The 114,527-nt window shown below is 61.4% G+C and carries 103 protein-coding genes and 3 tRNA genes (1 of these 106 running past the window's edge); 54 read left to right on the top strand and 52 right to left on the bottom strand.

Features of this window, described 5'->3' with window-relative positions; translation table 11 throughout:
- From K6118_RS15740 to K6118_RS15720, 5 genes are all read right to left on the bottom strand, one after another.
- Positions 1-55: the 5' portion of a sensor histidine kinase gene (locus tag K6118_RS15740; protein WP_247121442.1), read on the bottom strand. Its footprint begins 1,070 nt before the window's first position; 55 of the gene's 1,125 nt are visible here — the first part of the coding sequence; it begins with the start codon at positions 53-55; its stop codon lies beyond the left edge, outside the window.
- Positions 56-193: 138 nt separating this feature from the next.
- On the bottom strand, positions 194-1,423 hold the full coding sequence (locus K6118_RS15735) for a type III PLP-dependent enzyme (protein ID WP_247121441.1): 1,230 nt from the start codon (positions 1,421-1,423) through the stop codon (positions 194-196).
- A gap of 105 nt (positions 1,424-1,528) precedes the next feature.
- Positions 1,529-1,666 (bottom strand): hypothetical protein, encoded by a 138-nt coding sequence (locus K6118_RS15730; RefSeq protein ID WP_247121440.1) that lies wholly within the window; start codon positions 1,664-1,666, stop codon positions 1,529-1,531.
- Positions 1,667-1,997: 331 nt separating this feature from the next.
- Positions 1,998-2,513, bottom strand: coding sequence for a GNAT family N-acetyltransferase (locus K6118_RS15725; protein WP_247121508.1), 516 nt, complete (start codon positions 2,511-2,513; stop codon positions 1,998-2,000).
- On the bottom strand, positions 2,513-3,061 hold the full coding sequence (locus K6118_RS15720) for a GNAT family N-acetyltransferase (RefSeq protein WP_247121439.1): 549 nt from the start codon (positions 3,059-3,061) through the stop codon (positions 2,513-2,515). The genes K6118_RS15725 and K6118_RS15720 overlap by 1 nt, the downstream gene beginning before the upstream one ends.
- A 188-nt stretch (positions 3,062-3,249) precedes the next feature.
- On the opposite strand from K6118_RS15720, the gene K6118_RS15715 reads away from it, so the two are divergent.
- Complete coding sequence (locus tag K6118_RS15715) at positions 3,250-3,465, top strand: SlyX family protein (RefSeq protein ID WP_247121438.1); 216 nt, start codon at positions 3,250-3,252, stop codon at positions 3,463-3,465.
- Between the two features lie 14 nt (positions 3,466-3,479).
- On the opposite strand, the gene K6118_RS15710 is transcribed toward K6118_RS15715, so the two are convergent.
- The 5 genes from K6118_RS15710 to K6118_RS15685 form a co-directional block, all read right to left on the bottom strand.
- Positions 3,480-4,238, bottom strand: a complete 759-nt coding sequence (locus K6118_RS15710) for a hypothetical protein (protein ID WP_247121437.1) — start codon at positions 4,236-4,238, stop codon at positions 3,480-3,482.
- Between the two features lie 129 nt (positions 4,239-4,367).
- A complete protein-coding gene (gene mnmH, locus K6118_RS15705) occupies positions 4,368-5,468 on the bottom strand; it encodes a tRNA 2-selenouridine(34) synthase MnmH (RefSeq protein WP_247121436.1) in 1,101 nt (366 codons plus the stop codon).
- A gap of 4 nt (positions 5,469-5,472) precedes the next feature.
- On the bottom strand, positions 5,473-6,513 hold the full coding sequence (selD, locus tag K6118_RS15700; protein ID WP_247121435.1) for a selenide, water dikinase SelD: 1,041 nt from the start codon (positions 6,511-6,513) through the stop codon (positions 5,473-5,475).
- A 121-nt stretch (positions 6,514-6,634) separates the two neighbouring features.
- Positions 6,635-7,771: a flagellin N-terminal helical domain-containing protein gene (locus tag K6118_RS17410; protein ID WP_281500850.1), complete on the bottom strand. Its 1,137-nt coding sequence runs from the start codon at positions 7,769-7,771 to the stop codon at positions 6,635-6,637.
- A 380-nt stretch (positions 7,772-8,151) separates the two neighbouring features.
- A tRNA-Ala gene (locus K6118_RS15685) sits at positions 8,152-8,227 on the bottom strand.
- Positions 8,228-8,443: 216 nt separating this feature from the next.
- On the opposite strand from K6118_RS15685, the gene K6118_RS15680 reads away from it, so the two are divergent.
- On the top strand, positions 8,444-9,838 hold the full coding sequence (locus tag K6118_RS15680) for an alpha-amylase family glycosyl hydrolase (RefSeq protein WP_247121434.1): 1,395 nt from the start codon (positions 8,444-8,446) through the stop codon (positions 9,836-9,838).
- Between the two features lie 281 nt (positions 9,839-10,119).
- Positions 10,120-12,207, top strand: a complete 2,088-nt coding sequence (locus tag K6118_RS15675; protein ID WP_247121433.1) for a methyl-accepting chemotaxis protein — start codon at positions 10,120-10,122, stop codon at positions 12,205-12,207.
- A 69-nt stretch (positions 12,208-12,276) separates the two neighbouring features.
- Here K6118_RS15675 and K6118_RS15670 read toward each other — a convergent pair whose 3' ends face one another.
- Positions 12,277-13,470 carry a PucR family transcriptional regulator gene (locus K6118_RS15670; protein ID WP_247121432.1) on the bottom strand — a complete coding sequence of 398 codons (1,194 nt, stop codon included), beginning with the start codon at positions 13,468-13,470 and terminating at the stop codon, positions 12,277-12,279.
- 90 nt (positions 13,471-13,560) lie between these two features.
- Here K6118_RS15670 and K6118_RS15665 point away from each other — a divergent pair, with 90 nt between their 5' ends.
- From K6118_RS15665 to K6118_RS15655, 3 genes are read left to right on the top strand one after another with little or no spacing between them, the layout of a single operon-like run.
- Complete coding sequence (locus tag K6118_RS15665; RefSeq protein ID WP_247121431.1) at positions 13,561-15,075, top strand: flavin-containing monooxygenase; 1,515 nt, start codon at positions 13,561-13,563, stop codon at positions 15,073-15,075.
- Complete coding sequence (locus K6118_RS15660) at positions 15,072-15,950, top strand: alpha/beta fold hydrolase (protein ID WP_247121430.1); 879 nt, start codon at positions 15,072-15,074, stop codon at positions 15,948-15,950. The genes K6118_RS15665 and K6118_RS15660 overlap by 4 nt, the downstream gene beginning before the upstream one ends.
- Entirely contained in the window at positions 15,947-16,798 is an 852-nt protein-coding gene (locus K6118_RS15655) for an SDR family NAD(P)-dependent oxidoreductase (protein WP_247121429.1), read from the top strand. The genes K6118_RS15660 and K6118_RS15655 overlap by 4 nt, the downstream gene beginning before the upstream one ends.
- Before the next feature lie 6 nt (positions 16,799-16,804).
- On the opposite strand, the gene K6118_RS15650 is transcribed toward K6118_RS15655, so the two are convergent.
- The 17 genes from K6118_RS15650 to K6118_RS15570 all read right to left on the bottom strand — a co-directional run bounded on the left by K6118_RS15650 (position 16,805) and on the right by K6118_RS15570 (position 29,993).
- Entirely contained in the window at positions 16,805-17,656 is an 852-nt protein-coding gene (locus K6118_RS15650) for a universal stress protein (RefSeq protein ID WP_247121428.1), read from the bottom strand.
- 15 nt (positions 17,657-17,671) lie between these two features.
- Positions 17,672-19,156 (bottom strand): SulP family inorganic anion transporter, encoded by a 1,485-nt coding sequence (locus K6118_RS15645; protein ID WP_247121427.1) that lies wholly within the window; start codon positions 19,154-19,156, stop codon positions 17,672-17,674.
- Positions 19,157-19,346: 190 nt separating this feature from the next.
- The gene (locus tag K6118_RS15640) at positions 19,347-20,159 is read right to left on the bottom strand and encodes an arylamine N-acetyltransferase family protein (protein WP_247121426.1); all 813 of its coding nucleotides are present in this window, start codon (positions 20,157-20,159) and stop codon (positions 19,347-19,349) included.
- Between the two features lie 240 nt (positions 20,160-20,399).
- Positions 20,400-20,475: transfer RNA gene (locus tag K6118_RS15635), tRNA-Phe, on the bottom strand.
- A 159-nt stretch (positions 20,476-20,634) separates the two neighbouring features.
- Positions 20,635-21,177: a PAS domain-containing protein gene (locus K6118_RS15630; protein ID WP_247121425.1), complete on the bottom strand. Its 543-nt coding sequence runs from the start codon at positions 21,175-21,177 to the stop codon at positions 20,635-20,637.
- A 133-nt stretch (positions 21,178-21,310) separates the two neighbouring features.
- Entirely contained in the window at positions 21,311-21,535 is a 225-nt protein-coding gene (locus K6118_RS15625; protein ID WP_247121424.1) for a DNA gyrase inhibitor YacG, read from the bottom strand.
- Positions 21,536-21,559: 24 nt separating this feature from the next.
- On the bottom strand, positions 21,560-22,948 hold the full coding sequence (locus K6118_RS15620; protein ID WP_247121423.1) for a ribonuclease E/G: 1,389 nt from the start codon (positions 22,946-22,948) through the stop codon (positions 21,560-21,562).
- The gene (locus tag K6118_RS15615) at positions 22,945-23,580 is read right to left on the bottom strand and encodes a Maf family protein (RefSeq protein ID WP_281500849.1); all 636 of its coding nucleotides are present in this window, start codon (positions 23,578-23,580) and stop codon (positions 22,945-22,947) included. Before K6118_RS15615 ends, K6118_RS15620 begins: the two co-directional genes overlap by 4 nt.
- Positions 23,581-23,596: 16 nt before the next feature.
- The gene (infA, locus tag K6118_RS15610; protein ID WP_247121421.1) at positions 23,597-23,815 is read right to left on the bottom strand and encodes a translation initiation factor IF-1; all 219 of its coding nucleotides are present in this window, start codon (positions 23,813-23,815) and stop codon (positions 23,597-23,599) included.
- A gap of 187 nt (positions 23,816-24,002) precedes the next feature.
- Positions 24,003-24,443 (bottom strand): arsenate-mycothiol transferase ArsC, encoded by a 441-nt coding sequence (locus K6118_RS15605; RefSeq protein ID WP_247121420.1) that lies wholly within the window; start codon positions 24,441-24,443, stop codon positions 24,003-24,005.
- The gene (locus K6118_RS15600) at positions 24,440-24,937 is read right to left on the bottom strand and encodes a UPF0262 family protein (RefSeq protein WP_247121419.1); all 498 of its coding nucleotides are present in this window, start codon (positions 24,935-24,937) and stop codon (positions 24,440-24,442) included. The genes K6118_RS15605 and K6118_RS15600 overlap by 4 nt, the downstream gene beginning before the upstream one ends.
- A 10-nt stretch (positions 24,938-24,947) precedes the next feature.
- A complete protein-coding gene (hisD, locus tag K6118_RS15595; protein ID WP_247121418.1) occupies positions 24,948-26,243 on the bottom strand; it encodes a histidinol dehydrogenase in 1,296 nt (431 codons plus the stop codon).
- Complete coding sequence (gene hisG, locus K6118_RS15590) at positions 26,236-26,892, bottom strand: ATP phosphoribosyltransferase (RefSeq protein ID WP_247121417.1); 657 nt, start codon at positions 26,890-26,892, stop codon at positions 26,236-26,238. The genes hisD and hisG overlap by 8 nt, the downstream gene beginning before the upstream one ends.
- A gap of 26 nt (positions 26,893-26,918) precedes the next feature.
- Positions 26,919-27,350, bottom strand: coding sequence for a DUF2948 family protein (locus K6118_RS15585; RefSeq protein WP_247121416.1), 432 nt, complete (start codon positions 27,348-27,350; stop codon positions 26,919-26,921).
- Between the two features lie 306 nt (positions 27,351-27,656).
- A complete protein-coding gene (murA, locus tag K6118_RS15580; protein WP_247121415.1) occupies positions 27,657-28,940 on the bottom strand; it encodes a UDP-N-acetylglucosamine 1-carboxyvinyltransferase in 1,284 nt (427 codons plus the stop codon).
- Positions 28,941-29,109: 169 nt separating this feature from the next.
- Positions 29,110-29,664 (bottom strand): dCTP deaminase, encoded by a 555-nt coding sequence (gene dcd, locus K6118_RS15575; RefSeq protein ID WP_247121414.1) that lies wholly within the window; start codon positions 29,662-29,664, stop codon positions 29,110-29,112.
- A 173-nt stretch (positions 29,665-29,837) separates the two neighbouring features.
- The gene (locus tag K6118_RS15570; RefSeq protein ID WP_247121413.1) at positions 29,838-29,993 is read right to left on the bottom strand and encodes a hypothetical protein; all 156 of its coding nucleotides are present in this window, start codon (positions 29,991-29,993) and stop codon (positions 29,838-29,840) included.
- A gap of 170 nt (positions 29,994-30,163) precedes the next feature.
- On the opposite strand from K6118_RS15570, the gene K6118_RS15565 reads away from it, so the two are divergent.
- A tRNA-Thr gene (locus K6118_RS15565) sits at positions 30,164-30,238 on the top strand.
- Positions 30,239-30,263: 25 nt separating this feature from the next.
- Here K6118_RS15565 and K6118_RS15560 read toward each other — a convergent pair.
- Positions 30,264-30,674, bottom strand: coding sequence for a hypothetical protein (locus tag K6118_RS15560; protein WP_247121412.1), 411 nt, complete (start codon positions 30,672-30,674; stop codon positions 30,264-30,266).
- Between the two features lie 24 nt (positions 30,675-30,698).
- Positions 30,699-31,916 (bottom strand): hypothetical protein, encoded by a 1,218-nt coding sequence (locus tag K6118_RS15555; protein ID WP_247121411.1) that lies wholly within the window; start codon positions 31,914-31,916, stop codon positions 30,699-30,701.
- Positions 31,917-32,123: 207 nt separating this feature from the next.
- Here K6118_RS15555 and K6118_RS15550 point away from each other — a divergent pair, with 207 nt between their 5' ends.
- The 3 genes from K6118_RS15550 (at position 32,124) to K6118_RS15540 (ending at position 35,205) form a co-directional block, all read left to right on the top strand.
- Positions 32,124-33,071 (top strand): diacylglycerol/lipid kinase family protein, encoded by a 948-nt coding sequence (locus tag K6118_RS15550; RefSeq protein ID WP_247121410.1) that lies wholly within the window; start codon positions 32,124-32,126, stop codon positions 33,069-33,071.
- Between the two features lie 70 nt (positions 33,072-33,141).
- A complete protein-coding gene (locus tag K6118_RS15545) occupies positions 33,142-33,429 on the top strand; it encodes a helix-turn-helix domain-containing protein (RefSeq protein WP_247121409.1) in 288 nt (95 codons plus the stop codon).
- A gap of 54 nt (positions 33,430-33,483) precedes the next feature.
- On the top strand, positions 33,484-35,205 hold the full coding sequence (locus tag K6118_RS15540; RefSeq protein ID WP_247121408.1) for a SulP family inorganic anion transporter: 1,722 nt from the start codon (positions 33,484-33,486) through the stop codon (positions 35,203-35,205).
- A gap of 23 nt (positions 35,206-35,228) precedes the next feature.
- On the opposite strand, the gene K6118_RS15535 is transcribed toward K6118_RS15540, so the two are convergent.
- On the bottom strand, positions 35,229-35,696 hold the full coding sequence (locus K6118_RS15535) for a glyoxalase superfamily protein (protein WP_247121407.1): 468 nt from the start codon (positions 35,694-35,696) through the stop codon (positions 35,229-35,231).
- A gap of 264 nt (positions 35,697-35,960) precedes the next feature.
- On the opposite strand from K6118_RS15535, the gene K6118_RS15530 reads away from it, so the two are divergent.
- Positions 35,961-37,229, top strand: a complete 1,269-nt coding sequence (locus K6118_RS15530) for an NRAMP family divalent metal transporter (RefSeq protein ID WP_247121406.1) — start codon at positions 35,961-35,963, stop codon at positions 37,227-37,229.
- Between the two features lie 7 nt (positions 37,230-37,236).
- On the opposite strand, the gene K6118_RS15525 is transcribed toward K6118_RS15530, so the two are convergent.
- Entirely contained in the window at positions 37,237-37,608 is a 372-nt protein-coding gene (locus tag K6118_RS15525) for a DUF2794 domain-containing protein (RefSeq protein WP_247121405.1), read from the bottom strand.
- Between the two features lie 182 nt (positions 37,609-37,790).
- Here K6118_RS15525 and K6118_RS15520 point away from each other — a divergent pair, with 182 nt between their 5' ends.
- The 8 genes from K6118_RS15520 to htpG all read left to right on the top strand — a co-directional run bounded on the left by K6118_RS15520 (position 37,791) and on the right by htpG (position 47,042).
- Positions 37,791-38,480, top strand: a complete 690-nt coding sequence (locus K6118_RS15520) for a head GIN domain-containing protein (RefSeq protein ID WP_247121404.1) — start codon at positions 37,791-37,793, stop codon at positions 38,478-38,480.
- Positions 38,481-38,545: 65 nt separating this feature from the next.
- A complete protein-coding gene (locus K6118_RS15515) occupies positions 38,546-39,244 on the top strand; it encodes a head GIN domain-containing protein (RefSeq protein WP_247121403.1) in 699 nt (232 codons plus the stop codon).
- Positions 39,245-39,604: 360 nt separating this feature from the next.
- Positions 39,605-40,303 carry a glutathione S-transferase family protein gene (locus tag K6118_RS15510; protein WP_247121402.1) on the top strand — a complete coding sequence of 233 codons (699 nt, stop codon included), beginning with the start codon at positions 39,605-39,607 and terminating at the stop codon, positions 40,301-40,303.
- An 89-nt stretch (positions 40,304-40,392) separates the two neighbouring features.
- Positions 40,393-41,340, top strand: coding sequence for an ABC transporter ATP-binding protein (locus K6118_RS15505; protein ID WP_247121401.1), 948 nt, complete (start codon positions 40,393-40,395; stop codon positions 41,338-41,340).
- Positions 41,337-42,074: an ABC transporter permease subunit gene (locus K6118_RS15500; protein ID WP_247121400.1), complete on the top strand. Its 738-nt coding sequence runs from the start codon at positions 41,337-41,339 to the stop codon at positions 42,072-42,074. Before K6118_RS15505 ends, K6118_RS15500 begins: the two co-directional genes overlap by 4 nt.
- Positions 42,074-43,939 carry a GldG family protein gene (locus K6118_RS15495; protein WP_247121399.1) on the top strand — a complete coding sequence of 622 codons (1,866 nt, stop codon included), beginning with the start codon at positions 42,074-42,076 and terminating at the stop codon, positions 43,937-43,939. The genes K6118_RS15500 and K6118_RS15495 overlap by 1 nt, the downstream gene beginning before the upstream one ends.
- A 54-nt stretch (positions 43,940-43,993) precedes the next feature.
- On the top strand, positions 43,994-45,040 hold the full coding sequence (locus K6118_RS15490) for a DUF4340 domain-containing protein (protein WP_247121398.1): 1,047 nt from the start codon (positions 43,994-43,996) through the stop codon (positions 45,038-45,040).
- Positions 45,041-45,143: 103 nt separating this feature from the next.
- Positions 45,144-47,042, top strand: a complete 1,899-nt coding sequence (htpG, locus tag K6118_RS15485) for a molecular chaperone HtpG (protein ID WP_247121397.1) — start codon at positions 45,144-45,146, stop codon at positions 47,040-47,042.
- Positions 47,043-47,124: 82 nt separating this feature from the next.
- Here htpG and K6118_RS15480 read toward each other — a convergent pair whose 3' ends face one another.
- The 4 genes from K6118_RS15480 to K6118_RS15465 form a co-directional block, all read right to left on the bottom strand.
- Entirely contained in the window at positions 47,125-47,832 is a 708-nt protein-coding gene (locus K6118_RS15480; protein WP_247121396.1) for a hypothetical protein, read from the bottom strand.
- Between the two features lie 131 nt (positions 47,833-47,963).
- The gene (locus K6118_RS15475) at positions 47,964-49,274 is read right to left on the bottom strand and encodes an HlyC/CorC family transporter (RefSeq protein ID WP_247121395.1); all 1,311 of its coding nucleotides are present in this window, start codon (positions 49,272-49,274) and stop codon (positions 47,964-47,966) included.
- A gap of 28 nt (positions 49,275-49,302) precedes the next feature.
- On the bottom strand, positions 49,303-50,421 hold the full coding sequence (aroB, locus tag K6118_RS15470) for a 3-dehydroquinate synthase (RefSeq protein WP_247121394.1): 1,119 nt from the start codon (positions 50,419-50,421) through the stop codon (positions 49,303-49,305).
- The gene (locus tag K6118_RS15465; protein ID WP_247121393.1) at positions 50,414-51,007 is read right to left on the bottom strand and encodes a shikimate kinase; all 594 of its coding nucleotides are present in this window, start codon (positions 51,005-51,007) and stop codon (positions 50,414-50,416) included. The genes aroB and K6118_RS15465 overlap by 8 nt, the downstream gene beginning before the upstream one ends.
- Positions 51,008-51,264: 257 nt before the next feature.
- Here K6118_RS15465 and K6118_RS15460 point away from each other — a divergent pair, with 257 nt between their 5' ends.
- From K6118_RS15460 to K6118_RS15445, 4 genes are all read left to right on the top strand, one after another.
- Positions 51,265-51,405, top strand: coding sequence for a hypothetical protein (locus K6118_RS15460; RefSeq protein ID WP_247121392.1), 141 nt, complete (start codon positions 51,265-51,267; stop codon positions 51,403-51,405).
- Positions 51,386-53,521 (top strand): hypothetical protein, encoded by a 2,136-nt coding sequence (locus K6118_RS15455; RefSeq protein WP_247121391.1) that lies wholly within the window; start codon positions 51,386-51,388, stop codon positions 53,519-53,521. The genes K6118_RS15460 and K6118_RS15455 overlap by 20 nt, the downstream gene beginning before the upstream one ends.
- A 27-nt stretch (positions 53,522-53,548) precedes the next feature.
- The gene (locus K6118_RS15450) at positions 53,549-54,448 is read left to right on the top strand and encodes a site-specific tyrosine recombinase XerD (protein WP_281500848.1); all 900 of its coding nucleotides are present in this window, start codon (positions 53,549-53,551) and stop codon (positions 54,446-54,448) included.
- 134 nt (positions 54,449-54,582) lie between these two features.
- Positions 54,583-55,542 (top strand): acetyl-CoA carboxylase carboxyltransferase subunit alpha, encoded by a 960-nt coding sequence (locus tag K6118_RS15445; RefSeq protein WP_247121390.1) that lies wholly within the window; start codon positions 54,583-54,585, stop codon positions 55,540-55,542.
- Between the two features lie 135 nt (positions 55,543-55,677).
- On the opposite strand, the gene K6118_RS15440 is transcribed toward K6118_RS15445, so the two are convergent.
- Positions 55,678-55,965 (bottom strand): GIY-YIG nuclease family protein, encoded by a 288-nt coding sequence (locus tag K6118_RS15440; protein WP_247121389.1) that lies wholly within the window; start codon positions 55,963-55,965, stop codon positions 55,678-55,680.
- 514 nt (positions 55,966-56,479) lie between these two features.
- Between K6118_RS15440 and K6118_RS15435 the strand changes: the two genes are divergently transcribed.
- The 4 genes from K6118_RS15435 to phnE all read left to right on the top strand — a co-directional run bounded on the left by K6118_RS15435 (position 56,480) and on the right by phnE (position 61,542).
- A complete protein-coding gene (locus K6118_RS15435; protein ID WP_343269991.1) occupies positions 56,480-58,321 on the top strand; it encodes a ribonucleoside-diphosphate reductase subunit alpha in 1,842 nt (613 codons plus the stop codon).
- Positions 58,322-58,466: 145 nt separating this feature from the next.
- Complete coding sequence (gene phnD, locus K6118_RS15430; protein WP_247121387.1) at positions 58,467-59,330, top strand: phosphate/phosphite/phosphonate ABC transporter substrate-binding protein; 864 nt, start codon at positions 58,467-58,469, stop codon at positions 59,328-59,330.
- Positions 59,327-60,106 (top strand): phosphonate ABC transporter ATP-binding protein, encoded by a 780-nt coding sequence (locus K6118_RS15425; protein ID WP_247121386.1) that lies wholly within the window; start codon positions 59,327-59,329, stop codon positions 60,104-60,106. The genes phnD and K6118_RS15425 overlap by 4 nt, the downstream gene beginning before the upstream one ends.
- A gap of 11 nt (positions 60,107-60,117) precedes the next feature.
- Positions 60,118-61,542: a phosphonate ABC transporter, permease protein PhnE gene (gene phnE, locus K6118_RS15420; RefSeq protein WP_247121385.1), complete on the top strand. Its 1,425-nt coding sequence runs from the start codon at positions 60,118-60,120 to the stop codon at positions 61,540-61,542.
- Between the two features lie 22 nt (positions 61,543-61,564).
- On the opposite strand, the gene K6118_RS15415 is transcribed toward phnE, so the two are convergent.
- From K6118_RS15415 to K6118_RS15405, 3 genes are read right to left on the bottom strand one after another with little or no spacing between them, the layout of a single operon-like run.
- Complete coding sequence (locus tag K6118_RS15415; protein WP_247121384.1) at positions 61,565-61,951, bottom strand: hypothetical protein; 387 nt, start codon at positions 61,949-61,951, stop codon at positions 61,565-61,567.
- Positions 61,948-62,274, bottom strand: coding sequence for a hypothetical protein (locus K6118_RS15410; RefSeq protein WP_247121383.1), 327 nt, complete (start codon positions 62,272-62,274; stop codon positions 61,948-61,950). The genes K6118_RS15415 and K6118_RS15410 overlap by 4 nt, the downstream gene beginning before the upstream one ends.
- An 11-nt stretch (positions 62,275-62,285) precedes the next feature.
- A complete protein-coding gene (locus K6118_RS15405; RefSeq protein ID WP_247121382.1) occupies positions 62,286-62,840 on the bottom strand; it encodes a DinB family protein in 555 nt (184 codons plus the stop codon).
- Between the two features lie 113 nt (positions 62,841-62,953).
- Between K6118_RS15405 and K6118_RS15400 the strand changes: the two genes are divergently transcribed.
- Both K6118_RS15400 and K6118_RS15395 read left to right on the top strand, forming a co-directional pair.
- Complete coding sequence (locus tag K6118_RS15400) at positions 62,954-63,853, top strand: LysR family transcriptional regulator (RefSeq protein ID WP_247121381.1); 900 nt, start codon at positions 62,954-62,956, stop codon at positions 63,851-63,853.
- Positions 63,854-64,047: 194 nt separating this feature from the next.
- Positions 64,048-65,034, top strand: coding sequence for a ribonucleotide-diphosphate reductase subunit beta (locus K6118_RS15395; RefSeq protein ID WP_247121380.1), 987 nt, complete (start codon positions 64,048-64,050; stop codon positions 65,032-65,034).
- A gap of 67 nt (positions 65,035-65,101) precedes the next feature.
- On the opposite strand, the gene K6118_RS15390 is transcribed toward K6118_RS15395, so the two are convergent.
- Complete coding sequence (locus K6118_RS15390; RefSeq protein WP_247121379.1) at positions 65,102-66,265, bottom strand: ROK family transcriptional regulator; 1,164 nt, start codon at positions 66,263-66,265, stop codon at positions 65,102-65,104.
- A gap of 550 nt (positions 66,266-66,815) precedes the next feature.
- On the opposite strand from K6118_RS15390, the gene K6118_RS15385 reads away from it, so the two are divergent.
- The 6 genes from K6118_RS15385 (at position 66,816) to K6118_RS15360 (ending at position 74,908) form a co-directional block, all read left to right on the top strand.
- Positions 66,816-69,293, top strand: a complete 2,478-nt coding sequence (locus K6118_RS15385) for a TonB-dependent receptor (protein WP_247121378.1) — start codon at positions 66,816-66,818, stop codon at positions 69,291-69,293.
- Positions 69,294-69,400: 107 nt separating this feature from the next.
- Positions 69,401-70,690, top strand: a complete 1,290-nt coding sequence (locus K6118_RS15380) for an MGH1-like glycoside hydrolase domain-containing protein (RefSeq protein WP_247121377.1) — start codon at positions 69,401-69,403, stop codon at positions 70,688-70,690.
- 60 nt (positions 70,691-70,750) lie between these two features.
- Entirely contained in the window at positions 70,751-72,340 is a 1,590-nt protein-coding gene (locus K6118_RS15375; protein ID WP_247121376.1) for a sodium:solute symporter family transporter, read from the top strand.
- Positions 72,341-72,346: 6 nt separating this feature from the next.
- Complete coding sequence (locus K6118_RS15370) at positions 72,347-73,621, top strand: glycerate kinase type-2 family protein (RefSeq protein WP_247121375.1); 1,275 nt, start codon at positions 72,347-72,349, stop codon at positions 73,619-73,621.
- Positions 73,622-73,647: 26 nt separating this feature from the next.
- Positions 73,648-74,016 (top strand): phosphomannose isomerase type II C-terminal cupin domain, encoded by a 369-nt coding sequence (locus tag K6118_RS15365; protein ID WP_247121374.1) that lies wholly within the window; start codon positions 73,648-73,650, stop codon positions 74,014-74,016.
- Complete coding sequence (locus K6118_RS15360) at positions 74,009-74,908, top strand: ROK family protein (protein ID WP_247121373.1); 900 nt, start codon at positions 74,009-74,011, stop codon at positions 74,906-74,908. The genes K6118_RS15365 and K6118_RS15360 overlap by 8 nt, the downstream gene beginning before the upstream one ends.
- Positions 74,909-75,036: 128 nt before the next feature.
- On the opposite strand, the gene K6118_RS15355 is transcribed toward K6118_RS15360, so the two are convergent.
- The 3 genes from K6118_RS15355 to secA all read right to left on the bottom strand — a co-directional run bounded on the left by K6118_RS15355 (position 75,037) and on the right by secA (position 79,351).
- A complete protein-coding gene (locus tag K6118_RS15355) occupies positions 75,037-75,927 on the bottom strand; it encodes a hypothetical protein (RefSeq protein WP_247121372.1) in 891 nt (296 codons plus the stop codon).
- Between the two features lie 142 nt (positions 75,928-76,069).
- Positions 76,070-76,537 (bottom strand): YbaK/EbsC family protein, encoded by a 468-nt coding sequence (locus K6118_RS15350; RefSeq protein ID WP_247121371.1) that lies wholly within the window; start codon positions 76,535-76,537, stop codon positions 76,070-76,072.
- A gap of 15 nt (positions 76,538-76,552) precedes the next feature.
- Positions 76,553-79,351, bottom strand: coding sequence for a preprotein translocase subunit SecA (gene secA, locus K6118_RS15345; RefSeq protein WP_247121370.1), 2,799 nt, complete (start codon positions 79,349-79,351; stop codon positions 76,553-76,555).
- 303 nt (positions 79,352-79,654) lie between these two features.
- On the opposite strand from secA, the gene argJ reads away from it, so the two are divergent.
- Positions 79,655-80,899, top strand: coding sequence for a bifunctional glutamate N-acetyltransferase/amino-acid acetyltransferase ArgJ (gene argJ / locus K6118_RS15340; RefSeq protein WP_247121369.1), 1,245 nt, complete (start codon positions 79,655-79,657; stop codon positions 80,897-80,899).
- 162 nt (positions 80,900-81,061) lie between these two features.
- Positions 81,062-81,301: a hypothetical protein gene (locus K6118_RS15335; protein ID WP_247121368.1), complete on the top strand. Its 240-nt coding sequence runs from the start codon at positions 81,062-81,064 to the stop codon at positions 81,299-81,301.
- Between the two features lie 57 nt (positions 81,302-81,358).
- Here the strand turns inward: K6118_RS15335 and K6118_RS15330 are convergent, their stop codons facing one another.
- Positions 81,359-81,586 (bottom strand): Flp family type IVb pilin, encoded by a 228-nt coding sequence (locus K6118_RS15330; protein ID WP_247121367.1) that lies wholly within the window; start codon positions 81,584-81,586, stop codon positions 81,359-81,361.
- A 173-nt stretch (positions 81,587-81,759) separates the two neighbouring features.
- Between K6118_RS15330 and mutT the strand changes: the two genes are divergently transcribed.
- Both mutT and K6118_RS15320 read left to right on the top strand, forming a co-directional pair.
- The gene (gene mutT, locus K6118_RS15325) at positions 81,760-82,197 is read left to right on the top strand and encodes an 8-oxo-dGTP diphosphatase MutT (protein ID WP_281500861.1); all 438 of its coding nucleotides are present in this window, start codon (positions 81,760-81,762) and stop codon (positions 82,195-82,197) included.
- Positions 82,194-82,748, top strand: a complete 555-nt coding sequence (locus K6118_RS15320; RefSeq protein ID WP_247121365.1) for a nucleotidyltransferase family protein — start codon at positions 82,194-82,196, stop codon at positions 82,746-82,748. Before mutT ends, K6118_RS15320 begins: the two co-directional genes overlap by 4 nt.
- Here K6118_RS15320 and K6118_RS15315 read toward each other — a convergent pair.
- A complete protein-coding gene (locus tag K6118_RS15315; protein ID WP_247121364.1) occupies positions 82,745-83,575 on the bottom strand; it encodes a methyltransferase domain-containing protein in 831 nt (276 codons plus the stop codon). The genes K6118_RS15320 and K6118_RS15315 overlap by 4 nt on opposite strands.
- Positions 83,576-83,699: 124 nt before the next feature.
- Between K6118_RS15315 and K6118_RS15310 the strand changes: the two genes are divergently transcribed.
- From K6118_RS15310 to K6118_RS15295, 4 genes are all read left to right on the top strand, one after another.
- Positions 83,700-84,410: a double zinc ribbon domain-containing protein gene (locus K6118_RS15310; RefSeq protein WP_247121363.1), complete on the top strand. Its 711-nt coding sequence runs from the start codon at positions 83,700-83,702 to the stop codon at positions 84,408-84,410.
- A gap of 63 nt (positions 84,411-84,473) precedes the next feature.
- Complete coding sequence (grxC, locus tag K6118_RS15305) at positions 84,474-84,728, top strand: glutaredoxin 3 (protein WP_247121362.1); 255 nt, start codon at positions 84,474-84,476, stop codon at positions 84,726-84,728.
- 3 nt (positions 84,729-84,731) lie between these two features.
- Complete coding sequence (locus K6118_RS15300; protein ID WP_247121361.1) at positions 84,732-85,565, top strand: carbon-nitrogen hydrolase family protein; 834 nt, start codon at positions 84,732-84,734, stop codon at positions 85,563-85,565.
- Between the two features lie 5 nt (positions 85,566-85,570).
- Positions 85,571-86,038, top strand: coding sequence for a DUF1178 family protein (locus K6118_RS15295; protein WP_247121360.1), 468 nt, complete (start codon positions 85,571-85,573; stop codon positions 86,036-86,038).
- A 41-nt stretch (positions 86,039-86,079) separates the two neighbouring features.
- On the opposite strand, the gene ubiG is transcribed toward K6118_RS15295, so the two are convergent.
- Positions 86,080-86,841 carry a bifunctional 2-polyprenyl-6-hydroxyphenol methylase/3-demethylubiquinol 3-O-methyltransferase UbiG gene (gene ubiG, locus K6118_RS15290; protein WP_247121359.1) on the bottom strand — a complete coding sequence of 254 codons (762 nt, stop codon included), beginning with the start codon at positions 86,839-86,841 and terminating at the stop codon, positions 86,080-86,082.
- Between the two features lie 187 nt (positions 86,842-87,028).
- On the opposite strand from ubiG, the gene K6118_RS15285 reads away from it, so the two are divergent.
- The 10 genes from K6118_RS15285 to clpB all read left to right on the top strand — a co-directional run bounded on the left by K6118_RS15285 (position 87,029) and on the right by clpB (position 101,184).
- Positions 87,029-88,258: an aspartate kinase gene (locus tag K6118_RS15285; protein WP_247121358.1), complete on the top strand. Its 1,230-nt coding sequence runs from the start codon at positions 87,029-87,031 to the stop codon at positions 88,256-88,258.
- A 40-nt stretch (positions 88,259-88,298) separates the two neighbouring features.
- The gene (locus tag K6118_RS15280; RefSeq protein WP_247121357.1) at positions 88,299-89,330 is read left to right on the top strand and encodes an NAD(P)H-dependent flavin oxidoreductase; all 1,032 of its coding nucleotides are present in this window, start codon (positions 88,299-88,301) and stop codon (positions 89,328-89,330) included.
- A 101-nt stretch (positions 89,331-89,431) separates the two neighbouring features.
- Positions 89,432-91,639 (top strand): phosphoenolpyruvate--protein phosphotransferase, encoded by a 2,208-nt coding sequence (ptsP, locus tag K6118_RS15275; RefSeq protein WP_281500860.1) that lies wholly within the window; start codon positions 89,432-89,434, stop codon positions 91,637-91,639.
- Positions 91,640-91,936: 297 nt separating this feature from the next.
- Positions 91,937-93,007, top strand: coding sequence for a helix-turn-helix domain-containing protein (locus K6118_RS15270; protein ID WP_247121355.1), 1,071 nt, complete (start codon positions 91,937-91,939; stop codon positions 93,005-93,007).
- Positions 93,008-93,157: 150 nt separating this feature from the next.
- Positions 93,158-94,312: a flavodoxin-dependent (E)-4-hydroxy-3-methylbut-2-enyl-diphosphate synthase gene (ispG, locus tag K6118_RS15265; protein WP_281500846.1), complete on the top strand. Its 1,155-nt coding sequence runs from the start codon at positions 93,158-93,160 to the stop codon at positions 94,310-94,312.
- Positions 94,313-94,333: 21 nt separating this feature from the next.
- Positions 94,334-95,572, top strand: a complete 1,239-nt coding sequence (gene hisS / locus K6118_RS15260; protein WP_247121353.1) for a histidine--tRNA ligase — start codon at positions 94,334-94,336, stop codon at positions 95,570-95,572.
- A gap of 12 nt (positions 95,573-95,584) precedes the next feature.
- Positions 95,585-96,670 carry a peptide chain release factor 1 gene (prfA, locus tag K6118_RS15255; protein ID WP_247121352.1) on the top strand — a complete coding sequence of 362 codons (1,086 nt, stop codon included), beginning with the start codon at positions 95,585-95,587 and terminating at the stop codon, positions 96,668-96,670.
- Complete coding sequence (gene prmC, locus K6118_RS15250; protein ID WP_247121351.1) at positions 96,667-97,524, top strand: peptide chain release factor N(5)-glutamine methyltransferase; 858 nt, start codon at positions 96,667-96,669, stop codon at positions 97,522-97,524. The genes prfA and prmC overlap by 4 nt, the downstream gene beginning before the upstream one ends.
- Before the next feature lie 197 nt (positions 97,525-97,721).
- Positions 97,722-98,354: a DUF4167 domain-containing protein gene (locus K6118_RS15245; RefSeq protein ID WP_247121350.1), complete on the top strand. Its 633-nt coding sequence runs from the start codon at positions 97,722-97,724 to the stop codon at positions 98,352-98,354.
- Positions 98,355-98,586: 232 nt separating this feature from the next.
- Positions 98,587-101,184 carry an ATP-dependent chaperone ClpB gene (gene clpB / locus K6118_RS15240; RefSeq protein WP_247121349.1) on the top strand — a complete coding sequence of 866 codons (2,598 nt, stop codon included), beginning with the start codon at positions 98,587-98,589 and terminating at the stop codon, positions 101,182-101,184.
- Between the two features lie 74 nt (positions 101,185-101,258).
- On the opposite strand, the gene K6118_RS15235 is transcribed toward clpB, so the two are convergent.
- Complete coding sequence (locus tag K6118_RS15235; protein ID WP_247121348.1) at positions 101,259-104,288, bottom strand: TonB-dependent receptor; 3,030 nt, start codon at positions 104,286-104,288, stop codon at positions 101,259-101,261.
- 331 nt (positions 104,289-104,619) lie between these two features.
- On the opposite strand from K6118_RS15235, the gene K6118_RS15230 reads away from it, so the two are divergent.
- Positions 104,620-106,431 (top strand): 2OG-Fe(II) oxygenase family protein, encoded by a 1,812-nt coding sequence (locus K6118_RS15230; RefSeq protein WP_247121347.1) that lies wholly within the window; start codon positions 104,620-104,622, stop codon positions 106,429-106,431.
- Between the two features lie 8 nt (positions 106,432-106,439).
- Here K6118_RS15230 and K6118_RS15225 read toward each other — a convergent pair whose 3' ends face one another.
- The 4 genes from K6118_RS15225 to K6118_RS15210 form a co-directional block, all read right to left on the bottom strand.
- The gene (locus tag K6118_RS15225; protein WP_247121346.1) at positions 106,440-108,104 is read right to left on the bottom strand and encodes a tetratricopeptide repeat-containing sulfotransferase family protein; all 1,665 of its coding nucleotides are present in this window, start codon (positions 108,102-108,104) and stop codon (positions 106,440-106,442) included.
- 182 nt (positions 108,105-108,286) lie between these two features.
- On the bottom strand, positions 108,287-111,148 hold the full coding sequence (locus K6118_RS15220) for a TonB-dependent receptor domain-containing protein (protein WP_247121345.1): 2,862 nt from the start codon (positions 111,146-111,148) through the stop codon (positions 108,287-108,289).
- A 387-nt stretch (positions 111,149-111,535) separates the two neighbouring features.
- Complete coding sequence (locus tag K6118_RS15215; protein WP_247121344.1) at positions 111,536-112,258, bottom strand: hypothetical protein; 723 nt, start codon at positions 112,256-112,258, stop codon at positions 111,536-111,538.
- 61 nt (positions 112,259-112,319) lie between these two features.
- Positions 112,320-113,879, bottom strand: coding sequence for a peptidoglycan DD-metalloendopeptidase family protein (locus K6118_RS15210; RefSeq protein ID WP_247121343.1), 1,560 nt, complete (start codon positions 113,877-113,879; stop codon positions 112,320-112,322).
- Positions 113,880-114,527 lie beyond the last annotated feature (648 nt).

Here is a 114,527-nt window from a genome sequence, read left to right as displayed (position 1 = left end):
ACGTCGCCAGAAACAGCAGCACGGTCGGATGCCAAAGGTCTGTGATGGTCTGCACGACAGCCCCTGTTTTTCCCCGCCAATCGCTTCAAGACTACTGAATTCTGGGCGTTTGGCAATTGGTTCGGCAAAATGGGCGGTAGAGATCGTCTCCACCGCCCGTGTCCGATTTTGCCTCTCTGTCCCTAAGGAAGCGTTAAACTGCTATCGGGACCGGAAACATAACTGTTCCATTGCTGGCCGCGATGTCCTCAACCGCCACCAAGTCTTCGGAATAGAAGCCGTTGAACCGGGTCTGCATGGTGAAGCCATACGCGCCCAGATGCTGGATGACGATCCAGTCGCCTTCCTCGATATCGTCGGGCAGGAAGAAGGGGCCTTCCATCTTGTCGCAGCTGTCGCAGGTCGGGCCGAAGAAGCGGAACCCGGTCTGGCCGAGCGCCAGCTTGCGCCCGTCGGCGGTATGGACCGCCATCGGGAACTGCCAGCCGGGCACCCCGGCGTCGAAGAGCGCGCCATACGTGCCGTCATTGAGATAGAGGTCATCGCCCCGGCGCATTTCCACGCGCACGGCAACGGCCCCGGCTTTGGCGACAAGCGCGCGGCCAGGTTCGCACAGGGTTTCGGTGTCCGCGAAACCGCAGTCATCAAGTGCCGTATGAATGGCATCAAAATAGACCTGCATCGCGGGTGGTTCCATGCCCGGGTAGGGTACGGGGAAGCCACCGCCGACATCGATGACATCGAGACTGATGCCAGCACCCTGCAGCATGGCGGATACTTTCACGAGCGCTTCGCGGTAGGCCCCAGGCTGCATGCACTGCGAGCCGACATGGAAGCAGACGCCGATTTTCTGCGCCATGCGACGGGCGCGCGAGAGCAGAAGCGGCGCTTCCATCAGCGTCGCGCCGAATTTTCCGCCGAGCGCATAAGCCGCCCCGCCGCCTTCGACCTGAAGGCGCAGGAACAGGCTGATGTCGGACGCGCCACCGGTTTCGGCCTCGATCTTGTTGAGCTCATCCATGCTGTCGAAGGAGAAAGCGCGCACACCGCGGCCGTAAGCGAAGCGGATCGCCTGGCGGCTTTTGACCGGATGCATGAAATAAAGCTCGGCGCCCGGCAGCAGGTCGGACACCAATTCCACCTCGCGCAGTGATGCCACATCAAACCGGCGCACGCCCGCGCGCCACAAAAGCTTGAGCACGGCCGGATGCGGGTTGGCCTTGACGGCATAGAGGCTCGCGCCCCGGAAGCCGGTCAGGAACTCATGTGCCGCCGCCTCGAGCTTCTCGGGGAACAGCATATGGACGGCATCGTTGCTGTCTTCGCCGTCGATCGCACGGGCGGCGCTGCCATAAAACTTCAGACCTTCCAGCGCATCGGCGCGGGATACATCAGTGCCTTGAAAAGCCTCCAAAATCTTCATCGTCGTGGTCCTTGCAAATGGAGGATAAGGACAATGCCCTGCGCTTTCACGGTTTGCAGGGCCCAGATTGGTGCCGGGGGTTCCCCGGCCTCAGCGCATCCTGTTTCAGGAATGCGCGGGGCTATGGCTCAGCTCCAGCACGGCCGAGAAATAGTCAAATATCTCGGGCGGCAGAAAATGCTTTTCTGCCATGTCAATCTGGGTGGATGAAATGTGATGCAGCGCACGCTGCACTTTACTCATGCGGACCATCCGGCAAACCCCTCAATCAATCCTGCCGACCCCTTCCCGAAGTCAGCCAATCAACAAAGGACGATTTGCGTCGTTACCCGTACGGTCCGAACCCTATGACGGTTTGTCGTGGCACGTGCGCTCTTACGTCTGAAGGCGCAAATGCGCGCATTTTACCCCGATTGCAACCTTTTTTTTGTGATCAAATTTTTGCGGCGGATTTCGGCCATTTTTGGCCCGTAACCCCAGGGCTTCTGCGGGTTTCAGGGAGGGTCATGAATCGGTTTTTTGTCAAAAATCAGGGTGATGATCGCGCTTGACTCGCACGCGGGGGTTGACCCCTTCAGTCTTCCCGTTCCGCGCCGGGGGCATCGACGAAGCGCTGCATGAAAACAAGGTCGAGCCAGTGACCGAACTTGTGACCAACTTCCCGGAGGTGTCCCACGGTTTCAAACCCCAGTTTTTCATGAAACCGGACCGATCCCACGTTGGATGCATCGATCCCGGCGATCATGACATGTTTGCCCAGGGCTTCAGCGGGGGCGAACAGGGCTTCGACAAGCCTCCGTCCCACGCCCTGGCCCTGGAAGCCGTCCGCGACATAGACACTGTGTTCTACCGTGTGGCGGAAGCCCCACCAAGGCCGGAAGTCGCCAAAGCTTGAAAAGCCTGCAATCCTGCCCTCGCTCTCGGCGACCAGAACCGGGTAGCCGAGGGCTACACGCGCCTCGAACCAGCGTGTCCGTTCGGCAAGGTCGCTTGGGTCCCGGCTATAGACAGCGGTCGAAGACGTGACGACGTCATTATAGACCTCAAGAATACCCGGCAGGTCATCATGGGTAGCGGGCCGGATCAGCATCACGGGGCCTTATGCTTCTGCATCCGCACCAGCGGCACCTTGACGCCGTTCGAGGTTTCGACCGCAACCTCTTCGACCGGGGCGTAGCCGCACACGCGGTAAAGCGGCACCCCGGCGAGCGTGGCCATCAGCTCATAAGACTGGAAGCCTTCGCTTGCTGCGGCGCCTTCGCACAGGTCCATGATTTTCCGGCCGACGCCGCGGCGGGTATAGGCCGGGTTCGTGTACATGGCGCGCACGCGGGCGGGGTCGGTCTCAGGGTTCAAAAGCCGGGCGTCGCGGCCCTTGGTGTGGTTGCCGCCATAAAGCGTGGCGCGCCGGCTCCAACCACCGCAGCCCGCCAGGTCGCCATTTTCGGCAAGGATCAGGAAATAGGTGCCGTCCTCGATAAGCTGGGTATCCAGGCCCATCAGTTCGGCCGAGGCTTCCACCTGCTCGGGGCTGAGGAAATCGGCCTGCAACTGTTTGATCGCATTGTCCATCACGGCCTTGATGAGGTCAAGGTCATCCAGGGTGGCAACGCGGGAGGTGAAGCTGGTGTCGGTCATGGGTATCGGGTCCGGGTCATGGTCGTATCCCTCAACAGGTAGGGCTGTGTCCCTTGCCTGTCCAGCCGAAATGACGGACAGCCCGCGCGGAAGGGCTTTCATCCTGCCGCCTTTTCCCCTACATGGAAGCCATGGGGGCGGAGGTGTCGGCAATCCCGCCGTTCCCCGGGATCAGAAAGGGCATGATAGTGACGGACAAGCAAGACCTGGCGGCACGGTTGGATGACCTTGAAGTGCGCTTTGCATTCCAGGAGGAAGCGATCGAAAGCCTCAGCGATATCGCCAGCCGCCAGTGGAAGGAAATCGACCGGCTTCAGAAAGCGCTCGGCCTTCTGGGGGACCGGGTGGCGGAGCTTGAAGAAGGCGAGGACGGCGTACCGGTGGACCGGCCGCCGCACTACTGAGAAACGGCGCGCCCTTAAGGCGCCGGGTTATGGCCCGGCGGCGGGCGCATGAAGACAGACCTCTTGAAGGGCGCATTGAAGCGGCATTCCTTGACGTCTGCTGTCTGCACCGCGGTGCCGGTTTTCAGGTCGAATTTGATGCTTCTGGCCGCCACCATGATGCCCTGGACACGGGCATAGCCCTCTTGCACCTTCTCATAATATTTAATGGCCGGGTTGGCATCCGGGTGCAGCGCACTGGCTTCGCGGCTGCGTTCGGTGAGGAAGGTTTCCGTGTTGATATACAAGCGTTCGGCAAATCCGTCCGGGGCGATACTGTCGACCAGATAATAGCGGGTGCCACCGATGCTGGTCATGCCAGCCAGGCTTAAGCGGTAGCCGAGTTTGGGCCGGTCCCTGAGAAGCACCATGTTGCCGATCACGCCGCGGCGCACAGCGGCTTCACCCGCCGGGCTCATGTCGGTGACTTCGGTATCCTCACCGCGTTGCTGCCAGCCGTGATGCCCGTCAAAAGCTTCCGTGAAGACCCGCTTGACGCCGGAATAAATGTCGATGCGCATCCGGCCGTCCCGGGTGGCCCGGTAATGGGCTGTGCCGACAAAGGTCGGTTCCTTGATGACCAGCTTCATTTCCACCGTCTGGCGGTTGGCGAGGGCGTTCTTGTCACCGCTGGCGTGGGCATTGGCATCGAGGATCTGTTCCAGAGTCGGCGCGCTCGCCATCGCCGCGGGGGCCATGAAAAGGATGAGAAGCCAGGTCGCCAGCTGTTTCATGATGCGTTTCCTTGTATCCCGTGTCGCAGGCCCCTTCAGGCGGGGCTTCGTTACATCTTCGGTGCAGAGTGCCATAGACGCGTGTCCTGTCTCAAACGGAAATAATCGTCCGTGGCAGGCAGGCGGTTGTCAGCCATAGGTGGCTTTTTGCCAGGCGATCAGCTCGGCGCCGGTGCCTTTGAACAGAATCCTCTGGGTCTTTTGCGACAGCTGGTAATCATACATCGGGTCGTAATATTGGGTCAGCAGGGCCTCGATCCAGGCACGGTGGGCATCGGTGTTGCCACTCTCCCGATGGATGTCGAGCGCGGTGCGCAGAAGCGTGTTGATGTCCGCGTAGCGCGCGCCGCCGAGCCTTTTGCGTACGCGGTAAAGCGCGCTTGTCAGGAACTCGTCGAAGCTTTCGAAGCCCTTGTCGCCGTAGGCGGTTTCATGCTCGGCCAGAAGGCCGGTGACATAGTCGCGGTGGATATTGTCGATGCGGGCTTCCATCGGTTCTTCGATGAGGGCGAGCGGCCATTCGCTCATGCGCTCCGCGATGGGGAGCGGCAGGCCGAGCCCACCGATACGGTTGCTTTCATCTTCGAGGAAGATCGGTCCCTTCAGACGTTCGCTGACCTTCAGAAGCTGGATCGCGAGCGCATTCTCGAAATTGATCGGCGTCGGCTGGTCGCCGATCCGGCGCCCGAAGCTGGAGCCCCGGTGGTTGGCGAGGCCTTCGAGGTCGACTGATTTTTCGATGGCATTGATGACCACGGTTTTGCCGGTGCCGGTGCGGCCGCCGACGATGATGAACTCCTCATTGGCCGCGATGCGCTCGGTCGTCTCGATCAGGAAGCGGCGCATGGCCTTGTAGCCACCCTTGACGAGCGGGTAAGGCACCCCAGCTTCTTTGAGCCAGCCTTGGGAAATCTGCGACCTGAGCCCGCCGCGGAAACAGTAGAGATAGCCCTCGGGGTGCGCCTCGGCGAAGGCCTTCCAGGCGGCAACGCGGGCTTCCTTGATGTCGCCGTGGACCAGGCTGTGCCCCATCTCGATCGCGGCGTCCTGGCCTTTTTCCTTGTAGGTGATGCCGACGGTTTCGCGTTCCTTGTCGGTCATCAGCGGCAGGCTGGTGGCCGTGGGGAAGGCGCCGTGGCTGAATTCCACCGGCGCGCGCATGTCCATCATCGGCACGTCTTCGAGGAACAGGCGCTTATAGTCGTCGGTATTGGGGCGGTTCTCAGCCATGGGCTCAGCGCACCGTCACCAGGGGGCCGTCACCTGCCGGGATCAGCTCACCGATCGGCTCCAGCGTCATCCCGGCGGCCTCGAACGCGGCCAGCATGTCCCCCAGGCCGTCGCTGTGGGCGGCGATCAGCAGGCCGCCACTGGTTTGCGGGTCACACAGGATCAGCCGCTGTTCGTCGCTCATCGGTCCGGCCTTGTCGCCATAGCTTTCGAAATTGCGGCCGGTGCCGCCGGGCACGCAGCCTGCGGCCAGATAGTCCTTCACCGGGCCAAGGGTCGGGACGGCGTCATAGTCGATCACCGCGCGCACGCCGCTGCCTTCGCACATCTCGATCAGGTGGCCCATCAGGCCGAAACCGGTGACGTCGGTCATCGCGGTCACGCAACTGAGCGGCGCGAGGGTGGCGCCGATGCTGTTGAGTTTGCACATGGTGTCACGCGCCAGCGTTTCATGCTCAGGTCTAAGCTTCTTCTGCTTCTGCGCGGTGGTGAGGATGCCGACGCCGAGCGGTTTGGTCAGGTAAAGCGCCGTGCCTGCTTCCGCCGTGTTGTTCTGTTTCAGGTGCTTGGTTTCCACCTGGCCCGTGACGGCGAGGCCGAAGATCGGCTCCGGCGCGTCGATGCTGTGGCCCCCGGCGAGCGGGATACCGGCATCGCGGCAGACGCTGCGGCCGCCATCGATCACCCGCGCTGCCACATCGGCGGGCAGGGTATTGACCGGCCAGCCGAGGATGGCGATCGCCATCAGGGGCCTGCCGCCCATGGCGTAAATGTCGCTGATGGCGTTGGTGGCGGCGATACGGCCGAAGTCGAACGGGTCATCGGCGATCGGCATGAAAAAGTCGGTGGTACTGAGGATCGCCTGACCACCCCCGATGTCATAGGCGGCGGCGTCATCCCGGCTCGCATTGCCGACCAAGAGGTGCGGGTCCGGCGCGATCGAGAGCGCGCTGGTCAGGATGGTGTCCAGCACCTTGGGCGAGATTTTGCAGCCGCACCCGGCGCCGTGGCTATATTCGGTGAGCTTGATCGGGCTTTCGGTCATAGCGTGCATTTTCCTCAGATACGGCCTGCGTTCGCGGCTATCCATAGCACCGGGCGGGATGGATGCAAATGACAAAGGCCGCAGCGGGTGGCTACGGCCTGTCCTTCGGGGGCGCATGGCCCTAACGGAACAGCGACAGGATACTCTGCGGGGCTTGGTTGGCGATACTGAGGGCTTGAAGACCGAGTTGTTGCTTGGTCTGGTAGGATTGCAGGTTGGCGCTTTCCTTGGCCATGTCCGCATCCACCAGGTTGCCGACGCCGGTGGTCAGCGCGTCAGAAAGCTTGCCGGCGAATCCCTTTTGGGTGTCGAGCCGGTTGGAGGTCGAGCCCAGCTTCGAGAGCACGGAGTTCACGGTGCTGATGGCGGCGTCGATAGCAGAGACGGCAGCATCAGCGCCGGAGCTGCCGCCAGAGGCAAAGGTTCCGCCGACGACGGCATATCCACCGACACCGGAAACGGTGCCGACTGAAATATAGGGGCTCTTAAAGGTCCATGTGGCATCGTCAACAAACCACTGGGTGAGCGCCGGGTTGACGTCACTTGGTTTGGTGGTGCCATCCACGAGACCAGAAGCTGTTTGCCCGCCCGAAATCCAGCCTTCGCGCTGGAACGCCTGAGTGAATGCAGCATCTGCGCCGGTATTGCCTGCAAGCCAGGTGTCGAAGGGGTACGCCGATGTGTTCGGCGTATATGCGGGTGTAACGGTATATGACGTGCCGCCGACTGTTGAAACACTAGCGGTATCGAGCGCGAGCGAGCTGAGCGTCAGCGAAGTGACGGTGGTGCTGATGGTGTTGGCGCTGCTGCCGTCCGCTGTGGTGATGGCGCTAAGGCTATCGCCGGTCAGCAGGTTCTTGCCGTTGAAGCTGGCGTTCTGGACGATCGAAGTAATCTGTGCCTTGAGCTGCTGGAAGTCATCATTGAGCGCGGTGCGGCTGTTGACATCGAGGCCAGCATCCTTCGCCGCAACAGCCTTTTCTTTCATGGCGATGAGAAGGTCGGAAACAGCTTGGGCGCCAGCGAGCGCGACATCTGTCTCGGATGTGGCGCGGTCAAGTGATGACTTCGCGGCATTAAGGCCTGCGATGTCGCCGCGCATCTTCTGGGCGATGGAATAAGCGGCCGCATTGTCGCGCGCAGAGGACACTTTCAGACCGGTGTTGATCCGGGTCTGCGTGGTGTTGAGCACTTTATTGGTGCCCGACAGGTTCTGCAGCGCGCTCAGGGCGCCAGCGTTGGTGTTAACCGAGAACATTCTTCTAATGCCTCAAAGGGGTTAAGTATCGGGGCGAAAGGGCAGGACATTCTGTACTGACGCTTTTCGTCCACCAGAGGGATATGCAGGCAGTGTGCCAAAAGCCGCGGAATAGCTGGTATTTTGAAGAATCGGCTCAGCGACTCGTTGGGACTCTTCATATTTTATTAAATTTTTAGGTAACAGGGCTGAACCGCCTGATGCGGGCCAGAAGCGGCATATATTGCCGCATAGGCAAAATTTGCCGAAACTGCCGATAGGTGAAATAGGTAAATATTGCCTATATCGAAGCAATGGACACTGCTGGGTGTCCATGGTCGAAAGCCATGGGCACGGACGATGAGCCGAATAGCGAAGGTGTAATAAAGGAAAGAGGGCGGTGGTGGAGCTGAGGGGGATCGAACCCCTGACCTCGTCATTGCGAACGACGCGCTCTCCCATCTGAGCTACAGCCCCGTTCCGCCGGTGCCTGAGGACAGCCATATGCTGTCAGGCAAAAATGGCTTTAAACCCAAAAAATCGGCTTTGCAAGTCCGTCTTTCAGGGCGAAAGCGCGACTTTTTGACCTCCCCTCACGCGCTGCCTGTCGCGTGTATGAAAATTTGCAATATTTTTGCACTGATTTTGCTGTATATTTGCATTGGCTATCAAACAAGGTCTGGGGAAGATGCTATGAAGTTTGGATGTTCTGCTCTGGTGCGCGCGGCCGCTATCCTATTGGTCGCCTTCGCGGCGGCCCCCTCCGTAACGGCGGAGCCCTCGGTTCCGGCACGCTACCAGCCCCAGCCCTATATCAAGATCCAGCACCCGGACTGGTCCAAGAACGCGGTGATCTATGAGCTGAACACGCGCCAGTTCACGCCCGAGGGCACCTTCCGGGCCGCGGAGAAACAGCTTAAGCGCCTGAAGGACCTCGGCATCGATATCATCTGGCTGATGCCGGTCAACCCGATCGGGGTCCAGAACCGCAAAGGCACGCTTGGCAGTCCCTATTCGGTGAAGGACTATTTCGCCGTGAACCCGGAGTTTGGCACGCTCGCCGACCTCAAGCATTTTGTCGCCACCGCCCACAAGCTCGGGATGCATGTGATCCTCGACTGGGTCGCCAACCATACGGCGTGGGATAACCCCATGCGCACCAAGCACCCGGACTGGTATGAGCGTGACTATAAGGGCGATTTCCACCCCACGCCCTGGTGGGACTGGAGCGATATCATCGACCTCAATTATTCCAAACCCGCGCTCCGGGAATATATGACCCGCGCGATGAAATATTGGGTGCAGGAAGCCGATATCGACGGCTACCGCTGTGATGTCGCCGGGTTCGTGCCGGTCGATTTCTGGAACAATGTCCGCGCGGAGCTGGACGCCATCAAGCCGGTCTTCATGCTGGCGGAATGGGAATCCCGTGACCTGCACGCCCGCGCGTTCGACATGACCTACGCCTGGAGCTGGTGGAAGGCTGTCCATGAAATCGCCCAGGGCAAGGCCGACCTCGGCGCGCTGTTTGTCTATTACAGCTGGAACGAAAGCGCCTACCCCAAGGACGCCTACCGCATGGTCTATACCAGCAACCATGACGTCAACGCCTGGGAAGGCACCACGCGGGAGAATTTCGGGCCTGCGCTGGGTGCCGCCACGGTGCTGTCGGTCGTCGGCCAGGGTTTCCCCATGATCTATAACGGCCAGGAAGCGGGGCTCGACCACCGGCTCGCCTTCTTCGAAAAAGACCCGATCAAATGGAAGAAAAGCCCGCAGGAAGCGCTTTATAAAACCCTGTTCGCGCTCAAGAAGCGCAACACCGCGCTCTGGAACGGCCATTGGGGCGCCACCATGATCAAGGTGCCGAACGACGCGCCCAAAAAGGTGCTGAGCTTCGTGCGCCAGAACGCCAGGGACAAGGTGTTCGCCGTGATCAACTTCTCGAAGGCACCCCAGACGGTCAGTTTCAAGGAAACGCTGTATGAAGGGCAGTATAGGGAGCTCTTCAGCGGCAAGGCGGTGACGCTCAAGGCGGGGGATAAGCTGACGCTGCCCGCGTGGGGTTATAGGGTCTTCGTCCGCTAAGCGGCCCACGTCCTTCAGAACGCCAATCCCTGCGTGACAGGCTGTACACTGTCCCGTACCCGTGAGGGTTGGGTGCGGGCGCCTAAACGTATGGCCTAAAGACTTGTGGCAAGTCTTGTCATGAATTTTAAAAGATAGTTAAGTATTTATAATTATTATAAAATTTATGTGCAATGGAAGCGGGGGGCTTAGAATTGCACGCACACTCTTATGCCGTGTTTTTTCTGTTGAGTACCGTGTAGGCCGTGCATCTATCCCTGCGCTAACGGAAGAGGTGACTTATGTCCTTTCTCGACAGGCTGAAGATATCAACCAAGATATTCGGCGGGTTTGGCGTTGTGCTGGCGCTTCTGGTGCTGGTGGCCCTTGTTGCGGGCTATAATCTCACATCGGGCAAAAACAGTTTCGTCGAATACCGCAAGATCGCGCGGCAAGCCAACCAGGCGGCCCGTATTCAGGCGAACCTGCTCTCCACCCGTATCGCGACGAAAGACTTCCTGCTCACCTCCTCGGATGAAGCGCTCAACCATGCCCAGGACCGGTCCAACGTGACGGTTGAAATGAGCAAGGAATTGCGCGCTATGATTGATGATCCGAAGAAAAAGGCGGTTGTCGACAAAACCGATTCGGGGCTGGCGGATTATCTGGCCAGTTTCGACAAGGTTGTTAGCTATCAACGTCAGAAAGACGACCTGGTCGCCAATAAACTGGATGTTCTTGGCCCCAAGCTCGAAAGCCAGTTGGTGGGGTTGGAGCAGCAGGCAGCGTCAGCCAATGATGTCGGCACCCTGATGCCGGCGAGCGCCGCGCTTCACCACACCACGATGATGCGGTTTCACGCCAACAAATATCTGATGTCAGGCGCGGAGGCCAATTACCGCCATGCGCGTGATTATGCCGCCTCGGCCAAGACGCATCTGGAAAAGCTCATGGCGGCGCGTAAAAGCGAAAGCCACAAAGCCCTGGTAAAAGGGCTGGAGGATATGCGCGCCGACTATGACGCCTCGTTCCAGAAGGCAAAGTCGGTGCTCGATAGCCGCAATGCGCTCGTCCAGGGCAAGATGGATGTGATCGGACCGCAGGTCTCCGACGCGCTCGAACAGATGAAGCTCTCGATCAAGCGGGAGCAGGACACGCTCGGGCCGAGAATGCAGGCGGCCATGGGGACGGCAGTGCTCCTGACCATCCTTATCTCCATCGCAAGCATTCTCTTCGGTAGTGGTGCGGCCTATGCCATCGGCCGCGGTATCTCCCGGCCTGTTTTGGCGCTCACCGGTGATATCGAAAGCCTTGCAAGCGATAAGTTGGATATTGAGATCAACGGCCGCAACCGGGCCGATGAGATCGGCACCATGGCTGAAGGGCTGGAAGTCTTCAAACAGAAGCTGATTGAAAACCGCCGGCTGGAGGAGCAGGAGAAGCAGCGTCAGGAGGAAGACCGCCTGCGCCAGATCGCCGAGGAGGAGGAACGCCTCGCCAAGGAGAAGGAGAAGGAAGCCCAGCGTGAAGCCGAACGCAAGCGTCAGGTCTATATCGAAGGCCTGATCGGGGAGTTCGACAGCGCCGTCTCCGGCATGTTGGCCACGCTGGCGTCAGCGAGCACCGAACTGCGGGAGACGGCAAGCTCCATGTCGTCGACTGCAGAGGAAACAGGCCAGCAATCCGCAACTGTTGCCGCTGCAGCACAACAGACGGCCGCGCACGTTCAGTCGGTCGCGACCAGTGCGGAGGAACTGTCCGCCTCGATCCAGGAGATCAGCCGTCAGGTCAGCAGCAGCACCAGCATGGCGCAGTCCGCGGTCGATGAGGGCCAGCGGGCCGACCACGGCATGAAGGGCCTGGCAGAATCCGCAGTCAAGATCGGCAATGTGGTCGCGCTCATCAATGAGATCGCGGACCAGACCAACCTGCTGGCGCTCAATGCCACGATCGAGGCTGCGCGCGCGGGCGAAGCCGGCAAGGGCTTCGCGGTTGTCGCGACCGAGGTGAAGGCGCTCGCGCAGCAGACCGCGAAGGCGACCGAGGACATCAGCCGTCAGGTCTCGGACATTCAGGCCGAGGCGGAACGCGCGGTCCAGTCGATCCAGGGCATCAACAAGACCATCTCGTCGATGAGCGAGGTGTCGAGCATGATTGCCGCGGCGGTTGAGGAGCAGGGGGCCGCAACCAATGAGATCGCCTCCACCGTTCAGCAGACGGCGGCTGGCACCGATGATGTGACCTCCAATATCCAGGGGGTCAGCGAAGCGGCGCAGACGACCGGGGCGGCTGCGGCGCAGGTGCTGGCGTCGGCCGGGGACCTGTCCGAACAGTCCGAAGTGATGAGCCAGAAGGTCAGCGAGTTTCTCGCGAAAATCCGTGCCGCCTGACCATCGGAGCCAATGGTTTGAGAAAAGGAAAGCCCGCCGACTTTGGCGGGTTTTTCATTTGAGGTCCGGTTATACCTGCCAGCGGAGCGCTTCGAGCGCGACGGCGACCGTGAGGCGGGAGCTGTCATCTAAGGGGCGCGGCAGCAGGTCTTCCGCGCGGGCGATGTGCCTGAGGAGCGTGTTGCGGTGAATGCCGAGCTTCTCGGCGGTGTGGGAGCTGTTGCAGCCGAGCGACAGGAAGGTTAGCAGCGATTCCCGAAGTGCCACCGGGGCTTCGGCCAGCTTGCCCAGCGTATCAGCGGTAAAGGCCTGCAGGCTGTTCTTGTCCTGGGTCAGCACCGACACCAGCTTGACCATGGCATAGCTTGCCACCCGCCGCTCATGCGCCGCGCCGGAGAGGATGCGCTGGGCCAGCCGTGCGCCCTGATGGCTGCGCCCGAAACCGCCAACGCCTTCCGCGCGCGGGCCGAGGGCGATGCGCAACGACGGCGGGCACAGGGGCTCCACGTCTTCAGCCGCCAAGGCACGCGGCAGCCACAGCCACAGCGCCGCCCGGTTTTCCACAATCGTCAGGGTTGGCAGGTCGCCCATGCGGGCTTTCAGGGTTTCGGCCATGCCGTCGAGCGCAGCGGCGTCGGGTTCCGGGTCCTCGCTCCAGATGATGACGGCCTGGTGCGCCTGGTCGAGCCGGTAGCCGAGCTTGCGGCTGGTGGCCTGCAGATCCATCGGTTGCCGGTTCAGGATGGCGCTCACCAGCTCCCGCCGTTCGGTGGGCGACCCGCGGGACAGTTCGGCGCGCTCGCGCTCCATCTGCTTGAGGAGGGCGTCGACGGTCACCTCGATAAACTGCGCGATTGAGCGAGCTGAAACGTCGAGAAGCTCCTTCAATTCCGCAGGATCATCGGTGAGCTCGAAGGCGATCTCCATCCACTGGGTCCAGCCGACATTCTGCCCGGCCCGAAACGCTTTCTGAAGTGCCTCGGGTGACCCCTGGCGCACCTGATCGCGCGCGGTCTGCAATATCTCAGACGTCAGGTTCGGGGCCATAGGTTCCCCCGGCGCGCGGATAGTGGCGGTGGCCCAATGGATGACGTTCAGGCGGTTGGCGCGGCGCATTCGCGCCATGGCGACCGGGTCGCCCATGCCGCCGATGGCTTCCATGGTCGCGATGTCGATGGCGCTCAGCCACTCCTGCGAGGACTGGAGCGACCGTTCAGCCCCGGCGCGGAGCAATTCGCGGATGCGTGGTGAGATTTGGGTCATATTGATGCAAATATAGCAATGAAATATGCATATTGCACCTTCTATCCTTGACCCTTCTGCGTCATGCTCACAGATGGGAAGGAATGTGACATGAATGCTATTCACTCATTTTCGGGGGAAGAGCCGCTCGACGTTCTGATCGTCGGCGCAGGCATCTCCGGGATCGGCTGCGGTTGCTACCTGACGACCGACCTGCCGGAAAAAACCTGGGCGATCGTTGAAGGCCGTGGTGAGATCGGCGGGACGTGGGACCTGTTCCGTTATCCCGGCATCCGCTCGGATTCGGACCTGTTCACCTTCGGCTATGATTTCAAACCCTGGCGAAGCGACAAGGCGATCGCCGGGGCGGATGAGATCATGTCCTACCTGCGCGAAACCGTGGAAGAGTATGATCTCGAGAAAAAGATCCGTTTCCACCACAAGGTCACGGGCGCGAACTGGGACAGCGAGGAAGCGCTCTGGACCGTTACCCTCCACCGCAGTGATATCGATGCTGATGTCACCATCAAATGCCGGTGGCTGTTTGGCGCGACCGGCTATTATGATTATGACGAAGGTTTCCGGCCCGAGTTCAAAGGCGAGGAAGACTTTAAGGGCCAGATCATCCACCCGCAGCACTGGCCGGAGGATCTCGATTATACCGGCAAGCGCATCGCCGTGATCGGCAGTGGCGCCACCGCCGTGACGCTGGTGCCCGCGATGACACCGACGGCCGCGCATGTTACGCAAATCCAGCGCACGCCCACCTATGTGCTGCCGATGCCATCCGAGGACAAGATCGGCAACTGGCTCAAGCGCTGGCTGCCCGCGAAAACCGCCTACGCCCTCACGCGCTGGAAAAACGTCCGGCGTCAGCGCTGGGTCTGGCTTTTCTGCCAGAAATTCCCCAACGCCGCGCGCAACTGGATCCGCAAGATGAACGTCAAGGAACTGCCGGAAGGCTACCCTGTCGATGTCCATTTCAAGCCGCCTTACGGCCCGTGGGACCAACGCCTATGCGCCGTGCCGGACGGTGACTTTTTCAAGGAGCTGTCGGCAGGCCGCGCCTCCATCGTCACAGGCCAGATCGACCGCTTCACCGAGACCGGCGTGCTGATGGAATCAGGTGAGGAAATCCCCGCGGATATCATCGTCACCGCAACCGGGCTTAACATGAAGCTGTTCGGCGGTATTGAGCTGAGGGTTGACCACAAGCGTGTGCTGCCGCCCCAGAAACTGGTGTTCAAGGGCATGATGCTCGACGGCGTGCCCAACTTCTGTTTCGCGGTCGGCTATACCAACTCCTCCTGGACGCTCAAGATCGGCCTCCTGTGCCAGTATTTCTGCCGTCTCCTCAAGGAAATGGACGACCGCGGCATGGCCGTGTGCGTGCCCGAACGCCCGGAAGGCGAGATCGAAACCCGTCCGCTCATGGACTTCGGCGCCGGTTACGTCAAGCGCGCGATCCGCTGGATGCCGCGCCAGGGCGACCGCGAACCCTGGGAAATGACCTTCAGCTATATCGCCGACGCGCATATGGTGAAGCATGGGCCGGTGATCGACCCCGCGCTTCATCTCTCGCCCGCCCCGACGCATGAGCCCAAGAAAGAGAAGGCGACCGCATGAGCGACGAACACTTCTGCACCCTCAAGAACGGCATCAAGCTTTGCTACAAGGTCGAAGGCGAGGGCGAGCCGGTGCTTCTGATCGCCGGGCTCACGCTGCAGCTGCATTCCTGGCCGCGGCCGATGGTCGAGGACCTCATGGCCCGCGGCTTCCAGGTCATCACCTACGATAACCGCGATGTCGGCCGCTCGTCGCGCCACCATGCGGCACCGCCCACCAAGATGCAGATGCTGACCCGCAAGATGAACCCGGCGAACTACGACCTCGGCGACATGGCCGGGGACGCCGCCGGGCTTCTCGACCATCTGGGCCTCAAGTCCGTGCATGTGGCCGGCATGTCGATGGGCGGCATGATCGGCCAGACGCTGGCGGCGCGCGCGCCTGGACGCGTGAAGACGCTGACCTCGATCTTCTCGACCACGGGGGCGAGGAGCGTCGGCCAGCCGTCGTTCCGTATGCTGCTGCGCATGATGGCGGGCCCGCCCGCGACGCGCGAGGAAGCGATCCGGCGCTATATCGAGACCATGCGCATCATCGGCGGCCGCGGCCACGCGATCAATGAGGAACGCTGCGCCGCCTATATGGGCGAAGCCTGGGACCGGGGCGGTGCCAACCCGCATATCGGCATCGGCCGCCAGCTGGCCGCCATCCTCAAGTCGGGCGACCGCACGGCCGAGGTGCAGCGCATCAGCGTGCCGACGCTCGTCATCCATGGCGACCGCGACCCGATGGTGAACGCAAGCGGCGGCAAAGCCACCGCGGCCGCCATCAAGGGCAGCCGCCATATCAGCATCAAGGGCATGGGCCATGACCTCGCGGACAGTGTGAACCCTGAGCTCGTATCCCTGTTCGCCGACCATGTGGGGGCCGTATGAAAGCGACATTCCAAGGTAAAGTTGCCGCCATCACCGGTGCGGGCAGCGGCATCGGCCGCGCACTCGCCCTCGGCCTCGCGGATCGGGGTGCGCGCCTTGCGCTTTCCGACGTCAATGACACTACGCTCGCCGAAACCGCGGACATGGTGCGCGCGAAGGGCGCCGAGGTGGACACCAAACATCTGGATGTTGGTGACCTGGAAGCCTGGCGCGCCTATGCCGCCCATGTGAAAGACCATTTCGGCATCGTCCACCAGATCTATAACAATGCCGGCATCGCCCGGGGCGGTGGCGTGCTGCTCGATCTGGAAGATGGCCAGATGGAAGATGTGTTCCGCATCAACCTCTGGGGCGTCATCCATGGCACGCGCGTGTTCCTGCCGCACCTGATTGAAAGCGGCGATGGCCAGGTGGTCAATATCTCCAGCCTCAATGGCCTGATGGCGCAGGGCGGCATGACGGCTTACTGCACGTCAAAGTTCGCCGTGCGCGGTTTCACCGAAACGGTGCGGATCGAGATGCTCTTGGGCGAGCTGCCGGTGAAGGTCTGTGTCGTCCATCCGGGTGGCATCAAGACCAATATCGCCACGGCGGCGATGGACGATAACAAATCCATGACGCCGGAGGAACGCGCCCAGGCCGAAGCGCGGATGAAGGTTTATAACGAGAAGCTGTTCAAAACCACGGCGGACGAAGCCGCGGCGGTGATACTGAACGGTGTCGCGCGCGGGAAAAGCCGCATCGTCATCACCGGCCAGGCCAAGTTCCTCGACCGCCTCATCCGCCTGATGCCCGAACGCTACCCGCTGAAGGTCGCCAAATGGCAGAAGCAAATCTTCGGCGATTGAAGTCGCTCAGGCGCCGAACAGCAGCACCGGGCCATCGGCATGCAGGATGAGGGCCTCGGTGGTGCTGCCCCAGATCAGGTGATGGATTTTCGAATGGCTCGACGCCCCGATCACGAGCAGGTCGGTGGCGCGGGCGTCGGCATAGGCCTGCACCGCACCCGGCACGGAAGACCCGGTCAGCACCTCGGTGCGCACACTCAGCCCCGCTGATGCCAGCGTCTCTGCGGCGGTTTTCATCGCCGCTTCCGCCTTGGTGCCCACGGTGACGAGGTGGCAATCAAGGCCCTTCAAAAGCGGGCTCTTTGCGGCATAGTCCACGGCGCGCATGCAGGCCTTGCCGCCATCGAAGGCGATCAGGATGCGCCCCATCGGCGTGCTTTCGCGCGCGGCCAGCAGGATCGGCTGGTGCGGGGTGCGCATCAGCTCAGCCAGTTCGGCGCCCAGATGGTCCGCCGCACCCACGCTGTCCTCGCCCTGTTTGCCGAGGATGATGAGGTCGGCGCTGGATTCCAGTTCGGCGACATTTTCGAAAAAGTCACCGCGGCGGTGGATGCGCGTCACCGATGCGTCGCTTTTCGCATGGAAGCGTTCCTCGGCGCGGTCGAGGATTTCCTGCCCCTTTTTCTGCTCCTGACGGCCATGCTCGGCTTCGGCTTCGGTCAGCTCCGCCAGAAGCTCGCTTTTGGCGCCGAGGCCGATCTGGCCGCTGAGGTCACCCTTGATGGCGGTGTCCGTGTGCGGTGCCGCCACATGCAGAAGCGAGACGGTCCCGTCCGTGCGCGAAGCCGCCCATGCAGCCAGGTCGCAGACGCTGTCGGCATAAGCCGAGCCGTCCACACATGCGATGATATTGCCCATGATCTTCCCTTACCCCTAGTGCCCCGGCGCCATGTCGACGGCGTCGGGTTTATTGTGTTCCCCCAGGCGGTCGACGATGGTGGCGCTGGCTTCATTGAGGCCGAGAAGCTCGACCTCCGTGCCTTCGCGCCGGAACTTCATCACCACCTTATCGAGCGCACCGACCGCTGACAAATCCCAGAAATGGGCATGGGTCAGGTCGATGGTGACGCGCCCGATCACCTCCTTGAAATCGAAGGCGGCCACGAACTGCGGCGCCGACGCGAAGAAGACCTGGCCGTGCACATGATAGGTGCGGCTGTTGCCGTCCGCGCCCGCCTCGGACGTCACGGCCTGCAGGTGCGCGACCTTGCGGGCGAAGAACAGCGCGCTCATCAGCACACCGACAAACACGCCCTTCGCCAGGTCGTGGGTCAGCACCACGACAATGACGGTGACAATCATCACCAGGCTGGAGCTTTTCGGGTGCGTCCGCAGGTTCTTGACCGAGGCCCAGCTGAAGGTGCCGATCGAGACCATGATCATGACGGAGACCAGCGCCGCCATCGGGATCTGCCGCACCCAGTCATCGAGCACGAGGATAAGGAACAGGAGGAACAGCCCGGCGAAGAAGGTGGACAGGCGTCCGCGCCCGCCGGATTTCACGTTGATGACCGACTGGCCGATCATGGCGCAGCCCGCCATGCCGCCGAACATGCCGGCGACGATATTGGCCACACCCTGGCCCGCGCATTCGCGGTTCTTCTGGCTGTTCGTATCTGTGAGGTCATCGACGATCACCGAGGTCATTAGCGTCTCAAGGAGGCCGACGGCCGCCAGCGTGAAGGCATAGGGCGCGATGATGGTCAGCGTCTCCCACGTGAGCGGTACATCCGGGAACAGGAAGTTCGGCAGGTCGTGCGGCAGCTCGCCCATATCGCCGACCGTGCGCAAATCCAGCCCGAAGCTGATGCTGACGATGGTCAGGATGATGATGGCGATGAGCGGCGACGGCACCGCGCGGGTCAGCCGCGGCAACAGGTAAATGATGCCAAGCCCGGCCGCGACCATCGCATACATCATCGGCCCCGCGCCGACGAACTGCGGCAGCTGCGCCATGAAGATGAGGATCGCCAGCGCGTTCACGAACCCGGTCACCACCGAGCGGGAGACGAAGCGGAGGAGGGACCCGAGCCTCAGCGCGCCTGCGCCGATCTGGATAAAGCCGGTCAATATCGTGGTGGCGAACAGGTAATTCAGGCCGTGGTCTTTCACCAGCGTGACCATGACGAGCGCCATGGCACCCGTGGCCGCCGAAATCATACCCGGCCGTCCGCCGACGATGGCGATGGTCATGGCGATACAGAAGGAGGCATAAAGCCCGACCTTGGGGTCGACCCCCGCGATGATCGAGAAGGCGATCGCCTCCGGGATCAGCGCCAGCGCCACCACCATACCGGCGAGAAGGTCGCTGCGGATATTGCCGAACCATTCGGCGCGAAGTCGGGATACAGAAGACATGCCTTACCTTGTATTTAGAAGGATGGGCCTTAAGCAGGCCTTTCCCGCCACCATCCTCTATGGGCCACTCATCGAAAGGGCGTCTCATATAGAAAAACGCCGCGGTTTCCAACGTTTTTCGGGGGTGATGAGAGCTCGCTTCGAGGCGGCGTAACCCCGTCATGCGGGATTGTACCGCTATAGCAAGGTGTTACTGGTCTTCAGGGAAAAGCTCGGCGTCGCGCTTGAGGATTTTCTGCCAGATGGGCTCCAGGGCGTCGACCTCAATGCCGAACAGGGTCATGAGCGTTTGGCGGTAGTCGTCGATATCGGCGATGCGGCGGCTCGCGACATCGCCAGCCCGGACGGTTTTGAGGACCCGGCCGCGCATGACCTCCAGCCGGTCGGGAAAATGCCGCTGGCATACGGCATTCTCAACGAAGGGGGACAGGGGCGAGGTCTGCTGGAACTGGCATTTCTCCGCCATAAGCGCGGGGCTCGCGGTCTCCTCGGTGAAGTCAAACGATGGCGCAGCCCCTTCCGGGTGATTGTGGAACCGCCACCATGCGCCGTCCAGCTTCTCCAGCCGGAAGGTCCATTGGCCTTGCGTGAAAGGGCCTTCCTTGAGGGGCGCGGGCTCCATGAGGCCGTCACCGAAGCCGACGTCGGCCAGGTAACGCTGGCCGTCCAGGTCGATGAGAAGCGCCAGGTGCCCGCCGACCGAGCTGTCCCCGCGGCTGGCGCGGTCCACACCCGCGGCGACCGGGGTGACAGCAAAGCCGATGCTGCTGAGCGCCCAGCCCAGAAGGCCGTTCATCTCATAGCACCAGCCGCCGCGCTTGTGCCCGACGATCTTGTCATAGGCCGCGCCCACATCCGTGCCGAGCGGCACACGGGCCAGCACGTCGAGGTTCTCGTAGGGGATGGTCTCCGCGTGCAGCCGGTGAATTTGGCGCAGGGTCGCAAGGTCTGTCCCGGGTTTGCCCGTGAAGCCGATATGGGTGAGGTAACTGTCGAGCTGCATTCATCTTCCCCGGAAAGACAGGTCCATAGGCAGCCATTTCTGGCGGAGCCGGGCGCTGCTGTCATCAAATAATTTCACATGGGGGTCATACGAGGGTTTGCGGTCGGGGGTGGGCGGATTGACGTTCCGGGCTTAAGCCCTTCACGTCTGCTACGCTCTGCTCCGCATACGAACAGCGGTTCTCGCCGATCCCCGCAGGAGCCATTAAAAAAGCCACCCCCGAAGGAGTGGCTTTTTTAATGGTGCCCGGGGGCGGATTCGAACCACCGACACGCGGATTTTCAATCCGCTGCTCTACCAACTGAGCTACCCGGGCATAATCGGAATATCGGCGGCAATAGGCGCTGCCACCGTCAGTCAGCGAAGGGGCTTTTAGCCAATATTCCCGTGGGTGTCCAGCGCTGATTTCAATTTTTTGACTGCGGGCGGGCGATGATCCGCGGCCAAGTGCGGCAGGCCGTGTTTCGGGCGACAGTCAGGCGGTAGTCTTGAGGAAATCCGCCTCGGCGACGCCGAAGCCGAGGTCGAGAAAGCGGGCGCTTTTAATCTCGCCGCCTACGAAGGAAAGCTTGCCGGAATAGGGGCGTTCGGGGGCGAGCTGGGTGACCTGGCTCATGCCGAACACCACGCAGGCATCGCCGTCGGTGTCCAGCATCGGCAAGGACAGATTGGAAAACTCATAAAGGCCGCCTTTGCCCTTCTTCAGGTGCCGGGTGACGATGAGCGCACAGGGCTTTGCAAAAAGCGGGGCGACCATGCGGTTGAGCGTGTCGCAGTAAGGCTGGGGCAAGGCGGTAAACAGGTTTTTGCCGCTGAGGTCGCGGCCCCAGGTCTCGATCAGCTTTTCGCCCATCAGCTTTATGGTGAAGTCGGTCCCATTGCGCCAGCGCATCTGCCAGCAGTGGCTGAGGATGGGCGCGATGGCGGCAATCGACAAGCTGCTGCGGCGGGGCAAGGATTCCCCATTCTGCCGCGGCAGGGTGTGCCAAAGGTCGATAAGCCGGTCAGCGTCTTGCAAAACGGCCCCTTCAGATGTTGCTGTCGCCCCAATCGACGGCGCTATCTTCCCTCAGGCAGGGGTGGTTCCGCAAGCGAAAATTGAGAATGCTTCGCAACGCATCCGGGTGACCGGCGGCCGCAGGCAGGGAGCGTCAGCGCCCGCCGGGCAGGGAATCGTCCCCGTCCGCGTCGGGGATTTCGCTATCGCCCGGCAACACATAGCTTTCATTGAACCAGCGGCCGAGGTCCACGTCGGCGCAGCGTTTGGAACAGAAGGGCCGGTAGGCCGTGACGGCAGGCTTGCCGCATTCGGGGCATTTGCCGACGGGCACTGTGCTGGTGGCTGTGGGCTGCTCGGTCTTTTTACGATCGGTCATGGGGCGGCTCTCCGTATTCGATGCTCAGCCGAGATGGATGTCGGCTGGCGTGCCTTCGGCCAGGGTGACGGCACGGCTCGTCTGGGCCTTGAGGGCATCCAGCAGGTCCGTATGGCGTTCAAGCCAGGTCAGCACGGGCTTGGGGGCGGTCACGGTCAGGTTGCCGGGGCTGGCGGTGCGGCCGAGGCGGACGCCATCGCGGATCAGCTTCAGCGCTACAGCCGCGGGACGGTCGGTCGCCTTGTGCTGGCGCAGCATCCGCTGCCTGAGCGACAAGCCGCTGCGTTTGCGGTTAAGCTCCATCAGCCCGAACATGGAAAGGCCGGTATGCTGGACCGGCACATGATCTTCCTTGAGCGCGCCGGAAAGCACGTCCATAAGGTCCTTCGCGGCCCCTTTGGCGGCCATGTCGATAAAGTCGACGACGACCAGCCCGCCGATATCCTGGAAGCGCAGGTGATAAGCGATCGCAAGCGCGGCCTCCAGGTTGACGACCAGCTTGGCCTCGCCCGCGCTTCGGCCCTTGAGCGCCCCGCCCATATTGACGTCGATGGCGGTCACGGCCGGGGTTTCATGGACCGAAAGCCAGCCGCCGGACGGCAGCTCGATCCGGTCGCCCAGGGCTTCCTCGATCGCTTCTTCAACCCCGAAGGCTTCGAACATCGGTGTGGTGTCTTTGTAAAGCTCGGCAAGGCCGCTGAGGTCCGGCCAGCGGGTCTCTGCCATGGCTTTTGTCTGCGCCAGCGCATCCGCGCCTTCGATCAGAAGGCTTTCCGTGCCCTGGCCGACGGCGAGGAGGGCCTGCTCAAGCGGGCTGAAGGCATGCACCAGCCCGGGCTTGTCCGCGCATTTTGCGCCCAGGATACCGGTGAGCCAGTCGGCCTCAACCGCGACGGCCTCGGCGGGCACTTCCCCGGCGCGGCTGCGGACGATCAGCGCCGCGCGGCTGGCGGCCCCGGTCAGCATCGGGGTCAGTGTCTTGACCGTTTTGGGGCCCAGGTCCTTGCTGAAACTCAGGCGCGCGCCCCCGGCTTCGGCGACCACATACCGCCCGGTCAGGCGGGGACGCGGCGTGACCGGCAGCGCCTTGTCATCCAGCGCGGACGGTTCGGCGACCACCTGCACGCGCAGCATCTGGCCTTCGGTCACGCAGTCGCTGATCGTCTCGGCACGCCCGCCCGCGATAAGCTTGGCGCGCCTGAGGCTCAGCATGCCGTCGCGGTCATCCCCCAGGTCGAGGAAGGCGATGTCGAGATGGGCATCGACGCGGGTAACGCGGGCATCGAAAAGGGCGCCTGCAGCGCTGAGCGCGATGTCTTCATGGAAAGTAAGCGTCACCGGCAGTTCATCGTCGCCCAGGACGGCGCTGCGCCACTGGCCGATGCCGGGTTCGATAAGCATGGTGCCGGTCATTGAGGGGCGTTTCCGTCTTTGAGGTGGGTTTCAAGCCAGCCGCCGACCTCAAAAAGCGGCAGGCCGACGACATTGCTGTAGGAGCCGGAGATAAAGCGCACGAACGTGGCAGCCAATCCCTGGATCGCATAGCCCCCGGCTTTGCCGTGCCAGTCGCCGCTTGCGATATAGCGGTCGATGTCGGCGGCGGACAAGGCCTTGAAGGCGACTGTGGTGGTGACCGACTTGGTCAGCTGGCGACCATTCGGCAAGACCAGCGAAATCCCGGTGATCACCCGGTGGCGGCGGCCTGACAGGAGCTTCAGGCACGCGCGGGCGGTTGCCTCATCCTCGGCCTTCGGGAGAATCCGGTGGCCACAGGCGACGACCGTATCGGCGGCAAGGGTCAGCGCGTCTTCGTGCTCACGGGCGACCGCAGCGGCTTTTTCGCGCGCGAGCCGTTCGGCGTGGGGCTTCGGTTTTTCGCGGGGGTCAGGTGTTTCGTCCAGGTCCGCCGGTGCTATCAGGTCCGGGGTAATACCGATCTGGGCTAGCAGGTCCCGGCGCCGCGGCGAAGCGGAGGCGAGCACAAAACGGGGGATGGACGGGGAACCGAGGGACACGGCGGGTGTATCTGTAGGGCGCAAAGCCATCAACCCACCCGGCGTCTTATTTGAAACGGTAGGTAATGCGGCCTTTGGTCAGGTCGTACGGGGTCAGTTCAACCAGTACGTCGTCACCCGCCAGAACCCGAATGCGGTTTTTGCGCATTTTGCCGGCGGTATGGCCGAGGATCTCGTGGCCGTTTTCAAGTTTCACTCGGAACATGGCGTTCGGCAACAGTTCGGTGACTGTGCCGCGCATTTCCAAAACTTCTTCTTTAGCCATTTTGTCTCCTTGGTATGGCTTTCTTTCATGTGGGCGCTTGGCCGCGCTCATACATGACGGCGTTGCGGCAGAAATGCAACAATTTTGGCGCATCCTGCGCCAGATTTGTGACTCTGGGACGCCTATCCGGGGCCAATTGTGGTGCTCATGCAACTAAATCGTCGTGCGCGGCGGCGAAGAAAAGGCGTTAGGGGAAGGTAAAACGGTCGGCGATCCTGACTTCCAGGTGGTCGCGGACCAGCCGGTAGCTGTCCATGATCTGGCTTCGGTTGCCTTCAGCGTCGGACGGGTCCGGGGTCGGCCAATATTCCACCGGCGGGCGGCTATCGCCAATCAGACGGACGATATGGGCATGGGACTCCGGCGTCAGCGTGATGATCAGGTCGAAGGCATGCAGGTCAACATCCTGCAGGGTCTTGGCCTCATGGTTGGAGATATCGATCTTCTCCTCGGCCATGGCGGCGACCGAGAAGGGATCGAGCGCGCCTGCGATCAGCCCGACCGATTCCACGAAAATGCGGCCTTTGGTGTGGCGTTTCGCCAGGGCTTCGGCCATCGGGCTTCTGACCGCATTCTGGTTGCAGACAAACAGGATGCTGCGCGGCATAGGGGATTGGGTCGGGGTCATCGGGGGCCTCGGCCTTCTTTAAGGTGCAGGACACAGACAAGCGTGAACAGCCGTCTGGCGGTTTGGGTATCGATTTTGATTTTGCCGTCCAGCCGTTCCATCAACAGCATGCTGCCTTCGTTATGAAGGCCGCGGCGGCCCATATCGATGGCCTCGATCTGTGACGGGCTCGCGGTCTTGATCGCCTCATAATAGCTGTCGCAGATGGCGAAATAGTCGCGGATGATGCGGCGGAAGGGTGTCATCGCCAGGCGGAAGCTCATCAGCGGATGGTTGCCAACGTTGGTGACGTCGAACACCAGCCGGCCTTCCTGGACGCCCAGGTGCAGCTTGTAGGGGCCGCTGTAGCTTTCGTCGGATGACTTCAGAAGCTCGAAGCTGTTTTCTTCCAGCAGATCATAAATCGCAATGCGGCGCTCATGCTCCACATCGGCGCTCCAGCGCACGATGGTGGATTGATCAAGCTGCACATCGACGAGTTTCTGATCAGACATGCAACCCCTTTTACCTGTCCGCGAGCCGGATGGCGACAGAAAGCGCGTGGGCGCCGAGGCCTTCCTCTTCCGCGAGTCGGATCGCAGCGGGGCCGATGTCGGCAAGGCTGTCCGCCGTGCAGCCCACAAACGTGGTGCGCTTCATGAAGTCATAGACGCTGAGCCCGCCGGAGAAGCGCGCGGCCCGTGCGGTTGGCAGCACGTGGTTGGGACCTGCGACATAATCACCGATGGCTTCCGGGGTGTGACGGCCGAGGAAGATGGCGCCGGCGTTCTTCACGCCCGCCATAAGCTCTTCCGGGTTTTCGGTCGCGAGCTCAAGGTGTTCAGGCGCCAGCCGGTTGATCAGCGGCAGCGCGTGCTTGAGCGTATCGACGACGATGATGGCGCCGAAGTCAGCCCAGCTGGTGCCTGCGATATCCTTGCGCGGCAGCGTTTTCAGGTGTTCCTCGACCGCGGCCTCGACCTTGTCGGCGAAGCTGGCGTTGTCGGTGATCAGGATGCTTTGGGCCGCAGTGTCATGCTCGGCCTGCGACAGGAGGTCAGCGGCAATCCAGCGCGGGTCGTTCTGGTCGTCGGCGACCACGAGGATTTCGCTCGGTCCGGCGATGGTGTCGATGCCGACCTGGCCGAACACCTGACGCTTGGCTTCCGCGACATAGGCGTTGCCGGGGCCGACGATCTTGTCGACCGGCGCAATCGTTTCGGTGCCGTATGCCAGCGCGCCCACAGCCTGCGCGCCGCCGATGCGGTAAATCTCGGTCACGCCGCCAAGGCGGGCTGCGGCCAGCACCAGCGGGTTGAGAACGTCATCGGGCGTCGGCACCACCATGACCACGCGGTCCACCCCGGCAACCGCCGCGGGGATCGCGTTCATCAGCACGCTCGACGGGTAGCTTGCGGTGCCGCCCGGGACATAAAGCCCGGCGGCTTCCACTGGCTTCCAAACCTGGCCGAGCCGGGTGCCGGTGTCGTCCTTATAGTCGATATCCGCGGGCAACTGGCGTGCGTGGAAAGCGCGGATCCGGTCCGCCGCGATGCTGAGCGCGTGCATGGTGTCGGCATCCACCGAGGCCACAGCCGCGTCGACTTCAGCGTCGCCGATTTTCAGGCCGCGGGTGCGGGCATCGAAACGGTCGAAACGTTCGGTCAGGCGGTAGAGGGCGTCGTCGCCGTCTGCTTGGACGTCAGCGAGGATATGGCGGACGGCTTCGCGTACGTCCGGCGTGGTTTCGCGCTTGGCGCTCAGAAGGGCGGTAAAGGCGGCTTCGAAATCAGCCGCGCGGCTATTCAGGCGCTCAGCCATTTGTTGCCTCCCGGAAACGGTCGATCCAGTAGCTGATCTCACGCGGGCGCGTCTTGAACGCCGGACGGTTGACCACAAGGCGGGAGCTGATGTGTGTCAGCACTTCCACTTCCTTGAGGCCGTTGGCCTTCAGCGTGCCACCAGTGGAGACAAGGTCGACGATGCGGCGGCTGAGCCCCAGCTTGGGCGCCAGTTCCATCGCGCCGTTCAGCTTGATGCATTCGGCCTGGATGCCACGCTCGGCATAATAGCGCCGGGTCATGTTCGGGTACTTTGTCGCCACGCGGATGTGGGACCATTCCTTCGGGTCCTCGGTTGCCTCATCCACCGGCATCGCCAGCGACAGGCGGCAGTGGCCGATGTCGAGATCGAGCGGGGAGTAAAGGTCGGCATAGCCGAATTCCTGCAGCACGTCGTTGCCCACCACACCCAGATGCGCGGCGCCGAAGGCGACGAAAGTGGCGGCATCGAACGCGCGCACGCGGATGATGCTGAGGCCGGGAATGTTGGTGTCGAACTCCAGCGCGCGGGACTTGGGGTCGTCGAACGCAGCTTCGGGTTCGATCCCGGCGGCGCGGACAAGCGGCATCACTTCTTCAAGGATCCGGCCCTTGGGCAGCGCCAGGACAAGTTTTTCACTCAGCTCCATGGTGAGGGGCTCCAAACAAACGGTGGTCAGTCATGCTCAGGACGTGAGAGCGCTTCCCACGCTTCCCCCAGGTCGCTGAGCGATGCTTCGATACATTCGGCTGTCAGGCGGATGGTGGCCCCGCCTGCGAACGCGAACAGGATGACAAAATCGTCGCCGGCTGCTTCTGCTGTGACGGACAGAAGATCCAGCACGTCCCCCTTATTCTGGAGGTTCAGCCCATTGGTCTCCGCGCTCAGAACCCCCGTGAGCGTAAGACCGGTACGGACGCGTTCGCCTTTCGGGCGGAAGAAGCGCCGCTTTTTCTCCCAGCGGAACCGGTTGCCGACCAGCGCAAAGCGCCGCTCGAGCGGCAGCCAGGCGATATCCCCCACGCGCACAGCCGCATCCTGCAGAAGCGAGGATAGGACGGTAAGGTCGTCGGCCGTTTGGGCCATGAGTTTCAGTGTTTCAGTCATAAAGCCATCATTCCACTACGATTCGCATCGCAATGTAGGCGTAGGGTCAGGCCCTGTAAACATGGTTTCATTCAGTCAGTCTAGGAAAGCGCAGGGCAAGAAGACAGGCGACATCAAGGGTGGGCCCCCTTTATGAGACTGTCGCCGCTGGCCTGCGCTTTCATAGACTGACCCGGAGGGCAGGGACCTTTTGACGCCGGGAGGCGTCAGGCCCCCTTGAAATAGCCCCGATATTCCTGCGGGCTCCTTCCTGTCCCGTCCCCAAAATCTCTCCTGCTGAATAAATCATATTTGCAGGGCCTGACCCTAGGCGGGCACGCGATCAACCACCGCGCCAACTTGGCGCAATTTTTCTTCCAGCCGCTCATAGCCACGGTCCAGATGATAGAGCCGGTTGACCGAGGTTTCCCCCGTCGCGACAAGCCCTGCGAGCGCGAGCCCCATGCTGGCCCTAAGGTCGGTCGCCATCACCGGCGCACCCTTGAGCGCGCTGACCCCGCGGATGGTGGCACTGGAGCCGGTGACGGTAATATCCGCGCCCAGGCGGCACAGTTCCGGCACATGCATGAAGCGGTTCTCGAAGATGGCTTCGGTGATCACGCTGGCGCCTTCGGCCACGCAGGCGAGCGCCATGAACTGGGCCTGCATGTCGGTGGCGAAGCCGGGGAACGGCTGGGTCACCAGGTTGAAGCCCTTGATATGACCGTTGGATTTGACCCGCACGCCGTCTTCTTCGATCTCGACGATACCGCCGGCTTCGGTGAGCGCATCCAGGGTGGCCTGCATGTCTTCGGCGCGGGCGCCTTCAAGGAGCAGGTTGCCGCGGGTCATCAAGGCCGCGACGCCGTAGGACCCGGCTTCGACCCGGTCCGGCATCACCGTGTGGGTGGCACCGTGAAGCTGGTCGACGCCTTCAACCGTGATGGTTTCGTGGCCCGCGCCCTCGATCTTGGCGCCCATGGCGGTCAGGCAGGCGGCGAGGTCGGCGATTTCCGGCTCACGCGCGGCGTTCTCGATGACGGTGGTGCCCTTGGCGAGGGTGGCTGCCATCAGCGCGTTTTCGGTCGCGCCGACGGAAACGAACGGGAAGCGGATCTTGCCGCCGGTTAAGCCCTGCGGCGCACTCGCGCGGACATAGCCCTGCTCGATATCGATATCGGCACCAAGGGCGGCGAGCGCCTTCAGGTGCAAATCGATCGGCCGGTTGCCGATGGCGCAGCCGCCGGGCAAGCTCACGATCGCTTCGCCCGCGCGCGCCACCAAGGGGCCGAGCACGAGGATCGAGGCGCGCATCTTGCGCACGATGTCATAGGGCGCGACGGTGTCGGAAATAGTGCCGGCATCGAAGGTCAGGCTGCGGCCGGTCACCTTGGTGCCGCCCTTGCTGCCCGCAATGGTGACGGTGACCCCCATGTGGTTGAGGAGGTCGATCAGCGTGGTGATATCGGCAAGCCGTGGCAGGTTATTCAGCGTCAGCGGTTCCGGGCTCAGAAGCGACGCGCACATCAGCTTGAGCGCGGAGTTCTTCGCGCCCGAAATCGGCACCGTGCCATGAAGGGCCTTGCCGCCCTGGATCAGCAGTTTTTCCATTCGGTCTGTTTTCTTCTCTGGCCGTTTTCTATTTTGACCGCCTTTAAAGGGGCGGTTGGATGTTGATGCCTGTTTCACACCGAATCAAGGCAGCTTGGCGGCAAAGGCTGGCCCCAATTGTGATGGTACCAATGGAGCGGTTGTCAGACCGATCAGCGCTTCGGCCCAATCAGAGCTTCGGAAGCGTGACGCCGGTCTGGCCCTGGTATTTGCCGCTGCGGTCGGAATAGGCGGTTTCGCACGGTTCGTTGCCTTGCAGGAACAGGAACTGGCACGCGCCTTCGTTGGCGTAAATCTTCGCGGGCAGCGGCGTGGTGTTGGAAAATTCCAGCGTCACGTGGCCTTCCCAGCCCGGCTCCAGCGGGGTCACGTTCACGATGATGCCGCAGCGGGCGTAGGTGGATTTGCCGAGGCAGATGACCAGCACGTCCTTGGGCACGCGGAAATATTCCACGGTGCGCGCGAGCGCGAAGCTGTTGGGCGGAATGATGCAGACGTCGGTGTTGCGGTCGACGAAGCTTTTCGGCGAAAAATCCTTAGGGTCGACAACGGCCGAATCCACATTGGTGAAAATCTTGAACTCAGGCGCCACGCGCGCGTCATAGCCATAGGAGGACAGGCCGTAGGAGATATTGCCTTCACGTACCTGGCCGTCGACGAAGGGTTCGATCATGCCATGTTCCTGTGACATTGTGCGAATCCATTTATCGGACATGATGGCCATGGTTGTGGGCTCCCCTCTTTTGCGTTTCGCGTGTGTTTCTGCCGGTGGTTGCGAACCGGCGCGCGCTTCCCTGAATAGGGCGATTTGTAAGGCAATCCGCCCGGGTCCACAAGCCGCTTTCTACCAGATATAGTGGCTATGCAGTATGGGGCCGCGCAGCCGGGGGCGCAGCTTTATTTGCTGCCGGTATCGCGCCGGTCGCGGGCTTGGGCCTTGCGGCGGCGCAGGTTGGCGCGCAGCGCTTCGGCCAGACGCGCCTGTTTGTCGTCCGACTTGAGTTTCTCGTCAGCGTTTTTTTGTGGCGCCGTATTTTTTTTGGTTTCGGTCATGGCTGATAGATGCCGCAAAAACGGCGGCTTTTTCAAGGGGGAAATGGACTTGCGCCGGATATGGTGGATCCGGCGGTCATAATTTCTGACTCTTTTGACTTGCATCCGTCCCGGCGCTGTGGCAATAGCCCCGGCGTGCGGCGCAAACGTGTGTCCACAATCCGGTGCAGGCTGCTGTAGCTCAGGGGTAGAGCACTCCCTTGGTAAGGGAGAGGCCGGGAGTTCAAATCTCCCCAGCAGCACCATCCTTCCCCCTCTAAAATCGCTGATTTATCGTTTGGAAGCCACCTCAAGGCCTTCAACGAAACGAGCTATGGCCGGGTCTGTATGTTCTTTGACGGGATCGTCAGATTGGTCATCTGTTCGGTAGAACTCGCCAGCGTCGAATGCTTCATACATTTCCATCAACACTGGGGGTATGTCCTCAAGGTGGCCCTTCGTCATCTCTGAAAGACACTCGAGCCAAAGGTAATTCATGATCGAATCCCCTTGCTCATACCCAATCTTTTGGTCGTGGTAGGCAATGGCCACGCGCTTAGCCAGCGTCTCGAAGATTGTTTGATCAGGGGTGTCGCTATCTTCCAGATATGAGCGGAGCAAGTCGTAGAACTCAGAGTATTTGCGCGCATCATCAGCCCAGTTGCGGCCCACTATCTCTAACAGTTCTTTTTCACTGCTCACGCCTGCGGTCCCCTCATCGCATATTTATGCCGTTTCGGCGGGCAGGCCGAACAGGAGGATGGCGGCGCCGAGGAGGCAGGCGGCGGCGTGGAAGCCGGCGCGGGTGCGTTCGCCCGCGCGCCAGGTCAACATGGTGGCAAGCCCGGCCTGTAACATATAATAGGCGGCGAAAGCGCGGGAGGCGTAGGCGATGATCTCATAGATATCCGCCTGCCATGTGATGAAGAGCGCACAGGCACACAGAAGCGTATAGCCCCAGTTGGCCTTGAGGCTGCCACCCGAAAGCTCGCTCATCAACCCGCCCCCGCCACCGGTGTCGGCCACGGCCGCGGAGAATTGTGATGCCAGCGCCGCGAGGCTCAGAAGCGGCATCACCGCGGTGGAAAGCGGCATCAGTTGGTCGATGATCGCGGTTTCGCTGCCCACGGTCAGCTCACCATTCCCCGGCGAGAGATAATAAAGCGCAAGGCCAATGAAGCTGACGTAAATCACCGTCGACAAAAGCTGGGCATAGCGCATGGAACGGATGCGCGTGTCCCGGTCATAGCGGACGCCGAGGTAACGGGAGGTCTCGAACCCCTGCACCAGGAGAATAAGGCCGAGCCCGACCCGGAAGGTTTCCATGCCGTCCCAGTGCGCCTTGGGCCACGCGTCGGTGATGGACCCTGCGGCCCCGACATTGATGACGGTCAGCCCGGCCACCAGCCCGCCGATCACCGCCAGTTTGAGGCTGACGGACACCACTTCCATGCGTTCCAGCCCGCCCAGGCCGCGGAACAGGCCGACAGTGCCGATCAGCATCAGCACGGCGCTTGCCGCCAGACGGCTGTAGAAGGGGTCCACCACATCGGCGGACTTGAGGAGAAAAGCGCCAAACAGGTTCAGGTAATAGGTGACCGAGATCACATAGGCGACCGCGAGTGCATAATTGCTGCCGCGCTCGAACCATTTGAGCGTGCTGGAAAGCTGGCCGCCGGTCATCAGCGGCTCAAACAGCCGGATATTGCTGCGGATCGCCGACCCGAATAGATATCCCGCGCCGCAAAGGGCAGCCATGGCGATGAGGGCGTAGGAGCCCATCAGGTGCGCGAGCAGCGGCCCGACCACAAGAAAGCCTGAGCCGATGATCGAGGCAAGCGGCGTTGCCATCGCGCGCCAGAAAGGGTGGCCGGCAGCCTTGGGCCGCAGCATGAGGACGCACAGGAAGGCGGTGACCAGCAGGATAACGGGTGTCGTATGCATGGGCGGCATGTTTGCCCGCTCGCGGGTGTTTGTGCAACGCCCAGTTTGCTCCGCCCGATAAAAAAGTAGGTGGCATGACAGCAGGGCGCGACGACTTAGCCGTTGGTTACAGGGCAAAGCCCGGCTATAAAGGCCGGACCGAATGACTGGGGACAGAAGCCGGAGGCTACCTCCGGCGGGGCAAGAAAATAACCGTGACCGCCTGACATGACCGACCGTATCGCCATCATCCGCAACCCGAACGCCGGGCGGCAGAACGGCCCTTTTATCGCCAAGGTGGCGAAAAGGCTGAGCCGTGCCGGTTATCCGGTCGAAATCCTCGACACCCAGGCGCCGGGCCACGCGACCGAGATCGCCCGTGACCTGGCCGAAGGCGACAAGGCGGACCTGATCATCGCCGCGGGCGGGGACGGCACCATCCGCGAAGTGGCGACGGGGCTGAAGGACCACAAGCTGCCGGTTGGAATCATCCCCGGCGGAACGGCTAATGTGCTCGCGCGGGAGTTGGGCTATCTGCCACATGGGCGCCGCTCCAGCCGCCATGTCGTCCATGCGCTGATGGCCAAGAATGTGATCGACCTTTACCCGTTTTCGGTGACGCTGGGTGGTGAGAGCCACCTCGGCTTCTGCTGGCTGGGCGCGGGCTTTGATGCCGCAGTGCTGAGCCGGGTGTCGCCCAAGCTGAAGGCGGTGATTGGCCGCCTTGCCTTCGTGCCCGCCACGTTCAGGACACTGTTCGCAACCCACAAAGGGCCGGATATCGCCTGGCGCACGGCCAGGGGGAAGAAGGACGCAGGCGGTGAAGGCACCTGCCGCTGGCTCATCGCCGCCAATATCCAGCGCTATGCCGGGCCGTTCATTCTGACCCGACGTACCGCGGTCGGCGAGCCGGGCCTCGCCTGCCTGATGATGACGGGCCGTGGGCTTTTCGCCCGTATCCTCGACCAGCTTATGCTGGCGCTTGGCCGCCTTGACCGGCGCGCGGAGCCCCTGGCGCTTGAGCTTGGCACTACTCTTTGGCTTGGGGCGGCGGATGTGCCGCTCCAACTGGATGGCGATTATCTCGGCGAAGGCGAGGCCGAGGTGACGCCGCTTGCAACACCGATCCGTTTCCGGACAGGTCACCTTGACCGGAGAAATCGGATTAAACCGTAATAGTGATGTTTGAAATATCATTATAAATGTATTATCATCGATAATCGATGGATCTGACAGGTCTATAAACATGATCACAGCTGCACAACTACGGGCCGCACGTGCCCTTCTGGGCATGGACCAGAAAACCTTGGCGGAGAAAGCCGGCGTTTCGGTGCCGACCATCCAACGCATGGAAGCAAGCCAGGGCCATGTACGCGGCGTGGTCGATACGCTGATGAAGGTGGTGACCGCGCTGGACGCCGCCGGTGTCGATCTGATCGGCGATCATGGCCAAAGCCTGTCAGGAGGCCGCGGCGTGCGGCTGAAGGAGCCGGGCGTACCATCCGACGCCCAAAAAGGCCAACAATCGGAGTAAAGGCGGCAGTCGCTGACAGGTACCTGTGGCGCCGCCGTGTAAGGCTGTCGCACCATGGATAATCAGACTGTTTCCCGGTCACGGGCCGGGGCGTATTTCGACCTATTCCTGCCCAAACTCATCACCGTCTTCCGGGAAGGCTACGGGCTTTCCCATCTGCGTGCCGATATCATCTCGGGCCTCACGGTGGCGATTGTCGCGCTGCCGCTGTCGATGGCGATCGCGATCGCCTCCGGCGTGGCACCTGAACGCGGGCTTTATGCCGCCATCTTCGGCGGGGTGCTGGTGTCCGCGCTTGGCGGCAGCCGGTTCCAGATCGGTGGACCCGCGGGCGCTTTCATTATCCTGGTGGCGGCCACCGGCGCGCGCCACGGGATCGACGGGCTCTTGCTCACCACGCTGATGGCGGGGGTTTTCCTGCTGGCGATCGGCTTCTTACAGCTCGGCACCTATATCAAATTCATCCCGTACCCGGTGACGGTGGGCTTCACCGCCGGGATCGCGGTTATCATTTTCGCGAGTCAGGTTTCCTCGCTCCTCGGCCTCCAGATTACGGGGGCGGAGCCTGGACCTATCCTGAAGAAACTGCCGGTCCTGTGGCACGCCCTGCCGACCTTTGACGGGGCCGCCACAGCGGTTGCGGCGCTGTCTGTCCTGATCATCCTTGGGCTCAAGCGCTGGCAGCCGCGCCTGCCGGGGATGCTGATCGCGGTCGGTGTCGCCGCGGCGCTGACGGCGGGTTTTTCGCTCGATATCCAGACCATCGGCAGCAAGTTCGGCGGTATCCCCTCGAGCCTGCCGATGCCGCACCTGCCGACTTTCACGCTGGCCAAGGCGCAAGCCGTGCTGCCTGATGCCATTGCCTTCGCGCTTCTGGGGGCGATCGAATCACTGCTCTCCGCCGTGGTGGCGGACGGCATGAGCGGCAGGCGTCACCGCTCCAACTGCGAACTGGTGGCGCAGGGGGCGGCCAATATCGCTTCGGCGCTGTTCGGCGGGCTGTGTGTCACCGGCACCATTGCCCGGACGGCGACCAACGTGCGCGCGGGCGCCCACGGGCCGATCTCCGGCATTGTGCATTCGATCACGCTTGCGGTCTTCATCCTCGTGGCGGCGCCGCTTGCGGCCTATATCCCGCTGGCGGCGCTTGCCGCCGTGCTGGCGGTTGTCGCCTGGAACATGATCGAACGCCATGCGATTGCAATCCTGATGCGGGCCTCGAAGGGGGAGGCGCTGGCCTTTTTCGCGACCTTCGGTCTTACGGTATTCCGGGACCTTACCGAAGCGATCCTTGTGGGCTTCAGCATCGCAGCCCTCGTCTTCATCCACCGCATGTCACGGTCGACCGAGATTGAGATGCACATGCCGGTGGTGGAAGAGGACGCGGCGGATGCACCCGCGGAAGACCGCCAGCCCTATAACGCTGCCTATTCGTCCGAAAATGACGTGGTGATCTACCGGATCAGCGGGGCCTTCTTCTTCGGTGCGGCGTCGATGGTGGGCGCGGTCCTTGACCGCATCAACGACCCCGGTAAGGCGCTGGTGCTGGACCTGTCGGCGGTGCCGTTCCTCGATGCCACCGCGGCCAACACCATCGCGGCGATGGCGGCGCGCATCAAGGGGCAGGGTATCCAGCTCGCCATCAGTGGCGCGCGGTCGGCTGTCCGGCATGATCTGCTGGTGCATGGTGTCCGGCCGCCCAGCGTGATCTTCAAGCCCTCGATCAAGCAGGCGGTGGCGGCGATCCGTGCGCGGCGGAAGGACAGCGGCGCTTAAGCCACTGTCCTTGACGTACCCTGTCAGGCTGGAGCGATCTGGGCATGGCCATCGGCCTTGCCCGCCAGATTGACCGACCTACCCAGGCGGTCGACCGTCAGGCGCACGCGCTGTCTGGCCATGTCGAGATGGTCGCCCATCGTGACCTTCAGGCGCTTGTTGAACTGCAGCGTGATCCGCCACACGCCGTCGCGCGCGGTCATTTCAATACCGCGGACCTGCCCGGTGAAGGGGGTGTTGTAATAAAACCCGGCGGCCCGGCTGCCGAGCGTGAAGGGGCAGCCGTTTTCTGAGATATCGCTTTTGGCGGGCTTTTCCTCGGGGGAAGCTGCTTGCCGCAGGTGCGCCGACAGCGTGTTCCAGTCCCGAAAGCCGTCTTCATGGGCGATGGCTTCCAGGCTTTGGCTGTGGCTGACGGGTAAGCCCGCGCCGGTAAGATACGCACGCAACCGCTTGGCCCGTGCTTTTGCCATATCTGAGGGATTAGTCATGGGGTCGTCTTTCCACGAAAGGTGATCGTTTGGTTCGGGGTCCCGCGTTGCCGTCCTTCACCGTTTCGGTTGATAAGACGAACGAAAAATCATCAAGGGACCTTCACCATGCCATCAGGCTGCGGGGGGCGGGCGGTCCATGGCCCGCGCGCCTTGTGTCATGCAATCACTGCGCGGTCAAGCCTGCACGAAAGTCTGCTCGACCGCCGCGCATGGGGGTGCTAGCGTGCCGGGCAAAGGGACAGGGAATAGGGAAGAAACCGTATGAAAGAGAATGACGGGAAGGGCTTCTGGCGCTTTTTCGGGCCGGGGCTTTTGTTCGCGGGCGCTGCGGTTGGGACATCGCACTTCGTACAGTCGACCCGCGCGGGCGCCGTGTTCGGTATCGGCCTTCTGTCGGTGGTTATCCTCGCCAACTTTTTCAAATATCCGGCGTTCCGCTTTGGCTCGCACTATGCCGCCGCGACCGGCAAAAGCCTGGTGGACGGCTATAAGAACCAAGGGCGGACGGCGCTTCTGTTCCTGTTTCTCGTGCTGCTGTTCGCGGACGGTTTCGCCATCGCCGCGGTGTCACTGGTAACGGCAGGTATCGTCAAGACTGTGTTCGGTATCGGCCTTGGTATCCTGACGCTGACAGCCGGTGTGATGCTGGTGGCGGCGCTGATCCTCATCCTTGGCCACTATGTCTGGCTGGACCGCTTGAACAAGATTTTCGTCGGGCTGATCACTTTCTGCACGCTTTTGGCGACCGCGATGGCGCTGCCGCATGTGGATTGGTCCTTTTATCCGGCAACCGCGCCCAAGGTGGATGCCAAAACCATGATGTTTGTGGTCGCGCTCGCGGGCTGGATGCCGTCAGCGCTTGAAGCCTCGGTGATGACGTCGCTCTGGACCGTGGCCAAAATGGCGGAAGGCCATGCCGCACCCGGCAAGCGCCATATCGGCCAGGTGCTGACCGATTTTGACATCGGCTATATGGGCACGGCGATCCTGGCAATCTGTTTCGTGCTTCTGGGCGCGGGCGTGCTGCATGCAGGCGGGATAGCGCCTGCCGACACCGCACCCGGCTTCGCCGCCCAAATCATCAAGCTTTATGACAGCACGCTCGGTGCCTGGGCGGCCCCGGTGCTCGGCGGTGCGGCGATTTCGGTGATGTTCACCACCGTCCTCGCTGTGGTCGACGGTGTGACGCGGGTGTTGGTGTCTGCGGGGCTGGCGCTTCAGGACAAGCCGTATGAGCCCGCGGGGCTTGACCGCACGCGGGGCTACCGCCTCGTCATGGTCGGGATGCTGATCGCGGCGATGCTTCTGCTCACCCAGTTCCTGTCCAGCTTCCGGGCCTTCATCGACCTCGTGACCTCAATCGCCTTCCTGACCGCCCCCCTTCTGGCCTGCTTTAACCACCGCGCGGTGTTCGGCGGGGATATCCCCAAGGACATGCAGCCAAGCAAGCTGATGAAGGTCTGGAGCTTCACCGGTATTGCCGTTTTAGTGCTGTTTGCCGGGGTTTATCTGTGTGTGGTGTGGGGCTGAGGTTGGCTCAGTCCACCGCCTTCAGAAGCTGGCGGTCGAAATAGCGCAGAAGCTGGTCCAGCTGTTTGCCGCGCTTCAGCACCTGCCCGTCCATCCCCATGATCCGCCAGGCGCCTTGGGCGCCAGCGTGTGACGGTTCCTTGACGATGCGGTAAAGCGGCATCTCGCTCGCGCGCCGGAAGATAGAGAAAACAGCCATTTTGGGCAGGTGGTCGATGGCATAGTCACACCACTTTCCGGCGGCGACCATGCGGCCATAGACATTGAGGATTTGGGCAAGCTCGGGCCGGATGAAATAAACGCGCTGATCTGCCGACCGGCCCGCCCATTTGGAGGACGGCGTCGCCTGCAACTGATGGATAGATGATATTTCGTCCATGCACTCCTCTTCATGACTATTGTGCTAAAAAAGCGCTCATTTGGCAAGGTTCACGGGGCTTCCGCGCATTTCGGATGCTGAGTCCAGTTGACGAGCAGCATGGTCGGTGCCATATATATCAGGCCGAAATATGTGCAAAAAGACACTGGACGGCACACGACAGACAAAGCGAGGATTATTCCATGAAGACTATTGCAACCCGCAAGATGGGTGTGTTTGCTATTGGCCTGACTGTTGTCGGCCTGGCAGCTTTTCATTCCGTTCCGACCCTGGCCTTCGGCCATGACCATGGTGACAAGGTACACCAGACCCGGGACGTAGCCCCTTTCCACAATATCCGCGTCAAGGGCGGTATTGAGCTCAAGCTCAGCGTCGGTAAGTCGCAATCGGTCGATGTCGCGACCGAGGACGATTATCAGGACAAGGTCAAAACTTATGTCGAGGGCGACACGCTCGTGATCGATATGACCGATGAGGACAAGCACAATATCCACCTGCAGGACGACGAGGTGACCGTAACCATCAACATGGAAAGCCTGAAGGGCTTTGAAGTGCTGGGCGCGGTTGATGGCACCATGGACGGCTTCAAGGGTGGCGATCTTAGTGTTGATATCCGTGGTGCAGCCAACCTGACGATTGAGGGCAGCTGCGACAAGTTCGACCTGGACATCAAGGGTGCCGGCAAAGTGGATGCCGAAGACATGACCTGCAAAGATGTTGACGTCGCGGTGAAGGGTGTTGGTTCGGCCAGCGTTCATGCTAGCGACAGCGTCGATGCCGATGTAAGCGGAATTGGCAAAATTACCGTTTACGGCCACCCAAAAGATGTCCGCAAGGATACCGGTGGCCTGGGGTCGATCCGCATCCGCTAAGGCGGCGTGCGGCCCCCGTATGACTTTCCGACATCCCGGAACAATAAACAGCAGAGGATAGATCCATGAAAAAACTGATTTCCAGCGCCGTGATTGCCACGGCTCTCCTTGGCACCAGCCTGGCGGCTTCCGCCAAAGACACGGCCGAGCAGACCCGCGATGTCCCGGCGTTCGATGCCGTCAAGCTCAAGGGCTCGATGGATGTGAATATCGTTGTGGGCAAGGCCCAGTCGGTGAAGGTGGAAGCCGACAGCGACATCATCGACAAGCTCTATACCAAGGTTTCGGGCGGCAAGCTTGAAATCGGCATGGAGCGCGGCAGCTGGCACCATATCAAGGTGATGAAGGTGACGATCACCGTACCGTCCCTTAAGGCCGCGGGGCTTTATGGCTCGGGCGACCTGATGGTGGACGGCGCCAAGGGTGACGCGTTCGACCTGGACCTCAAGGGCTCGGGCGACGTGGCCTTCCACAACGGCCAGATCGGCAAGTTCGAGCTGGACCTGGCGGGCTCGGGTGATGTCGACCTCGACGGTACCTGTGACCGTATTGATGTTGACCTGGCCGGTTCTGGTGACATCAAGGCCACCAAATTCCAGTGCAAGGAAGCCGATGTTTCCGTGCGTGGGTCGGGTGATGTCAGCGTGTACGCGAGCGAAAAGGCAGACGTCAGTATTGCCGGCTCCGGTGACGTGACCGTTCACGGCAAACCTGGCCACATGAATTCGCGTGTTCGTGGTTCCGGCGATGTGATGATCCGTTGATCACAGCAAGTTGATAGCCTGATTTTCCAAGCATTTTCAAGGGGACCCGGCCTTTTTGGCCGGGTTTTCCGTTGTAAGGGGTGCGCGTAAAAGTTGCCACTTTCTTGCCGCATTTGAGCCCCTAGTCCGCCTTAATGCGGGCAGAGGGTAAGACCGTTGGCCTCGACTGGCCCGGCTGCTCTGCGAAGCGCTGAACCCCTAGCCCCCTCATCTTCGCACTGTCCCTCAGCCGGGCCAGTTTCTATCTGGGGCCGATATCCCGGACCGTTTTCTGGTCCCGCTTTCACCAATTGAGGCTCGACAGCCAGGCACCCACAGGGCAGGCTTTGTCTGAGCAATATGACGGCAAGGGAGATATTTATGCGGCAGCTTTTCGAATTGTGCGGCGCGGACCGCGACGTGCGTTACAGCCCTTACACATGGCGCGTTCGCCTGTGTCTTCTCCATAAGGGGCTCGATTTCGAAGGTGTTCCGCTCAGGTTTTTGGAAAAGGAGCCGCTTGAACCGGCAAATTCCAAGACTGTGCCGGTCCTGAGGGACGGCGATACCTGGGTTAAAGACAGTTTCGACATCGCGCTTTATCTCGACCACACCTACCCTGAAAAACCGCTGTTTGGTGGTGCCATTGCCGAGGGGCAGGCGCGGGTGCTCAACGCCTATCTGGACCGGACGGTCCTCAACCCCATCTTTCCGATGATTATCGCCGATATTGTCGGCCTTCAGGATGCCGGGAATGCGGCCTATTTCCGCGAAAGCCGGGAACAGCGCCTGGGCGCGACGCTGGAGGACCTGCAGGCCGGACGGGAGCAGGCAGTGACGGCTTTCCGCAAGACGCTATCGCCGATCCGGGCGGCCCTGAAGGCGCAGCCGTTCCTGTCGGGCAATGCCCCGGCCTGGGCCGACTATGCCCTGATGGGGAATTTCATGTGGGCGCGGATTGCGTCCCCGTTCGAGCTTCTGGAGCCGGACGACCTTATCGCCGGGTGGCGTTCCAGGATGCTCGATCTATATGACGGGCATTGCCTGAAGGCCAAGCTCGGTCACTCAGGCGCGGCATAAGGATCGGTCCTTGCCTTCATGCGGCGCAGGTTCTATCAAACGGGATCAGTATAAAACAATGACAGGCACGACCTCGGGGGAAAATTCGTATGGATGTGCTTCTGGAAGCTGAGGCGCTTAGCAAGCATTTCGGTGAGTTCCGCGCAGTGGACGGTATTTCGCTTTCTGTGAAGAAAGGCGAAGTGCTCGGGTTTCTGGGCCCGAACGGTGCCGGTAAAACCACGACGATGAAAATGCTGACCGGGTTCCTGGCACCCACCGCCGGGGTTGCCCGCGTGTGCGGTGACGTGGTGACCACGGGCAATGTCGCCGCGCGCAGGCGTATCGGCTATCTGCCCGAAGGTGCGCCGCTTTATGGCGAAATGGACGTCCGGGATTTCCTGATGTTCGTTGCCGCCAGCCACGGTATCGCCAAGGCCGAGCAGCTGGATGTGGTTGAAAGCGCGGCTGCTGCCGTTCATCTCGGCAGCGTGATGGACCAGCGGATCGAAACCCTGTCCAAAGGCTACCGCCGCAGGGTCGGGCTCGCGGGTGCCATATTGCACGCGCCGGATGTGCTGATCCTCGATGAACCGACGGACGGGCTGGACCCGAACCAGAAGCATGAAGTCAGACGCCTGATCGAAGCCATGTCGGTTGGCCGCGCTATCATCATTTCCACCCATATTCTGGAAGAAGTCGACGCGCTCTGCCACCGCGCGGTCATCATCAACCGTGGCCGTATCGTCGCGGACGGCACACCGTCGGACTTGAAGGCACGGTCGAAATACCGCAACGCCGTTACCATGCTGGTGCCGCAGGAAACCGCCGAGAAGGCCGCGTCCGCCATCAAGCGCATCAAGATGGTCGCCGGTGTCGAGGCGGCAAGCGAAGGGGACCATATGCGTCTGACCGTCATCCCGCGCGACAATATGGACATCGCCGATTCCATCGGGGATATCGCTGCCGTCAGCAATTGGCAGGTCAGCCAGTTCTCGGTCGACCCTGGCAGGCTGGACGACGTGTTCCGGCAAGTGACGGAAGGAGGGTCAAGATGAGCGTGGTCCGTACCGTATTCGCCCGCGAATTCGCGAGCTATTTCTCCACCCCCGTCGCCTATGTCTTCCTGGTGATTTACCTGATCATGCAGGGGATGTTCACCTTCTATGTCGGCCATTTTTACCAGCGCGAGCAGGCGGACCTCGTCTCCTTCTTCGCCTACCAGCCATGGCTTTACCTGTTCCTGATGCCCGCCATCGCCATGCGGCTGTGGGCCGAGGAACGCCGGAGCGGCACGTTTGAGCTGTTGCTCACGCTGCCGATCCCCCTGGGTGCCACCGTGATCGGCAAATATCTGGCCGCCGTGGCGTTCGCGGGCGTGGCGCTCCTACTCACCGCCCCAATCTGGATCACGGTCAACTGGCTCGGCTCGCCCGACAATGGCGTGATCATCACCGGCTATGTCGGTTCGCTCCTTCTGGCGTCGGCTTATCTCGCCATCGGTGCCGCCCTGTCGGCGACGACCAAGAACCAGGTGGTGGCCTTCATCCTGTCGGTTGCCGTGTGCTTCCTGTTCCTGGTCTCGGGCCTGCCGATGGTGCTGGATGCCTTCTCAGGCTGGGCCGGGCATCAGATTGTGCTGACCATCGCCAACTTGTCCTTCCTTACCCACTTCAACAATCTCCAGAAAGGTGTCGTCTCCCTGGCGGACGTGGTCTATTTCGCCGCGGTCATCGCCTTGTGGCTCTGGATCAATGCCCTGGTGATTGAAAGCAAGAGGGAGGCAGGCTGATGTCTAACCCCACGACCAAATTCATGGCCCGACCGGGCGTGCAGATCGTCCTCGCGGTCATGTTGTTCCTGTCGCTGACGGTGTTGATCGACCGTTATATGCGCGGCACCCAGCTCGACCTCACGGAAGAAGGGCTTTATACCCTGTCGCCGGGGACGGAAAAGATGCTCGGCAATCTGGACGAGCCGGTCACGCTCAAATTCTATTTCTCGCGTTCGCTCGCGGCCGCTTACCCGCAGCTCCTCAGCTACGGCAAGCGGGTGGAGGATCTGCTCCGCTCGTTCGTCTCGGCGAACCCGGACAAGGTGCGGCTGTCGGTCATCGACCCCGAACCTTTCTCGGAAGCCGAGGATGATGCCGTGGCGGCGGGGCTGAAGGGCGTGCCGCTCGGGGATGGCTCCACGCTTTACCTCGGCCTCAAGGCGACCAACACCACCGACGGCGAGGGCGATATCGCCTTCTTCGCGCAGGACCGGGAAAAATTCCTCGAATATGACATCGTCAAGCTGATTGCCGGGCTCGACCACACGGGCCGCAAGAAGCTGGCGCTGCTGACCACCTTGCCGATGCAGTATGGCGAAGGCGGCCCGCAGGCGGCGATGCAGGGGCAGTCCCAGCCCTATGTCATCTATCAGCAGCTGAAGGAATCCTATGATGTCCAGATGCTGCAGCCGGACTTCAAGGCGCTGCCGAAGGACACCGATGTCCTGATGGTCGTGCAGCCGCCGCAGTTAAGCGACGACCAGCTTTATCAGATCGACCAATATGTGCTGAAGGGCGGTCGGGCGCTGGTGTTCCTTGACCCGCATTCCGAAGCGGCGAACCCGCGCGCGACCACGCCGAACGCGTCTTCGCTCGGCCCGCTCCTGAAGGCCTGGGGCGTCGATATGCCCGAAGGCAAAGTGGTGGGCGATGCCTCCCTGGCCCAGCGGGTCCAGATGGGCGGCTACAGCTCCGACCAGGTGAAGGACTATGTCTTCTGGCTGTCGGTCATCAAGGATTTCCTCGCGCAGGATGACGTGGTCACCGGCGCGGTGAGCAACCTGAACATGGCCACAAGCGGGGTGCTTGAGCCCATCAAGGGCGCGACCACCAAGTTCCAGCCGCTGGTCCGCACCAGTACGGCGTCGATGCTGTATGATGCCAAGCGCGCGGTCGGCATGCCGGACCCGGATATGCTGCTGCGCGGCATGAAGCCGAGCGGGAAATCCTACGTGCTGTCGGCACGGGTTTCCGGCCCCGCCAAGACCGCTTTCCCGGCGCGGGTCGCCAAGGAAGGGATGCCACAGAAGGACCCGGCGGTCGCCAGTGGCAACATTAATCTTGTCGTCACGGCCGATACCGACCTGTTCGATGACCGCTTCTGGGTGCAGCTCCAGAACCTTCTGGGTCAGCGCATTGTCGTGCCGATTGCCGGTAACGGCAGCTTCATCCTCGGCCTTGTCGATAATATGACCGGCTCGGACGCGCTCATTGGCCTGCGTGGCCGCGGCATTTCCAAGCGGCCGTTTGAGGTGGTTGAGCGTATCCGTCAGGACGCGGAGACCAAATATCTCGCCCAGGAACAGACGCTGCAGAAACGCCTGAATGAGACCGAGGACAGGCTCAAGAACCTGGAATCGCAAAAGCCGGGGGACACCAGCGTGCTGTCGCCTGACCAGGAACAGGAAATGGCGTCGTTCCGGACCCAGCTTCTGGAAACGCGGAAGCAGCTTCGGGCGGTCAAGCACAGCCTGAGGCGCGAGATCGAGCATCTCGGCTCGGTGCTGGCGGTAATCAATATCGCGCTGGTGCCATTCCTTATTGTTATTTTCGCCCTCGTTAGGGTACAGCTCAGGCGCCGTCGCAGGCGGCATCAGGCGTAAGCCTGTGTGCCGCCCGGCAGCGGGGCAAAGTCAGGACCAAGGTAAGAGCAAGGCATGTCTGAAAGACTGACCAACATTCTCGGATATCTCACCCTTTTCGCTGTTCTGGCCGCGATCTGGGTTCTCTTCGGCGAAGACCCGACGCTGGACCAGGGCGCGCGCGGTGAACATACGTTCGCGGCCCTCGACAAGCATATCAATGACGCGACCGAGCTTGACCTGAAGGCAGGCGATAAAGCGGCGGTGATCAAGCAGGGGAAGGACGGCTGGGTAGTCACCGAGCGGGACAATTACCCCGCTGACATGACGAAGCTTGTCGGTGTCCTGCGTGGGATGGCGCTGTCTAAACGGCGCGACCCGAAAACCGACAATAAGGACCATTTCGACCGCATCGGCCTGGGCAAGAAAGCGCTTGCCATCACGCTCAAGGGCAAGGACGGTAAGACGCTGGCCCAGTTCGACATGGGCACGCGCAAGGATGGTGCTGACGGCCGCTCGCTCACCTATATCTACCAGGAGAAGGACACCCGCGCCTGGCTGGTCACGGGGCTGGCGGACGCCAAGGCCGACCCGGTCTGGTGGCTTGACACCCGCGTGCTTGACCTCGACGAAAGCCGTTTCGCCCAGCTGAAAATTGGTGATGCCACGCTGACGCGGCCGCTGGGCTCGGAAGACTTCACGCTTGAAGGCCTCAAGAAGGGCGAGAAAACCGCCCCGGTGTGGGAGCTTCGGGAACCGTCCCGCGCGCTCGCCTACCTGTCCGTCACCGATGTCCGCAAGATTGCGAACCCGCTGATGGACCCCAAGGGCAAGGTGGTTGCCACCACCCATGACGGGCTCACGCTCACGCTGACGCTTTACAGCATGGACGGCGGCACCTGGGCGCAGGTTGCGGCTAGTTTTGACGCCAAGGCGCGGGAAGAAGGCAAGGCCGGGGAGCTCAAGGGCGCGCCTGTGGACGGCGCCAAGGAAGCCGCTGACATCAATGCGCGGACCACCGGCTGGCTTTACCGTCTGTCGGACCGCACGGGTGAGCTTTTGACCCGCTCGCGCAAGGATTTTCTGGAAGCCAAGACGGACGCGGCGAAAAGCGGCTCTTGAACCGGCGGTTTAACTTCCTAAATTCAGGACAGCAATTTTTGGGCGGGCACAGCCGTGCGCGCCCAAACAGCACAGGTGCAGGTATCAAGTACAAGAGGGACCAATGGCTGACGTAAAAACGGAGAAAATGGGGTTTGAGGCTGAAGTATCGCGCCTCCTTCACATGATGGTGCATTCGGTTTATTCCGAACGCGAGATTTTCCTGCGGGAGCTGATTTCGAACGCCTCGGATGCGTGCGATAAGCTCCGCTATGAAGCGCAATCCAACACCGCGCTGATGGAAGACGGCACCGACTTCGGCATCACCATAACCGCCGACAAAAAGGCCAAGACCATCACGGTGGCCGATAACGGCATCGGCATGAACCGGGATGACCTGATCAGCCACCTGGGCACCATCGCCCGCTCCGGCACCGCCAAATTCATGGACCAGCTGACCGGCGACAGCAAAAAAGACATGCAGCTCATCGGCCAGTTCGGCATCGGTTTCTACTCGGTCTTCATGGTCGCGGACAAAGTGGTGGTCACCACGAAACGGGCCGGGGAAAGTGAAGCCTGGGCCTGGGAAAGCGGCGGCGAAGGCACCTATGAAATCAGCCCGGCCCAGAAAGATGGCCGCGGCACTGAAATCTGCCTGCATCTCAAGGACGATGCCGACGAATATCTCGACCAGTTCCGCCTCAGGAAAGTCGTTACCACCTACAGCGACCATATCGCTGTGCCGATCACGCTGGCCGCCGTCGGAGGCGATGACAAGGACAAGGGCGCTGAGGAGCCCCAGGTCGTCAACGAAGGCTCAGCCATCTGGACCCGTCCCAAGTCCGAGATCACCGATGATCAGTATAAGGAATTCTACCATCACGTCGGCCACGCCTTCGATGAGCCGGCGCTCACGCTGCACTATAAGGCCGAGGGCATGCAGGAATATACCGTACTCCTGTTCGTGCCGACCCAGCAGCCGATGGACCTGTTCGACCCCGCCCGCAAAGGCAAGGTGAAGCTGTATGTCAAACGCGTCTTCATCACCGAAGACAGCGAAGACCTGCTGCCCGGCTGGCTCCGCTTCGTGCGCGGCGTGGTCGACAGCCAGGACCTGCCGCTCAACATCAGCCGCGAAATGCTGCAGAACAACCCGACGCTCCAGCGCATGTCGAAGGCGATCACCAAGAAAGTGCTGGCCGAGTTCGAAAAGCTCGCGGACAAGGACGAGGAAAAATTCCTCGCGCTTTGGGGCCAGTTTGGCGCCGTCCTCAAGGAAGGCCTCTATGAGGATTTCGAGCGCCGCGAACAGCTGCTGAAGCTGGCGCGCTTCCGCTCCACCGGTACCGACGGCTGGACCAGCCTGGCTGACTATGTCGCGCGCATGAAGGACAAGCAGTCCGCCATCTATTATGTCACCGGGCCGGATGAAAAGTCGGTCGCGCGCAGCCCGCAGCTTGAAGGCTTCAAGGCCAAGGGTATCGAAGTGCTGCTGCTCTCTGACGCGGTCGATGATTTCTGGCTCCAGATGGTGACGGACTTTGACGGCAAGCCGTTCAAGTCGATCACCCGCGGCGCCAGCGACCTCAAGGATATCGCCGGCGAAGACAAGGATGCCGACAAGAAGGACAAGGCCACCGAAGGCGCGATGACCACGCTCATCACCATGATGAAGCAGGTGCTGGGGGACAAGATCAAGGACGTGCGCCCGTCCGACCGCCTGACCGAAACCGCCGCCTGTCTCGTCGCGGATGACAGCGGTATGGACATGCATCTTGAGCGCATCCTCAAGGCCCATAACCAGATCGACGCCGTCACCGCCAAGGTGCTGGAGATCAACCCGTCCCACGCGCTTATCCGCAAGCTGGCCGACAAGGCAGGCGACAAGGGCGCGGTTGATGCGCTCTCGGACGATGTGTGGCTGATCCTCGACCAGGCCAAAATCCTTGAAGGCGACCCGCTCGAAGATCCTGCCGCCTTTGCCCGCCGCTTGTCCGCGGCGATGGAAAAAGGCCTCGTGTAAGCGAGGGATCAGCCTTCAACTGAATGAGAAAAGGCGGGCCACGATGCCCGCCTTTGTCGTTTATGAGCCTGTGCCGTCCAGATTACTTGGAAGCGGGCGGCGCGAACTTGTCCGCCGGGACATCGGCGAATTTGTAGGATGCCAGATGAAGCCGCGTCTCATGCCCGCCGACTGACTGAGTGATGTCCACACCAACCCAGACTTTGTCCATGAGCTTGTAGCGTTTGACCTCGCCAACGAAAGCCTGGCCCTGGTCGGTGCCTGTCATCCGCTGCAGCTTATGGTCTTTGGCATCGAGCCAGAAGTCGACAGGGTCGCAGCCTTCCGGCGTGATGGTGACGACGTCATAAGTTTCGCCGTTCGCGTCCTTCTTGCCCTGATAGGCGAAGTCGGCCGGGAAGCGGCCCGGATAGAAATAGCCGCCAACGGTGAGATAAGCGGTCAGCTTGGCGCTGGCGATGCCTGCGGGCGAGGTGTCGGTGCGCACCTTGCCGTCGGGGCCCATCATCCAGGCTTGCTTGCCGTCGAAGCCGTGGGTGAAGGTGGCACCGCCGCGTGTCATTTGGCTAACGCTCCTGAGCGCATGAAGGTCACCCCAGGTTTCATACGTGGCGGCATGGTCGCCCTGGCCGAGAGCCCCGGTTTCATGGAACCCCTTTGGCGCATCGAGCGCGGCACCGCCCATGGCTTCCTTCATCTGGGCCATCAGGCGGGTGCCTGCCTCATCGGCATGGGCGGACGTGAATGAGACTAAAACAAGAGACAAGGCAAAAAGGCCAGATCGCAGCATAGTAAATCTCCCCCTACTAAGCGAAATGGAAGGGTGCCGACGATAATCGCCGCCAACACCCAAGCTGGTATCTGGACAGCCAATAGGGGCAAATTTGAGGCGCAGGTTTTTCGCCGCGAAGGCCGGATAGGTCAGGCCTTGCCGGGTTTCGGCAGTTTTTTGACCCTCAGGCCCGTGATCTGGTTGCGCCTGCGTGCGGTCACCTCGAAGCGGAAGCCGTGGAAGGTGTAGCTCTTGCCGACAATCGGGATGGTCTCGGCTTCATGGATCACCAGCCCCGCGATGGTGGTGGCCTCATCGTCCGGCAGGTGCCAGTCGAACATACGGTTGAGGTCCCGGATCGTGACCGTGCCTTCCACCTGCACGCTGCCGTCCGGCTGCGGCTGGACACCGGGGACCTCGAAGTCATGCTCGTCGGCAATATCGCCAACGATTTCCTCCAGAATATCCTCCAGCGTCACCAGCCCCTGGATGGCACCATATTCATCCACCACCAATGCGAAGTGGATCTTGCGGTCCAGAAAGGCGTTCAGCTGTTCCTTGAGGCTGGTTGTCTCCGGCACGAACCAGGGCTTGATCATGATCCGGCGCACATTGAAGCGCTGCACCTGGCCGCCCGCCCGGCGGAACGCGCGCAGCACGTCCTTGGCATGCAGCACGCCGACGATGTTTTCCGGGTCGCCGTCATAAACCGGCAGCCGGGTGAAGGGGCTTCTGACCACGGTGGTGATGATGTCATCGGCCGGGGCGTTCACATCGACCGCCTGCATGTTCTTGCGGTGGATCATCACGTCTTCGATGGTGACGTCGTCGAGGTCGAGGATGCTGCCCAGCATCCTTGTGTCTTCCTTGACGAGGCCGCCTTCGGCGCGGTGCAGCTCGATGGTGCCCCGAAGCTCATCATGTGCGCTCAGGACCGATTGCACGTTCGAGATATCGATACCGAAAATCCGCAAAGTCAGCCGGACGATCGACTGCACCAGGGCCACCACAGGCGCGAACAGGAACACGATGATGCGGATGAACCCAGCGACCGAAAGCGCGGTCCGGTCCGGGTTGGCGATCGCGTAGGACTTGGGCAGCACTTCCGAGAAAATCAGCACCAGCCCCGTCATCACGGCGGTGGCGATATAAACGCCGCTGTCCCCCAGGATATGGAGGAACAGGCTGGTCGCCATGGCTGATGCCAGGATGTTGACGAGGTTGTTGCCAAGAAGGATGGCGCCGATCAGCCGTTCGGGTTCATCGGTCAGGCGGGAAACCCGCTCGGCCCGCTTGTCGCCCGCCTTCGCCATATGGTGGATGCGTGCCCGTGACGAAGCCGTCAGCGCGGTTTCCGAGCCGGAGAACAAGCCGGACAGGCAAAGGAGGATGAAGATGATCCCTGAGGTCACCCAGAATTCGGTGTCGAACAGGCTTTCGCCCGCATGTACCGCGTCCATGACAATAAGCTCCTATCTCGCCGCGCTTTTAACCGGCGAGGGAATCATGCAGAACCGCGCGCACAAGATCAAGGTCCACGCCTTTCACCGTCCGTGCGCCGCCAATGGGGCCGAGGACGAAAACGATCTCGCCGGCGTCGACCTTCTTGTCCTGCGCCATATGGGCAAGGAGCGTGTCGGCATCAAGGGGCTTGTCGATCTGGCTCGCGCGGCCGCGCATGTTTACCGTGGCCAAATGGGCGAGATAGCGCTCAAGGTCGCTTGCGGGCGCAAGGCCGAGCCGGGCGGAAAGGTCGAGCGCCATCGCCATGCCGATTGCCACGCCTTCGCCGTGCAACAGCGTGCCGTCATACCCGCATTCGGCTTCGAGCGCGTGGCCGAACGTGTGGCCGAGGTTGAGGAGTGCGCGTTTGCCGCTCTCAAATTCATCTTCAGCGACGATGCGGGCCTTGGCTTCGCAGCTTTTCTGGATGGCATAAGCCTGGGCCGCGCGGTCGCCGGTCCTGAGGCGCGCACCGTTCTCTTCCAGCCAAGCGAAGAAGGCCGGGTCGTCGATCAGGCCGTATTTCACCACTTCGGCATAGCCGGCCTGCAGCTCGCGCGCGGGCAGGGTGTCCAGGAAGGCGAGGTCGATGATCACCCGCTTCGGCTGGTGGAAGGCGCCGACGAGGTTCTTGCCATACGCCGTGTTGATGCCGGTCTTGCCGCCCACGGAACTGTCCACCTGCGCCAGCAGGCTGGTCGGCACCTGGATGAAATCCATCCCGCGCCTGAGAACGGCAGCCGCGAAGCCGGTAATGTCGCCGATGACACCGCCGCCGAGGGCGATGAGCGCATCCTTGCGCTCGATATTGAGGGCGAGCAGGCTATTCGTTAACTCACCGAAACGGTCCCAGCTTTTGGTGGCTTCGCCGGCGGGCAGGATGACGCTGTCGGCCGTGATGCCTGCAGCCTCAAGCGACGCTATGGCCGCGTCCAGATACAGCGGGGCGACATTCTCATCGGTGACGACGGCGACACGCGGGTGCTGGATCACCGGGCGGACGAGGTCGCCCAGGCTCGCCAGCAGGCCTTCGCCGATCAGGATATCGTAGGACCGGTCGCCGAGCGGCACATGCACGGTGGCGGGCTTTTGCGGGTCAGCCATGGACGGTCCCTTGCTGCTGCTCGGCCCTGAGCGTGTCGATGATCGCGGTCACGACATTCTCATGCGGCCCGGCGCCGGAGGCAACCTTGAGGTCGGCCTGGGCATAGAAGGGTTCGCGCTCGGCCTTCAGCCGGGTCAGGATCGCACGCGGGTCGCCCTGCTTCAGAAGCGGGCGGGTATCACGCCTGCTGGTGCGTTCGACCAGCACGTCGATATTGGCCTCCAGCCAGATGGACAGGCCCTCATCCTTGATCAGCGTGCGGGTTTCATCATTGACGAAAGCGCCGCCGCCGGTAGCCACCACCTTGGGCTTGCCGTCCAGAAGCCGGGCGATCACCCGGCGCTCGCCCGAGCGGAATTCCGCTTCGCCGAAATTCTCGAAAATCTCGGCCACAGACATGCCGGCGGCCTTTTCGATCTCATGGTCGCTGTCGACGAAGGGGAGGCCGAGCCTGCGGGCAAGCCGCCGTCCGACCGTGGTTTTACCCGCGCCCATCAGGCCGACAAGCACGATGGTACGGCCAGTCCAGGCAAGTGCCGGGGCCATGCTATCGTCTTCATCGGGCTGTTTTGCGTTTCGCGACATAGATGCCTGTTTATACGGGCGCTTTGGCGCTGCCAACGCTTTTATCTGAAACAGTTGCTTCCGTTCCATAATTCCGCCCCAAAAGCGGGTAACGCTGCGGACCTTATCGTGCCTGCGGGGTGTGGGGCCGGTGAACCCTTCTGTGATGGTTCGCGACGGGTTCTTGGGCTGGACTTGGGAATGTGTGCATCCTATAACACGGGCAGGCAGGGGCCCGCAGAGGGTATCGCGGGCGTCTTGGAAAATAAGGATTGTTCATGTCGAAACTGACAAAATTTCTGCTGGCACTCGGCGCGCTTGTGATCGTGGGTGGCGGTATCTTCCTGATGACCTGGGACATTCCGGCGCCGTCCGCGGAAGTCACCAAGACCCTGAGCAATGACCGTTTCCCGTCCTGATAGCGGGCATCTTCTGTCCCGGCGTCTGAGGACGCGCGCCCGGCTGTTTGCGTCGGTTGCCGCGCTGTCGCTGATGGTGCCGATGGCTGTGTCCGCGCAGGACCAGACACCCAAACCCGCGGAGCCGCAAAAGCCGGTCGTGCAAACGCCCGCGGTGCAGGATCCGGACAAGCCGAAAGAAACCTATTTCCTCGGCGGCACCCCGAAACCCAAACGCCAGGAAGGCCCGGCGATCGGGGCGCCCAAGAGCATCCTGCCGAAACCTTTTGTGGCCCCCGGCAGCGTCAAGGTTCCGCCCGCGCCGGCTTCCGCGGCCACGCCGGATATGGCGGCTGCGGGACAAGCCCAAACCGCGGATCAGCAGGCAGGTCAGCAAACCGGCCAGCCCCCTGTGCAGGATCAGGCCGTAGCCCCCGCCCAGGCGGAGACGGAAACCGGTACCCCGATCAGCGACGAACCGCTCGTTGAAGGCTCGCTCTCCACGCTCGACCCGTCCGGCGTTTCGGTGCTGTCCGGGACTGTCGCAGACGGTACCCAGCCTGTTGCAGCTGCAACAGTTGTCGGGTATCCGGCGACTTTCTGGCAGGGCTATAGCCGTTCCCAGGTTGAAACCGCGCTCAAGGCGGTCGTGAAGGCCGCCGCGTCACCTGAATCGCGTCAGATCGCAGACCGGCTCGTGCGCTCGCCGATGGCGTTGCCCGCGCCGCAAAATGATGCGGACATCACCAGCTTCATCGCCACCCGGCTCGACCTTCTCGAACAGCTTGGCGATGTCGATGGCTATGTCGCGCTGATCGATGCATTGCCGAAGGGCCGGGACTGGACTGCGCTTGCCCGGCACATCACCAATGCCGACCTCCTCGAAGGCCGGTTGCCGGATGCCTGCTCCCGCGCTGAAGCCGTCCGCGCGACCGACAGCAACCCTTACTGGGTGCGCATGGCCGCCTTCTGTCATGCCGCGAACGGCGACCGCACCGGCGTCGATTTCCAGCTCGGTATCCTGGAGGAAGTCACCAAGGTCCCGAAATCCTTTTACCAGCTTATGGACCGTATCCTGGTTGAGGCCGAACAGCCGAAGGGCACGGTGCTGCCGCCCGCGTCCGCGCTGGGTGAGCCCCTGCGCGTCGACCTTCTGGAAATGGCGATGGCCCGGCTTGCCAAGGTCAAGGTCGCGGCGCTGTCGCTTGAGGATGTCAACCCGCTGGCGGTGCATGGCACGCTGGCGCTGCCGGGCGTCGACCAGGGCGCCAAGGCCGACCTGATGTCGCTGGCGCTTCAGAAGGGCTGGGTCGGTGGCCAGGCCTTTGCCGATTTCGCGCGCGCCTTCCAACCCACCGATGCCGACCGGGCCGAGCTTACGGGTGAGACCGAAGGCGACCAGTTCATCACCGATGTTGTGTTGGCCCACACGGCGGCGACCGCGGCGAATGCCCCGGACCGTGTTGCGGCGCTCAAGAAAGCATGGGACCGGGCCGTCCGGGTTGAACGGGTGCTCGCCGAAGCGCCGGGCCTCTACCGGCTGACGGCCGATATGATCGCGTCCCCCGATGACGGCGCGGCGGCGCCCGCGCTTGCGCGTGCGGCGATGCTCGATCGTGCCAACCCGGAAAAGGGCGGCTGGTTCCGCCTGATGCGCGCCACGCCCCAGGATGCCGAAGGCCAACTGGGTGATGCGCTTATCAATACCTGGCCGCTGATGCTGGTGGCGACGGGGGATAGCTCCCTGCCGCCCATCACGCTCGACCGCCTGCACAGCTGGTGGCTGGCACAAGGGAATGAGCCGACCCGCTTTGGCCGCGCGAGCCTGATGTTCACCATCCTCGATGCGCTCGGCTACACGGTGCCGGATACCGCCTGGAGCTGGCTTGAGGCCGGGGACGTCCATACCGAACATACGGCACCGTCCGCCGCCATCTGGCGCCGGCTTCTGGTCGCCGGGGCCGAAGGCAACAAGCCGCAGGTGCTGGAGACCGCGCTCAAGCTCATCTCCGACGGGGGTCCGTCGGCGGTGTCGCCCGCGCTTGCAGGCTCGCTGATCGCGACGCTGCGGTCGGCCGGGTTCGAGAAGGAAGCCCGGGCGCTGGCCACTGAAATGCTGGTGGCCTGGGGCCTTTAGGGCGGCTTTAGAGGGGCTTTAAGCGCCATGGCGGATGCCGCGCTCATCGATGGGTTCCTGGAGATGCTGGCGGCTGAGAAGGGCCGCGCCAAAAACAGCCTCATGGCCTACAGGCGTGATCTGGATGATTTTCGTGAAACCAGTAATGCCAAGCTTGAAAGCGCCACGGCTGAGGATATCCGCGCCTATCTTGCGGACCTGCACGCCCGTGGCATGAAGCCGGGCACAGTGGCGCGCCGCCTGTCCGCGCTCCGGCAGTTTTACCTGTTCCTCTATTCGGAGGGCATCCGCACCGACAACCCGGCCAAGAATATCGAAAGCCCGCGCATCGGCCAGCCGCTGCCCAAGGTGCTCAGTGAGGCGGATGTCGACCGGCTTCTCGATACCGCAGCCGAGCAGGCCGAAAGCGGCAAGGTCGCCGACCTGCGCCTCCATGCCTTGATGGAAACGCTCTATGCCACGGGCCTGCGCGTGAGCGAGCTTGTCACGCTGCCGCGCCGCGCGGTCGGGCCCGATACCGCGCTGATCATGGTCACCGGCAAGGGCGGGCGTGAACGGATGGTGCCCCTCGGCACCAAGGCGCGGCAAGCGCTGATGGCTTATATCCAGTCGTTAGATGCATCCGATGGGAGCCCGAGCAAATATCTGTTCCCGTCAAGCGGCAAGGAAGGCTTCCTGACCCGCAGGCGCGTCGGGCAGTTGATGAAAGACCTGGCGGTGGCGGCAGGTGTCATGCCGTCAGCGCTCAGCCCGCACAAGCTCCGCCACGCGTTTGCGACCCACCTTCTGGCCCACGGGGCGGACTTGCGCGCGGTCCAGCAGATGCTGGGCCATGCTGACATTTCGACGACGCAGATTTACACCCATGTGCTGGAGGAACGGTTGAAGAGCCTGGTGCTGACCAAGCACCCCCTCAGCGAAACCTAAGGAAACCGTAGCGGCAGGGGCGATAACACAAAGCCTTGACAGCGGGGGCGACTTCAAGGATTTTGCGCCCGTTGCAGAAACGTGTTTAACTCACCGTTATGCAAGACAAGCCGAACAAGACGGAAGCGCCGAATATGATGACATTTCTTGAGTTTGAGAAACCGATCGCCGAACTTGAAGGCAAGATCCGGGAGCTCAGAAGTTTCCACCGCGGCGGGTCTGGCGATGTCGATATATCGGCAGAAGTCGGCCAGCTCGAAGGCAAGCTCGGCAAACTCCTCAAGGAAACCTACGCGGGGCTGACGCCCGCGCAGAAGATGCAGGTCGCCCGCCATCCGGAACGCCCGCACTTCAAGGATATCGTCGGCCACTTGTTTGAAGATTTCACGCCGCTGGCGGGTGACCGCTGCTTCGGCGAAGATGAAGCGCTGATGGGCGGCCTTGCCCGTTTCCGCGGTGAAGCCTGCGTGGTCATGGGCCACGAAAAGGGCTCGGACACCGAAAGCCGTATCCGCCACAATTTCGGCATGGCGCGGCCCGAAGGCTACCGCAAAGCCATCCGCCTCGTCGAGATGGCGGACCGTTTCGGCCTGCCGGTGCTGACGCTTGTGGACACGTCTGGTGCTTACCCCGGTATTGGCGCTGAGGAACGCGGCCAGGCCGAAGCCATCGCGCGGTCGACCGATGCCTGCCTTGCGGCGGAAGTGCCGGTTGTCACCTGTATCGTTGGTGAAGGCGGGTCGGGCGGCGCTGTCGCCATCGCGGCCGCCAACCGGGTGCTGATGATGGAACATGCCATTTATTCGGTGATCTCGCCGGAAGGCTGTGCCTCGATCCTGTGGCGCACCGGCGACAAGGCGACCGAAGCAGCCACCGCGCTCAAGATCACGGCGCAGGACCTTTTGAAACTTGGCGTGATCGACAGCATCGTGTCCGAGCCGCTCGGCGGTGCCCACCGGGACCCGGAGCGCGCGATGAACATGCTGGGTGATGGCCTCGAAGGCGCACTCAGGGACATGGCCGGCATGGACGGCGCGCGGCTGAAGATGCTCCGCCGCGACAAATTCCTCGCCATGGGCGACAAGACGCTCTGATCCTGCTTTTTCTCTAATCGTCATTCGCCGGCTTGACCGGCGAATCTAGATTAGAGCGGGGTATTTCCGGTTCAGAAGAACGATCCTAGACCTGCCGGTCAAGTCGGCGGGTGACGATATGAGAACGACTGGCCTTCAGCCGCATATCCGATCATAGAGGTCGGCCCAGTCCGGGTTTTCCTCCTCGATTAACGCGATTTTCCAATCTCGGTTCCATTTTTTCAGACGCTTTTCACGGCTTATGGCCATTTCTGCTGTTGCGTGTACCTCAAACCATACGAGGCGGGTCACGTCATATCGCTCCGTAAAGCCTTTAAAGACATGGCTCTTATGTTCCCACACCCGGCGAACCAAATCATTTGTCATGCCGATATAGAGGGTACCCTTGCGGGCACTTGCCATGATGTAGGTGTAATATTGCATGTGGATAGGGTGATGTTCCTGGATCCGCCGGTCAAGCCGGCGGATGACGAAAGAAGGTAGATATCACATCAAAGCCCTGTCACCGAGCGGTCATAAAAAAGCGGTTAAATATGTCCCAGCACGGACCGCTCAGGACGCCACAAGGCCTTGTGGCGATGCGGTCGTGCGAATCATTGAATTATGGGCCTTTAGCCCCCGCTATCTCCCTCAACGGGCAGAATTCGGGCGGGTGCACGCGGCGTCGCGTCACTAGATATTGTAGGCGAACCAACAAGTTTACACTTTATCTTGACGACCCCGGCCGCTCGGGCCTATCTTTTAGACCTTGCCGATTGAAGGACGACTCGTACGGGGGATGTCGGGCGGTCGTTCTGGCAAGTACCTGAAAACAAACGAAAAAGTTGAAGCGTTCGACTTTTGTTCTTTTCTCGGGCACACTCCGATATTCCTCGGTTGGTGTTTCCCGAAACGAAGAAGGAGTCAGCGCCACAAGGATAAGGCTGGTTAGGGAGATATGGGCACCATGTTTGAAGTCACTCATTTCGAACACGGCGGCGCGGTTGAAATTGACCGCAGCCGGGACGCGCTCTTGACGGAATTCGGCAAGGCGACACTCGAAGACCGCTATTTGATGCCGGGCGAGTCCTATCAGGACCTGTTCGCACGGGTAGCGTCCTATTATGGTGACGACAAAGCTCATTCGCAGCGCCTGTATAACTATATCTCAAACCTGTGGTTCATGCCCGCGACCCCCGTCCTGTCGAACGGTGGCACCAACCGCGGCCTGCCCATCAGCTGCTTCCTCAACGAAGCCCAGGACAAGCTTGAAAGCATTGTCGGCCTGTGGACCGAAAACGTCTGGCTCGCCTCCAAGGGCGGCGGTATCGGTTCCTACTGGGGCAACCTGCGTTCGATCGGCGAAACCGTCGGCGGTGTTGGCAAGACCAGCGGCATCATTCCGTTCGTCCGGGTGATGGACAGCCTGACGCTCGCCATTTCCCAAGGCTCGCTCCGCCGTGGTTCGGCCGCCATCTACCTGCCGATCAACCACCCGGAAATCGAAGAATTCATCGAGCTCCGCCGCCCGACCGGCGGTGACCCGAACCGCAAGACGCCGAACCTGCACCATGGTATTCTCGTCTCCGACGCCTTCATGCGTGCGGTTGAAAATGATGAGGAATGGGCGCTTCTGAGCCCGAAGGACCAGCATGTGGTGCGTACGGTTTCGGCGCGCGGGCTTTGGATCCGTCTCCTCACCGCCCGGGTTGAAACCGGTGAGCCCTATATCATTTATTCCGACACCGTGAACCGCCAGATGCCGGAGCATCACAAGCTTGCGGGCCTGACGGTCAAGACCTCGAACCTGTGCGCGGAAATCACGCTGCCGACCGGCCTTGACCACCTGGGCAACGAGCGTACCGCCGTGTGCTGCCTCTCCAGTCTCAACCTTGAGAAATACATGGAGTGGAAGGACAATAAGGAATTCATCCCCGACGTGATGCGCTTCCTCGACAACGTGCTGCAGGACTTTATCGACCGCGCACCGGACGAGATGAAGAAGGCCCGTTATTCGGCCATGCGCGAGCGTTCGGTCGGTCTCGGCGTCATGGGCTTCCACAGCTTCCTGCAGGACAATATGATCCCGTTCGAAAGCGCCATGGCCAAAGCCTGGAACAAGAAGATTTTCAGCCACATCAAGGCGGAAGCGGACCGTGCCTCCGAAGCGCTGGCGTATGAGCGCGGGCCGTGTCCGGACGCCGCCGACTATGGCATCATGGAGCGTTTCTCCAACAAATCGGCGATTGCGCCGACCGCGTCCATCTCCACCATCTGTGGCGGTGCGAGCCCGGGGATCGAGCCGATTGCCGCCAACAGCTATAACCAGAAGACGCTGTCGGGCAACTTCATCGTCCACAGCCGCGCGCTGACCCGGCTTCTGGAGGAAAAAGGCCAGAACACCGATGAGGTCTGGACCTCGATCACGGTGAACGAGGGCTCGGTCCAGCATCTGGACTTCCTGACCGAAGACGAAAAAGCCGTGTTCAAGACCGCGTTCGAGCTGGACCAGCGCTGGGTGGTCGAACTGGCCGCCGACCGCGCGTGCTATATCAGCCAGGCGCAGTCGGTGAACATCTTCCTGCCGGCGAACGTGCACAAGCGTGACCTGCACCAGATCCACTATCAGGCCTGGAAGAAGGGCCTCAAGAGCCTCTATTACTGCCGCTCGAAATCGATCAAGCGGGCCGAGGTGGTGGCGACCGGGTCGACCCAGCGGACTGCGCCTGTCGAGGTGCAGCTTGAACTCGCGGCGGCGCCAGCAAGTACCGATTATGAGGAATGCCTCGCCTGCCAGTAAGGCGGGGATGCCCACCCAAGTATTTCGCCCGGCGGCCCGATGATAGGACCGCCGGGCGTTTCATTTTCAGCGCTTTGAAGCTGGCCCTTCCAAGTGGCCGGAACATCGGGTATGGAGAACGCGCACAACCTAAAAGGAGCTGACTTTGTCCCAGATTATCCGGCTTGCCGGCGCGCTTGGCGCCCTCATGATGGCATATGTAACCCCCATGGCCGCGCAGGCCGCCCGTGCCGAAGAGCCTCTCCGTGTTGGGATGATCCCCGACGCGGGCGCGACGCAGGTCTCGATCGAGGAGAAGGCGCCGCTGCAGAAATATCTCAGCGAAAAGCTGGGCCGCCCGGTCAAGCTCATCATTCCGACCAACTATAACGCCACCGTTGAGGCGCTCGGGAACGGCTCGCTCGATATCGCCTACCTCGGCGGCCTCACCTACGTGAAGGCGCACGCGCGCTATGGTGCCGTGCCCCTGGTGCAGCGGGATATTGACCGCCAGTTCCATTCGCTGTTCATCACCGGTGTGGGGAGCGGCATCACCAAGCTCGCTGACCTCAAGGGCAAGACCTTCTGCTTCGGGGATATCAACTCGACCAGTGGCCACCTGATACCGGAACTGATCCTGCATGACGCGGGCCTCAATCCCAAAACCGACTTCAAGGGCTTCCGCTACACCGGCAGCCACCCGGCGACTGCGCAGGCCGTGGCGGCGGGCATCTGTGCCGCGGGCGCGATCGATGAGTCTGTGTTCCATGCGCTCGTGAACGGCGGCAAGATCGGGAAAGACCGCGTGAAGGTCTTCCTCAAAAGCCAGCCGTTCGCTGACTATGTCTGGGCCGCGCGTAAAGACCTGAAGCCGGACGTCCGGGAAGCTTTCGCGGCGGCGTTCCTCAGCCTGAAACCGGGCCTGGACGATGCCGTCCTCAAGATCCTGCGCGGCACCAAGTTCGAGCGCGCGAGCGATGCCTCCTACCAGGGTGTCGCCAAAACAGCCAAGGCGCTGGGGCTCGAATGACACACACGCCTGACATGAGCGAGCGGGACGGTGCCGCCGGTGCGGACGCGCCGCTCCTCTGTCTTGAAGACGTTTCGGTCGCGCCTTCGGACGCGGCCGACCCTGTCCTGAGTAGGGTCTCGCTTGAGGTCCGTGCGGGCGAATGCATCGCGCTTGTCGGGGCGTCGGGGGCGGGGAAAACCACGCTCCTCCGCACCATCGGCACCTTGCTGCCGGTGCGGGCGGGCCGCCTGACGGTTGCGGGGCAGGAACCTTCGGCGCTTTCGGAAGCCGACCTTCGGGCATTGCGGACGCGCATCGGGCTCATCACCCAAAGCCACGATCTGGTGGACAGCCTGCGTGTTGACAAGAATGTCATGGCCGGGGCGCTCGGCCGCTGGACGAATGTTCATGCGCTGCGGTTTCTCCTGTGGTCGAAAGACGAGGAACTGGCCGAAGCCAGGGCCGCGCTTGAGGCCGTCGGCATCGCCGACAAGCTGATGAACCGTACCAGCGCGCTTTCGGGCGGGGAGCGGCAACGGGTCTCGATCGCCCGCGCGCTTATCCAGGCGCCCGCGCTTCTGCTGGCTGATGAGCCGGTCGCCTCGCTCGACCCCGAAACGGCGGAAGATGTGCTGGCGCTTCTGACCAGCCTCGCCCGGGCGCGGGGGATGGCGCTGATCACCTCGCTGCACCAGCCGGAGCTGGCGGAACGCTTCTGCGACCGCATCGTCGAGGTCGCGGGCGGCACGGTGACCGAAAGGCCCCGGCTCGTGACCGCGGGTCAAAGCGCGTAAAGGCGGCCCCGATGTCGGAAACGCTGACCCTGCTGGCCTCCTTTTTCCCGCCGGACCTCAAGCCGTCCTACCTGGCCGCTCTTGTGCCCGCGTTTCTGGAGACGCTCGGCCTTGTTTTTGGCGCCATGACGCTGGCGACGCTGTTCAGCCTGCCGCTGGCGCTTGCCGTCAGTATGCGCATACGCGGCGCCGGGCTTCTGATCCACGGCCTGTCGGTCTTCCGCGCGGTGCCGGATCTCACGCTCGCCATCCTGTGCGTGATCGCTTTCGGGCTCGGCCCCGGTGCCGGGCTGGTGGCGCTCGTTCTCTATTACACTGCGGCGATGTCGAAGGTCTTCGCCGACCTGTTGGAGACCGCGCCGCGTGGCCCGGTTGAGGCACTGGCGGCGACCGGCGCATCCCGGCTTCAGGTCGCGCTTTATGGCCTTCTGCCGCTTACGCGCGCCGACCTGTTCAATTATGGCGCCTTCGCCTTCGAATGCGCGCTCCGCTCCTCCGTCATCGTCGGCGCGGTCGGCGGCGGCGGTATCGGCACCGAACTTGTCGGCTCATTGGCCGGGTTCGATTTCCAGCGCGCGACCACGCAAATCCTGATGCTGGTGCTGCTGATCGCGGCGCTCGACCGCCTCGCCGATTGGGCCCGCAACCACCCACGGGCACTGGTCGGCCTTATCCCCTTCGGGCTGATGGCCGCCTGGTGGTGCCGCCCCGAATTTTTCGCGCTCGGCCATGCCTTCCATGTGCTGGGGGACATGCTGCCGCCAAGCCTGCCCACGGATGCGCTCCAGGACCTGCCGCGCCTGGTGCTTGAGACGCTCTGGATGGCGGTTGCAGGCACCCTCGGTGCTGCCATCATCGGCCTGATCGCCGGGCTTGGCGCGTCGCGCCGGGTGTCGCCCGCGTGGCTGGTTTTTCTTACGCGCCGGATTTTGGAGCTGTTGCGCACCATCCCCGAGGTGGTGTGGGGCCTGGTGATCGTGGCGGTCGCCGGTATCGGGCCTGTGGCCGGGGCTTGGGCGCTTGGCCTCCATACGTTCGGGACCTTCGGCCGCCTGTTCGCCGATACGCTCGATCATGTGCCGGAAGCGCCGGGCCGTGCGATTGCCTCCACCGGGGCGTCGCGGCTGATGGTCGGCCTTTATGCTGTCCTGCCGCAGTCCCTGAAGCCGGTGGCGACCCACTTCCTGTTCCGGCTGGAATGGAACCTGCGCATGGCCACGGTTCTCGGCCTTATCGGTGCGGGCGGGATCGGCCAGGCGCTTTATGAGGCCCAGCAGCTGTTCTTCTACCGCCAGGTGATGGCCTATATTCTGGTGACCGCCGTGCTCATCCTGGCGTTCGACCGCCTGAGCCGGTCCCTTCGCGCCCGCCTCAACCGCACCGGCGGTGCCGCCGTCAGCACCGGTTGCCTGCCGAGCCCTGCCGCCGCTTTATAATACTTGGCGATACCCGGACGCGTTACAGGACCGGTGCTAGCGCCATGTCCGGCTTGGTCATGGCTGTGACAAGCGCGAGGGCGACGGCGGCGAAAAACGACGCCAGTATGCGCGGCCGCCCCGTACGGCCTGTTACAAACAGGACCGCTGCGGCTCCTGCGTTCGAGACAAGGCCCATCAGTGCCACGCCCCAGGGGAAGACCCCGCTTTCCGCCACTGGAATGCCTGCGCCGTAGCCGACGAGAAGCGCGGTGATGGCGATACCGTACAGTCTGAAAATTGCAGTGACCTGACCGCTGATACCCATGGTCGCCGCCAGCTTTTCCGCGGGCAGGAACAGGAAGGGCACGGCGACCATGAGCGCGGTGACGGTGATCTTGATGCTGAGAAGGAGGGTGAGGAAGGTCATGGGTTCATCCTTTCGGGTTCGGCCGGGGCCAGCGCTTCATTATTCACGACAAGGAGGGACTGGAAAAAGCGGATCGTCGGGGCGACACCGTATTTCCGGCGCACATGGGCATGCCAGGTATCGCTGTAGAAGTTGGTCGCATCTTCGAGCGAGCGCCAGAAATAGACGGCGCCGACCGTGCGGCCGTCGAGCGACCGGATATAGGATTTGCGCAGGAGGTCCTGCCGCCCTTCATAGAGGCGGGAGTTGGCGTGAAACAGCGTCTCCGCGGCTTCCGGGCTCAGCGGTTCGGCAAGCTCGAACTGAACGGTTGCGATAATCATGAAGCGTTTCCTCAGGCCATCTGTTTCGGGGTAAAGGCGAAATAGTCGGGCGCTTTGCCCGCCAGCATGCGCACGAGCATATCCAGGTTGCCGAGGTGATAGCTCCTGTGTCCCCAGGTGGCCCACAGGAAGCCCATCACGCTCCATTCGGTGTTGTCGCCCGCGAAGGTGATGCGCCTCTGAAGCTGCGCCGGGCTGAAGGCCGCGAGGAGCGCCATGCATTCATCATGGAGCGCGGCGCAGTTGGCGATGAAATCACCGCTGAGCGCCGCCTGAAAGGCATTCATGTCGGTCGGCAGCTGCAGGGTGGCGCCGTCCGTACAGTCCTTGAGGGTGCCAATCCAGAACCGGTCTGCGATGGCCATATGGACATAGAGCGTCTTGATGCTGGCGTGCCTGAGGCGCGAGCCGAAATGGATGCCGCCGTCGGTGGGCGGGGTCCATTCCAGCCGTGCGGGCGGGGCGGCCTCGATCCACAACCGGGCTTCGGTGACGAGCCGGTCAAAGAGGGTGGTGAAACGGTCGAATTCAGCTGTGACGCCGAGGTCGCTTTTGAGGGTTGTCATCCTGCTGTCCTTTCTGGTGAAAGTGGGGGTCTTTGCCCTATGTTAGTAAGGAGAGGGCACGGCGAATGTCTGTGCCTTTTTTGGCAATGCCCGTGATGCGGAAAGTGGAACGGATGAGAAAAGGTATTGATTTCAGGGATATAGCGCTGCTGGTGCGGCTGGCGGAAACCGGCAACCTGACGGCTGCTGCCCGTGCGCTCGACCTGCCGCCTGCGGTGGCGAGCCGGCGGTTGGCGGCGCTCGAACATGCGCTTTCACTTAAGCTTGCCGAGCGCACGAGCCGCAGCACGCGCGTGACCCCGGAAGGCGAAGCGCTCGCGAACACCGCCCGGCAGATGCTGAAGGATTGGGACGCCACCCTCGGTCAGTTCCACCGGGACGAAGGTGCGTTAACTGGCACGGTGCGGGTAAGCGCGCCGCATATGTTCGGGCGGTCGGTGCTCGCGCCCGCGCTCAGCGCTTTTACTAGCCGCTACCCGCTCATCCGCCTTGTGTTCCAATTCTCCGACCAGCCGCTGGACCTGTATGCCGAAGGGCTTGATCTCGTGGTTCGGATCGCCCAGCCATCGGGCAAGGAGGGTGTGGTGCGCAAGCTGGCCGGCAACCACAAGGTCGTGGTGGCATCACCCGATTATCTGGACGCGCGCAGTATCCCGTCTGTTCCTGCCGAGCTGCGTGATCATGATTGCCTGGTGCCCGCGGGTCGGGCCGACTGGTGTTTCGAGGCTGGCGGCGCGCGCGAAACTATAACCGTGTCAGGCCCCATTGAGGTCAATGACGGTGCTTTCATCCGCGATGCTGCCGTTCATGGGGCTGGTCTCGCGCTCAAGTCCTGGTTCGATGTGGCCGATCTTGTGCGGGAGGGCGCGCTTGTGACCGTTTTGGACGGTTATAGTGCAGCCCCCGATCAGGCCATCTGGGCGATCCTGCGGGCGGACCGGGCCGAGGCGCCAGAGGTGCAGGCCTTCCTGGCGTTTTTGGAGGAAGCGGCCGGGTATGGCAGTGCTGTCTGAGGGCGGTTTTGCCCCGTTCAGGCCTAGGCCAGAGAATCCGGGCGCTTGCTCCCTGTCAAGGCAAAAACCTCTACATATTGTGTATAAGGGCGTAGCTCTCCACAAATTGAGGGGGTATAGTGAGCGCCCTTCCGGACGCACACCGGGAGGGAGGGCAACAGATCACATCGTCAAGAGTGGGAGACAGGGTCAGAATGACTGACGTGGAAGAAAACGGTCCGTCCGGACTTCTGGAAGAACGCCATGTTTACAAGCCGTTCCGCTATCCGTGGGCATACGAGGCTTGGCTTATCCAACAGCAGGTTCACTGGCTGCCGGAAGAAGTGCCGCTGGCCGAGGACGTGCGCGACTGGGCCAAGAAGCTGACCGAATCGGAAAAGAACCTGCTGACCCAGATTTTCCGCTTCTTCACCCAGAGCGATATCGAGGTGAACAACTGCTATATGAAGCATTATACCAAGGTGTTCAAACCCACCGAGGTACAGATGATGCTGGCGGCTTTCTCCAACATGGAGACCATCCATATCGCCGCCTATAGCCACCTTCTCGACACGCTTGGGATGCCTGAGGCCGAATATTCCGCCTTCCTCCGCTATAAGGAGATGAAGGACAAATACGACTATATGCAGCAGTTCGGCTCGGACGACCTGAAGTCGGTCGCGCTGACGCTGGCGGTGTTTGGTGCCTTCACCGAGGGGCTGCAGCTGTTCGCCAGCTTCGCCATGCTGCTCAACTTCCCGCGCTTCAACAAGATGAAGGGCATGGGGCAGATCATCAGCTGGTCGGTCCGGGACGAGTCGCTCCACTGCGAATCGATCATCAAGCTCTTCAAGACGCTGATGAGCGAGAACCCGGAACTGTGGGATGACGAGCTTAAATCCCAGATCACCAACGCCTGCTTGACGATTGTCGAGCATGAAGACGCCTTCATCGACCTCGCCTTCGGCATGGGGCCGATCGAGGGGCTGACCGCTGCGGAAGTGAAGCAATATATCCGTTATATCGCCAACCGGCGCCTGCTTCAGCTCGGCCTTGAAGAAGCCTATGACGCGGACAAGAACCCGCTGCCGTGGCTCGACAGCATGCTCAACGCGGTCGAACACACCAACTTCTTCGAAAACCGCGCCACCGAATATTCGAAGGCGGCGACGCGCGGCTCGTGGGATGACGCCTTCAACTAAGGCCACCCAAAATATCTGATCAGGACCGCCGGGTATTTTCCCGGCGGTTTCTTTTTGGACGGGGTGTTTAGATGCCCGAGAAGAAGAAGCGCTTGAACGGCAGCATGGACGCGCCGATCGCGCAGGCATCACCCGGGCTTTCCCCCAGCACGATCCGCGGGAGCGGCCGGGGTTCCGCGCGGCGGTAATGGTCGTACACCTCGACGTGCGGGATGACCTTGCGCGCCAGCTCCTTCGGGATGCGGCCGCCGAGGACGATGGCCTCCGGGTCCAGGATCGCCGCCAGCGCCGAGACGATCAGCGACATGCTGTCCCGGGTGCGGGAAATCCAGTCGTCAACACCGGGCCAGGTGACATCGAAGCGTTCCAGCATGTCGGTCACGCTGTCGACCTCGATGCCGTGGCGGGTGACGATCTGGCGCAGGATTTCAAGGTTCGGGTGCGGGTAGATCTGGCTGGGCAGGATGAGGCCGATCTCACCCGCGTTGCCGTTGCAGCCCCGCAGGAGCTGGTGGTTGGTAATGATGCCGCCACCGATGCCGGTCGCGATGAAGAGATAGGCGAAATTCTGGTAGGTGCGGCCGACGCCGAGCAGGCTTTCGCCGATCGCGGCGGCGTTGCCGTCGTTCTCCACCCAGACCGGCAGGCCCAGATGGCTGTTGAGCACGTCGTCGATTTCGATAAGCGCCCATTCGTCCAGCTGGCGCGGCGTGTTGAAGCGCGCGCCCTTGCCGAAATTATAGCCTGAGATGCCGACCCCGACGCCCAGCACCTTCTTGCGGTCGACCCGGCAGGCGGCGAGGGCTTTCTCGAACAGCACATCCAGTTCTTCCAACACGACGCGCTGCGCCATGCTCGGCATCGCTGTCAGTTCTTCAAACAGGACATTGCCGGCGAAATCCATCAGCACCACGGAAAGCGCGTCCGTCATCATGGCGACGCCGAACGAATAAGCGAAGCCGGGCTCGGCGGCGACGAACATGCTGGGCTGGCCGCGGCGACCTTTGGAGACGCGCTGTTCCTCCCGCAGCATCCCGCGCTCGATCAGCCCTTTGACGAGTCGTGAAACTGTCTGCTGCGGCAGGCCGGATGCCCGGATGATCTCCGGCTGGGTCAGGCCGCCATGGAGCAGGGTGAGGCCCAGGATGGACATCTCCCGTTCCGACGGGATCTGGACGTCATTGTCGGCGAAGAAAGGCGGTGGTGTTCGCAAATTTCGGGTCGTCGGCATGGGCTCTTTCACGGGCTTCTTTGGGGTAAGGGTGGGCGAAACATCAGCCCCGGAACGATGGAACAATCGCAAACCATGACAAAAATCCCATACATATCAGTGCACTAAAAGGCAATTTGCCGCATGGGACAAGGTTTGCGGCACTGTATCATTCCTTGAATCAAATATCATTACCCATTTTATAACCCATAATGGGTTGTAAATTAAGTTTTAATGGATTATACCATCGTCATTCCCCCGCAGGCCATCGGTCGCGGGCGGAATAAAGGGAAGGGATTACAGCGCGTCTTCAAGCCTGCTCATCAGGGGACGTCCTATCGGGGACCATCCGCGACAGCCACCTATTGGGGCTGCCGGAGCCAAGCCGGAGACCTGCTGCACTTAAGCGGCACCACATTCAAGCGGTACCGCGTTGGCCTAAGGCCTGGGAGGGGAATTAGGCGCGACCGTTCGGTCCGCCTGTCATTCATTTTCGTCCCCCGCGCCGGAGGCTGCTCCGAGAGGTCCATGACGCCTGCTTGTGGCCTCTTACTTAGGGAAGGAACATGACATGACGAACTATAAAAAGGTCTTATTGCAGTCCTGTGCGGTGCTTGCGCTTTCCAGCGTGGCCATGAGCGCGGGCGCCTGGGCCGAAGATGCTGCCCCCACTCAGAAAAAACAGGCTGTCGCCGACAAGACGATCGACGAGATCGTCGTCACCGGTACCAGCCGGGCGCGCGCCAACCTTGCGACACCGATGTCGGTTTCGCAGATGGGTGAAGCCAAAATCGCGCGGCTGTCGGCCAGCAGCCAGGCGGATATTCTCCGCACCATTCCGGCCATCAAGGCCGAAGGCGGCGGCGGTGAAGTGGCCGCGAACGTCTTCATCAAGGGCCTGCCGTCGGGTGGCCAGTATAGCTTCACCCCGCTTGAGTATGACGGCATTCCGGTCTTCAGCACCTTCGGCCTCAACAGCTCGGCCTTCGACGTTTATTACAAGAACGACCTGGGGATCGAGCGCCTCGAATTCGTGCGCGGCGGTGTGTCCAACCTGTTCGGTGCAGGCTCGGTCGCCGGGATCATCAACTATATCTCCAAGACCGGGACCGACACCCCCGAAGGCACGATGCAGCTGGAATGGGCCGAAGGCGGCCGCTTCCGTGGTGACTTTGCGGCGTCCGGCCCGCTCGGCGGCCAGAACTCCAACACCTATTACGCCATTTCCGGCTATTACCGCTACGATGAAGGCCCCTTGAAGACCGGGCTGCCGACCGAAGGTTTCCAGCTCCGCGGCAACATCAAGCATGACTTCGCGGACGGCTCCGGCTCGGTCACGCTTTATGGCCAGTGGGTTGACGATAGCGTGCAGTTCTTCCTGCCGTTCCCGCTTGACGGCACCACCCGTGCGCGGCCGACCGGCAATGACGGCAACACCATCATGACGCTGCAGACGGACGCGGCTTCCGGCCTGTCGTACCAGACCCCGAACGGTGTCTACCGCACCCCGATCTCGAACGGCGTGCTGACGCGCGGCGGCTCCTTCTCGGCTGTGCTGGATAAGCATATGGACAATGGCTGGGGCTTGAACGCGAAGATGAAATATGCGCGCTACAGCCACGAGTTCAACCTGTTCCTCGATGGCGACGGTGTCGTGAACCTGCCGGAAACCCAGGCTGGCTTCCTGGCCGCTCGTGGCTATGACGGCTATGCCAGCGCATCCTTCACCGATGCGACATCAGGTCAGGCACTTGGAAGCAATGACCTCCTGTTCGCCAACCGCCTTCTGGACCGGAACCGCCCGGCGACTGACTTCACGGCGGAAGTGAACCTCACCAAGGATGTCTCCACCGACAATTTCAACCATAGCTTCACGCTGGGCGGCTTCTTCGCCCGGGCCAAGGCCGACGACCAGGATGTGCTGACCACCTATCTGGGCCAGTTCCAAAGCCGACCTGACATGGTGAATGTGGTCGTGACCGACAATCAGGGCAATGACCTGACCGTGTCCCAGAACGGTCTGCTGAACGCTGGCGCGGGCTACGGCAACAGCTCCAACAAGGCGACCCGTTACGCGGGATACCTGGCCGACCAGTTCGAGAATGACCGCTGGGTCTTCGACGTTGGTGTACGTGTTGAAAAGATGATCGGTGACATCGCCAAGGAAGGGTCCTCGACCTACCTCGCGAACAGCGACCCGAGCCTCGCCCATGACCTTCAGTATGTGGCCTACGGCAACGGTGCCTATACCCGTGGCCGGGTGGAAACCACCGAGTGGGCTGTCTCCGTCGGTGCCCTGTACCGCATGAGCGATAACCTGAGCCTTTATGCCAACGGCGCGCGGGGATACTTCTTCCCGCAGATCCGCAGTGTCAGCTTCAACGAGTTCGGCCAACCGGCATCCTATAAGGGCGAGATCATCTCCCAGGCTGAAGTCGGCCTGAAATATCGGGATGACCGGTTCGCCGCCACGGTTGACGGCTTCTGGGCTAAGCTCAGCAACCGCCGGAACGTGGACTTCGTGAACGACGGCCAGGGCGGTGTGACCGAGCAGGTCTTCGTCCAGTCGACCCGCACCTTCGGGCTTGAGGGTACGGCGTCCTACAATATCACCAGTGCGTTGCAGGTCAGCGGTAACGTTACGCTGCAGAACCACAAGTTCACCAAGTTCGAAGGCAACGACGCTTACATCGGCAACGAAATGCGCCGTCAGCCGAAGGTCATGGCGAACGCAGGTCTCTATTATGACGACGGCACGCTCGACGGCTCCTTCTATGCCACCTATGTCGGTGACAACTATGCCAACGATTCGAACACGGTGAAGCTGAACGCCTACACCATCGCGCGGCTTGATGCTGGCTACACCTTCCATGTGACAGGCACGCAGACCGCCCGTATCGGCCTCAGCATCTTCAATCTGTTCAACAGCGAAGGCATTACCGAAGGGTCACCCCGTCAGGGCTCCGGCCAGGCGAACGCAGGCGATTATTTCGTCGGCCGTCCGATCCTGCCGCGCCGGGTCTTTGTCCGCATGACCTATAAATTCTAATCCCTCCCCTGGGGCGGGGACAAAGCCGGTGGCTGCGTCCCCGTCCCCCCGTATCATCGATGCCTGCGGGCATCGCGTAATGTTGTAATTTTCAGTTTTGGTGCCCTATGACCGACCGATCCATCCTTGACCGCGCAGCCCAAGACATTCTCCAGGCCAACGACCGGGGCGGCTATACCGTACCGAACGGCCAGGTCTATCCGTTCCAGTGGAACTGGGACTCGGCCTTCACGGCGCTCGGTTTCGCGACCTTTGACCGCGACCGCGCCTGGACAGAAATCGAAACGCTTTTCTCCGCCCAGTGGGATGACGGCTTCATGGCCCATATCGTCTTCTGGCGCGATGATGAAGGCTATTTCCCCGGCCCTGGGGTGTGGGGCACGAACAAGAAGATCGCTACCTCGGGCATCACCCAGCCGCCTGTGGCCGCAAGCGTGGTCCGCTGGCTTTATGAAAGCGCCGTCACGGAAGATGAGAAAGCCCGTGCCGCAGCGCTTTACCCGAAGCTGGCCGCCTGGCACGACTGGTTTGAAGACGTCCGCGACCCGGACAATAAAGGCCTCGTGGTCTCCGTCCACCCGTGGGAAAGCGGGCGCGATAATTCCCCCGAATGGGACGAGCCTGCCGCGGCCGTCGATATCTCCGGCGTTGAGCCTTACGTACGGCGGGACACCAGCCACCTGGACGCCAGCATGCGGCCGACCAAGCTGGATTATGACCGTTATCTCGCCATGGTCCAATATGGTCGGGATTGCGGCTGGGACCATAAGAAGATCGCCACCGAAGGCCCGTTCCGCGTGGTCGATGTCAGCATGACCATGATCCTCATCCGCGCGAACCGTGACCTGCTCGCGCTCGCCGAAGCGCTCGGCCATGATGCCGACGCCGAAAAGCTCCGCGCCCGGATCGCCAACGCCGAAAAAGGCGTTGCCTGGCTGTGGAATGATGAGGTCGGGGCCTATTGCTCGCGCGATATGATCACCGGCAAATCGAGCGGTATGATCACCAGTGCGTCCTTCCTAGGCTTCTATGCTGGTGTCGTTTCGACTTCGCAACGATCCTTGCTGATCGGTCATCTGGAGCGTATCGGGCGCAAGATCAGCTATATGGTGCCGAGCCTCGACCCTGACCATAAGGAGTTCGACCCCATCCGGTACTGGCGCGGGCCGTGCTGGGCCGTGGTGAATTTCCTGGTCGCCACCGGGCTCGCGAACGAAGGCCTGAATGACTGGGCCGAGCGCGTCCGGCTGGACACGGGCGCCCTGATCGAAAAGACTGGCTTCTATGAGGCCTTCTGTCCGGTGACCGGGCGCGGCACCGGCGGCGGGGACTTCACCTGGACCGCGGCCATGTGGCTCCACTGGGCTGGCCGCACGGGTGCTGATCAGGCCCAATAAGGCAAGAGTACTCTGCCCCTCATCCGGGGAGCGGAAAACAGGGTAGGGGGAAGCTGACCCATGAATATGTTCGACTATATGCTGGTCGCGGGCTATCTGATCGCCCTTCTCGGTCTTGGCTACCTGTACCGCGAGCAGGCGAGCCGCGCCGACTATTTCCTCGGCGGTCGCAGCATGGGCTGGTTCCCGCTGGCGCTGTCGACCATGGCGACCCAGCTTTCGGCCATCAGCTTCATCTCCGCCCCGGCGTTCGTCGGTGTGCGCGAAGGCGGCGGCATGATCTGGCTGTCTTACGAGCTAGCGGTGCCGCTGGCGATGATCGCGCTCATGACCATCGTGATGCCGCGGCTTTATAGCGCCGGGTTCGTCAGCATCTATGAATTTCTTGAGGAACGATTCGACAAATATACCCGCTTCCTGATCAGCGTGGTGTTCCAGGTCAGCCGGGCGTTCGGGACCGGCATCACCATCTATGCCGTCGCCCTCATCCTCGAAAGCATGATGGGCATGCCCTTCTGGGTCGCGGTCAGCATCGTCGGTGTGGTCACGGCGGTCTATTCGCTGCAGGGTGGCATGAAGGCGGTGGTTTATGCCGATGCAGCCCAGATGATCATCATCTTCCTCGGCATTTTCCTGTGTGCGGCATACGGCCTCCATGCCCTCGGCGGCGTCGATAATTTCCTCACCCACCTGGATACCTCACGCCTTACCGCCGTGCGCTTCGATTCTTTCGGCTTCAAGGGCGATGAGTTCGGTTTCCTGCCCATGCTGTTCGGCGGGTTCGTGCTTTATGCCTCCTACTATGGCTGCGACCAGACCCAGGCCCAGCGTATCCTGTCGGCCAAGAACAAGACGACCGTCAGCCAGATCCTGCTGGCCAACGGCCTGCTGCGTTTCCCGATGGTGCTGCTTTACTGCGTGATGGGGTTGATCATCGGCACGCTGGCGACCCAGGCACCGGACCTGCCACTCGCCGACTTCATCAAGCAGCCGGACCGCATGATCCCCACCTTCATCGTCACCTACCTGCCGCACGGGGTGATCGGCCTTCTGGTGGTGGCGATCCTGGCGTCCGCCATGTCGTCGCTCAGTTCGGTCATCAACTCGCTGTCCGCCGTGACGATCGAGGATATCGCCAAGCTGGCGGGCGGTGAGCTCAGCGAAAAACAATATGTGTTCTGGTCGCGCTTCTCGGCGCTGGCCTGGTCCGCGCTCATCCTCGTCTTCTCCTTCTTCGGCGGCAGCATCGCTGACACGGTGATTGAGGCGATCAACAAGGTCGGCTCCATGTTCTATGGCCCGATCCTCGGGGTATTCCTCCTCGGCATCCTGTTCAAGAATGTCAGCGCGCGCGGCGCCAATGTTGGGCTTCTCGCCGGGGTCGGCTTCAACTTCTATCTGTGGCTTGAGGCGCCGGAGGTCTTCTGGTTCTGGTGGAACGCCATCGGGCTTGCGGTCACGCTCGTGGTCGCCATCCTCGTGAGTGTCGCGCTTGACCGCCGCAAGGTTACGGTGCCGTTCGGGGATATCCATCCGGGGGCGGTGCAGTGGCGCAGCACAGCCGTGCTTGCGGGCGCCTTCCTCGCGATCCTCGCCACCATCGTCTGGATCGGTGACTGGTTCACCGCTCTTGCGAAAACCGTAGGGTAATCCGTCATGGCGCCCTTAGACGACCATAACGCCCGCATCCTGCTCATGGAACTGTTCGACACCGCCGTGTGCCGGGTTCAGGCGGCGACCTGCCTGCCGTCGCACCTGCGGACGCTGGCGCCTGCAGGCAAAACGCTTGTCCTTGGGGCAGGCAAAGCCGCAGCCGCGATGGCTGCCACGGTTGCCGATACGGTGACCGGCGACATTTCTGGCCTTGTGGTCACGCGCTACGGTCACGGTGTACCCGGCCTGATCCACGGCATTGAGGTGCTGGAGGCCGCGCACCCGGTCCCCGATGACATGAGCCAGCAGGCCGCGCGCCGGATGCTCGCGCTCGCGGGCACGCTAAAGGCCGAAGACAGGCTGATTTTCCTGGCCTCAGGCGGTGGTTCCTCCGTGCTGTCGCTGCCTGCGCCGGGTTTCAGCTTTGCGGAAAAGCAGGCGCTGATGAAGCATCTGCTGCATTCGGGTGCCACGATCAGTGAGATCAACTGCGTACGCAAGCATGTCTCGGCCATCAAGGGCGGGCGCTTGGCTCAGGCCGCGGGCGACGCCGAAGTGGTGACCTATGTCATCTCCGACGTGCCCGGTGATAGTCTCGCCGATGTTGGCTCCGGCCCGACGATTGCCGACGGCACAACGCTTAAGGATGCCAGCGCTATCATCGCCAAATACGGCGCGCCCGAAGGCTCGCCGGTTCTCGAAATCCTTGCTGATCCTGCCAATGAAACGGTCAAGCATGCGCGGGCGGGTTGGCACACCGACCTGGTCGCGTCCGCGGGTGATGCGCTCGCCGCCGCCCGCAACCGGGCCGAGCGTCAAGGCCTCCGGGTCATCGACCTGGGGCCGGACCTTGAAGGCATGGCGGCAGACCTCGGCCGTGCCCACGCCCGCATGGCGCTGGAGGCGCAGGCCAGTGGCCTGCCGACGCTGATCCTGTCGGGCGGGGAAACCACCGTGGAAGTCCGCAACCCGGACGGCTGCGGCGGCCGCAACATGGAATATGCCCTCGGTCTCGCCTGTGCCTTGAAGGGCGCTGAGGGTATCCACGCGCTCGCGTGCGACACCGATGGTATCGACGGCAGTGAGGATGCGGCGGGCGCTTACGTCAGCCCCAGCACACTCGCCCGAGCCGATGAGATGGGGCTGAGCGCCGAGGATCATCTGAAGGAAAATCGCAGCTACGCCTTCTTTAAGGCGCTGGGTGACCTGGTCGTCACCGGCCCCACGCGCACCAACGTCAATGATTTCAGGGCCATCCTCGTCCGGCCGGTACAGTAAGCATTAGGAACACGGGAACAGACGCCATGACACAGGTAAATGAGTATCATGCAGGTGACAGCGACAAGCGCCCCTGGGGCAGCTGGGCGGTTACGGCGGCGGGGGACGGCTATGCGGTCAAGCAGATCGAAGTCGCGCCCGGGCATACCCTGTCCCTCCAGAAGCATGAACACCGGGCCGAGCATTGGGTGATCGTGCAGGGCACCGCGGAGGTAACCGTGGACGGCCAAGTCTCCCGCCTAGGTGCCAAGGATGCCGTCTATATCCCGCAGGAAGCCGTGCACCGGATCGCCAATGTCGGTGACGACATGCTCGTCTTCATCGAGGTGCAGGTGGGGGATGAGCTCCGCGAATCGGACATCGAACGCCTTGAAGACCAGTATGGCCGTGAGTGAGCCTAAGCTGTTCGGTGCGGTCGAAGGCGGCGGCACCAAGTTTGTTTGCGCCTTATGCACCGAGGATGGTTCTGTCCTTGAGGAAGCGACGTTCCCGACCGAAGCGCCAGACAGGACGCTGGGGGCGGTTGCCGGGTTCTTCCGGGACCACGCGGCCACACGGCCGCTCACGGCGCTTGGGGTTGGGTGTTTCGGCCCTGTGGACCTCAATAAAGAGTCTCCGACCTGGGGGCATATCACCGCGACGCCAAAACCGGGCTGGAGCGGCACGTCTGTGGCACGCCCCCTCATCGATGCGCTCGACTGTCCTGTCCTGTTCGACACGGACGTGAATTGCGCGCTATTGGGCGAGGCGGCGCTTGGCGCCGGCAAGGGCCTTAGGGATATCGCCTATGTCACCATCGGCACCGGCATCGGCGGCAGCGTGATGGCAGGGGGGCACATTGTCCACGGGGCCATGCACCCGGAACTTGGCCATATGCTCGTCCCCCGGCACACGGAGGATATGGCTTTCGACGGGAGCTGCCGCTTCCACGGTGGGGCCTGCCTGGAAGGCCTTGCAGCGGGTCCCGCCCTTGCGGCCCGGTGGGGGACGCCTGGCCAATTGCTGCCGCCTGAGCATCCCGCGTGGGGAATAGAAGCCGACTATCTCGCCACCCTGTGCGCGACCCTGTCACTTATCCTGTCGCCCGAGCGGATCATCCTCGGCGGTGGGGTGATGCAGCAGGACCATCTGTTTCCGCGGGTCCGCACGGCGCTTAAGGAAAAGCTTGCGGGCTATCTGCCGCACCTGCAAACGGCCGCAGATTTCGAGACCTATGTCGTGCCGCCCGCCCTTGGCCAGCGGGCAGGCATCCTCGGTGCCTGGAAGCTGGCGGTGCACGCGCTCTAGGCGTATCTCCGACAAAAAGACGCCCGGTGGGCCATGCCGCGCCGGGCGCTTGAGGGCCAGCTTATCCTTGGGGAGGCTGGTGGGGCCGGTGTCCCGCCCGCGAGGATGGGCAGGCACCGGTTAGCGAATTAGCGGTGACGGCGATGATGCCGGTCTTCCCAGCGGTCGTACCAGTCATCGCGGTCGGCATGTTGCCAGCGGACAACCCAGCCTGGACGGTTCTGGTAGCGCCAGTACCGGCCCGGACGCAGCTCGACCTGGTAGCGGACAGCACCGGCGAGCCCGTCATAATATTGGTCGCTCAGCTGGCGGACCTTCCCGGCCAGCATATTACCGAGATCACGGGCGGCAGCCTCCCGGATTTGATGGGCAACAGCGACACGGTACCGTTGGCCGCCTTTCGACAGGAGGTCCCGCACCCTTTCGTTTGGGGCGTGGCTGGTTTCGATAAAGCCGCAATTGGTTGTGGCCTTGAGGTGCGTGGCATAGCTGTAGCCATGGTTGGTGCCAAGCCGGACCTGGTCGATATCGCGGCCGAAATGGCGCATCCGGATTTCCAGATTGTAATGGGCCATGGCACGGCCTTCTTCATGGGTCCGGGTGTAATAAGCCTGGTCGAAGCGGTGGCAGCGGCCGCGGACATAGTGGGCGCGCCTGTTGTAAGGCTCAACCAACCGGTCCCGGTCCGTGACACGGAAGTCCAGGTCATAGTCTGTCTGGTCGGCGACAATCATCAGGTCGGATTTATAGGGCCTGTCAACCAGCCGCACATAGGGCGGCAACTGGCGGGTCAGGGTATCGAGCGCGATCCGGTCGAAGTGGATATCTTCACCGCGGCGCGTATCGGTGTCGACCGCGACATAGACCCGGATCGGATGCTGGGCGCGGAAAGCAGGGCCGTCATAGGGGATAGGCCGGGCCGCGACGACCACGTCTGCGGTTGCTGCCTGGCTGCCAAGGCCGCCAAGGGCGAGGGCAAGCCCGGTGATGGTGCTTCTTATCGCTGTGTTGGTGCTCATAACTGTCCTCCTCCGTCGCTTTGCTGTCGTTGGTGATTACACCTTATGGAGGGGCACGTTACACAAGCCTGATAGGCCCGTTAATATCCTATTCAGCGGGCGGACGCATTTTCGCCATGCTTTATTTTGGTGGGGCCGCCGGTCAGCTTTTCAGGTTGGCGCGGACGGCGCCTGCTGCGGCCATCAAGGCCGTGGGGTCGGTTTTGAAGACACAGTGCGGATGCCCGGCGGCGGCCCAGATTTCCGCGAACCGGAACAGGTCCTCATCGAAGAAAACGCGGAGCTTTTCACTGTGGCCGAGGGGCGGTATACCGCCGATGGCGTAGCCCGTGCGGGCGCGGACGAAATCGGCATCGGCCTTGCCCACGGGCTCCCCGATCAGGGCTTCCAGTTTTTTGGTATCGAGCCGGTTATCGCCCGAGACGATGGCGAGGATGGGCGCGTCTGTGGCCTTCGCGCGGAAGATCAGGGATTTGGCGATCTGGCCGAGGGTGCAGCCGACGGCTGAAGCGGCTTCAGCCGCCGTGCGGGTACTATCCGGCATCTTTTCGACCCGGGCCTTTAGCCCGGCGTCATCAAGTGCTTTCTGTACCCGTTCCGGCCCGGTCATCTGCGGGGGAGGGCCTCAAAGGGCCCCGTGGCAATGTTTGAATTTCTTGCCGGAGCCGCACGGGCACGGGTCATTGCGGCCGACGCCCGAGAAGGGGTTGGTGGCCTGTGCCGCCAACAGGGCGCCATGCTGGGATGAGGCCATGTCGCCGTGGCAATGCTTGTATTTCTTGCCAGACCCACACGGGCAGGGCGCATTCCTCGGAACATTGCCCCAGCTTGAGGTGTCGTTCGGGTCGATCCCGGCTTCGTTCTCGCCGGTCGTCGGGTCGATATGCTGCTCAATGATCGCATCCGGCGCTTTCGGTGCCAGGTCATCCGGATCGATCTCGGTCTGGAGCTCAACGCGGCTCAGGAGCTGCACAATGCTTTCGCGCGTGTGGTACAGCATCGCTTCGAAGAGCGAAAAAGCCTCGGTTTTATATTCATTGAGCGGGTCGCGCTGGCCGTAAGCCCTGAGACCCACGCTCTGGCGCAGATGGTCCAGATACTGGAGGTGATCCTTCCATTCCTGGTCCACCACCTGCAGAAGGAAGTTCTTCTCGATGTGATCCCAGAAGTCGGGGCCATAGCGCAGGCGTTTTTCCTCCGCGAGGGCATTGACGCTTTCTTCCAGCCGCTCAAGAAAGCCGGTATCGTCCACGCCTTCTTCGTCAGCCCATTCCTGGACCGGCAGGTCGATGCCGAAGACGCGACGGATATCCTCGCCGAGGCCTTCGATATCCCACTGTTCAGGGTAGGATTTCGGCGGAATGCGGGTCTCGATGATATGGGCAGCCACGTCGGCACGCATGTCGGCGATGGTTTCATGGACATTGTCCGAATCCATGATTTCGCGGCGCTGTTCGTAGATAACCCGGCGCTGGTCGTTCATGACATCGTCGAACTTGACCAGGTTTTTCCGGATATCATAGTTGCGCGCTTCCACCTTCTGCTGGGCCTTTTCGATGGCCTTGTTGATCCAGGGGTGGATGATGGCTTCGCCTTCTTCGATGCCGAGGCGGACAAGCATGCTGTCCATGCGCTCAGGCCCGAAGATGCGCATCAGGTCATCCTGAAGCGACAGGAAGAATTTCGACCGGCCCGGGTCACCCTGACGGCCGGAACGGCCCCGGAGCTGGTTGTCAATACGGCGGCTTTCGTGGCGTTCGGTCGCCATGATATACAGGCCGCCCGCGTCGATAACCTTCTGCTTTTCGACCTTGACCTCGGCCTTGATGCGCTCGATCATTTCAGCGCGCTTGGCTTCGTCCTCGATGCCCGCGCATTCTGCCTCGATCCGCATCTCGACGTTACCGCCGAGCTGGATGTCGGTCCCACGGCCCGCCATGTTGGTGGCGATGGTGACAGCGCCAAGACGGCCGGCCTGCGCCACGATATAGGCTTCCTGCTCGTGGTGGCGGGCGTTCAGCACCTGGTGCTTGATCTTCTTCTTCTTGAGAAACTCGGACAGCACTTCGGATTTTTCGATCGAGACGGTACCGACGAGGACCGGCTGGCCCTTCTTGGCGGCTTCTTCGATCTCGACGAGGATGGCGTCGAATTTTTCCTTGGCCGTCCGATAGAATTCGTCATGTTCGTCGATACGGGCGATCGGCAGGTTGGTCGGGATTTCGACCACGCCGAGGCTGTAGATATCGCCGAATTCCTCGGCTTCGGTGAGCGCCGTACCGGTCATGCCCGCAAGTTTCGGATACATGCGGAAATAATTCTGGAAGGTGATGGACGCCAGCGTCTGGTTTTCCGGCTGGATTTCCACGCCTTCCTTGGCTTCAAGCGCCTGGTGCAGCCCGCCGGAATAGCGGCGGCCTTCCATCATCCGGCCGGTAAATTCATCGATGATGATGACCCGGTTGTCCTTGACGATATAGTCGATATCGCGCGTGAACATGGTGTGGGCCTTCAGGGCCTGGTCCACATGGTGCACGATCGCGGTATTCTCATAGTCGTACAGGTTGCCGGATTTCATAAGGCCGGCTTCCTGGAGAAGCTGTTCGACATGCTCGGTGCCGTCCTCGGTCAGCGAGACGGTCTTCTGCTTCTCGTCCTTTTCGTAATCTTCTTCCGCGAGCTGGGCGATGATGGCGTCGAGGGAGATATAAAGTTCGGATTTGTCTTCGGTCGGGCCGGAAATGATGAGCGGGGTCCGGGCTTCATCCACGAGAATCGAATCGACCTCATCGATGATGGCATAGTTGAACGGCCGCTGGACCATTTCGTCCGAGCTGTATTTGCTGCTGTTGTCGCGCAGGTAATCGAAGCCGAGTTCGTTGTTAGTGGCGTAGGTAATATCGCAGGCATAGGCCTCGCGGCGTTCCTCGTCCGTCTTGCCGGGGACGATGATGCCGGTGGTCAGGCCGAGGAAGCTGTAAACCTGGCTCATCCATTCGGCGTCGCGGCTGGCGAGATAGTCGTTCACGGTGACGACATGGACGCCTTTGCCCGGCAGCGCGTTCAGATAAACGGCGAGGGTTGCGACAAGCGTTTTACCTTCACCTGTCTTCATCTCGGCGATCGAGCTGTCATTGAGGACCATGCCGCCGATAAGCTGGACGTCATAGTGACGCATCCCCAGCGTCCGCTTGGACGCTTCGCGGACGGTCGCGAAGGCTTCAACAAGCAGGTCGTCAAGCTTGGCGCCTTCGGCAAGCCTGTCCCGGAATTCCTGGGTCTTGGCCTTGAGGGCGTCGTCGCTCAGCTTTTCGAATTCGGGTTCGAGCGCATTGATAGCCGCCACTTTTGGCTTCAGCTTCGTCAGATAGCGTTCGTTGGCGGATCCGAAGATCTTCTTGGCGAGTGTATTAAATCCCAGCATATTTATCTGGCCCTGCCCTTTTCCATCAGTCCGACGGACCAGGCGTTCCATGATCCCAACGGGCAAGATGTACATATACATTATTATGCGGCGCACCACGGCTGGAGCGCGCAAGGTTCAGGCACAGATAAGTACAGGTCACCCGTCTGTCAACAGCCGTGACGGGAAGCTACCCGTAAATTAACAGAGACTTCATGAATAATTCGGTCCGGAATGAGGGCGAAATATGCGGGCATTTCTTGATGCGGGCCCCACTTCACGGCAATATGGCCGCCACAAATATATAAATCAGGTAGATGTCCGATGGTTGAAATTAAAGTGTCTCCGCTTGCTCCTGCAGGTTTCCCCAATCTCCTGCCCGTCCCGGGTGTCGAAATGGGTGCGGTTTATGCGGGGTTCCGAAAACGCGAACGCCCGGATCTCCTGATGGCGGTGATGGCTGAAGGCTCGGTCTCCGCCGGAACCTTCACCCGCACCAAGGCACCGGCCGCCCCGGTGGACTGGTCGAAAAGCGCCCTCGAGGAAACCGGCGGCAAGGCGCGGGCGATTGTCGTCAATGCCGGTAACGCCAATGCCTTTACCGGTGAGCGCGGCATGAAAGCGGCGGTCAAGGCGGCGGATGCGGCTGCCAAGGTTGTCGGCTGCGAGCCGATCGAGGTTCTCCTGGCGTCCACCGGCGTGATCGGTGTGCCGCTCAATGGCGACCTGTTCGAAAAACCGCTGGCGCGTATCCATGCCGGGCTGTCCGGCGCCCTGTGGCGGGATGCCGCCAACGCGATCATGACCACCGATACCTACCCCAAAGGCGCCTGCCGGGTCACCCATATCGACGGCAAGACGGTGGTTATCTCCGGCATCGCCAAAGGCTCGGGCATGATCGCCCCCGATATGGCCACCATGCTCGGCTTTGTCTTTACCAATGCGGCGCTCACCTATGGCTGCCTGCAGAAACTGCTGCGCGACAGTGTCGATGTCAGCTTCAACAGCATCACGGTCGACGGCGATACCTCGACGAACGATAGCGTGTTCGCGGTCGCGACCGGCACGGGCATGGGGCATGATCCGATCGGAGACCCCAATGATCCGCGGCTCGATGATTTCAAGGTCAAGTTCCGGGAGGTGCTGACCGAGCTCGCCCACCTGATCGTCCGGGACGGTGAGGGCGCGACTAAGTTCGTCACCGTTACCATCGAGGGGGCGGAAAGTGACAAGGCCGCACACCGTATTGCTATGTCGGTTGCCAACAGCCCGCTGGTTAAAACCGCGATTGCGGGCGAGGACGCCAACTGGGGCCGTCTGGTGATGGCGGTTGGCAAGGCTGGCGAGAAGGCTGAGCGCGACAAGCTGCAAATCTGGATCGGTGGCCAGCCGGTGGCTGCCAAAGGGGCTGTGCTGCCTTCCTACAGCGAGGAAAAGGCCACCGAGCATATGAAGGGCCAGATGATCGATCTGCGCGTGGATGTGGGCGTTGGCGAGGGCCGGGCCACCGTCTGGACCTGTGACCTGACCTACGACTATATCCGCATCAATGCCGACTATCGCAGCTAGGCGGAAATTTCCCAGATAAGGGAGAAAGGGGAAGCTTCTGCCTTCCCCTTTTTTGTTATTCATTGCGTAATTTATTGATATTTAAGGAAAAAATATCTGGCACAGGACTTGAATAATCTCCGGTGGGGGTAACCCACTGTTAAAAAGTGCCGGAGAGAGACCATGCCGAATATCAACCTCGATCTGCAGCTCAAGTTCCTCAATGAACTTGAAGACGCATTGAAGGACGCGCTTAACCGCTATAGCGACGACAGCGATGAAAAGCTGGCTGAGTTGAAATATATGCAGCGGGAAGTGTTGCGGGCGCGCCGGATCATCGCGGACCGGGCAACGACGACCGAAAAGCGGGAACGCCGCCGGGCCGTCCAGCACGATGCAGGGCTTCGCGAAGCCGCCGTATAAGCCTTGATGGGGCCGTACGCGGCCCCAGGCTTCTTACGTTCTGACCGCCGAAGAGAATCAGTTGTTCGGCATGGCCGCCACGACTTCATTCGTGCGTCCTGAGATCATGCCATACATCTGGTTCACCAGGTCGCCGAGACCGCCGACGGTGGAGATGAGTCCGATGGCGATCAACGCGATGATCAAGCCGTATTCTATGGCTGTCGCGCCGGAACGGTCGTTGAAGAGAGACCGCCATTCCAAGGCCAATCGGCTTATGGTTCTGCTACTCAATTCCAAGATCATTTCTTCACGCCTCTTTTATCCACGCTGCCCTGCGCTCGGTTCCATGCTCTCTATGCTTAAGCGTCCTGTCGCGGACACTTATAGCCCTGTTCAGTCTCAGCCTCGGCGGCAAAGCTAAACAAGTTGTTAAAGCTTGAATTTGCTTAAAACTGCCGCTACCCCTTGGCGCCATGATGGATTGCCCAGAACCCAATGTGAAAGTGGATGCCTGCCTCAAGACCGTTCTTGTCGCCGCGATTGCGCTCATCGATATCGAAGGCCGCGTGCTGATCGCCGAACGGCCGGAAGGCAAGTCCATGGCTGGCCTGTGGGAGTTCCCGGGCGGCAAGGTCGAGGCAGGCGAAATCCCCGAGGCCGCGCTCATCCGTGAATGCAAGGAAGAGCTGGGGATCGACATCACTGCCGCGTGCCTGGCGCCGTTTGCCTTTGCGTCCCATTCGTACGAGACATTCCATCTCCTGATGCCGCTCTACCTGTGCCGCAAGTGGGAAGGGTTGGTGCAGGGCCTTGAAGGCCAGCGTACCAAGTGGGTCCGGATTACAGACCTGGGTGATTATCCCATGCCGCCCGCCGATGAGCCGCTCGTCGCCATGCTCCGGGATTTCTTTTGAGCGCGGCTGCGCTGATATCTTTCATCCTCACTGACCCCGATGCCGTGCGCGCGCTTGAAGCCGTGCGTGACCATGGCCCCGCGCACGCCTATATTGCCGCGGGCTTCATCCGCAATCGGGTGTGGGACAGCCTTTACGACCCGCAGCCCGTTGCAGCCGAAAGCGATGTCGATGTGGTCTATTTTGATGCCGGTGCGGCTGATCCGATAGCAGATGAGCAGGCCTATGAAGCCGCGCTCGCCAATATTCTGCTGGCACCCTGGCAGGTCAGGAACCAGGCGCGGATGCATGACCGTGCGGGCGACCCGCCCTATAGCGGCCTTTCTGACGCCCTCAGCCGCTGGCCGGAAACCGCGACAGCGGTTGCGGTTCGCCTGAACGGGCAGGGTGGTCTCGATGTGGTCGCCCCCTTCGGTCTCGACGACCTGATGGAACATGTCCTCCGGCCCAGTCAGGCGATTCTCGCGTGCGACCCGGGTGTTTTCGAATCCCGATTCGTGGACAAGGGATGGCGTGACCGATGGCCGCGCCTCAGGGTCATACGGCCCTAGGGCTTCTTGGGCGTGCCAGGCTTGAGGGCGTCAGCGAGGCTCATGGTCGCGCTGCCGCGTTTGGCGGGTTTCTGCTGGCTTTCGTGCGGGTGCCAGCCGGTCATATAGAGCACCTGGAAGGTGGCGGGGATACGGCCGTCATCGCCCGCGAACTCAGCCATGTAAATCTCGCACGCCCGCATCAGCACATCGCGGCGCAAGGATTTGCGGCTGCGGTCCATCAGCGCGTTGGTCTCCCCCATCGCGCGCAGGTCCTGCATCAGCTTGAGTGGATGCGCGTAGGTCACCGTGATGGTGTCCATGTCGGCGACTGGCAGGGCGAAGCCCGCGCGCTGGAGCAGGGCGCCGAGGTCCCGCACATCGGCAAACGGGCTGATACGGGCGTTGGCGCCGCCGGTAATTTCGGCTTCGGCAGCAATCAGCGCGTGGCGTAGTTCGTGAAGCGTCTCGCCGCCGAACAGCGCGGCCAGGAACAGTCCGTCCGGCCGGAGGGCGCGGTTGGCCTGCACCAGAAGACCCGGTAGGTCGTTGACCCAGTGAAGGCACAGGTTGGAGACGATCAGGTCATGGGACCCGGCTTCCATGTCCAGCACCGGTTCGGTCACCGCGACGGCGGCGGCCTTCACGCTGCTGTGGGGCGCGAAATTGCCGCCGAGGTCAGCCGCGGCTTCGAAGCTGCGGTTGATGTCCAGCAGCCTGTCCTCAAGCCGGGCGGCGACTTCGGCGCGCAGGAATTCACCCTCCGTGCCGAGCGCATGGCCGCGGGCCACCGCCTTCGCGTGGGCGGCTGCGTCGAACAGGATCATGGCATCGGTCGTATCGGTCATGGCCGCTTCCATACAGGAGCGTTCCCCCCTCGGCAATAGCTTTCGGCTGGCCGTGCAGGGTGGCCGCTGGTAGGCTCAGGCCATGCATGACGGGCGAACATCGGTAAGCAGGTTTGCAGGCGCTGTGGTGGACTTTCTGCTGCCGCCGCGCTGTGCTGCGTGCGGGGAGCGAATCCACGACCATGGTCACCTGTGCGCGACATGCTGGCCAGCACTCAGCCCGATTGCCCAGCCTTTTTGTGAAGGCTGCGGCCTGCCGTTCGAGCACGCGGGCGAGGCGGAGGACGGTATGCTGTGCGGCGCCTGCTATGCCAACCCGCCCGGGTTCGATTGGGCGCGCGCGGCCGTGCTTTATGACGATCTCGGCAAGAAGCTCGTGCTCACGCTCAAGCACGGCGGCGAGGGGGCGGCGGTGCCGGTGCTCGCACGCATGATGGCGTCTGCGGTCGCAGGCAGGGACGCAGTCGATCTCATCCTGCCGGTGCCGCTCCATCCGCGCCGGTTATTGAAGCGGCGCTTCAACCAGTCGCTGTTGCTGGCGGAGGCCGTTGGACGGCAGGCGGGGCTGCAGGTAGACCGTTTCAGCCTGGTCCGGCGCAAGGCCACACCCAGCCAGGGGCCGCTGGGCCGCAAGGCACGGTCCGCCAACATGGCCGGGGCTTTTGCCGTCACCGAGAAGGGCAAGGAAAGCCTGAAGGGCCGCCATGTCCTGCTCATCGATGACGTGATGACGACCGGGGCGACGACATCGGCCTGTGCGCGGGTGCTCAAACGGGCGGGGGCGCTGTCCGTCGGTGTGCTGGTTTTTGCCCGTGTCGCACAGCCTGTGGGCTGAGGGGCTCTTTTCTTTTTGCCCGTCCTCGCCTACATAATAGGCAAAGAAATGAAGGAGCCGACCGTGGCTGATGTTGTGATTTACAGTTCGAATTACTGCCCCTACTGCTTCCGCGCCAAGGCGCTCTTACAGGAGCGTGGGGCGGCTTTCCGTGAAATCGTCGTCGATATGAACCCGAAGGCGCGGGCAGAGATGCGCGAACGCGCGGGCCGCAATACCGTGCCGCAGATCTGGATTGGCGGCAAACATATTGGCGGCTGCGATGACCTCTACGCGCTTGACCGCAAGGGTGGTCTGAAGCCGCTTCTGGCAGGCTGAGCCATGTTCAAGGCCGCGCTCATTTCGCTGACCTCCTCCAACATCATGGCGGATAATATCGCCGTGGTGAGCGGCTATATCCGTGAGGCGGCGGCGGGCGGCGCGACCTTTATCAGCACGCCAGAAACCACGCACTTGATGGAAATGAACCGGAAAGCGGTGCTGGAGAAAACCTTCGCCGAGGGCGACGACCCCGGCCTCAAGGCATTCCGGGCGCTCGCCAAAGAGCTGAAGGTGTGGCTCCATATCGGCTCGCTGATCATCAAGGTGGCGGAAGACCGGCTCGCCAACCGGGCCTTCGTGATCGCGCCGGACGGTGACATCGCCGCGCGCTATGACAAAATCCATCTGTTCGATGTGACGCTGGCGAACGGTGAAGCTTACCGCGAGTCCGCGCTCTATGACGCGGGCGATACCGCGGTGACGCTCAGTACTCCGTTCGGCACGCTGGGCCTCAGCGTTTGTTATGACCTGCGTTTCCCGTATCTTTACCGGGCGCTGGCGACGGCGGGGGCCAATATCCTGCTGGTCCCGGCGGCTTTCACCAAACAGACGGGGGAGGCGCACTGGCATACGCTATTGCGCGCGCGGGCGATCGAGACCGGGTCTTTCGTGCTGGCGGCGGCGCAGGGCGGGCTTCATGCCACGGGGCGCGAAACCTATGGCCACAGCCTTGTGGTCAGCCCGTGGGGTGAGATTCTGGCCGATGGCGGCACCGGGAATGTTACTGGGCCCGGCGTTACCTTTGCCAACATCGACCTTGACCTCGTGGCGAAAGCGCGGCAAACCATACCCTCCTTAACCCACACCCGTGCGTTTACGCTCGAAAGTCTGTAGTCGTCATGATTGTCTTTGACCTAAAGTGCCCTGATAACCACCGCTTCGAAGCCTGGTTCCGGTCCTCGTCCGCGTTTGAGGAACAGTGTGCGGCGGGTGTGGTCGAATGCCCCTATTGCGGCTCGGCCGAGATCGTCAAGGCGCCGATGGCCCCGAATGTTGCCGCCAAGGGCAACACCCAGCCTGAGGCAAGGCCGGCCCAGATGCAGAATATGGTTCATGCTGAAGGCGATGGCCGGTTGGCCGAACTGGCGGCGCAGGCCCGTGAAATCGTCAACCAGATGCGCGAGCATGTGGAAAAGAACTGCGACTATGTCGGTGCCAATTTCGCCGAGGAAGCCCGCAAGATCCACTATGGCGAAGCCGATGAGCGCGGCATCTACGGTGAAAGCACGACCGAGGAAACCCAGGCGCTTATCGAAGAGGGTATCGATATCCTGCCGTTGCCGGGCAACCGTTCAACCGACGCGTAAGCGATTTTCATCTAGTCTTTGAAGGAGGGGCTGTCGCGGGTTTATTTACCCGTCGCGGTCATGGCGTAATTGACTGCCGTGTCGGTGGCGGAAAGTCGCCATTTCCGGCTGAACGGATTGAAGACGAAGCCGGTGGCATCGCCTGCCTTGAAGCCCGCACGGACGAGAGCAGCAGAAAGCTCATCCGGTTTCAGGAACTTGTTCCAGTCGTGCGCGCCGACCGGCAGCCAGCGCAGCACATGCTCGGCGCCGACGATCGCGAACAGATAGGCCTTCGAGGTGCGGCTGATGGTGCTGATCAGCATGATGCCGTCGTCCTTCAGGAGGCGCCGGCAGGCGTCCAGATACACGTCCACATCCGCGACATGTTCCACCACTTCCATATTGATGATCACGTCGAATTTCTCGCCCGCCTCGGCCAGCGCTTCGGCGGTGGTGTTGCGGTAATCCATCTCAAGGCCGGACTGTTCGGCGTGCAGGCTGGCGACCTTGACGTTCTTTTCGGACGCGTCGACGCTGACCGTGGTGGCGCCCAGGCGGGCCATCGGTTCCGAGATCAGGCCACCCCCGCAGCCGATATCCAGAAGCCGGAGACCGGTGAAGGGCTTGAGGCCATGGTCATCGAGCCCAAAATGGCGGACGACTTCCTGGCGGATATACATAAGGCGCGTGGGATTGAGCTGATGCAGCGGCTTGAACGGGCCATACGGGTCCCACCAACTGTCGGCGATGCGGGCGAAGAAGGCGACTTCATCTTCGTCGACGGTGGCGCCGGAGGCGGTTTTTTCGGTCTCGTTCAGCATTTCTTTTGTCCCGATCAAGCTTTTTGCGCGTGTTTTGGCCTTCTAGGCGCTTGCGTGGGCCTTCGGCAGCCAGTAAACAATATCGCGCTGTTCTTCAATACGCAGGCTTGGGCTCCAGGGCAAGGACTAGGGCAGAAGCTTGCGTCATTTTTGACGGCCAGGATGTACAGATGGCCAGGATGTGTAAATGGCACGCATAGTTAAGAAATTTGGCGGCACCTCCGTGGGTGACATGGACCGTATACGGAATGTCGCACGCCGGGTGGCTCAGGCGGCGAACGAGGGTGACGAAATCGTTGTCGTGGTTTCCGCGATGGCGGGTGTCACCAACCAGCTTGTCGGCTATTGCCGTGACGCCGCCCCGCTGCATGACGCGCGCGAATATGATGCTGTCGTTGCCTCGGGTGAGCAGGTGACGGCGGGGCTTCTCGCGATCTGCCTGCAGGAAATTGGCGTGCCTGCGCGCTCCTTCCTTGGCTGGCAGCTGCCGATGCGCACCAATGATGTGCACGGCGCCGCCCGGATTGAGGAAATCGGCACAGACGCGCTGGATGCTTGCCTGGCCGGTGGCCGTGTGGCTGTGGTCGCGGGCTTCCAGGGTATCGCGGACGACAACCGCATCACCACGCTGGGCCGTGGCGGGTCGGACACGACCGCGGTGGCGCTGGCGGCTGCCCTGAAGGCTGAGCGCTGTGATATTTATACCGACGTGGACGGGGTTTATACGACCGACCCGCGGATCGTGCCCCGGGCGCGGAAACTGGACAAGATCACCTATGAGGAGATGCTGGAGATGGCGTCCCTCGGTGCTAAGGTATTGCAGACGCGCTCCGTGGCGCTCGCGATGAAATATGGCGTTCGCACGCAGGTGCTTTCCTCCTTCGAGGACAAGCCGGGCACGCTGGTTGTTGGTGAGGATGAGATCGTGGAACAGGAAGTCGTCAGCGGGATCGCATATTCCCGCGGTGAAGCAAAAATTACCGTCGTCGGCCTTGAAGACCGCCCGGGCCAGGTGTCGCACCTGTTTGCGCCGCTTGCGGACGAAAATATCAACGTCGACATGATCGTTCAGTCGGCGTCCGAGGACGGCCATTCGACCGATGTCACCTTCACGGTGCCGGAGGATGACCTGCTGCGTGCGGTCAAGATTCTGGAAGCGAACAAGGAAGAGCTGCGTTTCCGCGACATCGTCTACAACGGCGATGTGGTCAAGGTTTCGGTCGTCGGTGTCGGGATGCGCAGCCATGCCGGTGTTGCCCGTACCATGTTTGACACGCTTGCGGACAAGGGCATCAACATCCAGGTTATTTCCACCTCGGAGATCAAGGTCAGCGTGATCATCGATGCGGAATATACCGAACTGGCAGTGCGGGCACTGCACACGGCCTATGGCCTTGACGCGCCAGTTGGTGCATAAGAACGGCACCTGATATTTGGTGACAGTGGGGGCTTTATAGATGAACGAGCAGGGTTTGGAACGGCTCCACGAATTGTGGCGGCGCGGTACCGAGTTTTTAGGCAGTGACTATGCTATCCTCGGCGGTGCCATGACGTGGGTGTCGGAACGGAACCTGGTTTCGGCCATTTCGAATGCCGGTGGGTTTGGCGTTGTCGCCTGTGGCGGCATGACCCCGGATCTCCTGGCGGCGGAAATCGACGCGACCCGCGCGCTCACCGACAAGCCTTTCGGCGTCAACCTGATCACCCTGCACCCCGGGCTCATGGACCTGATTGAGGTCTGCCGCGAGAAGCAGGTGAGCCATGTGGTGCTGGCGGGTGGCCTGCCCTCCGGTGACGCGATTGCCGCCGTCAAGGCGTTCGGCGCCAAGCTCATGTGTTTTGCCCCCACCGCGGCGCTTGCCAAGAAGCTGGTGCGTACGGGCGCAGACGCTATCGTGATCGAAGGTATGGAAGCCGGCGGCCATATCGGCCCGGTATCGACCAGTGTGCTCGCGCAGGAAATCCTGCCGGTTATCCGGGATGTACCGGTGTTCGTGGCCGGTGGTATCGGCCGCGGTGATGCCATCGCCGCCTACCTTGAAATGGGGGCGTCGGGCGCCCAGCTTGGTACCCGTTTCGTGGTGGCCGAGGAATGCGTCGCGCACGAGAAATTCAAGAAGGCCTTCATCCGCGCCAGCGCCCGTGACGCGGTCGCCAGCGTTCAGATCGACCCGCGTTTCCCGGTCATCCCGGTGCGCGCGCTCAAGAATGAAGGCACTGAACAGTTCATGGAAACCCAGCGCGATGTTGTCGCGCGTTTCCATGCCGGTGAGCTGAACCAGGAAGACGGTCAGATGCAGATCGAACATTTCTGGGGCGGGGCTCTCCGCCGGGCCGTTGTCGACGGGGATGTCGAATCCGGCTCCGTCATGGCGGGACAAAGTGTCGGCATGGTTAAAAAAGTTGAACCGACGGCCTATATTATCCAGGAGCTCGTCGAACAGGCGGCCCATCATGTGGCCGAAGCCTGTGGATTCGACGCAAACTGAGGTGACAGTTGCCCGCCATTCCCGGTGGGCGAGAAGAGGGGATTTTTGTGCCTGACCATGTCAGCCAGCCACGGCTGTTGTTGAGACGTCTACATAGCGTGATGGCCTCCGGCGGTCGCGCGCAGGACCGTCTCAACCGCGTGGTGCGGGTGATTGCCCAGAACATGGTCGCCGAAGTTTGCTCCATCTACCTGACCCGTGCAGGCGGTATTCTGGAACTTTTCGCCACCGAAGGCCTGAAGGAAGAAGCTGTCCACACGACCCGCTTCCTGCCCGGCCAGGGCCTTGTCGGCCTTGTTGCCGAACGCGGCCTCCCGCTCAATCTTTCCGAAGCCCCGCAGCATCCGCGATTCGTCTATCGTCCGGAAACGGGGGAGGAAGTTTACCATAGCTTCCTCGCGGTCCCGATCCTCCGGATGGGACAGGTGGCGGGCGTTCTTGTCGTTCAGAACGTGGCACCCCGGCGCTATTCGCCTGAAGAAGTCGAGGTCCTGCAGACCATTTCGATGGTGATTGCGGAACTGGTCGGCTCGGGTGAACTGGTCGCCCCGGATGAACTGACGGAAGAATCGACGGCAACGGGTGAGCCGATCACGCTGGACGGCATGCCGCTCGCGGGTGGTGTCGGCGCCGGTGTTGCCGTGTTCCGCCAGCCGCAGGTCAAGATTTCCCGCACCGTCGCGGATGACATTGAGGCGGAACAATCGCTCCTTGAAGACGCGCTTACTGAAATGCGCAGCCAGCTGGAGCAGATGCTTGAGCATCCTGATCTCGCCCATGGCGGGGAACACCGCGAGGTTCTGGAGACCTACCGCATGTTCGCCTATGACCGGGGCTGGCAGGAAAAGATGCGCGATGCCGTGCGCTCGGGCCTGACCGCCGAAGCCGCGGTCGACCGGGTGCAGCAGGAAAACCGCGCCCGCATGTTCAAGATCCGCGATCCCTATCTCAGGGAACGCATCGCGGACTTCGAAGACCTGGCGACCCGGCTTATCCGCATCATCCAGGGTGACCGGGAAAACCATAAAATCAAGCTGACGGAAGATTCGATCCTGATTGCGCGCGCGATCGGTCCGGCCGAGTTGATGGATTATGACCAGGGCTACCTGAAGGGTATCGTGCTTGAGGACGGCTCCACCACCGCGCACGTCACCATTATCGCCCGCGCCATGGGTATCCCCGTGCTGGGGCGTGTGTCCGGGCTGCTGACCCACGTCAAGCCGGGTGAACAGGTCATTGTCGACAGCACGACCGGTCACGCCTATGTGCGCCCGGCCGAAGACGTCATCGAAACCTACCGGGCCACGGTCGAGCTGCAGGAAAAGCGCCTGGCGCTGTATGCCGCCGAGCGGGACCTGCCTGCGGTAACCCTGGACGGTGAGGAAATTTCCCTGTTCATGAACGCCGGTCTGCTTGTTGACCTGCCAAGCCTCGACAGCACCAACGCCGACGGGATCGGCCTGTTCCGGACCGAGTTCCAGTTCATGGTGTCGCCAGCGCTGCCGAAGGTGGAGGAGCAGACCAAAATCTATGCCGCCGCGCTTGATGCCGCAGGGGACCGGCCGGTGGTGTTCCGGACGCTCGACATCGGCGGCGACAAACAGGTACCGTTCCTGCCGCGTGAGGATGAGGAAAACCCGGCGATGGGCTGGCGCGCGATCAGGATCGCGCTCGACCGTCCGGCGCTGCTCCGCTATCAGCTGCGCGCGCTTCTGTATGCCGCCGCGGGCCGCAGCCTGCATGTCATGTTCCCGATGATCGCCGAGGTCGCGGAACTGAAGCGCTGCAAGAAGATCCTCCAGAAGGAAGTCGACCGCCTGACCCTGCATGGCCGGACACCGCCCAAGGCGATCAAGGTCGGCTGTATGCTCGAGGTGCCTTCCTTGAGCTGGCAGATGGACCTGCTGCTCAAGGAAGTGGACTTCCTGTCGATCGGCACCAATGATCTGATGCAGTTCTTCTTTGCGTGCGACCGGTCAAACCCGCGCCTGGCGGACCGGTATGACCTTTTGGCGCCGCCGGTCCTGCGCTTCCTGCGCTCGATCGTCCAGGCCTGCCATCAGGCGGATGTTCCCGTCACCCTGTGCGGTGAAATGGGTGGCCGTCCGGTTGAGGCGATGGCGCTGATGGCGCTGGGCCTCCGGCGCTTCAGTATTTCGCCGACCTCCATTGGCCCGGTAAAGCGGATGGTGCGCACGGTCGAGCTTCATAAATTGAGCAATTTCCTCGAAGCTCACCTGGATTCTTCGGACCATTCGATTCGCGACTCATTCATCAGTTTCGCCCGCGATCACAACATCAAGGTTTGATGTTTGCCGTTAAGCTATAATAGCTTGTCGGAAAGTGCGGTTATTTAACCTTAAAAATTATTTCTATTTGACTCGGCTTATTAAATGTTTTTTGACTTATGTGTGGCTCAATCGACACTGTAACAAAAAATATGAGCCACTTCCGCAAGTGCGATTGGGTAACGCGGGGTAGCTCCTTCGATAACTTGTGGTGCTCGAGAGGCCGGGGAAATTCCCATAAAACGGCCCATGATGGGGACCTGATGCCTAGGGGCGTCGGTTACTGCTTGTTCAGGCGAAGATCAGGCAGGGGACGGTATGACTATGGATAATGATACAGTGTCAGTTGCAGAGTTGCTGAGAACCGCGCGGGAAGCGAAGGGGCTCAGCATTCAATCGGTTGCCAAGGAAATCTGTGTCCGGAGTACTTTCCTGAAGGATATTGACGCAGGGCGCTTTGACCGCTTGCCCGCGCCTGCCTTCTCTATCGGTTTTGTGCGTGCCTATGCCAAGATGCTCGGCCTTGACTGCGAAGAAATTGTCGCGGCTTTCAAGGAAGAGAGCGGGCTGGTCACCGATTCTGAACCCAAAATGGATTTGATCAACGCCGCGGTCGAACCGCCGCGCAAGGGTCTGCCGGGCTGGCTTTCGCCGGTGGCGGGGCTTGTGGGTGTGTCGCTGTGCTGGTTCCTGGTGGGCGGCAATCTGGCGTCGCTTGGCTTTGCCACGTCGGCCACGGTGACCGCGCCGATCGATACAGTCGCGGAAGAAAAAGCCCAGCTTGCCGCCGTCAAGGCGCAGTTGCCGGACATGAAGGCGGACACCGCCGAGGTTCCGGCGTCATCTGCACCGGCGACAGCAGTTGCCGCGACCCTGACGGTGGATGCCCGGAAGCCCGCCGAAGTTCAGGCCAAAGATCAGGCCGGCGTTCAGAAAGATCAAGCGGAGGCCCCTGCGGCCGTCCAGGTCGCCGATGCGACTCAGGCCAGTGCTGACAGCGAGAGCCAAAACCAGAAGCGAGTTTATGAAGAAGCCCGCTCGCTTTTCCTGCCTGCGGCGCATGCGTCTGCCCCGAGCCGGAGTGCCACCAGCACCGAAGGCGATGTAAAACTGGAAGCGCGTGAAGATTCCTGGGTGCGGCTGGTGAATGCAGACGGCAGCGAACTGTGGTCCGGTGTTCTGCGTGAAGGCCAAAGCTACAGCCCGCAGCATGATGGCCAGCTTTATCTGTCCACCAGCAACGCTGGCGGCCTGATGGTCGCGGTTGGCGGGATGCCCGCGCATGTCCTGGGCGACCGGGGGCAAATTATCTCCGACCTGAAGCTTAGCGCCAGCAAGCAGCTTTCGTCGGTCCGCCCGGCGGATGCGGACGTTACCGGCTCACGCTGACCTTCCGGTTTTCCAGACCTTGCACAAAGCCCTGCCTCTGGCGGGGCTTTTTGTTTGGGCAAGTGAGGCAAAATCCCAAAATCCTTGCTTTCGGCGAGGGGGTTCCTCATGTATAACGCCAACCGTAACTGTTGAAGGTATGGTGCAGGCATGAGCATTCGCCCCTGGAGAGACGTGATCCGACGCAAATCCCGCCAAGTGATGGTGGGCAACGTTCCCGTGGGCGGGGATGCGCCGATTGCCGTGCAGACCATGACCAACACGCTGACGTCCGATGCGAAGGCGACGCTCCAGCAAATCCATGCCGCCGTCGAAGCCGGGGCAGATATCGTGCGGGTTTCCTGCCCGGACGAAGCCTCCACCGCCGCGATGCCGGAGATTTGCCGCGAAGCCGGTGTGCCGATCGTCGCTGACATTCACTTCCATTATAAGCGCGCGCTTGAAGCCGCGGATGCCGGGGCTGCGTGCCTGCGCATCAACCCCGGTAACATCGGCTCGTCCGAGCGGGTGAAGGAAGTGGTGCGCGCGGCCAAGGCCAACGGCTGCTCGATGCGGATCGGCGTCAATGCCGGATCTTTGGAAAAGCACCTGCTGGAAAAATACGGTGAGCCGTGCCCGGAAGCGCTGGTTGAAAGCGCGCTCGAACACGCCCGTATCCTCGAAGACAATGACTTTTTCGATTTCAAGATCAGCGTGAAGGCGTCAGACGTGTTCCTGGCGGTCGCGGCCTACCACGGCCTTGCGGAAGCCTGCGACTATCCGCTCCATCTCGGCATCACCGAAGCGGGCGGCCTGCGTGGCGGCACCGTGAAATCGTCGATCGGTATCGGCTCGCTCCTGTGGGCCGGGATTGGCGACACCATCCGCGTGTCGCTGTCGGCTGAGCCGGTCGAGGAAGTCAAGGTTGGTTTTGAGATCCTGAAATCGCTGGGCCTCCGCCACCGCGGCGTCCGCATCGTTTCCTGCCCGTCCTGCGCGCGCCAGGCCTTCCCGGTCATCAAGACCGTGGAGACGCTTGAAGAACGCCTGAGCCACATCCACACGCCCATGAGCCTGTCGATCATCGGCTGTGTCGTGAACGGCCCCGGCGAAGCGCGTGAAACCGACATCGGCCTCACCGGTGGCGGCAACGGCAACCATATGGTCTATCTCTCCGGGATGACCGACCACAAAATCACCGACGACAAGCTCGTCGACCATATCGTTGAGCTGGTCGAGAAAAAGGCCGCCGAACTGGAAGCCCAGAAAGCAGCTGAAGCTGCTGAGGCTGCCGATGCGGCTCCGGCCCACGCTCACGCACATTAGATACAATTAAAGGAATTTCCCGTGTCCAAACTGCAACCAGCGCGGGGCACGCGCGATATTTTTGGCGATGAAGCCCGTTCGATGACCGCCGTGGTCGAGACCTTCCGTAAGGTCGCAACCACCTATGGCTTCGAGGAAATGGCAACGCCGATTTTCGAGTTTACCGAGGTGTTCAAACGTCCGCTCGGCGAAGCGTCCGATGTGGTCTCGAAGGAAATGTACACGTTCGAGGACCGCGGCGGCGAGGAGATTACCCTCCGCCCGGAGTTCACCGCCGGCGTCTGCCGCGCCTTCATCTCCAACGGCCTGCAGCAGCATCTGCCGTGCCGCCTGATGAGCTGGGGCCCGGTGTTCCGCTATGAGCGCCCGCAAAAAGGCCGCTACCGCCAGTTCCACCAGATCAACGCTGAGCTACTGGGGCCGGAAACGCCGGAGTTCGATGTCGACATGATCGCGCTGGCCTGGTCGCTCCTCAAGGCGCTTGGGCTGGGGGACAAGGTTGTCCTCAACCTCAATACGCTGGGCGATATCGAAAGCCGCATGGCGTACCGCGATGCGCTCGTGAGCTATTTCGAAGGCTTTAAGGACAAACTGTCGGAAGACAGTGTGCGCCGCCTGACCACCAACCCGCTCCGGATCCTCGATAGCAAGGATGAGGGCGACAAGCTGCTGGTCGCGAATGCCCCCTTGCTGTCCGAGCATCTGAACGACCATTCGCGCCAGTTTTTTGAGACTGTATGCAAAGGCCTTGATGCTGTCGGTGTGCCCTATGAGCATAATGAGCGGCTGGTGCGTGGGCTCGACTATTACACCCACACCGCTTTCGAATTCATCACCACCGAGCTTGGCGCCCAGGGCACCGTGCTTGCTGGTGGCCGCTATGACGGGCTCATCGAAAAGCTGGGTGGCCCCAAGGTGGCCGGGATTGGCTGGGCTGGCGGTATCGAGCGCCTGGCCATGCTGTCGAATATCGTAACGGATGCGGAACGATCTATTGTTCTGGTGCCGATGGGTGAAGCGGGCACGCTGAAGGCCTTCACGGTCGCGGATGACCTGCGCACCGCGGGCCATGTGGTGACCGCTGACCGCAGCGGCAACCTGGGCAAGCGCCTGACCCGCGCGGCCAAGGCGAACGCCCGCTATGCCATCATCATCGGGGATGATGATGTCGCGGCGGGCACCGCCATGCTGAAGGACCTCGATAGCGGCGAGCAATCGTCGGTCGCGTTTGACGCGCTTGTTGCGGCGGTCAAAGCGTAAGGGGCAGGGACGATGGCAGTCATTTCAGACGAACGGCTCAACCAGCTTCTGGAGCGCTACGATTACTTGGGCCATGCGCTCGGCACGCCGGATCAGTTTTCGAACGAGGAATTCGTGAAGCTGAGCCGGGAATATGCCGACTTGGGCCCGGTGGTTGAGGCCGTGAACAGTGTCCTGGCCATGCGCTCCGAGAAGGAAGACCTCGAAGAAATGGCAGGCCCTGGCGGTGACGCCGACATGCGGGAACTGGCAGTCGAGGAGCTGAAGGAGCTGAAGGAAAAACTGCCTGCGGCCGAACATGCGCTTTCGATCCAGCTTCTGCCCAAGGATGCCGCCGACGAACGCTCCGCCATCCTGGAAATTCGTGCCGGCACGGGCGGTGATGAAGCCGCACTTTTCGCCGGTGATCTGTACCGCATGTACGAGCGCTATGCCGAAACGCAGGGCTGGAAGATGGAGATGATCTCCGCTTCGCCCGCGGAAGTTGGCGGCTTCAAGGAAGTCATGGCCAACGTCCACGGCAAGGGCGTGTTCGCCAAGCTGAAATTCGAAAGCGGTGTCCACCGCGTCCAGCGTGTGCCGGTGACCGAATCCGGCGGCCGCATTCATACCAGTGCCGCCACGGTGGCGGTGCTGCCGGAAGCCGAAGACGTGGATATCGAGATCAAGGACGCCGATATCCGTATTGATACCATGCGGTCATCCGGCGCGGGTGGCCAGCACGTCAACACCACCGATTCGGCTGTGCGCATCACCCACCTGCCCACCGGCATCGTGGTGACGCAGAGCGAAAAGTCCCAGCACAAGAACCGCGACAAGGCGATGAAAATCCTGCGCGCGCGGCTCTATGACCTGGAGCGGGAAAAAGCGGCAAATGCGCGCGCCGAGGACCGCAAATCGCAGGTCGGCTCGGGCGACCGGTCGGAGCGCATCCGTACCTATAACTTCCCGCAAGGGCGGGTGACCGATCACCGCATCGGCCTCACGCTTCATAAGCTGGACCAGATCCTGGCGGGCGAAGGCCTTTCAGAAGTTGTCGACGCTCTTATCGCCGAAGATCAGGCCATGAAGCTGTCCGCCATGGAAGCGGGCTTTTGACCGAGCAGGCAATCGCATCTGTCCTTAAGGCGGCAACCGACCGGCTTGCCGCCGCGGGGATTGTCACGGCGCGGCTCGACGCGGAAATCCTGCTTTCCCACGTGCTGAAGCTGCCGCGCCTCAGGCTTTATACAGAACAGGGGCGTGCGCTTGAGGCGGATGAAGCCGAGGCGTTTGAGGCCCTGCTTGTCCGGCGGGAAAAGGGCGAGCCGGTTGCGTACCTTACCGGCAGCCAGGAGTTCTGGAGCCTTGAGTTCAAGGTCTCGCCCGAGACGCTGATCCCGCGCCCTGACACCGAAACATTGGTCGAGGTTGTCACCAAATATGCGCAGGCACCCCGCCATATCCTCGATCTCGGTACCGGTACCGGCTGCATCCTCCTCAGTATCCTCAGTGAATATCCGCAGGCGCATGGGCTGGGGGTGGACCTGATGCCCGGGGCTGTCATGCTCGCCGCTGAAAATGCCGACCAGCTGGGTCTTGCCGGGCGGGCCGTCTTTAAAACCAGTGACTGGTTTTCAGATGTTCAGGCCCCGGAAGGCGGATTTGACGTTATCGTCTCGAACCCGCCCTATATCCCCTCCGCCGACATCGGGGGGCTTATGGCTGATGTGCGGGACTATGAACCGATGAGTGCCCTCGACGGCGGTCCGGACGGCCTTGCGCCTTATAAGCTGATCGCGGCAGAAGCCCCAGCCTATCTTGCCGGTGGCGGCTTGCTGGCGGTCGAAGTCGGGATCGGGCAAGCGGACGATGTCGCGGCGATATTGGCAGCCTCTGGCTATGTGGATATCGTCATAACCCCGGATCTTGGGGGTATTAACCGCGTGGTTAGCGGCAAAAAAACACCATAAAAGCCAAATTCGTTCTTGGAATGCGGATTTGAAGACGCTAGGGTGACTGTGTTCACGGGCGTCGCCACAGGCGCGTTATACTCGCAGCAGCGGCCCGGAAACGTAATTTCCGAAAAAAATCGGTAACCGATCTCGGAAGACTGGCAGTCGTGGACTGCCATTTTATGACTTCTCAACATTGTTGGTATTGATTCCGCATGAAACAAGCACAAAACGCGCGCAAACAGCGTGCCCGTCCATCGTCCCGCAAGGGCGGTAGCAATAAGGGCGGCAATCCAGGGAATGCCCGGTCTGAAAACCGGGTGCGCGGCAATCCGAAGCAGCTTCTGGAAAAATACAAGAACCAGGCCCGCGAAGCCAAACAGGCCGGGGATCGCGTTCTTGCCGAATATTATTATCAGTTCGCCGATCATTATCAGCGTGTCGTCAATGATATGCGGGGGCCGGGCGATTACGTGTCCGACCAGGACGAAAGCCAAAACAAGTCGAACGGTGCCTATGACTCGGACGCGTATGATGGCGACGAGGGGGCCGATGAGCAGCAGGCTGAAGGCAACAACCAGCGGGGTCGCCGCAGCCGCGGTGGTCGCCGGAATGGCGGCCGGAATGGCGCTGAGGACCAGCCCAAGGTCAACATAGCCGAACAGGAACAGCCGACGGAAGTTCATCCTGAACTGGACCTGCAAGGCACGGTAGCGCCCGAGGGCGAAGAAAAGCCCCGCCGCCGGGCCGTTGCCCCGCGCCGTGGCAGGCCGCGCAAGGATGAAAAAGTCGCTGCGGAGACCGCTCAGGCCGTCGTGGCAGCTCCCCAAGGGGATGAGGCCGCATAAACGCTGGCTCGGTTCGAGAAGACATCAGCAAAAGCCGTCCTTTGGGGCGGCTTTTCTTTTTCGCGGAAAAAGTGTCACTGGCTTGACTTTCATCAGGCCGACCCCTTGAGCATTTTGATAGGCTTCCTACATCTATAGGGCGGATATGCCCGAGTGCGGGGTGTCCGCTTGTACTTGTGTAAATCTCCGTCGCTTCGAAGAAGGGCGGAAACTGTCATGGGGTTAAAGACACATGAATATTGAACAATATACCGACCGTACGCGCGGTTTTATCCAATCTGCGCAAGGTCTTGCCCTTCGGGAAGGGCATCAGCGTTTTACGCCTGAACATATCCTGAAAGTATTGCTGGACGACCGTGAAGGCCTGGCCGCGAACCTTATTCGCGCCGCTGGCGGCCGTCCTGAAGACGCCCTCAAGCTGGTTGAGGAAGCCCTCGGTAAACTGCCGAAGGTTGAAGGCTCGGGCGCGGGCCAGCTTCATATGGACCCGGTTACCGCGCAGCTGTTTGCAAAGGCTGAGGAAGTCGCCGAAAAGGCAGGGGACAAATATGTCACCGCCGAACGGCTGCTGCTTGCGCTTCTTCTGACCGCCAAGGCCGAAAGCGCCAAGATCCTGGCGAAGGCCGGGCTGACGGCAGACGCCCTCAACAAGGCGATTAATGACATTCGCAAGGGCCGCACGGCGGACACCCAGTCGGCCGAAGACGCCTATGACGCCCTGAAGCGGTTCGCGCAGGACCTGACCCAGCGCGCGCGTGACGGCAAGCTCGACCCGGTGATTGGCCGGGATGAGGAAATCCGCCGCACCGTGCAGGTACTGTCGCGCCGGACCAAGAACAACCCGGTCCTGATCGGGGAGCCTGGTGTCGGTAAGACCGCAATCGCCGAGGGCCTCGCGCTCCGCATTGCCAATGGCGACGTGCCGGACAGCCTGAAGAACAAGAAGATCATGGCACTCGATATGGGCTCGCTGATCGCTGGCGCCAAATACCGCGGTGAGTTTGAGGAACGCCTCAAAGGCGTGCTGCAGGAAGTTGCGGCCGGTGAGGGCGATATCGTCCTGTTCATCGATGAGATGCACACGCTGGTGGGCGCCGGGAAAACCGATGGCGCCATGGATGCTTCGAACCTTCTGAAGCCTGCGCTTGCCCGCGGTGAGCTGCACTGTATCGGTGCCACCACGCTCAGCGAATACCGCAAGTATGTGGAAAAGGACGCTGCCCTCGAGCGCCGCTTCCAGCCTGTGTTCGTGGGCGAGCCGACGGTCGAGGATACGATCTCGATCCTGCGCGGGTTGAAGGAAAAGTATGAGCTGCACCACGGTGTCCGCATCACGGACGGTGCGCTTGTTGCCGCTGCAACACTTTCGAACCGCTATATCACCGACCGGTTCCTGCCGGACAAGGCGATCGACCTGATGGACGAGGCCGCCTCGCGCCTGCGTATGGAAACCGAATCGAAGCCGGTGGAGATCGACGAGCTCGACCGCCGCATCATCCAGCTCAAGATCGAGCGTGAAGCGCTCAACAAGGAGAAGGATGAAGGCTCCAAATCCCGTCTGGAAGAGCTTGAAAAAGAACTTGCGGACCTCGAACAGCGGTCGGCTGAACTGACAGCCCGCTGGCAGGCCGAGAAGGACAAGATGGCTGGGGAACAGCAGCTCAAGGAGCAGCTTGACCAGGCCCGTATCCAGCTCGAGCAGGCGCAGCGCCGCGGTGACTATGCCGCCGCGGGCGAGCTTCAACACGGTACGATCCCGCAGCTTGAGCAGCGTCTGGAAGAAGCTGCCAAGGAAGGCAAGGAACAGCTGCTGCGTGAGGAAGTCACCGACCAGGATATCGCGGGCGTCGTCTCGCGCTGGACTGGTGTGCCGGTCGACAAGATGCTGGAAGGCGAGCGTGACAAGCTCCTGCGCATGGAAGATGAGCTCGGTAAACGGGTGATCGGCCAGCGCGAAGCTTTGGAAGCGGTTTCGGCCTCCGTTCGCCGTGCCCGCGCGGGCCTGCAGGACCCGAACCGGCCGATGGGCAGCTTCCTGTTCCTCGGTCCGACCGGGGTCGGCAAGACCGAGCTCACGAAAGCGCTGGCCTCGTTCCTCTTCAATGACGACACGGCGATGGTCCGAATCGACATGTCCGAGTTCATGGAGAAGCACGCGGTCTCGCGTCTGATCGGCGCGCCTCCGGGCTATGTCGGCTACGAAGAAGGTGGTGTGCTCACCGAAGCCGTACGGCGTCGGCCTTATCAGGTCGTGCTGTTCGATGAGGTCGAGAAAGCGCATCCGGATGTCTTCAACGTGCTTCTGCAGGTGCTGGATGACGGCCGCCTGACTGATGGCCAGGGCCGCACGGTGGACTTCACCAACACGCTGATCATCCTGACGTCGAACCTGGGCTCGCACCTGATCGCGGACCTCAAGGACGATGAGCCGGTCGAGAATGTCTATGACCAGGTTATGGATGTGGTCAAAGGCGCGTTCCGGCCTGAGTTCCTGAACCGTCTGGATGAGGTGATCCTGTTCCACCGCCTGGCGCGCAAGCATATGGCCGGGATCGTGGATATCCAGGTCGCCCGGCTGCAGAAGCTGCTTGCCGACCGCAAGGTCAGCGTTGCACTGGATGCCAGCGCCCGGGACTGGCTGGCTGAAGCCGGCTACGACCCGGTTTATGGCGCACGGCCCCTCAAGCGGACAGTGCAGAAATATCTGCAGGACCCGCTGGCAGAGCTGATCCTCAGAGGCGAGGTCAAGACCGGCGATACGGTTGAGGTCACGGCCGGTGATGGTGCTCTCAGCCTTGTGGTCGCGCACGATAAGGCGGCCGCAGCCTAAAGTGACGGACCTTTATTGAAATGAAAAAGCCGGGGCAGTAGTGCCCCGGCTTTCTTTTTTCAGGTATCGGTTGCCTAGAACTTGACGTTCAGGCCACCCCAATAGTAGCGGCCATAGAGGTCATACCGGGTCCGGGCCGTGCTTGTCCGGTGCATGATCGGCGGCTTCTTGTCGAAGACGTTGTTCACACCAAGGCGCAGGGTCAGCATTTCAGTCAGCTTATATTCGACCGAAAGGTCATGCTTGAAATAGTGCCCCGACTTTTCATAGCCCGGCTTGTACCTTTCAGGCTCGGCAGCCAGAATGTCCTGGCGTGCGTTCAGCATCGGGTCCAGCCAGCGGGTTTTCCACTGAACATGTAGCTTTTCGGTGGTGTAGCTGAGGAAAAGCTGGGAAGCCCAGTGCGGTGTCCCCACAACACCGGCCCATTCTTCAAAATCGGTCGGGTCGTTCTGGAAGTTGAAGAACCGCTGGTGGAACGTGTAGGTGCCGACCAGGCGCAGGTCGATACGGCCCGGCTTGTCCTTCATGATGCTGTCCACGTTAAAGCCGTAGCGTGCTTCAATGTCGATACCATCGGTTTCAATCGCCTGTACGTTCACCGGCTGCAGAATGAAGCTGGTAATCAGGCCCGACGAAGGATCACGGGTGATGCGGTCACAGAACAGCGGGTCGAGATCCGGTCCGTCGACACATTTCTGTGCTGTTTCCGAAGCCGACAGGGTGCGGATGGCATCCTTGATCTTGATGTTCCAATAGTCGGCGCTGAGGCTGAAGCCTTTGAGGAAACGCGGGGTCAGAACCGTACCGATGGTAATGGTGTCTGCCGTTTCCGGACCGACATCCGGGTTGCCGCGGAGGTAGCCGGGCTTGGAAGCCGCCTGGGTCGGGTCGAAGAAGGTACCGACATCAAGGCCGAGGGCAGCACAGTTGGCACGACGGTTGGCAGCGACAGTGGCGTCGTTATCCAGGTTGTCGTACGAACAGGGGTCCGAAATCGAACCGAAAGTTTGTGATTCGGGCTGGAAGACTTCACCGATGTTCGGGGCCCGTACCGCGCGGCCGTAGGTGGCACGGAAACGGATATCTTCACTGAGGGTCCAGTTCAGGCCCGCCTTGTAGGTGAAGTTGCTGCCTGCCGTCGAATAGTCAGACAGACGACCGGCCAGGTCGACCGACAGGTCCTTGGCGAAGGCCTTGTCCTCAAGAAGCGGGAAGGACATTTCACCGTAGATTTCCTTGACGTTGATCTGCCCATTCACGCCCTTCAGTTCGTTGGCGAACAGGTTCATCGTCGTCGGCAGCGGATCCGGGTTGGACACAGAACGGTCTTCCCGATACTCAACCCCGAACGCGGCCTGAACAGCCCCTGCCGGCATGTCGAAAAGGTCACCGTTCACCGAACCGCCAATCACCAGTTGGCTGATCTCATCATTGTTGTTCAGCTCGACAACTAGGCTGTCAACTTGCGCCTGCGTGATGGCATTCGGGCCAAAGACGTTGATCGGATCACAGTCGGGGCGCCCGCTCCGGCAAACCGGGTTGCCGTTTGCATCCGTGGTGACATCGATCCGTTCAAACCAATCGTCCTCTTTCCGGACGCCGCCATCGATGCGGTTATCGGTGGACTTGCCGTAGTTGACGGAAACTTCATAGGTCCAGTTGTTGGTAACATTGCCGCGCAGGCCACCAACAATCCGGTACGTGTCCCGGTAGTCGGTCTGTGGGCGGGCGCCGAACTCGAAGTTGAAGCGGACCATCGCTGCGATCGGATAGCCAGTGGCATCGCCGATCGTGTTGATATAGTCCTTCGCGGCTTGTGGCAGGAACGGGTTATCGAGGCCGATATCCACACCGATGATGCCATTATCTTCCAGGGCCTGATCCCCGATATACAGGAAGTCGAAGTTTGGCTGGAACTGATAGTAGGACTTGCTGTGCGCATATTTGGCATCGACGAAGAACGTGTGATTGTCGGTCAGCTTGTAATCGAACGAGCCGTTGACGTTGATGGCTTCATAGTCCGGCGTCAGCGATGTGACGAACCGCTCGGTCGGGAAGCCATTCCCACCGTCACAGGTGTTGCCTGATGTGCTGATACGGCCGCTCGGGCACCTCAGCCGGGTGGCACCACCAACCGTGTCGAAGTTCAGGCGGTAGGGCATATAGCCGAAGAAGAGATCCTGCAGCACGCCGCCGTCGGAAACCTGCAAGGAGCGGGCATCCCGGAAGGGAACGATATTGTAGATGCCGTCCGGGTCGGCGATACCGTCGCCATTGGCGTCAACATCGCGGTCGACCCTGACATTGCTGAAGTTGCCGAGCCAGTCGAACTGGCTTTCGTCCACGCCATCTTCTTTGCGCCATTCAACCGCCAGCGTCGCGTTGCCGCGGTCCCCGCCAAAATTCCAGCCCGCGAGGGCGGTGATTTTGCGGGAGGTATCAATGCCGCTTTGGCCTTTCCCGAAATAGCCGTCTACCTGATAGCCTTCATAGTCATGCTTCATAATGAAGTTGACCACGCCGGAGACAGCGTCCGAGCCATAAAGCGCCGAGGCACCGCCCGTAACCACTTCCACCCGTTCGACCAGGGCCGAGGGGATGGTGTTGATGTCCACGCGGGTGTCGCCTGCCGACAGGCCGACATGGCGGCGGCCATCAACCAGCACCAGGGTCCTGTCACTGCCCAAACCGCGCAGGTTCAGGAAGTTCAGGCCGCCAAGGCCGATCTGGGACCCGGTGGAATCTCCCGACTGGAAGCTTTCCTGCAGGGCAGGCGTTTGCGCCAGGAAGTCGCCGAGGTTGACTTTCCCCGACAGCTTGATGTCCTGCTGGCCGACGACCGTCAGAGGTGACGGCGCGGTCATGGCGTTCCGCCGCAGGTGAGACCCGGTGACGACAACTTCCTCAACCGAACGGTCAGATTCGCACTTCCCCTTCGTATTAAGGACTTCACCGTCGCCACATTCGACGGGTTTGGCCTGGTTGTCGGTAGTGGGGGCATCTTGTGCCCATGCAGGTGCAGCTATGATGCTCATAGTTGCAACCAGCATTGAAGCGGTCCCGGCTGCCAGCCGGCGCTTCAATAGCTCTGTGCTAGTCATTTATACACTCCTCCCAAGAGTTTTAGGTGAACCTGTCAGCCCAGACAGGTGTAGTCCCCTAGCTAGTCGGGCAAGCGTGCAAGATCATGAAGTTGGGAGTAAAGACTAAGATTAACAAAACATTAATATTACTCGTATCTGTTGCACAAATGTAACTAAACCAAAGTATAAGATAATATTGTCCAAATAAAACGTAATCGATTGCAAAATCAAGATGACGTAGCGGCAACATGAAGATTCCGGTGCCTGTCATTGATACTGGACCGGTCTCTTTCCATCCGCTAAACACAAGTTAGGTTTTGTGACGGGGCGCTAAGGAGTGACTGAATCCATGACGGCATCTTTGGCGGCAAAGCTTCAACAGGCGATGTCCTTTTTGCGCGCTGGTCGTGCCCAGGAAGCCGAATCCCTGTGCCGGCAAATCCTTATGTCCCATCCGCGCCAGCCCGATGCACTGCATATGCTGGCGATGAAGGCGCGGGGGCAGAACCAGTTCGCCGAAGCTGAAAAATACTTCCGCCAAAGCCTGGAAAGTGCACCGCTTCAACCGGCGGTCCTGGGCAACTATGCCAACATGCTGATGGGGCTTGGCCGCCTGGATGAGGCGATCAGCCTGTACCGGAAGGCGGTGAAGGTTGACTCGTCGTTCGTCAACGGCTGGTACAATCTGTCATTGGCGCTGACGGCTGCGGGTCAAGGGGCGGAGGCGCTTACGGTGGCGCGGCGCCTGGCCGACCTTGCCCCCACCATGCCTGTGGCGTGGGAACTTCTCGGTACTGCCGAACGTCAGGCGGGCAGTGAAGCCAAAGCGCAGGATGCGTACCGGGAAGGGCTGAGGCTCGACCCGAAGAATGCCCGGCTCTGGAATGCCTATGGTGACCTGTTGCGCGCTGCGGGGGAATTTGAAGCCGCGGCGACGGCGTTTGAAAAGGCCCGAGCCGCCGGAATGCATGTGCCGGGTCTCTATCAGAACCTGGGCGAATGTTATTATGAGGCCCGCGCGCTCGAAAAAGCGCAGGCTGTCCATGAAGAAGCGGTCACGCGGTTCCGTTATGACCCGGACACTCAATATGCGCGGGCGAAGTTCCGCTGGGAAACAGGTGCCGAGGGCGATCACCTGTCGGCGATCAGGCAGGCGATCAGCGAAAAGCCGGACGATCCGAACCTGTGGGGTGCTTATGTCGACCTTCTGGGGCATCAGGCCCGGTTCGAGGAAGTGCTGACGGAGCTTGATAAGGCTCGTGGCCCGTGCGGCCCCGCGCCGCGGCTTTTGCTTGCCGAGGCGGTGGCGCATTCCGCGCTCGGCCACACAGATGAGGCAACAGCAGGGTTCGAGACGATCCTGAAGGCGGATGCCGAGGGTGTTCAGCCCCGGCTGATGTTCGCTGAGCATCTCATCAAATCAGGCGCGCCGGAGCGGGCGGATGCCTTGTGTGCCTTCGCGATAGAACGGGACCCCTATGACCAGCGTGCCTGGGCCTTCCGGGGGACCGCCTGGCAATTGATGGGGGATCCGCGCACCGATTGGCTGTTGGATTATGAGCGCATGGTGCGGCCGGTGGAGGTTCTGCCACCTGCGGACTATGCCGATGCCGAAAGTTTTTTCGCCAGGGTCAAGGCGGAGCTGGAAATGCTGCACCAGATGCAGGCACATCCGCTTGATCAGACCTTGCGGGGTGGCACGCAGACCAACGGTTTCCTGTTCCGGCTCAAGAACCCTATATTGCGGGCGCTGAAGGTTCAGATCGGGGAGGCGATCGAACGGGTGCTGGATGATTTCCCGGACGATTCGGACCATCCTTTCTGGGGGCGCCGCACAGACGGCTTTTCTTTCAAGGGCGCCTGGTCGGTCCGGCTGGCATCACAAGGGTTCCATACCAACCATTTCCACCCCGAAGGTTGGTTCAGCTCCGCCCTCTATGTGGCGTTGCCGGCTGAAGTACAGGCGGGGAAGGGAACGGAAGGGCATATCCAGTTTGGCGCACCGCCAGTGGAAATGGGGCTGGACCTGCCGCCCCAGCGAATCGTCCGGCCGGAAGTTGGCAAGCTGGCGCTCTTTCCCTCCTACATGTGGCACGGGACGATTCCGTTCATGTCGGATGAGCACCGCATAACGGTCGCGTTCGACTTCGTACCGTCGTGAGGGTGGTGTCAGTCCCCCTCGACACCCAGTATTTTGCGGAGAGGTCCCAGATGGCGCTCGTAATTGTGCCAGCGGCCTGAGGAGGACTTGTAAAGCGGCTGGCGTACCTGCCAGTAGCTGGCGGTTTTGACCACATTCTGAAGCGTGTGAAAGCTCAGGCACTTGTCATCCCAATCAAGCCCGAGGAAGCCGAGAAGCGGTCGCAGTTCTGATTCGGGGGCTTTGACGAAGGCGTCATAGTCGAAGCTGGTGATGGTGTCCTCGAATAGGCTTTTCCAGTGATCCATCAGCCTTTCCTGCTCCCGCCAGTAATGGCCGGTATCCAGAAGGTCGGTGGCGTAGCCCATGCTTGCCCCGAGGTGGAGGAAATAGACCGAAAGGCAATTGTCCAGCACGTTGCGCCTTGTGTGGATGATGCGGGCGCGCGGGAACAGGCTTTTGATCAGCCCGACATAAAGGAAATTGTCCGGGCGCTTGTCGGTCACGAGCCGTGCGCCAGGGTACAGGCGTTCGATCAGGGCCTCATAGCGGTCCGCCAGCATTTTCCGGTCCGCCTCCGCCATATGAAGGACGGTTGCGGGGAAGGGCGAAAGCTCGGTGCGGACGGTGTCAGCCCAAAAATCGAGTTCGCCGCCTGCGGTGATGGCGTCATGGGCGGCCAGCACCTGCTCCAGGAGGGTCGAGCCCGAGCGGAACATGCCGCAGATGAATACAGGTGACGCGTCCGAGACAGGGGTGAGCCCCTCAAACCAATCGGCTGAGAATGTAGTGATAAGCGCGTCCGTCAGCCGTTCCTGGGCCTGCCGGTCATAGGAGGCACCTGCCTGCCGGCTCAGCTGGTTTGCCTGGCCATATTGATCGAACGCGGCATCATAGGCGCCGCAGCCGTCCAGCACCTTGCCGAGCGCGAATCGGAGGCTTGTCTTGCCGGGCAGGTCGGTCGAGGGATTGTCTGCCGCTTTCTTGAGCCTGTACACCAGCGGGTCTTCGGGCGACGGCACGCCGCGCAGGTTAGCATAGCGCGCCAGCGCCTCGGCATGGCCTGGCGCGGCCCCAAGAAGCTTCCCGTAGGTGGCGAGCGCTTCCTCCTTCGCCCCCCTTTCTTCCTGCAGGTTGGCAAGGTTGAGAAGCGCCGGCTCATAGCGCGGGTTCAGGGCAAGCGCCTGAGCGAGTTCCTTCTCCGCCCAATCCGGCTGCATCAGGCAATCGGCATAGATGACACCGCGATTGAGATGCACTTCCTCCGGCCCGTCGATCCCGCGGCGGAGCGCTTCGGCGTAGGAGGCGAGGGCCTCGTCATACTGGCGCATCTGCTTCTGTAGGCGCGCCAGGTTGAACCAGCTGTTGGCCAGCGTTGGCGCGCGCGCCAGAAGTGCTTTATAGACCCCGGCGGCCTCTTTTACCTGCCCCATACGCTCATGAAGCTGGATCAGGTGATCATAATAAGCCAGCTGGCCGGGCGTGGCCTTTATCAGGTCACGCAGGCACTGGGCCGCGTCATCCGGTCTGTTGGTTTGAAAATATAGCTGGGTGAGGGCCTGAAGCACCGGTTCGCGCGGGGCACCTTCTGCCAGAAGCCGGCGATAGCCATCTTCCGCTTCTTTGAACCGGGCTTGCCGCTGCGCCATCTGGCTGTCGCGGAAGAGCGTCTGATGCTGCGGGGATAAGCTCACGGCGGCCTTTGTCATGGTTAGCGGTCTACCCCGCTAGCAATAGCAAATGTTGAACGGAGCGCCTAGCCCGGAGAGCTATCGGATGGGCGGGTATAGGAAGGGGCATTACCCCAAAAGAAGAAGCGGCGGGAAAATCCCGCCGCTTCCAATCATTGCCTTGTAAGGCTTCTGGTCCCGAAGGATTAGAAGCTTACGGTCACGCTGGCGTGCAGGTAGCGGCCAAGCGTGTCGTAGTAACCAGCGAAGGTGTTTGCGTTCGTGGAGAACGAACCACCTACGAGCGGCGGCTCTTTGTCGAAGATGTTGTTCACACCAACGAGCAGGCCAACGTTCGGGGTTACGTCGAAAGCAGCTTTCAGGTCGAAGTAGGACTGAGCAGCGATATGGTCATCGATGCTGCCGTCACCTTTACCGCCGACGCGACCGAAGTAACGCCATTTACCGGTAACGCTCCAGAAGGAGTCGGACTGGTAGGAAACGGTCATGGTGTGACGCCACTTCGGCTGCGGGAAGCAGCTGTTGGTGGTGTAATCGCTTACGCAATCATACTGGTCACCCGTAAGGCCGCCAACCGGATCGACCTCTTTCTTGAACATGTAGGTGCCGGAAAGCTTGGCGTTCAGGGTACCGCTGCCGAGCTCGGTCGAGTAATCGGCTGCGACATCGAGACCGCGAAGGTGCTGACCACCGGTGTTGATGTTGGTTGCGGTTACATAACCCGAGTAACCGAGCCACAGCGTACCAGCGTTACCACGATGGATCAGGTCACAGAACTGAGCGAGACCAGTTTCGCCACACTGCTGGATAGCAACCTGTTGCGAGATCGTGGAGATGGCATCCGTCATCTTGATGTCCCACAGGTCGACACGAACGGTCAGGGCATCAATCGGGTTAACCACGGCACCAACGGTCCAGGAGTCTGCGACTTCCGGCTTCAGGTCCGGGTTACCACCGTAGATGGAGTTGTACTGGCTAGCCGGCGAAGCAGAGATGTTGCCGTACTGAGCAGCGGTTACGCCGGTGTTCGCACACTGAGCTTGGGTCAGGGTCGGCGAGCTACCCGCACACGGGTCGTCACCACCCCAAAGGCCCTGGTACTGCGGCGAATACAGTTCGTTTACGTTCGGTGCACGAACAGCGCGGTTGTAGCTGGCTTTGAATTCGATACGGTCAACCGGCTTCCAGGACATGGCTACCTTGTAGGTCTCCGTGCTGCCAGAAGTGTTGTAGTCCGAATAACGGCCAGCGAGTTCGAGGGTCAGGTTCTGAGCGAATTCAGCATCCTGAACCAGCGGAACAACGGCTTCACCGAAGATTTCTTTCACGTTGTACGAACCGGCAACCGACGCGGTCGGGCCACCCTGGCCAAGAAGCTGGCCTTTTTCATACACGGTGTCGGAGCGGGATTCGAATACCTCTTTGCGGTATTCAGCACCCAGAACGACCTGGATCGGGTCTTCTGCGCTCGGGAGGGAAACACCAAGATCGCCGGTTACGTAACCGTTGGCGACATATTCTTTGGTGATACCTTCGAGAACAGCGGTACCGGTCAGGGCGTCGGCTTCTGCCGAGGTCACACCGTTGTAGGTGAAGACGTGGTAGGTGCCGTTGGCCAGAGCAGCAGTGATGTTCGGAGCATAGAAGTCGTTGATGTAAGCCGACGTAAAGGTGGTCGAGCCGTACATGAACGATGCATCGTAGGTCCAGGTGTCGCTCAGGTTACCTTTGGTACCAACAACGATACGCATTGCATCGTGGTTGATCAGGTTCGAACGCGGGCCACCTTCGACGTTACGCTTACCGATGTAAGTGCCGAACTGGTCGCCGGAATGCAGACCGAAGTTGTCGGTCAGATACTGGCGCTGGGCATCGTTAATCAGCGGCGAATCGTACGAGATGTTGTACTGCTCAGCGAAGAAGGTACCGGATTCAGCGATCTGGGCTTCCGTACGGTCGCGCATGAACATGGCTTCCATGTACGGCTTGAACGTATCGTTGATTTCGTAGTTTACGAAAGTACCGAGGGTCCAACGCTCATCCGGACGCATGAAGTGGTTGACCGGAGCGTAGTTGTAACGGTTGCTGGACGGCGACGGGATGAAGTTGCTGTTCGAGTCAAGCGACAGCCACTGAGCGGTATCCCAGTTGATGGAACCGTCCGACAGGAGCGAACCGATGTACATGTTCGGGATGATGGCGTTAGCCGAACCACCACACGACGTACCCGAGCTGCTCAGTGCACACGAGCTGTAGTCGCGCTCACCTTCGAGGAACGGATCAACTTTACGCCAGGTAGCGTAAGCGGTTGCATGGCCTTTACCGTCGGCGAAGTCGCCGCCCATGGTCAGGTCGACACTGTAGGTGGTGCCGCCGATGCCGTTCGAGCCCTTCGGATAGGAGAAGCCACGAGCATCCATCAGACCCTGGATGTAGGAGTTACGGTTGTTGTGCTGGTAACCGTCGATGCCGGCAGTGATTTCAATACCCTGGAAATCCTGCTTCATAACGAAGTTAACAACACCGGCCACAGCGTCAGCACCGTAGGTAGCCGAAGCACCACCGGTGATAACTTCTGCACGCTCAACAAGAGCGGCCGGAATCTGGTTGATGTCAGGCGCCTGGCTCAGACCGCCCGGCTGCAGACGGCGGCCGTTGACGAGAACCAGGGTACGCTGCGGGCCCATACCACGAAGGTCGAGGGTAGCGGTACCGGTTGCGCCGTTGGAGATGAAGGACGTCTGCGCAGCTTCGATCTGCGGCAGGCTGTTCATCATGTCTTCTACTTTGGTGAAACCGGACAGTTTCACGTCAGCGGAGGTGGTTACGGCCAGCGGGCTCGTGCTGTCCAGGTCTTTCCGGACAATACGCGAACCGGTTACGACAACCTCTTCCACTTCCATCGTTTTGCTGTCCGCTTTTTTAGCGGCAGCCTGGTCCTGTGCATATGCACCAGAAGCCCCTGCACCCAGCGCGAAGCTGGCGAGGAGGGTTGCGGCACTACCCAGAAGGGCGGTGCGACGCAATTTCATGAGTTCCTTAGACACTCTGCGTTTCCTCTTCTATTTATTGCTTTCCAAGCACTCGGAATTTGCGGAAATTTTAAACCGCTCATAAGGTCTAGCCAGATTCTGTCCGGCCTTGACAGAAAAGTTTAATCTTTGGGGCGTATGAGCTTTCGGTTTAAACTAATGGTGTGTCTTTTACGCCACAGATATAGTTTCAGGTGATAAAGTATTGTTATGATGTCACTTTAGCTTGGATATAGCGCTTTTCGTTGAGGCCTTAAAGTTTATGCAAAAGGTCGGTAGCTGCACGAAATGACACACCTTTTTCCTCTCACCCGGAAGGATTGCTGAGGGCCCCGTCACAATAAAAAAGGGAGCCGTGAAGGCTCCCTTTCCAGGTCGGTATTCAGCAGGGTATGCGGCGGGCTATCCGATCCGTTTCACATAGAAGGACCGGTTGGTCTTTTTGATCGTCAGCATGAAGCCGCCGAAGGGCCCCTTGACGATTCTTACCGCCATGCCCGCCCGTATCGTGCCTGTGCGCTTATTGTCCGTCTGGTACCAAGTCTGGCCGTTTTCCAGCTGGATGGTCACGCCGTGGGCGCTGCCTGGCCGTGGTTTCGTCAGGTGGCTGATGGTCGATTCAATATGCGCGAGGGCCTTGTCCTCTTTCGCGGGTTTGCCGAAATCTTCGACTTGGGACTTCGCCTGTTCGGCCTTCTGGCGCTCGAGCGCGGCCATGCGGGCCTTTTCGGCAGCTTCCGCGCGGTCGGCTTCCGCTTTGCGGGCATCAGCTTCAGCCTTCAGACGGTCAGCTTCGGCCTTTCTGGCCTGAGCTTCGGCCTTCAGGCGCGTCGTCTCGGCCTTGCGGGCCTCAGCTTCGGCGCGCAGGCGGTCAGCTTCGGCTTTCAGCTTCGTGGCTTCGTTCAGGCGCTTCTTGGTGCCGTCAAAGTCAAAGGCGGCAGCCGCCTTGTCGTAACAGGCCAGGCGGTCGCTGTCGGCCTTGATGGCGGCGCAGGAGCGGAAGGCCTGCAGGTCGGTCGGCTGATCGGCACGGACGGCTGTGCTGGCAGCTCCCAGCGTCAGCATTGAGCCTGCAGCCAGGGCCATGAGGCAAAGCGGTTGTTTTGCAGAAGAAAATCTGGACATGGGTTCCCCTCGTGTCGGGCGGTGACAGCCGGGGACATCAGGGTGCCCTGCTATCAGTAGCCTACGGTTCGACGCTCAGCCTAGCGCTGGTGTCGCGGCCGTCAAGACCTGTATCGCGCGATGTTGTTGCCGTCGGCATGATGCTGCCGTCCTGTGACAGGGGGGTAGCCTTGGTCTCTGCTTGAGCCTGGGCCAACAACGCCCTGTTGCTCCATTCTATATGGGAGATATCGGCGAGCATATGGTCCCGGGACGCCTTGTAGGCGGTCAGGGTCTTGCCGGTCAGGCTTTTGCCGCTCGGCAGCTTCAGGGTCATCGGGTTGGTCTGCTTGCCGTGGATCAGCACTTCATAATGCAGGTGCGGGCCGTTGACGCGCCCCGTCGCGCCCGAATAGGCGATGATCTGGCCCTGGCGGACGTGGGCACCGCGGTGGATACCCTTGGCATAGCGGCTCAGGTGGCCATAGGCGGTCGAATAGGTGCCGTTGTGGCGGATGCGCAGATAGTTGCCGTAACTGCCCCAGCGGCTCGCGCGTTCAACCACGCCGTCACCCGCTGCCATCACAGGCGTGCCGATGGACGCGCGGAAGTCTACCCCTTTATGCATCCGGGTGTAGCCGAGCACCGGGTGGCGCCTGCGGCCGTAGCTTGAGGTGACAACGGTGACGTCGAGCGGTGTTTTCATCAGCGCGCGCCGGGCGCTTTTGCCGTCGGCATCATAATAGTCGCCCCGACCGTCCGCCGTCTTGAAATAGGTGGCTTCGTAATCGCCGCGCTTTAGCGCCAGTTTGATCTGCAGGATGCGGCCATCTTTTGTCTCATGCAGGGTGGGGGCATAGGTCCGCTCGAAATAGACCTGGAACCGGTCGCCGTCCCTTATGTCGCGCTCGAAGTCGACATCGAAGCTCATCAACCGGATCAGCTCGACAATCACCTTGTCGGGCAGCCCGGCTTTTTTCGCGGAGACGTAAAGATTGTCGTCGATCGTGCCCTCGACCAGCCGGGTCAGGGTCATGGTCGGGATTGTGACGCGGTCGGCTTTATAACCGTCCCCGTCGGCCTTTACTTCTGCCGTGGCGGCAAAGCTGTCCCTCAGGCTCAGGTGCTCGATCTTGTTCGGGGCGCCGGCGGCACGGGTGAGGTGCAACTGCTGGCCCGGGCGCAGGCGGCGCAGGTTGGTCACCGTCCGGAGCTCGGCAATCGCCTCGGCGGCATTGCCTGTATCGATATGGGCACGCTTGAGGAGACCGCTCAGGGTTTCGCGCCGCTGAAGCCGGAAGGTCTCGGTACGGGTGTCTGGCGTGTCGCCGATTGCGGCATCGTCGGGCAGCTCGCCGGCCGTATCGCCATCGTCGGCTGCGGCGGACTCATCTACAGCGGTCTCTGCCGTCGGTGTGCCGGATGCCTGTGCCACGGAGACGGTATCATCCGCATCCGCGTCGCCAGCATTTTCATCGGGGCCCATATTAAGGAGAAGGACAACCAGCAGGCCGATCCCGGCCATGGCGATGAAGCCGACAGGCGACTCACTTGAGCGAATGACGTCGAAAAGCCGTTTGCCGGTCACGGTCCATGTCTTACCCGCTAAAAACCGTTCACGAATCTTACGCCAGTCCGCCATGTCGTCCTTCCCTGTAGGCTCGAGTCCATATTCCGATTCCCGGTCCGATTCCCGGCCGGGGTCTGCTTTTCAATAGAAATACAGTCTTTATATATATAGGGCAATATGTCTGCCGTATCGTTAACGCCGTTTTGGTGCCGCCAAATTGTCGGGGCAGGCCAAGAGTGAGGGTTTCTGCGGCTTTGCGCCGGGGGCTGTCAAAAAAGTGAAAAACAACGAAAAAAGCGCTTGCGTTTGAAGGCCCTCCCCACTAGAAACCGCTTCACCGACGGGGCGCGCTGCTCTGACGGACGGGGCCTCCGAGGCTCGCTAGTCCGACAGGAATGCCGCAACGTTGTCACGATCTGAGGGTCCTGAAAATGGCCCTTGACATGGCGGGGTAACCCACCATATACAGATCGCCCTGCCGCACGCTGACGAAAGTCCGGTCCGGCAAACAGCCTGACAAGATAGGGGTCTTGAAAGACTGGTTCTTCCAGTTAGGCATTCTTTTGCTCTTTGACATAGTAGAATGGAAGGGAGATGTGGACGGTGGTCTGGTGACCGTTGTCTGGATCTCGACGAACGTCGGAAACGATGTTCGATATACGTAGATGATACGTATGTCAGTGAATTCTTGAGCTTGATGTTTGGCCTTTTGGTTGGATA

Source organism: Kordiimonas marina (assembly GCF_023006325.1).
Lineage (GTDB): Bacteria > Pseudomonadota > Alphaproteobacteria > Sphingomonadales > Kordiimonadaceae > Kordiimonas > Kordiimonas marina.
Note: the sequence above shows the minus strand (reverse complement) of the source record. Positions and strands in the feature narration are given on the sequence as shown.

Excerpts from the sequence above, each read along its gene's own strand:
- K6118_RS15735 (WP_247121441.1), bottom strand. The coding sequence starts at position 1,423 with ATGAAGATTTTGGAGGCTTTTCAAGGCACTGATGTATCCCGCGCCGAT.
- K6118_RS15730 (WP_247121440.1), bottom strand. The coding sequence starts at position 1,666 with ATGAGTAAAGTGCAGCGTGCGCTGCATCACATTTCATCCACCCAGATT.
- K6118_RS15725 (WP_247121508.1), bottom strand. The coding sequence starts at position 2,513 with ATGCTGATCCGGCCCGCTACCCATGATGACCTGCCGGGTATTCTTGAG.
- K6118_RS15720 (WP_247121439.1), bottom strand. The coding sequence starts at position 3,061 with ATGACCGACACCAGCTTCACCTCCCGCGTTGCCACCCTGGATGACCTT.
- K6118_RS15710 (WP_247121437.1), bottom strand. The coding sequence starts at position 4,238 with ATGAAACAGCTGGCGACCTGGCTTCTCATCCTTTTCATGGCCCCCGCG.
- mnmH (WP_247121436.1), bottom strand. The coding sequence starts at position 5,468 with ATGGCTGAGAACCGCCCCAATACCGACGACTATAAGCGCCTGTTCCTC.
- selD (WP_247121435.1), bottom strand. The coding sequence starts at position 6,513 with ATGACCGAAAGCCCGATCAAGCTCACCGAATATAGCCACGGCGCCGGG.
- K6118_RS17410 (WP_281500850.1), bottom strand. The coding sequence starts at position 7,771 with ATGTTCTCGGTTAACACCAACGCTGGCGCCCTGAGCGCGCTGCAGAAC.
- K6118_RS15680 (WP_247121434.1), top strand. The coding sequence starts at position 8,444 with ATGAAGTTTGGATGTTCTGCTCTGGTGCGCGCGGCCGCTATCCTATTG.
- K6118_RS15675 (WP_247121433.1), top strand. The coding sequence starts at position 10,120 with ATGTCCTTTCTCGACAGGCTGAAGATATCAACCAAGATATTCGGCGGG.
- K6118_RS15670 (WP_247121432.1), bottom strand. The coding sequence starts at position 13,470 with ATGACCCAAATCTCACCACGCATCCGCGAATTGCTCCGCGCCGGGGCT.
- K6118_RS15665 (WP_247121431.1), top strand. The coding sequence starts at position 13,561 with ATGAATGCTATTCACTCATTTTCGGGGGAAGAGCCGCTCGACGTTCTG.
- K6118_RS15660 (WP_247121430.1), top strand. The coding sequence starts at position 15,072 with ATGAGCGACGAACACTTCTGCACCCTCAAGAACGGCATCAAGCTTTGC.
- K6118_RS15655 (WP_247121429.1), top strand. The coding sequence starts at position 15,947 with ATGAAAGCGACATTCCAAGGTAAAGTTGCCGCCATCACCGGTGCGGGC.
- K6118_RS15650 (WP_247121428.1), bottom strand. The coding sequence starts at position 17,656 with ATGGGCAATATCATCGCATGTGTGGACGGCTCGGCTTATGCCGACAGC.
- K6118_RS15645 (WP_247121427.1), bottom strand. The coding sequence starts at position 19,156 with ATGTCTTCTGTATCCCGACTTCGCGCCGAATGGTTCGGCAATATCCGC.
- K6118_RS15640 (WP_247121426.1), bottom strand. The coding sequence starts at position 20,159 with ATGCAGCTCGACAGTTACCTCACCCATATCGGCTTCACGGGCAAACCC.
- K6118_RS15625 (WP_247121424.1), bottom strand. The coding sequence starts at position 21,535 with ATGACCGATCGTAAAAAGACCGAGCAGCCCACAGCCACCAGCACAGTG.
- K6118_RS15620 (WP_247121423.1), bottom strand. The coding sequence starts at position 22,948 with ATGACCGGCACCATGCTTATCGAACCCGGCATCGGCCAGTGGCGCAGC.
- K6118_RS15615 (WP_281500849.1), bottom strand. The coding sequence starts at position 23,580 with ATGGCTTTGCGCCCTACAGATACACCCGCCGTGTCCCTCGGTTCCCCG.
- infA (WP_247121421.1), bottom strand. The coding sequence starts at position 23,815 with ATGGCTAAAGAAGAAGTTTTGGAAATGCGCGGCACAGTCACCGAACTG.
- K6118_RS15605 (WP_247121420.1), bottom strand. The coding sequence starts at position 24,443 with ATGACCCCGACCCAATCCCCTATGCCGCGCAGCATCCTGTTTGTCTGC.
- K6118_RS15600 (WP_247121419.1), bottom strand. The coding sequence starts at position 24,937 with ATGTCTGATCAGAAACTCGTCGATGTGCAGCTTGATCAATCCACCATC.
- hisD (WP_247121418.1), bottom strand. The coding sequence starts at position 26,243 with ATGGCTGAGCGCCTGAATAGCCGCGCGGCTGATTTCGAAGCCGCCTTT.
- hisG (WP_247121417.1), bottom strand. The coding sequence starts at position 26,892 with ATGGAGCTGAGTGAAAAACTTGTCCTGGCGCTGCCCAAGGGCCGGATC.
- K6118_RS15585 (WP_247121416.1), bottom strand. The coding sequence starts at position 27,350 with ATGACTGAAACACTGAAACTCATGGCCCAAACGGCCGACGACCTTACC.
- murA (WP_247121415.1), bottom strand. The coding sequence starts at position 28,940 with ATGGAAAAACTGCTGATCCAGGGCGGCAAGGCCCTTCATGGCACGGTG.
- dcd (WP_247121414.1), bottom strand. The coding sequence starts at position 29,664 with ATGGCCATCATGTCCGATAAATGGATTCGCACAATGTCACAGGAACAT.
- K6118_RS15570 (WP_247121413.1), bottom strand. The coding sequence starts at position 29,993 with ATGACCGAAACCAAAAAAAATACGGCGCCACAAAAAAACGCTGACGAG.
- K6118_RS15555 (WP_247121411.1), bottom strand. The coding sequence starts at position 31,916 with ATGCATACGACACCCGTTATCCTGCTGGTCACCGCCTTCCTGTGCGTC.
- K6118_RS15550 (WP_247121410.1), top strand. The coding sequence starts at position 32,124 with ATGACCGACCGTATCGCCATCATCCGCAACCCGAACGCCGGGCGGCAG.
- K6118_RS15545 (WP_247121409.1), top strand. The coding sequence starts at position 33,142 with ATGATCACAGCTGCACAACTACGGGCCGCACGTGCCCTTCTGGGCATG.
- K6118_RS15540 (WP_247121408.1), top strand. The coding sequence starts at position 33,484 with ATGGATAATCAGACTGTTTCCCGGTCACGGGCCGGGGCGTATTTCGAC.
- K6118_RS15535 (WP_247121407.1), bottom strand. The coding sequence starts at position 35,696 with ATGACTAATCCCTCAGATATGGCAAAAGCACGGGCCAAGCGGTTGCGT.
- K6118_RS15530 (WP_247121406.1), top strand. The coding sequence starts at position 35,961 with ATGAAAGAGAATGACGGGAAGGGCTTCTGGCGCTTTTTCGGGCCGGGG.
- K6118_RS15525 (WP_247121405.1), bottom strand. The coding sequence starts at position 37,608 with ATGGACGAAATATCATCTATCCATCAGTTGCAGGCGACGCCGTCCTCC.
- K6118_RS15520 (WP_247121404.1), top strand. The coding sequence starts at position 37,791 with ATGAAGACTATTGCAACCCGCAAGATGGGTGTGTTTGCTATTGGCCTG.
- K6118_RS15515 (WP_247121403.1), top strand. The coding sequence starts at position 38,546 with ATGAAAAAACTGATTTCCAGCGCCGTGATTGCCACGGCTCTCCTTGGC.
- K6118_RS15510 (WP_247121402.1), top strand. The coding sequence starts at position 39,605 with ATGCGGCAGCTTTTCGAATTGTGCGGCGCGGACCGCGACGTGCGTTAC.
- K6118_RS15505 (WP_247121401.1), top strand. The coding sequence starts at position 40,393 with ATGGATGTGCTTCTGGAAGCTGAGGCGCTTAGCAAGCATTTCGGTGAG.
- K6118_RS15500 (WP_247121400.1), top strand. The coding sequence starts at position 41,337 with ATGAGCGTGGTCCGTACCGTATTCGCCCGCGAATTCGCGAGCTATTTC.
- K6118_RS15495 (WP_247121399.1), top strand. The coding sequence starts at position 42,074 with ATGTCTAACCCCACGACCAAATTCATGGCCCGACCGGGCGTGCAGATC.
- K6118_RS15490 (WP_247121398.1), top strand. The coding sequence starts at position 43,994 with ATGTCTGAAAGACTGACCAACATTCTCGGATATCTCACCCTTTTCGCT.
- htpG (WP_247121397.1), top strand. The coding sequence starts at position 45,144 with ATGGCTGACGTAAAAACGGAGAAAATGGGGTTTGAGGCTGAAGTATCG.
- K6118_RS15480 (WP_247121396.1), bottom strand. The coding sequence starts at position 47,832 with ATGCTGCGATCTGGCCTTTTTGCCTTGTCTCTTGTTTTAGTCTCATTC.
- K6118_RS15475 (WP_247121395.1), bottom strand. The coding sequence starts at position 49,274 with ATGGACGCGGTACATGCGGGCGAAAGCCTGTTCGACACCGAATTCTGG.
- aroB (WP_247121394.1), bottom strand. The coding sequence starts at position 50,421 with ATGGCTGACCCGCAAAAGCCCGCCACCGTGCATGTGCCGCTCGGCGAC.
- K6118_RS15465 (WP_247121393.1), bottom strand. The coding sequence starts at position 51,007 with ATGTCGCGAAACGCAAAACAGCCCGATGAAGACGATAGCATGGCCCCG.
- K6118_RS15460 (WP_247121392.1), top strand. The coding sequence starts at position 51,265 with ATGTCGAAACTGACAAAATTTCTGCTGGCACTCGGCGCGCTTGTGATC.
- K6118_RS15455 (WP_247121391.1), top strand. The coding sequence starts at position 51,386 with ATGACCGTTTCCCGTCCTGATAGCGGGCATCTTCTGTCCCGGCGTCTG.
- K6118_RS15450 (WP_281500848.1), top strand. The coding sequence starts at position 53,549 with ATGGCGGATGCCGCGCTCATCGATGGGTTCCTGGAGATGCTGGCGGCT.
- K6118_RS15445 (WP_247121390.1), top strand. The coding sequence starts at position 54,583 with ATGATGACATTTCTTGAGTTTGAGAAACCGATCGCCGAACTTGAAGGC.
- K6118_RS15440 (WP_247121389.1), bottom strand. The coding sequence starts at position 55,965 with ATGCAATATTACACCTACATCATGGCAAGTGCCCGCAAGGGTACCCTC.
- K6118_RS15435 (WP_343269991.1), top strand. The coding sequence starts at position 56,480 with ATGGGCACCATGTTTGAAGTCACTCATTTCGAACACGGCGGCGCGGTT.
- K6118_RS15425 (WP_247121386.1), top strand. The coding sequence starts at position 59,327 with ATGACACACACGCCTGACATGAGCGAGCGGGACGGTGCCGCCGGTGCG.
- phnE (WP_247121385.1), top strand. The coding sequence starts at position 60,118 with ATGTCGGAAACGCTGACCCTGCTGGCCTCCTTTTTCCCGCCGGACCTC.
- K6118_RS15415 (WP_247121384.1), bottom strand. The coding sequence starts at position 61,951 with ATGACCTTCCTCACCCTCCTTCTCAGCATCAAGATCACCGTCACCGCG.
- K6118_RS15410 (WP_247121383.1), bottom strand. The coding sequence starts at position 62,274 with ATGATTATCGCAACCGTTCAGTTCGAGCTTGCCGAACCGCTGAGCCCG.
- K6118_RS15405 (WP_247121382.1), bottom strand. The coding sequence starts at position 62,840 with ATGACAACCCTCAAAAGCGACCTCGGCGTCACAGCTGAATTCGACCGT.
- K6118_RS15400 (WP_247121381.1), top strand. The coding sequence starts at position 62,954 with ATGAGAAAAGGTATTGATTTCAGGGATATAGCGCTGCTGGTGCGGCTG.
- K6118_RS15395 (WP_247121380.1), top strand. The coding sequence starts at position 64,048 with ATGACTGACGTGGAAGAAAACGGTCCGTCCGGACTTCTGGAAGAACGC.
- K6118_RS15390 (WP_247121379.1), bottom strand. The coding sequence starts at position 66,265 with ATGCCGACGACCCGAAATTTGCGAACACCACCGCCTTTCTTCGCCGAC.
- K6118_RS15385 (WP_247121378.1), top strand. The coding sequence starts at position 66,816 with ATGACGAACTATAAAAAGGTCTTATTGCAGTCCTGTGCGGTGCTTGCG.
- K6118_RS15380 (WP_247121377.1), top strand. The coding sequence starts at position 69,401 with ATGACCGACCGATCCATCCTTGACCGCGCAGCCCAAGACATTCTCCAG.
- K6118_RS15375 (WP_247121376.1), top strand. The coding sequence starts at position 70,751 with ATGAATATGTTCGACTATATGCTGGTCGCGGGCTATCTGATCGCCCTT.
- K6118_RS15370 (WP_247121375.1), top strand. The coding sequence starts at position 72,347 with ATGGCGCCCTTAGACGACCATAACGCCCGCATCCTGCTCATGGAACTG.
- K6118_RS15365 (WP_247121374.1), top strand. The coding sequence starts at position 73,648 with ATGACACAGGTAAATGAGTATCATGCAGGTGACAGCGACAAGCGCCCC.
- K6118_RS15355 (WP_247121372.1), bottom strand. The coding sequence starts at position 75,927 with ATGAGCACCAACACAGCGATAAGAAGCACCATCACCGGGCTTGCCCTC.
- K6118_RS15350 (WP_247121371.1), bottom strand. The coding sequence starts at position 76,537 with ATGACCGGGCCGGAACGGGTACAGAAAGCACTTGATGACGCCGGGCTA.
- secA (WP_247121370.1), bottom strand. The coding sequence starts at position 79,351 with ATGCTGGGATTTAATACACTCGCCAAGAAGATCTTCGGATCCGCCAAC.
- argJ (WP_247121369.1), top strand. The coding sequence starts at position 79,655 with ATGGTTGAAATTAAAGTGTCTCCGCTTGCTCCTGCAGGTTTCCCCAAT.
- K6118_RS15335 (WP_247121368.1), top strand. The coding sequence starts at position 81,062 with ATGCCGAATATCAACCTCGATCTGCAGCTCAAGTTCCTCAATGAACTT.
- K6118_RS15330 (WP_247121367.1), bottom strand. The coding sequence starts at position 81,586 with ATGATCTTGGAATTGAGTAGCAGAACCATAAGCCGATTGGCCTTGGAA.
- mutT (WP_281500861.1), top strand. The coding sequence starts at position 81,760 with ATGGATTGCCCAGAACCCAATGTGAAAGTGGATGCCTGCCTCAAGACC.
- K6118_RS15315 (WP_247121364.1), bottom strand. The coding sequence starts at position 83,575 with ATGACCGATACGACCGATGCCATGATCCTGTTCGACGCAGCCGCCCAC.
- K6118_RS15300 (WP_247121361.1), top strand. The coding sequence starts at position 84,732 with ATGTTCAAGGCCGCGCTCATTTCGCTGACCTCCTCCAACATCATGGCG.
- K6118_RS15295 (WP_247121360.1), top strand. The coding sequence starts at position 85,571 with ATGATTGTCTTTGACCTAAAGTGCCCTGATAACCACCGCTTCGAAGCC.
- ubiG (WP_247121359.1), bottom strand. The coding sequence starts at position 86,841 with ATGCTGAACGAGACCGAAAAAACCGCCTCCGGCGCCACCGTCGACGAA.
- K6118_RS15285 (WP_247121358.1), top strand. The coding sequence starts at position 87,029 with ATGGCACGCATAGTTAAGAAATTTGGCGGCACCTCCGTGGGTGACATG.
- K6118_RS15280 (WP_247121357.1), top strand. The coding sequence starts at position 88,299 with ATGAACGAGCAGGGTTTGGAACGGCTCCACGAATTGTGGCGGCGCGGT.
- ptsP (WP_281500860.1), top strand. The coding sequence starts at position 89,432 with ATGGCCTCCGGCGGTCGCGCGCAGGACCGTCTCAACCGCGTGGTGCGG.
- K6118_RS15270 (WP_247121355.1), top strand. The coding sequence starts at position 91,937 with ATGACTATGGATAATGATACAGTGTCAGTTGCAGAGTTGCTGAGAACC.
- ispG (WP_281500846.1), top strand. The coding sequence starts at position 93,158 with ATGAGCATTCGCCCCTGGAGAGACGTGATCCGACGCAAATCCCGCCAA.
- prfA (WP_247121352.1), top strand. The coding sequence starts at position 95,585 with ATGGCAGTCATTTCAGACGAACGGCTCAACCAGCTTCTGGAGCGCTAC.
- K6118_RS15245 (WP_247121350.1), top strand. The coding sequence starts at position 97,722 with ATGAAACAAGCACAAAACGCGCGCAAACAGCGTGCCCGTCCATCGTCC.
- clpB (WP_247121349.1), top strand. The coding sequence starts at position 98,587 with ATGAATATTGAACAATATACCGACCGTACGCGCGGTTTTATCCAATCT.
- K6118_RS15235 (WP_247121348.1), bottom strand. The coding sequence starts at position 104,288 with ATGACTAGCACAGAGCTATTGAAGCGCCGGCTGGCAGCCGGGACCGCT.
- K6118_RS15230 (WP_247121347.1), top strand. The coding sequence starts at position 104,620 with ATGACGGCATCTTTGGCGGCAAAGCTTCAACAGGCGATGTCCTTTTTG.
- K6118_RS15215 (WP_247121344.1), bottom strand. The coding sequence starts at position 112,258 with ATGTCCAGATTTTCTTCTGCAAAACAACCGCTTTGCCTCATGGCCCTG.
- K6118_RS15210 (WP_247121343.1), bottom strand. The coding sequence starts at position 113,879 with ATGGCGGACTGGCGTAAGATTCGTGAACGGTTTTTAGCGGGTAAGACA.